Consider the following 111,637-nt stretch of genomic DNA (forward strand, 5'->3'; position numbering starts at 1 on the left):
TATCGTCGATCACCAGATAGCTGACGCCGTTGGGGAGCGTTTCGCGATAGGTCGGCGGTTCATAATATTCCTTGCCGTCGGCATCGCGCACGCGGAAATTATCGAAATCCTCAAGGCAGGGGCGCATCATCCCGTCGCCGCTTTCGCATTTCTGCTGGTCCACAGGAATGCGTACCGGCGGCTCTGCAGTGCGGGGCACCAGCTTGCCGTTGAGAACGATTCGCCCGTTCACCAGCGCAATGCGGTCACCCGGCAGCGCGATCACGCGCTTGATGTAATCTTCCGGCCGGTCCGGCGGCACTGCGATCACCACATCGCCATATTCCGGCACGCGGCTGGCGATTTTCCAGTCGCTGCGCGGCAGAAAATGGAAGGTGGCGGAAACCCAGCTCCAGCCATAGGGATATTTGCTCACCACCAGCCGGTCGCCCACCAGCAGGCTGGGTACCATCGAAGTGGACGGAATGTAGAAGGGCTTGGCCACCAGGCTGTGGAAGGCCAATACGGCCAGCAGCATCAGCGCCAGTCCGCGAATCTCGGCGATCCAGTTGACCTTTTCGTTTTTCGGGGTCTCCTTCCCGCCCTTGCTCGGCGTGGAGGAGGCAGAGGGCGAGGGCGTGCCTTCTGGGGCAGCAGTCATGTTGTTGTCCTCTGAATTCACAGCTTGCGCGCCTCTATCACGACGAATGCCTGGGCCCATGGATGGTCATCCGTGAGCGTCAAATGAACGATTGCGGAATGCCCTTCGGGCGTCATTTCCTGCAGTCGGGCGAGGGCGCCTCCCTGCAGGGCCAGCGTCGGCGCGCCCGATGGGGCGTTCACCACACCGATGTCCTTCATGAACACGCCCTGCTTGAAGCCGGTTCCCACTGCCTTGGAGAATGCCTCCTTGGCGGCAAAACGCTTGGCATAGGTGCCGGCGCGGGTGTGGGGCCGGCGGGCGGCCTTGGCGCGCTCCACATCGGTAAAGATCCGGGCCTCGAATCGCTCACCCCAGCGTTCGAGCGAATTGGCGATCCGCTCGACATTGCACAGGTCCGAACCGAGGCCGATGATCATCCGCGCGCCTCGTCCATCATCTCGCGCATGCGGCGCACGGCGGGACCAAGTCCGGTGAAGATCGCTTCGCCCACCAGATAATGGCCGATATTCAGCTCGGCGAGCTGGGGAATCGCCGCGATCGGCTGGACGTTCTCATAGGTCAGACCGTGGCCCGCATGGGGCTCGATCCCGTTCTTTGCCGCCAGCGCCGCCATATCGGCAATTCGCTTCAGCTCCACTGCGCGCTGCTCGCCCATGGCATGGGCATATTCACCCGTATGGAGTTCCACGATGGTGGCATTCAGGCGCAGCGCGGCCTCGATCTGCTCGGCCTTTGCCTCGATGAAGAGGCTGACGCGAATCCCTGCATCCAGCAGTTTGCCGACGATAGGCGCGAGCTGGTTGTGCAGCCCGGCGGCATCCAGCCCCCCCTCGGTCGTGCGTTCTTCCCGCTTTTCGGGGACGATGCAGGCGGCATGGGGCTTGTGGCGCAGCGCGATGGCCAGCATTTCTTCGGTTGCCGCCATTTCGAGGTTGAGCGGCAGCTCGGTCGCGGCCTGAATGCGGGCGAGATCGGCATCACGAATATGGCGCCGGTCTTCGCGGAGGTGGGCGGTAATGCCGTCTCCCCCCACCGCCGCCACGATTTCGGCCGCGCGCACGGGATCGGGATGATCCCCGCCGCGCGCATTACGGATGGTCGCGACATGATCGATATTGACGCCGAGGCGCAGGCGGGTGGGGGAGAGAGTTGCGCTCACGAATCCGTTTTCCGTTATTCCTTGCGGCTGCCGGGCTTCGTCACCGGCCGGGCTGCCAGTTCGGGGGGGACCTCGTCTTCCGCGTAAGTCGGGAAAGAAAGCTCCACCAACGGGTAGAAAGGCACGCCCAGATCGACCGAGCCGCCCGAACGATCGACCAGCGCTGCAGCGGCGATTACCATTCCGCCTTCGTCGCGGATCGTGTCCATCGCTTCGCGGCTGGACAGGCCGGTAGTGACGACATCTTCCACCATCAGTACCTTCTCGCCCGACTTCAGGCCAAAGCCCCGACGAAACTCGAACGTGCCGGTGGGCCGTTCGACGAACATCGCCTCCACGCCCAGTGCGCGGCCCATCTCATGCCCGATGATCACGCCGCCCATGGCGGGGGCGACCACCTTGTCGATCTGCTGGCGCAGGTCGCGGGGCAGTTTGGCAGCAAGGGCTGCGGCCAGGCGCGATGCCCGCATCGGGTCCATCAATACGCGCGCGCACTGCAGATAATGTGCGCTGTGGCGGCCGGAAGAAAGCTTGAAATGTCCCTCAAGCAGCGCCTCGCTGGCGCGGAACTCGGCGAGGACCTCGTCGTCAGTCATTATGCTTCTCTATATGCCCTGTTTGTACGATGTGGCTGCCCCGATATGCGCCAATGCACGGGGCTGTCGAAAATTATCCCTAGAAGCGCTTGAGGCGGGGGGCAAGCACGCGTATAGGCCCCGGCAAAACCGGCCCCATTCGGGGCGCCCATGGGCGTGCTTGCCCCCAAGATAACGAGCGGAAAGCGTCAGACAGATGAACTTCGGCGAGACCCTTCGTACCACGGTTACTTCCCTGAAGGCCCTCTCGCTGGGCCTTGTCGGCGCGGTGCCCCTGGCCCTGCTGCCCAAGGCGGCATTTGCTCAGGAAGCTGCCGCACCTGCCGCTGAGGCGACTCCGGCTGCTGAAGCTGCCGCTGCTGCTCCGGCCTATGTTCCCCTCGGCCCGGACATGATCAAGGGCCAGCCCGAACCCGGCGCAATCTGGCTGCAGAAGCAGTATTCGCCGATCGGCCACGATGCCAGCTGGATGCATGACGTTGTGCTGACCCCGGTGATCATCGGGATCGTGGTGCTGGTCCTCGCGCTGCTGTTGTTCGTGATGATCCGCTTCAACCGCCGCGCGAATCCCGTGCCGTCGAAGACGAGCCACAACACGCTGCTCGAAGTTCTCTGGACGGGCGTTCCCATCCTGATCCTCGTGCTGATCGCGGTTCCCTCGCTCAACCTGCTGGCGGAACAGTATAAGAGCGCGCCCAAGGATGCGCTGACGGTGAAGGTCACCGGCTACCAGTGGTACTGGGGCTATACCTATCCCGACAATGGCGGCTTCGAGGTGATCTCGAACATGATGCCGGAAGAAGAAGCCAAGGCGAAGGGCTTCCCCTCGCATCTCGAGGTCGATCATCGCATGGTCGTTCCCGTGGGCGTTCCGATCCGCATCCAGACCACTGCGGCTGACGTGATTCACTCCTTCGCGGTCCCCTCTCTCTGGTTCAAGCTTGACGCCGTGCCGGGCCGCCTGAACGAAAAGGTTCTGCAGATCGACGAGCCGGGCATCTATTATGGCCAGTGCTCCGAACTGTGCGGCGTGCGTCACGGCTACATGCCGATCGCCGTCGAAGCGGTCTCGCAGGAAAAGTTCGAGCAGTGGATTCAGTCGCAGGGCGGTGAAATGCCGGGCAAGGCGGCTGCGGCTCCGGCTGCGCCTGCTGCCGCGGCAACTCCCGCAGCTGCGCCGGCTCCTGCCGAAATCGCTACGCCGGGCGCTGCCTGAGCCGTTTGAAGATTAGATCAGAAGGTCGAAAGTAAAGCCATGGCAACCATAGCCGATACCTTCCAGGCTCACTCGGAAGAGCATCACCACGACGCCGACCACAAGCCGGGCTTCTTCGCCCGGTGGTTCATGTCCACCAACCACAAGGACATCGGCACGCTCTACCTGATCTTCGCGATCTTCGCGGGGATCGTCGGCGGCGCAATCTCGGGCGTCATGCGCGAGGAACTGCGCGAGCCCGGCATTCAGGTGCTCGGCAAGGTCGCCATGCTGCTCAATGGCGGCGCGGTCGATTTCGACCAGCAGCTCCACCTGTGGAACGTGCTGATTACCGCGCACGGTCTGATCATGGTGTTCTTCCTGGTCATGCCCGCGGTTATCGGCGGCTTCGGCAACTGGTTCGTCCCGATCATGATCGGCGCGCCGGACATGGCCTTCCCGCGCATGAACAATATCTCGTTCTGGCTGACGGTGATGGGCTTCTGCTCGCTGATGATTTCGCCCTTCATGTCGGGCGGCACGGGTAATGGCGCGGGCGTGGGCTGGACGGTCTATGCGCCGCTTTCCACCACCGGCTCGCAAGGGCCCGCGATGGACTTCGCGATCTTCGCGCTGCACCTTGCCGGTGCGTCCTCGATCATGGGCGCGATCAACTTCATCACCACCATCTTCAACATGCGCGCGCCGGGCATGACCCTGCACAAGATGCCGCTTTTCGTGTGGTCGGTGCTGGTCACTGCCTTCCTGCTGCTGCTGGCGCTGCCGGTGCTCGCCGCCGCGATCACCATGCTGCTGACCGACCGCAACTTCGGCACGACCTTCTTTGACGCTGCCGGCGGCGGTGATCCGATCCTGTATCAGCACCTGTTCTGGTTCTTCGGTCACCCCGAAGTGTACATCATGATCCTTCCGGCCTTCGGCATCATCAGCCAGATCATCTCCACTTTCAGCCGCAAGCCCGTATTCGGTTATCTCGGCATGGCCTATGCCATGGTCGCGATCGGCGTCGTCGGCTTCATCGTGTGGGCGCACCACATGTATACGGTCGGCCTCGACGTGAACACGAAGATGTACTTCACGGCTGCCACCATGGTCATCGCGGTGCCCACGGGCATCAAGATCTTCAGCTGGATCGCCACGATGTGGGGCGGCTCGCTGGAGTTCAAGAGCCCGATGGTCTGGGCGATCGGCTTCATCTTCCTGTTCACCGTGGGCGGCGTGACCGGCGTGGTCCTGGCCAATGGCGGCATCGACGACGTGGTGCATGACACCTATTACGTGGTCGGCCACTTCCACTACGTGCTGTCGCTGGGTGCGGTTACCGCGCTGTTCGCCGGTTTCTATTACTGGTTCCCGAAGATGAGCGGGAAGATGCACAGCGAATTGCTGGCGCATATCCAGTTCTGGATCTTCTTCGTCGGCGTGAACATGATCTTCTTCCCGATGCACTTCCTCGGGCTGCAGGGCATGCCGCGTCGCTATCCGGACTACACCGCAGCCTATCAGTATTGGAACGAGATCGCGACCTACGGCTATTACATCATGGCCCTGTCGCTGGTGGTGTTCTTCATCAACATCATCTACGCTTTCGTTGCCGGCAAGAAGGCCGCTGACAATTACTGGGGCGAAGGTGCGACCACGCTCGAATGGACGCTGTCGAGCCCTCCGCCGTTCCACCAGTTTGAAACCCTGCCGGTGATCAAGGATGAAGGTCACCACTGATAGGGAGCCCGCCCGCCGGGCCGATTGACGGTAAATCGGGTGGGGCGCGCCGTAATGGTGCGCCCCTCCTTGTTGGAGGGGCCCGGTGCGGATATGGCGCCCCGATATGGCCGCGAACAGAAATGCAATTGCCGCGTTGAAAGAGTGATGACGACCACAACCGCCACCCAGCTGCCGGCCGACTGGCGCGACTTCTTCGCGCTGACCAAGCCGCGTGTCATGAGCCTGGTGGTGTTTACCGGGCTGTGCGGCATGATCGCGGCGCCGGGCCATATCCATCCGGTATTGGGCTTCACTGCGATCCTGTGCATTGCAATGGGGGCGGGCGGCGCTGCCGCGCTCAACCAGTGGTGGGAAGCCGATCTCGACGCCGGAATGAAGCGCACCGCCGGGCGGCCTTTGCCACAGGGGCGGATGGACCGCACGTCCGCGCGCGATTTCGGCGTGGGCCTGTCCGCCGCGTCGGTATTGCTGATGGGGCTGGCTATCGGCTGGCTGGCCGGGGTGATCCTGGCGGTTTCGATTTTCTATTATTCGGTGGTCTACACCATCTGGCTCAAGCCGCGAACGCCGCAGAACATCGTCATCGGCGGCGGGGCCGGGGCCTTCCCGCCGCTGATCGGCTGGGTTGCGGTGACGGGCGATATCACTTTGATGCCGGTGCTGCTGTTCGCGATCATCTTCTTCTGGACTCCGCCACATTTCTGGGCGCTCGCACTGTTCGTGAAGTCGGATTACGCGAAGGTTGGCATTCCGATGATGCCGGTCGTTGCGGGGGAAGCCTCCACTCGAAAGCAGATCCTGGCATATAGTGTGCTGTTGTTGCCGCTTTCCGCCAGCCCCTGGTTCATTGGGGGAACCGGTGCGGTTTACGGAATTGCCGCGCTGGCGCTTTCGGCGCTGTTCCTCGCATTGTCCGTGCCGGTGGCGTTCCGCCGCAAGGCGGGGGACGAGGATTCCATGAAGCCGGAAAAGCGGCTTTTCGCTTATTCCGTTTTCTATCTTTTCGCGCTGTTCGCCGCTCTGGTTGCGGACCGGCTGCTTTCGGTGCAGGGAATTATCTGATGAACATGACCCCCGAGGAACAGGCCGAATTCACTCGTCGCCGCAAGGGCCGCAACTTCGTTGTTGCCGGCTTGCTGCTGGCCTTCGTAGTGCTGTTCTTCTTCATCACCATCGTCCGCATCGGAGGTGCGCAGTGACAATGCCACTGCCCGAAAAAGCACGACGCAATAACCGCAAGGTAGGGCTGATGGCCCTGTCGCTGGCGGTAGCGATGCTGGGGCTCGGTTATGCATCCGTGCCGCTCTATCGCATTTTCTGCCAGGTGACCGGATTTGGCGGCACGCCGCAGATCGCGAGCGAGGCGAAAGCGGCGGCAGTCAATGTGACGGGCGAGACGATCTCGGTTCGCTTCGACAGCAATATCGCGCCTGACATGCCGTGGCAATTCAAGCCCGAGCAGGTTACCGAAACTGCGCAGCTGGGCGAACGCAAGATCGCCTTCTACATTGCGCGCAACAATTCGGACAAGCCGGTGACGGGGCAGGCCAGCTACAATGTGGAGCCTGAACAGGCTGCGCCCTATTTCAACAAGATCCAGTGTTTCTGCTTCACCAAGCAGACCCTGCAGCCGGGCGAGGAAGTCCGGATGCCGGTGACCTATTACGTCGATCCCGCGATCCTCAAGGACGAGAACGCGAAGGGCGTAGAACAGATCACTCTGAGCTATACATTCCACAACCTTCACGAGTCTGGTTCCTAAGCTCTGGACCACAGACGATCAGCAGATTATGGGGCGCTCACAAGGCTCTGACAGGGGCGCCACGCAAGACCAACCAGGAAGCAATCCATGGCCGGCACGAAGAACCACGATTACCACATCCTTCCCCCCGATATCTGGCCGCTGGCCGGCTCGGTTTCGGCATTCGTCTTCACCACGGGCATGGTGATGTACATGCATGAGATGGCTGCTGGCCATCTGGTGCTGGGGCTGGGACTCGCCGGGCTGATCGCCACCTTCTTCAGCTGGTTCTCGAACATCATCAAGGAAGGCCGCGAAGGCTTCCACACGCCGGTGGTGCAGCTGCACATGCGCTACGGCATGATCCTGTTCATCGCTTCGGAAGTGATGTTCTTCGTCGGCTGGTTCTGGAGCTGGTTCGATTTCGCGCTGTTCCCCAACGCGCTGACCGATGTGGTAGGCGGCCAGTTCCCGCCCAAGGCGATCGAGGCCGTGATGGACCCGTTCGCCCTGCCGCTGCTCAATACGCTGATCCTGCTGTGCTCGGGCACCACGCTCACCTGGGCGCACCATGCGCTGATCCATGGTGACCGCGCTTCGGTGAAGAAGGGCCTGTGGCTTACGGTCATTCTGGGCGTGCTGTTCAGCTGCATCCAGGCCTATGAATATGCTCATGCGCCCTTCGCCTTCGGCGGCAACACCTACAGCTCGGCCTTCTACATGGCGACCGGCTTTCACGGCTTCCACGTGCTTGTCGGCACGATCTTCCTGATCGTCTGCCTGGTGCGCACCTATAAGGGCGATTTCACTCCCAAGGAGCATTTCGGCTTCGAAGCGGCCGCCTGGTACTGGCACTTCGTTGACGTGGTGTGGCTGTTCCTCTTCGCGGTCGTCTATATCTGGGGCGGCTGGGGCGCGCCGATCCACTGATCGGCCCTGCGGTGAACCAACCCAAAGCAAACAAGGAAGGGCAGCCCGCCGCCGTGCAGGCTGCCCTTCTTGGTCTCTGCCCCCGGTGCGGAGCGAAATGCCTGTTCGAAGGGCTGGCGCGCTTCGCGCCGTGCTGCAAACAATGCGGCCTCGATTTCGCGCAGTTCAATGTCGGGGATGGGCCCGCGGCCTTCCTCACCCTGATCATCGGCGCATTGGTGGTGATCCTGGCGCTGTGGCTGGAATTTTCGGTCCATCCGCCTCTCTGGGTCCATGCACTGATCTGGATGCCCATTATTGCCGGATCGACAATCTGGGGCCTGAGGGTCAGCAAGGCATGGCTGTTGCAGGCCGAATACTGGCGCAAGGCGAAGGAAGTAACCGGCGGCGATGTAGGTGGCGAGACTGAGGCTGACGAGGCCGGCAGGCCGTGACCCGGCGCATCCCGATTTTTGCGACCATCATCGTCCTTCTCGCAGTCGCCACAATGGTGGGGCTGGGTGTCTGGCAGTTGCAACGCGCAAGCTGGAAGCAAGCCTTGCTGGAGCAATATCGCCAGTCGCTCACCCTGTCCTCGCTCGCCCAATGGCCGAACGAAAAGGCAGCGGTGGAGGGCGTACTCTATCGCCACACGGCGATCCGCTGCGACAAGGTTCTCTCGCTCGATGCCGTGGCGGGGCATAATCAGGCTGGTGAAACAGGCTGGGCCCAGGTCGCCCGCTGCGCCATTCCAGGGGCGGGGGAAGCCGATGTGGTGCTGGGCTGGGCTGCAGGTCCGCAGGAAAGGCCCCAATGGGCCGGGGGCGAAGTGCAGGGCATTATCGGGCCCGGTCGCAATGGCGAAGCGCGCCTTATCGCGTCCCCACCGCTGGCAGGGCTACAGGCCAATGCCGAGCCCGATCCGGCCGATATTCCCAATAACCACATGGCCTATGCCTGGCAGTGGTTCTTCTTCGCGGCGACCGCGCTGGTGATCTACGCGATTGCGTTGCGCAGGCGCCTGAAGGGCAAATAGGCCCTCTCCTTTCTCAAACGGGCGTGCCAGTGTGGTCGCCCGGCGAGGCCGGAGAGGGGTAGGGCCCGATCACTTATACATCCCCTCCCGCAAATTGATCCCGTGCTCGATCCACGCCTTGAGGGAGCAGAGCATCTGGGTCCAGCCGTGGCAATTGCCGTAAGAACCGCGCAGGCCGCCCGGCGTTTCGCGCCAGCCTTCCTCGGCCACTTCCACCAGTGTGCGCCCATCTTCCAGCGGGCGGAATTCCATGGTGACGGTGGTTTCATATTCGGCCCGGCCATCGACGGCGGCCTCGCCATCCTCGGGCGTGGCCTCATTCGCGGCCCAGCGCAGCACGATGCGCTTGTCGGGCACAACTTCCACCACATGAACGGGAAAGGCGCCGGGGAAATCGTGGAAATCCCATGTCACGGTGGCGCCCGTTTCCAGTCGGCCTTTGGCGCCTCCCGTGGTGAAATATCTCGATAATCTCGCCGGGTCCGCCACGGCTTCGAACACATCGTGCACTGGCCGGGCAATCCGCGCCGACACTCTGAATTTCAGTTCCATATCGACATCCTCTCTTGAGTCGCGGCCAATTATGTTATAAAAATATAACATGTCAATCGATGCCAATATGGACGCGGTCTTCAAGGCGCTGGGCAACGCCACCCGGCGCGCGATCTGCGATGAACTGAAATTGCGCCCGCTCACCACCAGCCAGCTATGCGCCAGCTTCCCGGCGCTGGATCGCTGCACGGTGATGCTGCACCTCAAGGTGCTGGAAAAGGCGGGGCTGGTCGTGCCGGTGCGCAAGGGGCGCGAACGGTTCAACCATCTGGATGCCATGCCCATCCAGCGGATTCATGAACGCTGGATCGGGCCTCACGCCGCAGGTGCGGCTGCGGGGTTGCTGGCGCTGAAGGATGCGCTGGAAGGGGAGGGCGTGCGGGAAGAGGTGTGAAGGTCGGCTCGCTGAAAGGTTGGGGCCCGCGTTTTCCTACATGCCCGCCACTGTGCCATGGCAGGCCACGGCAATTTGCAGCGGCTGAGGTGGAGTGGCGGCGGTGCGATCACGCTAGGTGGTACGGGAAGAACGAAAGGTCACAGCCCTTTTTTCAAAAGCCCGCACAGCTGTCTGGCCTGTAACGAAAATTCCGGGAAAGGTCACAGAGTTTCGCAGGCTGTTTCGCGTAACCTTCGCCTGCCGGGATGCGCCTCAACTCGCTGGATGAACGCGCCATTCAGCCCATCCGGGGTTTCCTTTGCCGGGCGGTGGGATTAAGGCGCGCGCCATGCTTTACGTCTCCACTCGCGGCAGCGCGCCGGCGCTCGATTTCGAAGGTGTCACTCTGGCCGGGCTGGCCTCGGATGGCGGGCTTTATGTCCCCGCCGAATGGCCGCGCTTCACCGAGGCGGAAATCGCGGCGATGGCCGGGCTTCCTTATGCCGAACTGGCAGTGAAGGTGATGCAGCCTTTCGTGGCGGGCAGCCTGACGGATGAGGAACTGCTGGGCCTGTGCCGCAGCGCCTATGGCACCTTCGCCCATGACGCGGTGACGCCGCTCAAGCAGTTTGACGAACAGCACTGGCTGCTGGAACTGTTCCACGGCCCCACGCTGGCCTTCAAGGACGTGGCGCTGCAATTGCTGGGCCGCCTGTTCGAGACCTTCCTGTCCCGCCGGGAAGACCGGCTGACCATCGTCGGCGCGACTTCAGGCGATACCGGCTCTGCCGCGATCGACGCGGTGGCGAACCGCAAGAACATCGACATCTTCATGCTCCATCCGCGCGGCCGGGTGAGCGACGTGCAGCGGCGCCAGATGACTACGGTGCTGGCGCCCAATGTCTATAACATCGCCATCGAAGGCAGCTTCGACGATGCGCAGGCCATGGTGAAGCGCATGTTCGGAGATACTTCCATGACCAGCCGCTTCAACATCGCGGCGGTGAACTCGATCAACTGGGCGCGCCTGATGGCGCAGGTGGTCTATTACTTCGCCTGCGGGGTGCAGCTTGGCGCGCCTTACCGCAAGGTGGCCTTCTCCGTGCCGACCGGCAATTTCGGGGACGTGTTCGCGGGTTATGTCGCGGCCAAGATGGGCCTGCCGATCGAGCGGCTGATCGTGGCGACCAATGTGAACGACATTCTCCACCGCGCGCTGTCGGAAGGCGATTATTCGGCCGGGACGGTAACACCCACCGCCGCGCCTTCGATGGACATACAGGTCAGCTCCAATTTCGAACGCCTGCTGTTCGATTGCGGCGGGCGCGACGGCTTGGCGCTTGCCGAGCAGATGCGCGGCTTCGAGGCGAGCAAGGCCATGCGTCTCACCAATGCGCAGCGCGAAGGGGCGTCCGCCCTGTTCACCAGCGCCCGCGCCGATGGGGACGAGACCCTGGCCGCCATGCGCTGGGCCGCGGACCATTGCGCCGAGATCATCGATCCGCACACCGCCATCGGCCTGCACGCCGCGCGTAATGCCGGGGTGGACAAGTCCGTGCCGGTGGTGACGCTGGCAACCGCGCACCCGGCCAAGTTCCCCGATGCGGTGGAGCAGGCAACGGGCGTGCGTCCGGGCCTGCCCGCCCGTGTGGGCGACCTGTTCGAGCGCGAAGAACGCTACGTCCAGCTGCCGGGCGAATATGATGCCATCGCCGCCTATGTGGCGGAGCATGCGACTCCGAACGCCTGATGGCTGAACTGGCACTCGATCCCCTGATCCTGGCGGGCGAGGGCTGGGCCGATTACGGGCTGGTCGATAGCGGCCATGGCCGCAAGCTCGAACGCTACGGCCCGTTCCGTTTCATCCGGCCGGAGCCGCAGGCCATGTGGACTCCACGCCTTGCGGATTGGGATGCGGATGGCGAATTCGTGCCCGGCTCCGATGAGGATGGCGGCGGGCGCTGGCAGTTTTTCCGCGAAGTGCCGCGAGATGGCTGGCCTCTGGAATGGGAAGACGTGCGCTTCACCGCGCAATGCACGCCCTTCCGCCATCTCGGCTTCTTCCCGGACATGGCGCCGGTGTGGCACTGGATGCGCGGGCAGCTGGACGGCAAGGCAGAGGCGCAGACCCTCAACCTGTTCGGCTATACCGGTGTGGGCACGCTGGCGCTGAGCAAGTGTGGCCCTGTCACGCATGTGGACGCCAGCAAGAAATCGGTCGCGGCGGCGCGGGAAAATTCGCTTCTCGCCGGAATGCAGGATCGCCCGGTGCGCTGGCTGGTGGATGATGCCGCCAAGTTCGCTGCCCGTGAAGTGCGGCGCGGAAGGCGCTATGACGGGATCATTCTCGACCCGCCCAAATTCGGGCGCGGGCCGGGCGGGGAAACGTGGCGGATCGAGGATAATCTCGCCCCGCTGATCGCGGATTGTCGCAGCCTGCTGGACGAAGACAGCCGCTTCCTGTTCCTCACCGCCTATGCCGTGCGCATGTCGAGCCTGTCGCTCGCCGGGCTGCTGATGGAGCATTTCACAGGCCTGCCGGGCCGGATCGAACATGGCGACCTGGCCGTGCGGGAAGACGGGCCGGATGGGCGCCTGCTGCCCACGGCAATCTTCGCGCGCTGGACTCGCGCCGGGTGAAGTGCAAAGGGCGCGCAAAATCGTAAGCAGGACGCCGGATGTCTGACAGCCTTTATCTCGAAGTCTCCGATTTCGAACATGATGTACTCACCGGGATCTATTCGGAAGAGACCGGCAAGGCGCAGCCCTTGCGCTTCAGCCTGCGGGTGAAGCTGCGGGCCGCCGATCGCTACGAGCCGGAAACTCCGCTCGATGCGAGCCTCAACTATATGGATCTGAAGTTCGCCGCTTCCGAAGCGCTGGGCGATTCGCACCATTACCAGCTGATCGAAGCAGTGGCGGAACACATCTGCGACACACTGTTTCTGCGGGATGAGCGGGTGGAGGAAGTCTCGGTCAAGATCGTGAAGCTGGCGCTGAGCGAGGCGAACGAGAAGATCGGCATCACGCTGACGCGGCAGCGCCGGGCGGCCTGATGCAGGCGGTGTTGCGCATCGAAGGACTGCCCGATTCGGCACTGGATGCCGCCGCGGCCTTTCATGCGCAATATCTGCCTGCCATCCGGCGGGAACTGGCGAGCGGTGCCGAAGCGCTGGCGCTCGTCTTTCCGCTCGCGACCTATGACCATGCCGGGTGGCGCAAGGCGGCGCTTGCCGATCTGGCGCGGGAAGCCGCCCCCAAGCGGGTCAACGGCGTGGAGGGTGCAGAAGGTGAGGGCGTGGAGGCCGTGCTGCAATGGCTGGCCCATGCGCCCGGCATTACGGGTCAGCTCTTGCCGGTTGAATCCGGCGGAGCAGATAGTGGGGCGGGTAATTTCCGGAATTAGTGCTATATGACAATTGTGAGCACTTCTTCGGCCCCTCTGGTGGACGCCTTCAACCGGCGGATTACCTATCTGCGTCTCTCGGTGACGGACCGGTGCGATTTGCGTTGCACCTATTGCATGCCCGAGAAGATGACCTTCCTGCCGCGCAAGGATGTGCTGAGCCTGGAAGAACTGCACAAGCTGGCACTGGGCTTCATCGATCGCGGCATTACCAAGATTCGCCTCACCGGCGGCGAGCCGCTGGTGCGGCGGGATGTGATCGAACTGGTCCGCGCGCTAGGCCGCAAGATTGGAGATGGGCTGGAAGAACTGACCATCACCACCAACGGCACCCAGCTTGAACAATTTGCTGACGATCTGGCTGCTGCGGGCGTGCGGCGGATCAATGTCTCACTCGATACGATGGATGGGGAGCTGTTCCAGCGCCTCTCCCGGCGGGACAAGCTGAACGACGTGCTGCGCGGCATCGCCGCCGCGCGCGAGGCTGGGCTGAAGGTCAAGCTCAACACCGTGGCACTGAAGGGCATGAATGAGGAGGAGATTCCCTTCCTCATCGAATGGGCCCATTCGCAAGGCCATGACATCACCCTGATCGAAACCATGCCCCTGGGCGAGGTTGAGGAAGATCGGGTGGATCATTACCTGCCGCTGCCGGTGATCCGCGATGCGCTGGAGAAGCGCTGGACGCTGATCCCCAGCGATGCCACCACGGGCGGCCCTTCGCGCTATGTCGACATTGCCGAAACCGGCGGACGGCTTGGCTTCATCACGCCGCTCACCAATAATTTCTGTGCTGGCTGCAACCGCATCCGGGTGACGGCCACCGGCCAGCTCTATGCCTGCCTTGGCGGCTCGGAGAAGGTCGATCTGCGCGCCGCCTTGCGGTCGGACGAGCCGGAGCGGAACCTGGCCGAGGCGCTGGATCTGCTGATGCGGATCAAGCCGGAGCGGCACCATTTCCGCATCGAGCGCGGCGCCGGGCCTGCCCAGCCGCGCCACATGTCGCTTACGGGCGGCTGACCTATGGCTGTGAAGTTCGTTTTTCTCGGCAGGCTTGCCGATCTTGCCGGCACGCATGAGTTCGAGTTGACTGAGGCCGATGGCGAGTTCGACTGGACGGATTTGCTCGCCTGGCTCGAAGTCTGGAGTTCGCCTGATCTGGCCGCTGCCGTGGCGGGTGAGAAGGTGCGGATCGCCGTCAATGGCGCCTTGCTGGGCGACAAGAAGGCCCTTTCGGCAATGGATGGGGACGAAGTGGCATTCCTCCCTCCGGTCAGCGGGGGCTGAGATGCGCGACGTCCGCCTGCTTGCTGCCGCTTTCGATCCGGGCGCGGAAGTGGACGGTTTTACGGCTGCCCATCCCGAAGCGGGCGGCGTTGCCGCATTCGTCGGCAAGGTGCGCCCCACCGATGGGTGCGAGGCGCTGGAGCTTTCCCATTACGAGCCGTTGACCCTGTCAGGCATGGAAGCCTTGGCCGACGAGGCGCTGGCCCGATTCGATCTGATGGGCATTCTGCTGGCGCACCGGTTTGGCGTTCTCTCACCCGGCGAGCCGATCGTGCTGGCGGCTGCCGCTGCCCGTCACCGGCGTTCTGCGATCGAGGCTGTGGATTTCGCCATGGATCACCTCAAAAGCGATGCCTGGTTCTGGAAGCGCGAAAAACGGGCGGATGGCTGGCATTGGATCGAACCGCGCCCGCAGGACCACGCGGATCTCGCTCGCTGGAAATAAACCCGCTGGGGATGGAATCGCCGGGCTTAGCCAGCGATCTGCGAATTGAGCGAATCCATCAGTCGGTCCTCTTCATCGACCAGCTTTTCCACATCGCCGCGTGCCGATTCGATTTCGCCCAGCTCAAGCCCTTCGGTGCGGGCATTTACATAAAGCAGATCCAGTTCGGTGAGCGAGGTCATGGTTTCGCTGCGAATGCCGGCAAGATTGCCCAGCGCGACTTGCGCGACAGACCATTGTTCCGCCCCGATCCCTGCTCCGCGGGCAGCCGCGACTGGCCCGCGCGCCTTGTTGGCTGCTGCCAGAAAACGATCGTGTGAAGCCAGCGCGGAAGCGCGCAGTCTCTCCACGCGGCCCAGCGTTTCCGCGCTTTGCGGGGCAGGAACGAAGGGTTCGGGCGTCACCGGTTCGAATACGCCGCTCACCCGTTCCGCATCGCGGATGGACAGGGAAGGGTATGCGCCATCATCTTTTGCACAGCCTGCAAGGGCTGCGGCTGCGGCAAGGGCGGCGGCAAAAGGCGGCAATATGGAAGCGCGCAAGGTCATGCTGCAGGCCATAGCATGGCGGGCATACCTTTCCAGCTTCTTGCGAAAGCGGGCGGTCTGCCGTTGACAGGATGGGGAGCTTCTACTAACGGCAGCCATCTTTCCGGCGCCCTTCCGGGGGCGCGCGGCGCGTCGCTCATTGCTCGAAATCCGGTTTTTCCGGTTTCGGTTCAAAGGCGGGGCGGCACAGCAGTAGAATGGATGCAGGTACCATGTTCGCAGTAGTGCGCACGGGCGGCAAGCAGTATCGGGTTGCCGCCGGAGACAAGATCGCGGTTGAAAAGCTCGCTGGCGAAGCCGGCGACACGATCGTGCTGGGTGACGTCCTTCTCGCCGGGGACGGCGGGGATCTGGCGGAAGCTGGCAAGGTGACGGTGTCGGCCGAGATTATCGCTCAGGCCAAGAGCGAAAAGGTGATGGTGTTCAAGAAGCGCCGCCGCCACAATTATCGCCGCCGCAATGGTCACCGTCAGCAGATGACCCTGCTGCGCATTCTCGCCGTGGGCGAAGGCAAGGCTCCGGCTGCCAAGAAGGCTGCTGCGAAGAAGGCCGCCGCCCCCGAGGCGGATCAGGCATAAGCTCGAGTTACGGAGTAAGACGAGATGGCACATAAAAAAGCAGGCGGTTCGTCCCGTAACGGTCGCGACTCGGCGGGCCGTCGCCTGGGCGTGAAGAAGTTCGGCGGTCAGGAAGTGATCGGCGGCAACATCATTATTCGCCAGCGCGGGACCAAGGTCTATCCGGGCGTGAACGTCGGCATGGGCAAGGACCATACCCTGTTCGCGCTCGCCGAAGGTCGCGTGCGATTCCACGATGGCAAGCTCGGCCGTAAATACGTCTCTGTGGACGTAATGGCTGAAGCCGCCGAATAAGCGGACGGTTCATTGATAGGGCCGTCCCACGGGATGGCCCCGCCGGAGTCTTAATCCGGCCGTTAGAGGGAGAGGGGCCTGACCCGTCTCCCTCTTTTCGCGTCTCCCTCGCAACGTTTGGCCGCAAAGCCGGTGCTTTCGGCAATAGTCCTGTCACGTTCCGCAATCAGTGGGGCGTGGCGGCGCGAGAGGAGGTAGCCATGTTCCATCGTAGTGAAAGATTGCTGCTCCGGCCGGGCTGGCTGGAGGATGCCGGTGAACTGCTGGCCCGGATTTCGGACGAGGCGATTGTCCGCAATCTGGCAAGCGTGCCCTGGCCGTATCGGCGGGAAGACGCCGAAAGCTGGCTCGCACAGCCCAAATCCCGGAAATTCCCGACATTCCTGCTCACCTTGCCCGGTGCAAGCGGCAGTCCCATCATCGGGGCTTGCGGCTTGGGCGAGGCGAAGCATGGCCCCGAGATCGGCTATTGGGTTGCCCGTGAACATTGGGGCCAGGGTTACGCCACGGAAGCGGCGAGGGCGGTGCTCTCCATCGCCCGGACACTGGGCCACCGGCGCATCCATAGCTGCCATGCGGCGGACAATCCGGCTTCCGGCCGGGTGTTGCGCAAGGCTGGCTTCGTCCCGACTGGTCGGTTGCGGACGATTCACAGCCTCGGTCGCGGCGCAGACATCTCTGCCGTTGAATATGCAACCGAACTGGACGGCTGCGTAGGCGGTGATGATCCGGCCATGATGCCGCAAGCCGCCTGATCCCCTCTCGCTACGCGAGAGGGGCCCCGGCAGGCCCCACGGCTGAGGGTTCATTTATGAGGGTGATCGAGCCTGGCGCACGGCCTTGCGGGCTTCCTTGAGGATCGCATCCGTAAATTCGCTGTCGTAAAGCTGGATCAACTGCCGGTCGTCGGTTTTCCACGGGTGGAAGCCGGGGAGGAAATAGGCAATCCAGGCGGGAAAGATGGCCCGCAGCACGCCTGGCCGCACCAGCAGATACAGGGTCAGCCGCAGCTTCGCTTTCCAGCCGGTAATGCCATCCTGCGCCAGCAGGTCCAGCGTGTCGCGAATCCGGCTTTTCACAAAGTTGCGCCCGGCAAGCAGCATCAGCAGCGATTTGACCCACCAGCGTCGGAAGCGCGGCCAATTGCGGGTGGCGTGAAGCCAGGTGTCATAAGCCACGCCCTTGTGCTCGATCTCCTCGACGGCGTGCCAGCGCCACAGGTGGCTCGCCTCTGAATCAGCATTCTCATAATGCTCGAGATGCGTCAGCGTGTGATGCGCGATGATGGCTGTGAAATGTTCCAGCGCCATGGATGCCGCCAGATTGGCGAGGCTCGACCGGGATTTGGTGGTCGCTACCGCCTCGGCCAGCCGCGTTTCGATCCGGGAAATGTCGTAGCCTGCGTCGTTCACCATCCGGTTGAACGCCACATGCTCACGCGTGTGATTGATTTCCTGCCGGATGAAGGCACGAATCTCTGCCTGAAGCTTAGGCGGTGCGCCTGCGCGGTTCGCCTTGATGTGTTCGATGAAAAAGCTCTCACCGACCGGAAATGCGATTGAGAGGGAATTGTGCCAGGCAGTTGCCACGGGGTCGCCATTCAGCCACCATCGCTGCGGAGGCACGGCGCGGCGGAAGCGACGGTTGCGAGGGCGGATTGGATGCGCGTCCGCATCCTTGCCGAGCGGCGTAGCGGCCTCTAGGTCGAACTTGAAGGGTGCGGACATAGTTGGATTATCGCCAAAACAGCTTGCTATTATGTCAACAAGGAAACGCCTGACTCCTGAGGAAAGCCGGCTCGCCGCGCTTGAAGCTGCTCGCGCCCAGTTGATCGAGGCGGGGCCGCAAAGCGTGACGTTGAAGGCCGTGGCTGCCCGGATCGGGCGAACCCATGCCAATCTCCTCCATCACTTCGGTTCCGCCGCAGGATTGCAGCGGGCCTTGGGTGGATATCTGGCGGAGACTGTTTGCCAAACCATTGCCGATGCAGTGCGGGCAACCCGTAGTGGGGAGGGTAGTCCGCGCGATGTGGTGGACCTTACCTTCGACGCTTTTGACAGTGGCGGGGCTGGTGCCTTGGCCAGCTGGATGCTGGCATCGGGCAATGAGGACGCACTCGATCCGGTCATCGAAACCATTCACGCCTTGGTGGACGAACTGACGCCGGTGGAAGGTACTCGCAAGGACGAGGCCGAGGCTGTGCGCCAGACTACGCTTACGCTCGTCCTGCTGGCCCTGGGGGATGCGCTGATGGGCGAACGCATGTCAGCATCGCTGGGTCTGCCGCGCGGAACTGCCAGAGCTCATGCGGAAGTGATGCTGATGGCTCAGTTGGCTGGTCAACCGAGTTAGTTTTCCTCAGCCTCGCGGCCTGCCTCAATTGCATGTCTTTGCCAGGCTGGAAGCAAAGCCGGATCGATATTGTCCACGCGCAGATGATCGACCGCCAGCCCGAGTTCGGGATAGGCGATGCGGCGCCGGCTCTCGTCTGAGCGATCAAGCGGAACGACCACCAGCCGGCGGTTCACCTTCTGCCGCCAGTTCATGCGTGCGGTATTTTCCTGCCCGACATAGCAGCCTTTGGAGAAGCTGACGCCGTTCAGGTCAGCCGCGTTCGTTTCCAGCCATAATATGTCGCCCAGTTCGGCACGACCTTCGGGCACGCCGAGCGACAGGCGATGTTTCAGCCAGGCTTCGTCCGCGCTTTCATCATCCGGGGAAACGGGGGCGATCCAGCGCTGGCCCAGTGCCAGCATACGCGGATCGCGCGCACCGCCGTCACCCGGCTCGGGCTCCCAATGGATACCATGCTTATCGTCTCGTTCGATGGCGATCCTGCGCCTCAGTCGATAGAGCGAGAGGCGCTTCACCAGTTCGTCAGCCGCCTCGCTCTCGCAATCGAGCAACAGGCCCTTGCCGTCCGGCCAGACGTGAAACTCAAACAAGGTCTTGCCCTGCGCGCTCAGCAATCCGGCCCACACCGGCAACAGGCCGGTAACGTCATTGGTGACAAGGCCCTGAAGGAATCCCCGGACATCCTCCCCCTCTTCAAGAGGAGTAAGTCTGACCAGAGCGCGCGAAAAGAGCCGTGTTTTTGCCATGTCAGGAAAGTGGCACCGGCCGGGGGAAAATCAATCCCCTTGCGCGTTGCCTGACGTCGCGCGCGAGCATCCTTTTGCGGGCGGGTGTCCCTTCCTCTGGCAGAGGTCAAGGGGCGACTCGATTTTCGTGAGCTTTCAACTGGTTGCTAACTATTGGTCGTGATAGTCTGTGAAACCTTATTGTGGGATCTGAAGCTCCTTAATCCTCGCAAGCGGAGAGAGTATTTCGAGCTTATGGAACTTGGATGGTGATCGACGTTTTTGAACGAGGGCCTGGTTATAAATTTTAGGGATGTTTGGTCATCACTTTGGGACGTGTTTCCTCCAGGCTAGGGGAGTAATATGGGCGCTCGAACTTTCGGCCTTCCGATTGAAAAGCAGGGAATGGAACCACAGTCACCTCAGACCGATGAAGATGGACAGGAAGACCGGCGCAAGGATGGCCGGACGACTGCCGTTTATCGCCCCGTCCTGCTGGAGGCAGACGGCTTTGCAGGCTTCTGCCTGCTGCGGAATCTCTCTCCTAGCGGGATGATGGGCATCGCCTATGCCGATTTTGCGCTGGGCGAGGCAGTGAGCGTGCAGTTCATGCCGGATCTCGTAGTGGCAGGCAGGGTCGTCTGGTCGAAGGAAGGCAAGATCGGCGTTGAATTCGATCAGGAGATCGATCTCGCGGGTGTTCTGCGCAACATGGGCGGTGCCCATTCTGACAGTCACCTCAATCGCGCCCCGCGCCTGCCAATCCGCTGCGAGGGGGAGGCTCTGCTGGGCGATCTTCGGCTCCGCCTGACCGTGCGCGACATTTCCCAGCGTGGGCTCAAGGCGGTCCTTCTGTCGGTTCGCCCCGGCGACGAGGTTACGGTGCGTTTGCCCGGTCTCGAACCGCGCAAGGCAGTGGTCCGCTGGTCGCAGCAGGATATTGCCGGGCTGAACTTCATCCGGCCGCTCGCATTCGAGGAACTCGCACGCTGGGCGATCTACTGCCAATCGAGGGAAAATGGTTCGGACGAGCGCAACATCGCCTGAACCGGATAGCGGGCTTATTGATTGATCGGCGTCCAGCGGTCGAAGCTGGCCGCTTGGCCGCCTGGGGTGCCATTCGGGTCGGAAAGGTTCCAGACCACGGCCTGTTCTATCCGGAAGCACGTCCCGGACCGCGCGGTACGCACTCCCGCATAATCGTCGATGAAGCCATGCTCGCTGACGCGGGCAAGCATTCGCGCCCGTTCATCCCGGGCGAGTGGCCTGGCCGAGAGGCGTGAGGGCAGGCGGATGAATTCTTCAGCCGAAAACTCGAACAAGCTGAGTGCCGCCCGATTGGCATAGAAGAAGATGGGATCGGCCTCTGTCCCATGTGCGACCACGACAGCATCGAGGTTCCACAGCGCAGCTTCAATAGCGACACCTTCCGGGACCAGATCTTTTCGGGTGAGCTGGCGATAGCTGGCAGCTATCCATGCCAGCCGCGCCTGTCCGGCATGGCTTTCAATCAGGCGTCGTTCCGCCTCCCAATCGCGTTTTCCGATCATGCGAAGCTGCTAGCGATGCCGGCCACGAAACGATAGGGGGCAAGCATGGCCGACTCCACGACACTCACAATCCGCCGCCCGGATGACTGGCACGTTCACCTGCGCGATGGCGCGGTTCTGGCAGGCGTTCTGCCCTATACCGCACGGCAATTCGCCCGCGCCATCGTGATGCCGAACCTGACGCCGCCCGTGGTGGATGTGGCGGAGGCGATTGCCTATCGCGCGCGCATTCTGGCCGCGCTGCCCCAAGGTGCGGATTTCACGCCCCTGATGACCGCCTATCTGACCGACGATACCGATCCTGAAGAACTGGCGCGCGGCCATCGGGAAGGGGTGTTCACGGCGGCCAAGCTCTATCCGGCAAACGCCACCACCAATTCCGCACGCGGGGTGAGCAATGTCGCCAATCTCCTGCCTGTATTCGAGAAGATGCAGGACATTGGCATGCCGCTGCTGATCCATGGCGAAGTGACTGACAGGGACATCGACATCTTCGATCGCGAAGCGGTGTTCATCGAACAGATTCTGGCCGATCTGGTGCGGACCCTGCCTGAACTGAAGGTGGTGTTCGAGCATGTGACGACCGAGGAAGCGGTGGAATTCGTGCAGGCTACCGGGCCGAATGTGGCCGCCACAATCACGCCCCAGCACCTTCATATCAACCGCAACGCCATGCTGGTGGGCGGTATCCGTCCTCACGCTTATTGCCTGCCGGTGGCGAAGCGCGAGAAGCATCGCCTGGCACTGCGCCGTGCGGCTACCAGCGGATCGCCGAAGTTCTTCCTGGGCACTGATACTGCCCCTCATGCCAAACATTTGAAGGAAGCCCCCTGCGGCTGTGCCGGCATCTTCAACGCGCCTTTTGCCCTGGAGAGCTATCTGACAGTGTTCGAGGAAGAGGGCGCGCTCGACAAGTTCGAGGCTTTCGCTTCCGCGAACGGTCCGCTCTTCTATGGCCTGCCGCTCAACGAAGGTACGGTCACGCTGGAAAAGGCTCCGGTCGATGTTCCCGAAACCGTGGATGCGAATGGTACGCCGATCGTGCCATTCCATGCCGGAGAGACGCTGGGCTGGCGCTTCCTCGGCTAAGTGGGCCAAGGGAACCGATCAGGCGGGGCGAGGCAATCTGCGCCGCCTGAGGAACAGATCCCACACGAACAGCGCCATAGCGGCCCAGATCATCACGAAGCAGCCCAGTTGTGCGGGCCTCAGTTCCTCGTGGAACCAGAACAGGCCCAACAGGAAAACGATAGTGGGCGAGAGGAACTGCAGGAAGCCGATCAGCGTGTAGTCCATCCGCCGTGCGGCAGTGGCAAACAGCATCAATGGAACCGCCGTCATTGGCCCGCCCAGTACGATGGCCGCTGCAAGCCCCCAGCCTTGCGCCATGGAGGAGCCTGCGGGTTGCGCTGCATACCACGTGACCACGCCGATGGCCGGCACGATCAGCAGCAGCGTTTCCACCATCAGCCCGGCAATGGGCCCGACATTCACCGTTTTGCGGATCAGACCGTAGAGGCCGAAAGTGACGGCCATCGTCAGGCTGAACAGCAGCGTGCTGAGCGCCCCGGCCGCGAGCAGGCCGACACCGACCGTGGCGAGGGCGACAGCGCCCCATTGCGCGCGGCTCAGCCGCTCTTTGAGGACGACTAGCCCCAAGAGCATCATCACGAGCGGGAGGATGTAATATCCCAAGCTTGCGGCATAGACATGGTCGGTCTGGATCGCGACGACGTAGAGCACCCAGTTGATGCCGATCATCGCGGAACTGCCGAGTAGCGCGAGTACCGATTTGCGCTGGCCAAAGGCCGCGCGAACCTCCCCCCACTGGCCTCGCCATGCGATCACGGCAGCGCAGAGGGGGAGGGTGAAGACAATCCGCCAGGCCACGAATTCAAACGAGGGGACATCGTGAACCAGCGCCAGATAAAGCGGCATCACTCCCCAGATTGCGTGAGAGCCCAGCGCGAAGGCCAGCCCGTCCAGGCGGTGATGATGCGATTCGTCCGGCATTGGCTTGGGTTCCCGGGCGCGCACCGCCCTGTTTGTCTGCTTTCGTCGAGGTTTAGGTGGGGGCGAGCGGGCCTGCAACCCTGACGGTATTGGCGGTTCTGCGCGGTTGTCGGGCGTTCAGGATCGTCGATGTAAATAATCCCTGCCGGCCACACCCCATCCCACGCCGGCAAAATGGACCGTCGTGAGGCGGGCCGTATTAGGGCCGGTAGTCTCCCCCCGCTCCTGGCCGGCCCATTGTCCTCGCGCTTGTCCCTCAGCGAGGCGAAATAATGGGCGCCCTCCCGGTACGCATGAGCCGGGACGGGCGCCTTGAATTTTTGGGATAGCCACTCGCTGCTCGCAGTTTGGCCCCTTGGTTCGGCCCCACATTTCGGCAAGGAATACCTCCAGGGCTTTCCCGTTGCGGGACAGGGAGGCAACAGACATCCGCATATCACGCAAAACCCGCTACGAGCCGGGGAACGCCTCTTGTCCTCTCCGGGAGAAAGCTCGCCATGGTCCGTATTCCTCACTTCCTCACCTTCGTCGCTGTAGCACCCGCGCTGGCGCTCGCGGCCTGTGGCGGGGCGGACAAGGCGGAAGCACCCAAGGGCAGGGCCGATGCAAAGCTCGCCGCCGCGCTCGGGGACGAGATCATGGTCGATCCCGACCTTGCCGATCAGAACAGGGCGAATTCCGCAGTCTCGGCCGGACCGCGCGACACGGCGCTGCCGCCGGAAATGAGTGGGCCGGAAGCCATCGAACGGGCGCGCACGGAAGCGCTCCGGCTGGTTGGCGGGGCAGGCCGGATGAAGAAAGCACCGGCTGCGGTTGCGGTGTCCGGTAAACTCCCGGAAGGGGCAGCGCTGGCCGTGGCAAGCCGCGCGGCGGCCGCACCCGGCGGCAATGTCAATTGCGCGCAAAAGGCCCAATATACGGCAGGCTGGGCCGCCAGATTGCCTGCGGCCTTCCCGGTATATCCGCAGGGTGCCGTGCAGGAAGCGGCGGGGACGGATGAAGGCAATTGTGCGCTGCGCGTGGTGAATTACCTGACTGCCGTGCCGCTTGACGAGGTGATCGATTTCTATTTCACGCGCGCTTCCGCAGCCGGATTCACGGCGCAGCGTGTGAAAGAGGATGGGGACGATGTGCTGGGCGGCACGAAGGGCGGGGCGTCCTTCGTGGTCTATGCCCGCGCGCTGCCCCAGGGAGGGACGGAAGTCGATCTGGTCACGAATGGGGGCTGACAGCCCCGCATTCGCCGGAAAGGCCGCCCGTCAGTTCGGCCTGAAGCCCACGCCCACGCTTGCCCGCGGTTGTTCCAGTTCCACGCTGGCGACCGGATAGGCGCAGTAATCCGCCGCATAGAAGGCCGCAGGGCGATGATTGCCCGAGAGGCCTACCCCGCCAAAGGGAGCCTCGGATGAGGCTCCATTGGTCGGGCGGTTCCAGTTGACGATGCCCGCGCGGATATTCGCCCAGAAGCGATTGTAATCCTGCGGAGTGCCGCCCAGCAGCGAGGCTGAAAGCCCGAAGCGCGTATTGTTCGCCTCCGCGATCGCCTCGTCGAAATCATCGACTTTCACGATCTGCAGCAGCGGGCCGAACAGTTCCACATCCGGCTGCTCCTTCATGTTCGTCACGTCGATGATGGCGGGCGAAAGGAAGGGCAGGTCGTCCTGCTTGCGGCGCATGTGGCGGATGGGTTTGCCGCCTTGCGACATGAGGTAGAGGAAGCTTTCGGTAAGCTGGTCCGCCGTCTGATTGTCGATCACCGGGCCCATGAAAGGGGCGGGATCATCGAAGGGCGCGCCCACCACGATCCGGTCTGCCAGCCTGGCGATCTTCTCCACCGCTTCATCGTAGAGCGAGGATTTCACGATCAGCCGCCGCCCGGCGGTGCAACGTTGCCCGGCAGTGGTGAAGGCGGATTGGATGACCAGCACTGCGGCATCGTCCAGCAGGGGCGTGTTCCACAGCACCATCGGATTGTTGCCGCCCATTTCCAGCGCCACGATCTTGCCCGGGTCCGAGGCCAGCTTGCGATTGATCGCGATGCCGGCATTGGCAGAGCCGGTGAACAGCACGCCATCAATCCCCGGATGCGCGACGAGGGCCTTGCCTTCGTCCGGCCCGCCGATCAGCAATTGCACCACTTCCGGCGGAATGCCCGCACGATGGAAGCAGCCGACCAGGAATTCGCCGACGGCTGGTGTCTTCTCGCTCGGCTTGAAGATGATGGCGTTGCCCGCGATCAGGGCGGGCACGATGTGGCCGTTCGGCAAGTGAGCCGGGAAATTATAGGGCCCCAGCACGGCCAGAACACCGTGGGGCTTGTGGCGTAGGGCCTGGGTGCCTTGCAGCGCGCTGTTATATTTGCGCTGGCCGGTTCGTTCCGCATAGGCGCGGATCGAGATCTCGACCTTGTTGATCACGGCCTCCACCTCTGTGCGGGTTTCCCACAGAGGCTTGCCGGTCTCGCGCGCGATGAGTTCGGCGAATGCCTCATTCGCCTTGCGCACTTCATTGGCGAAGCGCCGGACCAGTTCGATACGATTGGCCACGGGCAGGGCGGCCCATGTGTGCCATGTGCGCCGGGCCAGTGCCACGGCTTCGTCAACGTCGCCCGGCATGCCCCGCCACAGCTCTACGCCGGTGGCGGGTTCGAGCGAGATAATCGCGTCGCTACTCACGGGATAGGTTTCCGATCAGACTTCCTTGCACCGCCATCGCGATCAAGCGGAAGCGGCAAAACTGTTCAATCCTTTGCGCCAGAGAGAAGAAAGTTACAAGCGGAACCGGTGTGGGCTGCCTGCCTGTCTGCCTCACTGTCCCATAATCTGTCGGCGCGCGCAGGCTGTGTGCAACTCCATCCCCCGAGCGGGACGTATATATGATTAACGTTCGGATCCCCGAGTCGCGCAAGTCCTGAAGCCAAGGACGGACTTATTCGACCCGCCGGAAAATTCCTGCCTCCGGGAAAACCGATCCTGTTATCTCCAATAGTCAAGATTTCAATATGCTGCACTGCCTCCGTTGCGGAGCTGACTTTGAGGCGCTGGGGGAGATTGAGTGTTGCGGTATGGGTAGCAAACCTTGTAAACCAAACGTTAGTATTTTTGCAGATCCGTCCCCTTGGAGGCGCAGGGAAGCCTGGGGGATCGACAAGGGGGCATCCAATGCAGAAGAATACCGTATGCGGCGCTAAGGCGTCGGATCGTGGGCATTCGCGTAGCCGTAATGTTAAGCTGGCGACGACAACGGCCTTCGCCGCGCTCGCGGTGGCGACCTATGTTTCCCCCTTGTCGGTGGCGCCCGCATGGGCCGCATGTGCGGCCAATACCGGCGTTGCCCCCGATACGATCATCTGCTCTGACGGCGATGCGGATGGGATTACCCTGAGCACTACCGAGAATAAAGGCGTGAACGTTACGATTCAGTCAGGTGCGGCAGTTGGCAGCACGGGCGGAATTGACGTTGATATTACCGGGGGGAGCATCCTCAATATCAACAAGCCGTTCAATTTCGATATGTCGGATCCGAATTCCGGCATCCTGACTACGGGTACCGCAGTGGACGTCAATCGCAGTTGGTCGCCTTTGGGCGTTCCAACCGGTACGACCAGCGGCACCTGGACGATCAATGGCGACATCAAGAGCACGCAGGGCAACGCCATTGTCATTTCGTCGAGCGCAGGGACGGGAACGATCCTCAGCCCCAACGGTGCGATCACCATGAACATTGGCGCCGCCGGTTCGGTTGAAGGGGCCAGCAACGGAATCACATACAGCGCCACTACGGGCATCTCCAACGTTAATATCAACAATGACGGCGGAATTTTTGGCGGAAATTCGGCAATTTCTCTCAATGCGGGAACGAGTGTCGGAGGCACTTTCACTGTCACGAATAACGGCCAGATCGGCAATTCCGGCCACGCTGGAACCGGCCCCGCGATCAACATGGTCGGGGCTCTCACCAATGGCGTGGTGACGAACAATGAGAACGGCCTGATTTACTCTCAGGGTGATGGCATAACCATGGCACTGGGTGGCACGGGGACGGTCACCAACAGCGGCGATATCACCTCGACAACCGCCGATGCGATTGACCTCACCGTTCGGACCGCCACCGTTACCAACGAGGATGGCGGAACGATCAGCGGTGCGACCTCGGGCGTGAAGATCGTTTCCGTTCTGGGCGCCACTGTCACTAATGAAGAGGGTGGGACGATCACGTCATCGGGGGGCAAGGGGGTCAGCCTCGTCACCGGCACGTCGGGCACCGTCACCAACAGCGGTACGATTTCTTCCCAGAACGATGCCGTCACGATTGTCACTACTCTCGGCAACGCCACCGGAACGAACCATGGCGAGATCATCTCCACCGCGGGTTCCGGCATGAATCTCACTGCCGGGGTCGGCAACGTGACCGTTGTGAACGATGGCTCCATCGATTCCGGGGTCAACGGGATCATCGCCTCGGCACCGTTTGGGGACGTCAGCGTAACCAGCTCCGGCACGATCGACACGAATACCGGCGCGGGCATCTATGCTTTCTCGGGCACTGGCGATGTGACCGTCGATAGCCGGAGCGAGGATGGCTATGTCACCTCCACCGGAGGGGCGGGCATCGTTGGTATCGCGGCTGGCAATGGCGACGTCACCATCGATTCCGGCACGGTGAATGCAGGTGCTGGCAGTGTCGGGCTGCCTGCGCCGCTTGATACCATCCCGGTGCCGGTTGGTGGCGGTGTAATCGCGGCAACGAACAATGGCGCAGCCACGGTCAACGCCCATGGCGACATTTCGGTGGCGGGTGGCACTTTCGGCGCCGCTGCGATTTCGCTGAACGGCACGGCAACGGTAAACCTGAATGGCGTAACCATCGATCCTCCGCAGATCGGGGCTGCCGCAATTGTGATGGGCGGCACCGGCGATGCGACCATCACCACGGGCGCGGCCAATGTGGACGCAACCCTCGCCGGCCTGGTCGGCTATAATGGCGGCACGGGCGATGTCAGCATCGATGCGGAAGGGGCCACGATCGGTTCCGGAACCGCTCCGCAGATCGGCATTGCAGGTGTCGCCACTGGCGGCGGCGATGTCGATATTGAAGGCCGGGATTCCATCGTAACGGCTGACGCAGGCATCGCGGGCTATGCCAGCAATGGCGGCAATGTGTGGATCGATTCCGGCACGGTAACCGCTAGCGGCAGTGGCATTGCGGGCATCGGCGTGATCGGTGTCGCGCAGGGTGGCGGCGATGTCGATATCGACACGCATGGCGATACCTCGGCGGCTGGGTATATTGCAGTAGGGGGCTATGCCGATACGGGCGGCGACGTCTCCATCGACCTGAAGGGCGCCAGCGACGATATCACCAACGTAACCGCCGCAAACGGCATCGGCGTGATCGGCGTCGCGCAAGGCGGCGGTGACGTCGATATTGAAGGCGAATATTCTAATGTGTCCGCGGCGGTCGGCATTGTCGGCTTTGCCGATACGGGCGGCGATGTCTGGATCGACAGCGGCGACGTGACTGCCACGGGCGGCGTTCTGGGCGTCGGCGTGGTCGGCGTGGCCCTCGGCGGGGGCGATGTGGACATCGACACTCATGGCGACATCACGGCTTCCGGGCTGGTCGCTGTCGGCGGCTTTGCCGATACGGGCGGTGACGTCTCGATCGATCTGCTCGGTTCGGATGACGATTACACCCAGATCAGCGCCGCCAATGGCGTGGGCGTTCTGGGCGTGGCGCTGGGCGGCGGTGACGTCGATATTGAAGGCGAATATTCGAATGTGTCCGCGGCGGTCGGCATTGTCGGCTTTGCCGATACGGGCGGCGATGTCTGGATCGACAGCGGCGACGTGACCGCCACGGGCGGCGTTCTGGGCGTCGGCGTGGTCGGCGTGGCGCTGGGCGGGGGCGATGTGGATATCGATACTCATGGCGACATCACGGCTTCCGGGCTGGTCGCTGTCGGCGGCTTTGCCGATACGGGCGGTGACGTCTCGATCGATCTGCTCGGTTCGGATGACGATTACACCCAGATCAGCGCTGCCAATGGCGTGGGCGTTCTGGGCGTGGCGCTGGGCGGCGGCGATGTCGATATTGAAGGCGAATATTCCGATGTCAGCGCCAGTGCCGGCATCGTTGGGCTGGCGCAGGGCGGCGGCAACATCTGGATCGACAGCGGTGAAGTCGAGGCGACCGGAACCGGCCTGACCGGCATTGGTGTCTCCGGCACGGCGCTGGGCGGCAATGTCGATATCGATACCCATGGCGATACCACCGCTAACGGGCTGTTTGGTGTCATGGGGTTGGCCACCGGCGGCGACGTGACGGTGACGATCGGCGAAGATACGACGGTTTCCGCAGCCAACGGCGCAGGTGTTGCCGGCACGGCGATCGATGGCGACGTGATTATCGATGCGCAGGGAGCGACGGTAAACTCGCAATATACCGGCATCGCCGCTCTCGCCATGAATGGCGACGCGACGGTTGATAGCGGTGATGTGACTACCACGGCCACCGGGCTGGGCGGCAGCGGGGTTGTCGCCATGGCGGTCGACCTCGGCAGCGGCGGCGGCAATGCCACCGTTGTCACGCATGGCAAGATCTCGGCCGATAACGGCCTCTATGGCGCGGCGGCCATGGCCGTGGGCGGCAACGCTTCGCTGACGATCGGCGGCGACATCGATCCGCCGGATATTGGCGGTGCGGCGATGGCCGTGGGCGGCGATGCCGACATCGATGTGCTGGCGGACGTCAGCATCGAAGCGGATGATGTGGGCCTGCTGGCCGCGGCGATTGGCGGCAATGCCACTATCGATGCGGATGCCAGTTCCATTGTCACCAGCGGTGATGCGGGCGTGATCGCCTCGGCCATTGGTGGGGATGTGACCATCGATACCGGCACGGTATATGCCAACGGCGTTGGCCTGACCGGCATCGGCATCACTGGCGTCGCGCTGGGCGGCGATGTCAATATCACCACTCACAACCTCACTGAAACGGCTGGCCTGGTCGGCATTTTCGCCCTTGCGGATGAGGATGTGAATATCGACATCACCGACCAGACGGTGAACGCGTACTTCGGGTTCGGCATGGTCGCCACTGCTGGCGGCGATGTGGATGTTGACGGCGTTGGCAGCACGATCAATTCGGGCCTCACCGGCATTCTCGCTACCTCCATTGGCGGCAGCGTCACCATCGATAGTGGCACGATCGAATCCTCGCTGGAATCGGGCATTCTCGCCAATGCCTTTGGCGGTGATGCGGACATCACGCTGCATGGCAACATCACCGCGAATGGCCTTGCTGGCGTCAACGCGCTGGCAACCGGCGATGTGAATATCGACCTGGGCGCCAATAGCGTGACGAACACCCTTGGCATCGGCGTTGGCGCCGAAGCGGGCGAGGATGTGGTGATCCTGGGGGCGGACAGCACCGTCAACTCGGAGACGACCGGCATATTCGCCCTGGCGGGCGGCAATGTGGACGTCGATTCCGGCACGGTCACCTCGGTCAATGACTCGGGCATTCTGGGCATTGCGGTGACCGGCTATGTCGATATCGTTGCCCATGGCGATGTCACTGCCAACGGGCAGGCGGGTATCAATGCACTTGCCGGGACAAGCGCTTCGGTGGATCTGGGCGAGAACGCGGTGGTCAACACCGGCGGCTTCGGCGTCGGCGCGACCGCACTGAACGGCAATGCAACCGTCCTTGGCGCGGACAGCACCGTCACCTCGCTCGATACCGGCATTTTCGCCAATGCTCTCTTCGGGGACGCGACGGTGGATAGCGGCGTGGTTACCTCCGCGAACGGTTCGGGCGTACTCGCTATGGCGGTGGGCGGCGATGCAACCATCACCACTCACGGCAAGATCACGGCTGATAACGGCATGTATGGTGCTGCCGCCATGTCGATCGGCGGCGCGGCGACCGTTACTGTGAATGCTGTCATCGATCCGCCGGCAATCGGCGCCTCGGCGGTCAGCATCGGCTCCGGCAATGCTACCGTTACCAATAATTCCGATATCGAAGCGGATTTCATCGGCATTCAAGCCGCGAACTTCGGCGATGGCGACGTGATCGTCACCAATAACGGCACGGTCGGCGCGGGCACCTATCCGGCTCCGGCGTTCGGCATCTCCACGATGAAGATCGGGCCGGGAGCGACCACGATCACCAACGCGAGCGACGCGGAAGTCTATGCGCTCGGTGCGGCGGTGATGGCCTATGCCTTCGACCCCGATCCGGCTGCGGGCAACGATATCACCATCGTGAATGACGGCCTGCTTCAGGGCGATGGCGATGCATTCGCAACCGTAATGACGTGGAGCGACGGATCCCTGTCGCTGACGAACGGAGCCGGCGGGGTCATCACCACCGACGAAGCCGCACCGGAAAGCGGAGCCGCGATCTGGGCCTATTCCGAGGCTGGAACGATCGGCATCGACAATGGCGGTTCGATCACCGGAAACGTCGCTCTGGCGGCGCTTGGTGTCGATCCGGTCAGTGGTGTGAGCGTGGTGTTTGACAACGCCGTTGGTGGCCAGTGGACCTTCTCGGGCGAGAATGCGGTTTATGGTCTCGGGGACATCACCCTGAACAATGGCGGCGTCATCAAGGCCGTTGGTTCTTCAGTATCGACCTTCCAGTCGGATGAAGGTGACATCGCGATCACCAATTCGGGCAATCTTATTGCTTCGGGTTACGAACACGATTTCAACTTCGTTCACCCGCTGGGCGCTGCAACCTTCAGCAACACCGGCAAGGTGATTGTCGATGGCGGTCTGAACTTCAACGGTCTCGACGAGTTCAACAACGCCAACCTCATCGACATGACCGATGCCGATGCCAATGATTACCTGACCATCTCTGGCGATTATAACGCTGTAGGCGCGCCTGTATTCGCCTTCAATGCGCAGCTTCAGGCCAATGGGGCAGCGGATTATATGGTGGTTGGCGGGGATGTTTCCGGCACCACCCATATCAAGGTTGGCGATCTCGCATCCTCCGCTCCGGGCGGATATGTCGATGCCGGCGACGGGATCGTTTTCGCCTATGTCGGCGGGGCTGTAAATTCGTCGACGCCGGACTTCACTACGGACGGCGGGATCGACAAGGGCCTGTTCCGTTTCGACACCTATTTGCGGGATACGCCCGCAAACACCAATGGCTATGAGGAATGGGTGCTGGCCAGTACGCTCGATCGTGAAGCATTCGATCTGGCGATGGTCGGCTATGGCGCACAGAACCTGTGGAACGTCACCAGCGGAACATGGCTCGATCGCACGGCCGATCTGAGGAACGCCTTTGGCGATCATGCAGAAGGTCAGGCGGGGAATGTCACGCCGGGCGTGTGGGGACGTTTGTTCGGTGCCAATGTCGAGCGCGATGTGTCGAACACCGCCACCACGCCCACCGGCCTTTCGGGCGGCGGTACCTACGCCTACAACGACCAGATCTCGCAAGACGTCTTCGGCCTGCAAATGGGCGTTGACTTCGGCAAGGAGAGCGTGTCGGCCGGTGGGAAGGACCGTGCGTGGCTGTTCGGCGTGCTGGCCGGCTGGGCGCAGTCGGACCTCAAGTTCGATGTTTCGAACACGGCCATCAGCTATGACCAGTGGTCAGTGGGCGCCTATGCCACGCGGCTTGACGGTCCGTTCTCCGCGGATCTGTTGCTGAAGGCCGATTTCGGCACTGTCGATTACACGATGGATGACAGCCTGTACGCCGGGACCTTCACCACCCACTACACCACGCTGGGTGCCACTCTCGATCTTGGTTACAAGCTCGCGCTTGGTTCTGGCGGGGCATTCTTCGAGCCGAAGGGCACGCTGAGCTACGGCAATACCAAATTCGACAACGATCTGCCGTCGCTTCTGGGAACCGGCGTGGATGTGCAGGATTCCGATACGCTGCGCAGCCGCCTCGGCGCCCGGCTGGGCTACACCGCCGCGCTCAGCAATGGCACCAAGGTTGAACCCTATATCGAGGGCAACTGGTGGCATGAATTTGAGGGTGATTACGCCACCAACCTGTTGAGCAACGGTTCGGTTCTGCCCGTCGGCTATAATGTCGAAGGTGATTACGGCGAGGTGCTTGGCGGGATCAGCGTTGCAAATGGCAATGCCGGCTGGAGCGTGTTCCTGCGTGGTGGGGCTCAGTTCGGCGAACAGGGCTTTGCCGGCTATGTCGGCAATCTCGGCGTCCGCAAGGCGTTCGGCAAGGCTGCGACACCGCCTCCTCCGCCGCCCCCTCCGCCGCCCCCTCCGCCGCCTCCGCCCCCTCCGCCACCGCCTCCGCCGGTGTGCAACAAGGGGCCGTACATCGTGTTCTTCGACTGGGATAAGTCGGACATCACGGTGGAGGCCGCAGCAACGCTGGACAGCGCAGTCACGGCCTATGGCAACTGCGGCACTGTTCCGATCATGCTGGCTGGCTATGCCGACCGTTCGGGTAGCACCCAGTATAACCTCGGCCTCTCGGCTCGCCGGAACAGCTCGGTGCAGACCTACCTTGTCGGCAAGGGCATCCCGGCCTCGGCTATCGGCAGCGAAGCCTTCGGCGAAGCGAACCCGCGGGTTCCCACCGCTGACGGTGTGCGCGAACTGCAGAACCGTCGCGTCGAAATCACCTATGGACCGGGTTCGGGCAACTAAGCCCGGCGCGATCCGCAGGGATTGAAAAGAAAAGGCCCGGAGGGAAACCTCCGGGCCTTTTTCTATATGTGGGCAAAAGGCCGGAGCGTGGACTTACTTGAAAGAGCGGTGACCTGTTGGGATCGGCGGTTCGCCAAGCGCGTTGCCCATGCGCCGCAAAGCCTCCACTTTAGCGTTAAGGGGGGCCCAGTCGTCATGCTCCGCGATGGCCGCCCAGATCGCTTCCACCTCTTCGATCAGCATCGCCTGGGGTGCACTTTCGGCCCAATATTCGCTTCCGGATTCCAGGCGCGCGCGCCCGGCGAAAACGGCAGCCAGATCGCCATTGGCGCCGCGCCCGCCGCGATGGGTGAAGAAGAATGCATCCGGCGCGACGGATTGTTCGCGCATGGTCTGCTCCGCCACAGTGATCAGTTTCATATCCTCCTCGACGCCGTGGCTTTCGACGCCCAGGCGCCAGCAGAAGCGGCGCGCCATGGCGCCATGGTAAAGGGCGGGAAATCGCTCCAGCGCGGCGACCAGCGGCGGTGCCTCGCAGACCTGCCTCAGGGCGATAGCCAGTTGCGCGCAGTTCCAGTGGATCGCTTCGGCCTGCCGCCCGAAAGCATATAGGCCCTGCTCGTCGAAATAGGCGGCGGTAAAGCCTGGTTCCCAGCGGGGCAGCCAACGCCACGGGCCGTAATCGAAACTCTCGCCGGTAATGTTCATATTGTCGGTATTGAGCACGCCATGGACGAAACCGGCCACCACGTAGGACGCGGCCAGATCGGCCAGCCGCTCCACAACCTGATGGAAAAGGATGACCGCAGGCTCGCTCCGGCCCGGCGCATCTTCGGGCGGCAGCGGGCCGGGGAATTGCTCGAGGCAATAGGCGATCAGCTGTTCCATTTCCGCCTTCGCCTCGAAAGCGGCGAGGCGCTGGAACGTGCCGATGCGGATATGGCTGTGGCTCAGGCGCACAAGCACGGCTGAGCGGGTGGGGGAGGGTTCGTCTCCTCGCCACAATTCCTCGCCTGTCTCGATCACCGAGAAGGTCTTGCTGGTATAGGTGCCCAGCGCCTCCAGCATTTCCGTCGCCAGAATTTCCCGCACCGCGCCCTTAAGCGTCAGCCTGCCATCGGCTGTGCGGCTGTAGGGCGTAAGGCCGGAACCTTTCGTGCCCAGATCGAGCAGCCGCGGCGCCTGTCCGTAATTTGGCCCATCGCGCAATTGGGCAAAAGTGAAACCGCGCCCGTCGCCGATCTCCGGGTTGTAAACGCGGAACTGATGCCCGTGATAGCGGAGCGCCAGGGGGCGGGGCAGGTTGCCGGGCAGCGGCTCGAAATGCCCGAAATGGCGCACCCATTGTTCGTCGGACAGGGCTTCCAGTCCGACTGCGCGATCCCAGCGGCGATTGCGGAAGCGCAGCTCCGCTTTCGGAAAATCGGCGGGAGAAACCTCATCACCCAGCCATTCGGCGAGCTTGAGGATTTGCGGGTCTGGCCTATAGGGGGCTTGTGGCGGTTCTGCTCGCATCCCGCTTTAGTGGGGGCTTGGCGAGCCGCGCGCAAGAAGCCGTCTTATCAGGGGTGCAGCGAACATGGGCGATGGCGCGGCCTTCACGGACCGATTCTGGACATCGCCCGACGGGCTCAAGCTGCATTATCGCGATTATCCGGGGCGGGAAGATCGGCCGCTTTTGCTGTGTCTGCCCGGCCTGACGCGCAATGCGCGCGATTTCGATCCGGTGGCGAATGCCTTTGCCGGAGAATGGCGGGTCATTTCCGTCGATTTGCGCGGGCGCGGCGAGAGCGATTATGCGAAAGACGCGGCGACCTACAATCCGCTGCAATATGTCGCCGATATCGAAGCTTTGCTGGAGCAGGCTGGCATCTCCCGTTTCGTCGCCATTGGCACGTCACTGGGTGGCATCCTCACCATGCTGCTGGCGGCAGGCGGGGCGGAACGCATTGCCGGGGCAGTGCTGAACGATATCGGACCGGTGCTGGAACCAGCAGGTGTTGCACGGATTCGCGACTATGTCGGGCAGGGGCGCAGCTTCCCCACATGGATGCATGCGGCGCGGGCCCTGAAGGAATCGGGTGGGGCGATTTTCCCTGACTATGCAATCACGGATTGGCTCGCGATGGCCAAGCGGGTGATGGCTGTTGGCGGCAATGGCCGCATTGCTTTCGATTACGACATGAAGATCGCGGAACCCTTCAATGCTCCTTCCGCCCAAGAGGATTTCGATCTCTGGCCGGCCTATCGCGCTCTGGCAGGGCGGCCGGTGCTGGTGATCCGGGGCGCTCTGTCCGATCTGCTTTCCGCTGCGACGGTCAGGCGAATGATGAAGGAAGTTCCCGGCGCGGAATCGCTTGCGATTCGGCGTGTCGGTCATCCGCCTTCGTTAGAAGAACCGGGAGTGAAAGAAGCAATCGCCAACCTTCTGGCGAAGGTCGAATGATTCCGCACCGGATTTTGCATCTGCATTCAAGCTTTGATGCAGGCGGGAAGGAACTGCGCTGCGTCCGGCTGATCAACGCTTTCGGGGCGGAATTTTCGCATTCGATCGTTTCGGCACAGCCCGGCGCCCTTGCCGCTGCGAAGCATATCTCGCCCGATATTTCAGTGGATTATCCTACAGACTTCCCACCGCTTGCAGGATCGCCTTCGCTGGGAAGGCTGAGGACGCTTGCTCGCGCCATGCGGGAATTCGATCTGGTGCTCACTTATAATTGGGGCGCGATGGATGCGGCGATGGCGCATGGATTGTTCGCGCACTCCATGAAATTGCCGTCGCTGATCCATCATGAGGACGGCTTCAATTCGGATGAGGCCATCCGCCTGAAGACGCGTCGCAATCTGTATCGGCGGCTCGCCTTGCGGCGGGCGTCGGCTCTGGTTGTCCCCTCGCACAGGCTGGAGCGGATCGCGCTGGATGTGTGGCGTCAGCCTGCCGCACGGGTCCACCGGATCGCCAATGGCATTCCAACGGGTGCCTATGCGGCGCTTCCAGCGCGCGACGCCATTCCAGGGCTCGTAAAGGGCGCGGGCGACAAATGGTTGGGCACGCTGGCCGGGCTGCGTGCCGTGAAGGATCTGCCCGCCATGGTTCGTGCCTTTGCCCGGTTGCCCGCAGATTGGCGGTTGGTGATCCTGGGGGAAGGGCCGGAGAGGCAGGCAATTCTGGCCGAGGCGCAGGCAATGGGCGTTGCCGAGCGGCTGCATCTGCCCGGTTTCGCCGCCGATCCGGCGAAAGTCGTGGGGCTGTTCGACATTTTCGCCCTGTCTTCCCGCAGCGAGCAGTTCCCGATCTCCGTAGTTGAGGCGATGGCGGCGGGCCTGCCTGTTGCCGCACCCGCAGTGGGCGATGTGGCGCAGATGGTGGCGCAGGAAAATGCGCCTTTCATCGTTCCGGCTGGAGATACTGATGCTTTGGGGCAAGCGTTTGTTACGCTGGCTGCCGATCCGCAATTACGGCGCGCGGTAGGTGGGGCCAATCAGGCAAAGGCGCGGGATTCCTGTGATGAGCGCGTAATGCTGTCAGCCTATCACGCGCTTTATGCAGGAGCGATGCGACCCGTGCGCAGGGCCTGAGGCTGGCGCTTCTTGCGGCACTTCCTTCATGGGCGGTTCACCCGCCGGGCCTAAGGGTTTTGCCCCAGTTGAGGATGGCAGGGTTTCCGCCATTGCGGTATCGCTGCGAGGCCCCTAAACAGCGCCCGAAACAGGACTTCACCGAGCAAAAGGCTGCCGCGTGGCTCTTACACCGAACATTCCCAATAATGATGCAGACAAGCGCGCCGATCGCGACGCAAAACAGCAGGAAGTCCTGCTGCGCGAGGTAGATGACGCCCTACGCCAGGATCAGCTGGCCACATTCGGCCGCAAATACGGCAAGCAGCTTGCCGGTGTCGTGATCGGTGGCCTCGCCCTTTTCGGAGGCTGGTTGTTGTGGACCGAGTTTAGCGACGGTAACCACGAGGAAGTTTCCGAAGAACTCGTGAAGTCGCTCGATCAGCTTGATGCCGGCAATTTCGATACCGCCGCCAAGCAGCTTGAAAAGCTGGAAAAGGATGGCGGTGACGGGGCCGCGGCGATCGCCCGCCTGCTGCGCGCCAGCGTGGCCCAACGCGACAACAAGAATGTGGAGGCCGCTCGCCTTTATGGCGAGATCGCCAATGACAGCGATGTTCCCGAACCCTATCGCAACCTTGCCCTGATCCGGCAGGTTTCGATCAATTATGCGAAGATGAAGCCGGCCGACGTGGTCGAGAAGCTCAAGCCGTTGGCCAAGCCTGGCACGCCCTATTTCGGCAGTGCAGGTGAGCTGGTGGGCGCTGCCTATCTCGATATGGGCAAGACCGATCTGGCGGGGCCACTCTTCGGACAGATAGCCAAGGATGAGGATGTTCCCGATTCGCTGCGTTCGCGTGCCCGCCAGTTGGCAGGCATGATGGGCGTCGACGCTATCGAGGATGTTGACGAGACGCTGAAAGACCTGCGCAATGAGGGTGAGGAGCCCGCAGCGGCGCAGTAATAGTTGCGAGAATGACAAAGCCTATGAACCGCATCTCTACCCGGCGCCTCGCGGCGCTCCCTATGCTCGTCATTATGGCCGCAGCGCTTTCTGCCTGCGGTGTGTTTGGCGGCAAGGACAAGCCCAAGACGCCGACCATAGGCAATCGCGTGCCGATCCTGTCACGGATCGAAAGCGGCACTACTGTGGATTCCTCGCTGGCTTCCGTTTCGGTGGTAATCCCCGCAGCGCAGGTGAATGCCGATTGGAGCCAGGCCGGCGGCACCGCGTCCAAGAGCTATGGCCATCTGGCCATTGGGGCGTCCCCTGATGAATTGTGGACCGCGCGCATTGCCGGTTCCGGCCCGAAGCGCCGCCTCGCTGCCTCTCCGGTCGTCGGTGGCGGAACACTCTTCGTTGTCGATACGGATGCTGTGGTCCACGCGTTTGACGCCAATAACGGCAGCCAGAAATGGACCTACCGGATGCCGGTGCCGGGCAAATCTGAAAGCTCTGCCTTCGGCGGCGGCGTCAGCTATTCGAACGGCCGCCTCTATGCCACCAATGGTGTGGGCGATGTGGTTGCGCTGGACGCGACCGACGGCAAGCAGATCTGGTCGGTGAAGCCTTCGGGCCCGCTGCGCGGTGCGCCTACGATCGCCTTCAACATGATCTTCGTGATGACGCAGGATAACCAGATCTTCGCGCTCAATCCCACCGATGGCGGCGTGGCCTGGAATGAATCCGGCTCGGTCGGGCAGGCGGGCGTCTTCGGCGTTGCTGCTCCGGCGGCAGGGCAGGGTACGGTGATCGCGGGTTACAGCTCGGGCGAAGTGGCTGCCTATCGTTACGAAAACGGCCGTGAAGTTTGGACCGACGCCCTTTCGCGCACGAATATCTCCACGGAAGTCGGCGCGCTGACGGACGTCGATGCCGATCCGATCATCGATTCCGGCCGCGTCTATGCGCTGGGACAGGGTGGGCGCATGGCCGCCTATGAACTGATCACCGGCCAGCGCATCTGGGAACTCAATCTGGCGGGCATTTCCACTCCGGCTCTGGCTGGGGAGTGGATTTTCACCCTGACCGATGATGCTCGAATGCTGGCGATTGCGCGTGGCAGCGGCAAGGTGCGCTGGCTGACCCAGCTGCAGGGCTGGAAGAACCCGAAGAAGCGGACCAACCGCATTTTCTGGACCGGGCCGGTGCTGGCGGGCAACAAGCTATGGGTCGCCAGTTCGCGTGGTGAAGTGCTGGCGCTCGACGTGCTGACCGGCGCCCCCGCGCCGTTCCGCAACCTCAAGACGCCGGTTTCGCTGGCGCCGATCGTCGCGAACCAGACGCTCTATATTCTGGACGATGACGGCACCATCCACGCCTATCGGTGATCCGGGGCTGCCGCAAAAGTAATGGGAAAAGGGGCATTACCTGCCCCTTAACCCTTTTTCGGTAGGCGCCCACGGCATGAGCGCATCGCCCGAACCTGACCGGCAAACCGCCGCTAGGCTGCCTGAAAGCGACGTTTCGCCCTGGGTCGGGCTGATCGGCGTGGCCGGGCTGTTTGTCTGGATCGCGCTCTGCCGCAACTGGCCGTCGATAGCGGAAGTCCTGAACCTGCCTGGCCCGCGAGAGCGCATGTCCGGGGCCTATGCTGCCTTGGCCTCCATGCTGTTCATCGGCGTGCTGATGGCAGTATGGTCGGTGCTGGTGGAGAAGGTCCATCTGCGCCCCTCCACTGGCATATCGTGGAAAAACCCGCGCCCGCTCTCCAGCGTGATCGATGTTTCCGGCACGAAGCTGGCGGGCCTGTGGGCCACCTGGGAGATCATCGGTTTCCTCTATTGCGTGTGCCGCTGGTATTGGGACGGGCAATATCTCTTCGCAATGGAAGTGATCGGGGCGGCGGCGGTCCCGCTGTTCCTCCTGTCCGTTCCCTATGTGCTGTGGCTGGACCGGGTGTTGGTAAACCCGCGAGACGGTGCCTGGCATTTCGGCGCCATGCTGATCGGCCGGCAGCGCTGGGAAGCAGAGCAGGTGAAGAAGCACTGGCGCGCATGGGCCATCAAGGCATTTTTCGGTGCCTTCATGATCTCCATTCTGCCGCCGGGCTTTGCGAACATCGTGAATGCCGACATTCCTGCCCTGCTGGACAATCCCGGCCGGTTTGGCGGGGCTCTGTTCGAATTGCTGTTCCTGATCGACGTGCAGATCGGCACGGTCGGTTATCTGTTCACGCTGCGCCCGCTGGACGCCCATATCCGCAGCGGCAACCCCTTCCTGGGCGGCTGGCTGGCGGCATTGATCTGCTACCCGCCTTTCGTCTGGGGCGTGATGTCCAATAATGGCGTGATCGGTTACGAATATCACACGGCGGACTGGTCATACTGGTTTCAGGGCCACACGGCGCTGATGTGGATCTGGGCGGGCTGGCTCGCTGTTCTCACGGCGGTCTATGCCTGGGCGACTGTGGCCTTCGGCATTCGCTTTTCCAACCTGACCTATCGCGGTGTGCTGACGAACGGGCCTTACCGCTTCACGCGCCATCCGGCCTATCTGGCCAAGAATGCCTTCTGGTGGTGTTCGACCCTGCCATTCTTCGTCACCAACGGCTCGCTGGTGGATATGGTGCGCAACACCTTCTTCCTGGGCTGCATCAGCGCGATCTATTACTGGCGCGCCCGCACGGAAGAGGCACATCTGCTGGCGGAAGATCCAAAATATCGCGAATATTACGACTGGATGGCCCAGCACGGCTTGATCACCAGCCGTTTGCGCAAACTGCTGCTTTGCCTGCGCCGCCGCCCCCCTGCGGGGTTGCAGGCGGCGGAATAGCGCCCGCGCCGTTCGTCATCCCGGCGAAAGCCGGGGTCGCTGGGCACTGCACGTCAGGATCGCAGCGGTCCCGGGTCAAGCCCGGGACGACGAAGGTGTCAGAAGCTCTCTTCGTAAACCCGCGTAATGTCGCCGGCCCAGGGGCCGTTATAGAGGTCCAGCAGGCGCTGGGCAGGGACAGTGCCGCTCTCTGCGATCTCGAACAACTCGCCCAGATAGCCGGTTTCATTGTCGCCCGCCTGGTTCAGTTTTGCACGGGCCGAAAGGCCAGAGCGGGCGATGTCCAGAACTTCGCGGGCAATGTCCTTCAACTTGCGGCCGCCGGGAATGGGTGCGTCGAGCGCGAGCTTGGGCACTGCGTTGCGCAGGGCCTCCCGCTCTTCCATCGTCCAGTCCTTCACTACGTCCCATGCCGCGTCGAGCGCTGTCTGGTCATAGAGCAGGCCCACCCACAGGGCCGGAAGCGCGCAGATGCGGCCCCACGGCCCGCCATCGGCGCCGCGCATCTCCAGGAAGCTCTTCAGGCGCACTTCGGGGAAAGCGGTGGAAAGGTGATCCTGCCAGTCGTCCTCGGTCGGCAATTCGCCGGGCAGGGCAGGCAGTTCGCCCTTCAGGAAGTCCCGGAAGCTCTGGCCAGCCGCGTCGATATATTTCCCCTCGCGGAAGACGAAATACATCGGCACGTCGAGCATATAGTCGACATAGCGTTCATAGCCGAAGCCATCCTCGAACACGAAGGGCAGCATGCCGGTGCGCTGCGGATCGGTGTCGGACCAGATGTGGCTGCGATAGGAAAGGAAGCCATTGGGCTTGCCTTCGGTGAAAGGCGAATTGGCGAATAGCGCGGTGGCCAGCGGTTGCAGGGCCAGGCTGGTGCGAAACTTCTTCACCATGTCTGCTTCGCTGCCATAGTCCAGATTGACCTGAATGGTGCAGGTGCGCAGCATCATGTCGAGGCCCATCGTGCCCACGCGCGGCATGTGGCGCATCATGATGGCGTAGCGGCCCTTGGGCATGACAGGCAGTTCTTCGCGCGTCTTGTCGGGCCACATGCCGAGGCCCAGGAAGCCGATGCCGAAGCGTTCGCCGATTTCCTTCACCTGCGCGAGGTGCCGTCCGGTTTCGGCGCAGGTCTGGTGCAAATTTTCCAACGGCGCGCCGGAAAGTTCGAGCTGGCCGGCAGGCTCGAGGCTGACCGCCCCATCGGTGCCGGACATGGCGATCACATTGCCGCCTTCCTCCACCGGCTCCCAGCCGTAGTTTCTGAGGGCCAGCAGCATGTCGCGGATGCCGTGGGGTTCGTCATAGGAGGGGGCGTGGTGATCGCTATGGGCGAAGACCAGCTTCTCATGCTCCGTGCCGATCCGCCACGCGCTAGCCGGCTTCTCGCCAGCCTGCATGGGGGCCACGAGTTGGTCGCGGCTTTCGATCAGCCGCTCCTCTCCATCTGACGCTGTGCGCGTGCTCATAGCCGCGCCGTTAGGGCACTAAGGGGCGCTGCGCCAGCGCAAATTGTCAGTGTCATTCTTGCCAGTCTCCGGCAGCCGCCATCCACAAAGCGGAGGCTGCGATTGCGGCGGTTTCGCCGCGCAGGATGCGGGGCCCAAGCGTGATGGCGCTTGCGGCCGGATGAGCGCGGATTGCCGCGCGTTCACTATCGTCAAACCCGCCTTCGGGGCCCACCAGCAGCGCGGCGGGGGCCTGCCGTGCCCTGAAGGCGGGAAAGACAGGTTCTCCGCCCAACTCGTCGGCAAAGAACAGGGCGCGCGATGGGTCCCACCCTTTCAGCAGGGCGTCGAGCTTCACCGGCTCGGCTATGCGGGGCAGGGCAGTGCGGGCGCATTGCTCAGCGGCTTCGGCCACCAGCGCGCGGGCGCGTTCCAGATTGAGCTTGTCGGCCACGCAACGCCGCGTCAGCACCGGCTGGATAACGCGCACGCCCAGTTCGGTCGCCTTTTCCAGTACGAGGTCGAAGCGGTCCTTCTTGAGAAGGGCGGCGCAGAGCGTGAAGTCGGGTACTTCTTCCCGCTCGCGCAGGTGTTCGGCCACTTCCAGCACCACGTCACGCTTGCCGCTGGAGGTAACGCGCGCGGCCCATTCGCCCGTCTCGTCATCGCACAGTATCACGATGTCGCCTTCTCCCACGCGCATCACGCGGGCGAGGTAATTGGCGGGATTGCCGTGCAGCGTCACCGGCGCCCCGGCCATCAGTGGACCGGGAACGAACAGGCGCGGCGCGCTGCGCGGCGGCCAGGCTGGCGTTGCGGGCATTCCTTCGGCCTTGCGCTTACTTCAGCAGGGTGCGCAACAGCGTTTCCCACTGCTTCACGCCGGGATCGATCGTGTCGAGCGGCAGGCGTTCGTTCAGCCCGTGGGAGAATTCGTCATCCGCACGCATGAAAATGGCCGAAACGCCATAGCTGGGGATGCCCAGCGCACGGAAATACATGGAATCGCTGGCGCCCGCGCTCATCTGCGGAACGATGGTAAGGCCGGGCACGCGCTCGTGAACGGCTTTGGAAACGGCGTCCATCACATCCTTGCGCAGCGGGCTTTCGGGCGACTCGATCGATCCATCATCCATCATTTCCAGAGTCACGCGTGGATCACCGATCACCTGCTTCAGGATTTCGCCTGCCTGCGCGCGAGAAGTGCCAGGGAAGATGCGGCAATTGATATTGGCGGTGACGGATTGCGGCAGGGCATTGGCCGCATGGCCGCCATTCACCATGGTCGGTACGCAGGTGGTGCGCACCAGCCCGACATATTCGGAACGGGAGGAAAGCAGGTCCGACGCGGCCTTGTCGGTGGGGTCGGCGGCAAAGGCCCGCATTGCAGCGGCCACATCGGCAGGCGCGGCTTTTGCAGTGCCTTCCCAATAGGCCTTGGTCAGCGGGCTGAGCTGGGCCGGGAAGCGATAGGCGTCTACCTTTGCCAGCGCGCGGGACATGGCCCCGATGGCGTTGAAGCTGCCCGGCCGGCTGGAATGGCCGCCTTCATCGGTGACGGTCAGCTTGAAATCGGCATAGGATTTTTCTGCGGCCTGCACGCTGTAGACGATGGGCTTGAAGTCGCTGGACAATTCACCGCCGCCGCCATCGCCATTCAGCACCAGTTCCGCATTCTTCAGCGTTTCGGCCAGCTTCGCGGTGGAGCGCATCAGCGTCTCTTCATCGCCTGAAATGCCCAGCACCAGATCGCGCGAGGGCACCCAGCCTGCGCGCTTCAGCTTGAGCACGGTGGCCATGATCATGGAAAGGTCGCCCTTGTTGTCGACCGATCCACGCCCGAAGACATAGCCATTTTCCACCAGGGCGGTGAAGGGATCGCGCTCCCAATCCTCGGGCCGGGCTTCGACCACATCGAGATGGACGTTGATCACCACCGGCTTCGCTGCGCGGTCCTTGCCGGGATAGCGCGCCATGAAATAGCCGGTGTCGGTGCCTTCCACCGGGGTGAAGGAAATGTCCTTGGGATCGAAGCCGCCGGCCACCAGCCGCGCGGTGAGCTTTTCTGCCAGCTTGGGCACATTGCCGCGACCGGCCACGGTGGGCACGTCCACCGCTTCCTTCAATATCTCCAGCGCTTCCTTCCCGGCGGGAGTCGCAGGAACGGATTGCGCCTGCGCCGCGGCCGGCAGGGTGAGAGCCAGGGCGGAAATGGCGAAAGGAAGCAGACGCATGGGGTGATCCTCGAACGGGACGAACGGAAGCCCTATGTTGCGCGATGCGTTGCCTTGCGCAACCCATGTTGCGCGGGGGAAGTGGTGCCGAACAGTCTTGCCGCGCACTTCTTTCGTACCACCGGCGAATGAGCTAGGGCGAGGGCCATGACCCAACCCGCACCGGCCAGCGACATCGTTCCTGACAGCGAGCACAGGGGCATAGTCGCCCGGCTGCCCTTGCCGCTACGCGACTATGCGCTGCTGGCCAGATTTGACCGGCCCATCGGCTGGTGGCTACTGTTCTGGCCCGGCGCATGGAGCGTGTGGCTGACGGGGGCAGGCGTGCAATGGCAGCTGCTATTGTGGATGCTGCTCGGCTCCATCGCCATGCGCGGGGCGGGCTGTGTCTATAATGACATCGTGGATGCCGATATCGACCGGCAAGTCGCGCGCACTGCCAAGCGCCCCGTTGCCAGTGGGCGGGTGAGCAAGACAGGTGCGTGGATCTGGCTTCTGACGCTGTGCGCCGTGGGGTTGGTGGTGCTGCTGCAATTGCGGCCGCTGGCGCAACTCGTCGCGCTGGGCAGCCTGGCACTGGTGGCGGCCTATCCCTTCATGAAACGGATCACAGGCTGGCCGCAGGCATGGCTGGGGCTGGTATTCACCTGGAGCGCGCCCGTTGGCTGGATCGCCTTGCGGGGCGACCGGCTGGACGTGCTGGCCGCGCTCTATGCCGGGGCGATCCTGTGGTGCATCGGCTATGACACGATCTACGCCCTGCAGGACCGGGAAGACGATGCGTTGGTGGGCATCGGCTCCAGCGCCTTGTCGCTGGGCAGCAATGTCCGCCTGGGCGTGGGGGCATTCTTCGGCGGTGCCGTGTTCTTCTTCGGGCTGGCGATCTGGCTGTTGCGGCAGGATTGGGTGGCGCTGCTGGCGCTGGCCCCGGCAGCGATCCATTTCGCATGGCAGGTGCTCACGCTCGATCCTGATGACGGGGCCAACGCGCTGCGCCGTTTCCGTTCCAACCGCTATGCCGGTTTGTTGGTCGCGGCGGCCTGTTTCGTGGCGGGGAATGCGTGAGCGGGCTGGGTGGGTTTCACAGATAGCTCACCACTTCGAACTCGATCCCGTCCCAATCGAAGAAATAAAACCGTCGGCCCGGTGGGTAATCGGCATGGTTGAACGGGATCAGGCCGGCCTCCACTACTACCTTCTCCGCCGCGTCGAGATCGTTAACGAGAAACCCGATATGGTTAAGCGGCGCACCTTTGGCATGGCGGCCACGCGGCACTTCATCGGTGTAGAGCGCGAGATAGGTCATCTCGTCTCCCACATGGATCGTCCATCCGCCAAGCGCGGATTCCCCGCGCCAGCGTTCGTGCCAGCCGAGCAGATCCTGCAACAGGGCGGATGTCCGTTCGGGATCGGAGACCGTCAGATTGGCATGTTCGAGCTGCCCTGCGGGTCGATTTGTCAGTAACATATAAAGGTTATTCCTTCATTCAATTGTCTTGCGCGGGCGTTAGCCATTGAAGGCAACGAATCGCTCGGCTTGCCCGTTGTGCAACCTCAAGCTAAGTTGAGGTCAAGCTATCGGTTCGCCATACGGATCTTGGGGGATTCCTCGATGGGCAATGACCAATTGATTCCGATCGGAACTCTCGCACGCCGCACTGGCGTCGCGGTTTCGGCTATTCGCTTCTACGAATCGAAGGGATTGCTCACTTCGCTGCGAACCGGGGGCAACCAGCGGCGCTTCCTGCGCTCGGACATCCGGCGGGTCAGTTTCATCCTCGTCGCGCAGAAACTGGGGCTGGGCCTGGCGGAAATCGAAGCGGAACTGGCGCAATTGCCGCAGGGCCGCACTCCCACCATCAATGACTGGCAGCGCATCAGCCGTTCCATGCGCGTGGCGATCGACGAGAAGATCAAGCTGCTCACCCGCACCCGCAACCAGCTCGATCAATGTATCGGCTGCGGCTGCCTCAGCCTCCAGAAATGCCAGCTCTACAACAAGGAGGATCGCATGGCCGCGCGTGGCGCCGGGCCGCAGCTGGTATTGGGGTAGGGGCTGGCTCTCCAAAGTGTGCTCACAGGGGAGTGCTGGGTAGGCCGGGCACCTGACCTTTCGACCATCCAGAACCGGCTGTGGTTCACCCTGCGCCTTGGTTCATCCCCACATCGAGCGTTGCAACAGGCGTGGCGAGAGAGCGGGGCGGAGAGCTTCAGCTTCGAGCGGGTCGAGGAACCGGACGCGGGCAAGCTTGGCGTTGCGCTTGAACGCGTGATGGGCGAACGCCACGATTTTTGGTGCGAGCAGCTATCGCCGCAGCGAATTTGAGCGGATGCGGTGCTACTCCGCCGCCAGCAATTGCTCGGCCCCGCCGAGGTCCACACTGACGAGGCGGCTGACGCCTTTCTCCACCATGGTCACGCCGAACAGGCGATGCATGCGGCTCATGGTCACGGCATTGTGAGTGACAATCAGGTACCGGGTGTCCGTCTCCTGCGCCATGGCCTCCAGCAGGTCGCAGAAACGGTCGATATTCGCATCGTCCAGTGGCGCGTCCACTTCGTCCAGCACGCAGATCGGCGCGGGATTGGTGAGGAACAGGGCGAAGATCAGGGCCACGGCGGTCAGCGCCTGTTCCCCGCCTGACAGCAGAGTGAGAGACTGGAGCCGCTTGCCCGGCGGCTGTGCATAGATTTCCAGCCCCGCCTCCAGCGGATCGTCTGAATCCACCAGCGCCAGATGGGCCGCGCCCCCTTCGAACAGGCGAGTGAACAGGCGGCGGAAATGTTGGTCCACTTCCTCGAAAGCGGCGCGCAGGCGTTCGCGGCCTTCGCGGTTGAGATTGCCGATGGAGCCGCGCAGCCGGTTGACCGCTTCGGCCAGCTCTGCCTGCTCGGCGGCGCTGGTGCCATGCTCGGCCTCCATCCTGGTCAGTTCCTCGGCTGCGACGAGATTGACCGGTCCGATCCGTTCCCGCTCCCCGGTGAGGCGATCCATCGTCGCGCTTTCCTCGGCAGAATCGGCAACTTCATTGGCCTCGAACTGGAACCGGCCGCAGAGCAATGGTGGCGAGCATTGGAAGCGTTCGCCCGAAAGGCGGGACATTTCCTCGCGCCGTGCTTCCTCGTTCTCGGCGCGGGCGGCGGCCCCTGCGCGTTCCTCGCGGGCGGTGGACAGGGCCTCGTTCAACTGGGCGAGGCGGGCGTCGGCGGCTTGCGCCTGCTGGGTCACCTCGGCCAGCGCGGCTTCAGCCTTGGCGAGTTCCTCTGCCAGCCGGGCGCGTACTTCGCCGCCGCGTTCGATCTCGGCGATCAGCGATGCGGGCTTGGCCTCGATCACTGCGCGTTCCTCGGCGATTTCCTCGAAACGCCGCTCCATATCGGCCAGCCGCCGCGTGGCATCGCCCGCGCGCGCTTCCCAACCCTTGATGTCAGCCGCCCGGCCAGCGCGGCGTTCCCGCGCGACGGCCAGCGCCTGATCATGCGCGGCCAGCGCGGCGGCTGCGGCCTGCATCCCGGTGCGTGATGCCTCGTGCTTCGCCTGAGCCGCCGCGAGCGTGGCCCGGCCGGTTTCAGGATCGGGCAGGGCGGCCCGCCTGGCCTGCGCGGCGGTAAGCTCCGCCTCGGCAATCTGGCGTTGTTCCGTAAGATCCGCCCTGGCGGAATCGAGTTCCACCAGACGGGCGGCATGGCGTTCGCGCGCGGCCTCTGCCTGATCGAGTGAGCGCAGAGCGGCACGTTCTGCCTCCGATGCCTGGGCGATCTCCCGCTCGACCGCCACCAAAGCCTGTTGCAGGGCGCTCAGTTCCGTTTGAGCGCTCTCCTGATTTTGTTGAGCGCTCTCCACAGCGGCTCGTTTGGCCGGAATCTGGCCCTCCAGCTCGGCAAAACGGTTTTCAGCTTCCAGTCGCGCGGCTTCGGCCGCTCCTTCGCCGCGTGCAAGGAAACCGTCCCAGCGGCGGAGAAAACCGTCCTTTGTCACCAGCCATTCGCCGGGTTTCAGCGCCCGGCCATCCTCGCTTTCCACGACATGCACCAGCGCCAGCCGCGCGGCCAGTTCTGGCGGACATTCCGGCACAAACGCTGCCAGAGTCCCGGAAACCGGCGGCGGAGCTTCGGCACCTGCCCAGAAGCGGCCTTCGCTCCCGGCCTCGGGCGTGCCCAGCGGAGCCTTGGCATCGCGCCCCAGTACGGCGGCGAGCGCTCGTTCATATCCCGGCGCTGCACGAACCCTGTCCAGCGCGGCAGGCATCCCATGCTTGTTGGATGCCTGTTTGGCCCGCGCCTCACGATCGCGCTGCAAGGCATTGAATTCCCGTTCGATCCCGGCAAATTCGGCCTTGGTCGCAGCCAGTGCGCTGGCCGTCTCGTCACGCAGGGCGGAAAGCTCGCTTTTGCGCTCCTGCCGGGCGGTCAGCCCTTCGCGCAGTTCAGCAAGGCGCCTGCCTGCATCTTCGGCAGACTGCTTTGCAAGAATAACAGCCTCTTCCGGATCGCCCGCACTGGCCAGCGCCGCGCGCATATCTTCCTGGCGGCGCATCTCGGCCTCAAGGCGGGAGAGGCGCGCGCTGGCCTGCGAAACTTCCGCCTCGGCCACGCGCCATTCTGCTTCGACGCCAGCATGTTCCGCCGTCGCGCGGGCCAGGTCGAGCTCGGCGGAGCGCGCTGCGGCCTCCGCCCGTTCCGCAGCCAGCACGAAGGAAGGGCGGCGGGCCTCATCCTCCTGCAATTCCTTTTCCGAAGTGGCGAGTTCGGCCTGCAACCGGGCGAGGGCATCCGCCGCGTCGCGCGTCAGCCGGTCTGCTTCGCCCCGATCTTCCTCCAGCCGCTTCTGCTGGCGCTGGAGATCGGACAGCCGTTGTTCCGCGGCTTCCAGCTGCGTGGTGAGGGCGGCCATGCGATGGCCATGAGCGGTGGAATCGTCCCGTCGGTCAGCCAGTTCCTCGCGCGCGTCGGCCAGTTTCTGGGCGAATTCGGCCTGAGCTTTCTGGGCGGCGGTGGTTTCCTTCTGCGCAGTGGCAACGCGCTCCTCAGCGGCTTTCGCGGTCTTGCGGGCCTCATCCGCGGCAGCGGCGGCATCGCGCCAGCGGGCGAAGAGCAGGCGTGCCTCAGCCAGCTGGATCTTTTCCGACAATGCCTTGTAGCGTTCGGCCTGTTTGGCCTGGCGGCGCAACGAGGCGATCTGCGTGTCGAGCCCCGCCATCAGATCTTCCAGCCGGGCGAGGTTCGCTTCTGTCTGCCGCAGCTTGCTCTCTGCATCGCGGCGGCGGACATGGAGACCGGCGATACCAGCCGCCTCTTCCAGCATCATGCGCCGTTCGGCAGGCTTGGCGGCGATTACTGCCGCGATCTTGCCCTGACTGACCAGCGCCGGGCTATGCGCACCGGTGGCCGCATCGGCAAAGACCAGCGCGACGTCCTTTGCCCGGACATCGCGCCCGTTGACGCGATAGGCGCTGCCCGCGCCGCGTTCGATCCGGCGCGTGACTTCCATTTCCTCGCCCGCATCGTCTTCCGCATGGAGAACGACCTCGGCGAAGGCACGCGGAGGGCGCTGGGCGGTGCCGGCGAAGATAACATCTTCCATCCCGCCCGAGCGCATGGATTTGGGCGAGTTTTCGCCCATCACCCAGCGGATCGCTTCGAGCAGGTTGGATTTGCCGCAGCCATTGGGGCCGACGACACCCGTCAGCCCCGGCTCAATACGCAGTTCTGCTGGTTCTACGAAGCTCTTGAAACCGCTGAGTTTGAGCTTCCTGATCCGCATCGCCGTCCTTTACGCGGTCCCGTCAGCGGGCGCCGGCATTCTGCAGAACCGGCTCCACCGCATCCCATGTGGTGAAATTGATCCGCTTGCCATTGAGGAAGAAGGTGGGCGTTCCGGTGATTTCCAGATCCTTGGAATCCTTGTCCGAACGGTTCACGATCTCGGTGATCCTGTTGACGTCCGACAGGCACTGCATCGCCTGATCGCGGCTGATCCCGCGCTGGGCGAAGAAGTCATACAGGCCGGCAGCCTCGGCAATACCCTGGAAGCGGGCACCGCCGGTCTTTTCCATGGCCGCCGCGTAGACTTCCTTGTTCTTGTTCGCCGTGTCGAAGATCGGGCCGAGATTTGCCCATGCCTGTTCCGCCAGCGGGTGGAATGCCTGCGGGCCGCTGCACCGGGCCAGCGTGGCAATGGTCAGGTCCAGCGGCTCCCGGACCAGGTTGCGGATTTCATAGCTCAGCACGCCACTGGCGACATATTTGTCGCGCAGCTTTTCAGCGCCCTCAACCGAGAAATCGGCGCAGTGCGAGCAGGTGTGGCTGGCATATTCGACCAGCTTGAGCGGTGCATCGGGATTGCCGAGGCGGAAGCCGCCTTCCGGGGTTTCCGCGCTGACATCGGCCCATTGCTGCCCGGCGGGCGGAGCAATGTGGGCGATCGGTTCGGAAACGGGCAATTCGCCTTCCTTCTCATCCTTGCTGCCGCAAGCGGCGAGAGCCAGCGTGAGCGGAATGGCAAGGGAGAGGGTGGCAAACTGGCGAAGGGTCTTCATGGCATCCATCTTGATCAATCCCTTAAAGCTAGCCCAAGCAGGGCTTGCATAGAAGCGAGGTGGGTAGGGACATAGCGGTTTTGCACAGCTTAGCCCCCCGATTTTGCGTTAAAGCCGGGCGTCGATCTGCGGCTTGAGCAATGACCATTGGTGAGTAGCGATCAGGGTTACACCGTTGATTGCGAAACTGGGCGTTCCGGTGATGTTGAACTTCTCATCCGCAGCCTTGGTCTGATCCGCCAGCCTCTTGGCCAGTGCCGCATTGCCCAGGCACTGGTCGGCCTGCGCACGGGTCAGGCCCTGCGCGGAGATGATGTCGTAAAATCCGAAATCGGATGCGACGGCACGCCGCGCCGCTGCCTGATCCTTTTCATACCAGCGATCCTGCTGGGCCTTGGTGGAACGGGTTATCATCTGGGCGATCTGGTCAAACTTCGCGAAGAATGCCTGATGCGCGTTGAAGAATTTGGCGGGGGCCACGCATTCGGTCAGCATGGCGGCGGTAAGGTCCACCGGATCGCGCACGAAATGGCGCACTTCCAGCGAAACCTTGCCCGGCTGCACATAGGCGATCCGCAGGGCGCCCGCGGCTTCCTTCTCGAAATCGGCGCAATGCGAGCAGGTATAGCTTTCGAAGGTGATCAGCTTCACCTTGGCATTGGGATTGCCCAGTACATGGCCGCCGTCGGTCTTCGCCACAGTGGCAAGCCAATTGGGGGCGGCACCCACGCTCATCAGGGCAATGCCCAGCGTGGCGGCCGCACGAAACAGAGCCTTCATCTTTCCCCTTCCTCCTGCGCGCCCAGGCTACGCGCCAAACTCTCCAGCACCGTCCGCAGTTCCGGATCGCCGATGTCCCGCAGGCTTTCGCCCAGTTCCATCGGAATCGGCTTGAGCGAGGGTGGCGGTGCCCCGGTTTTTGCCGTGCCGCGTTGAGCATAGGGCGCCTTAACCGGGCCTTGCCGCAGTTTCACGCGGGCAACTGCCTTGTAACCGAAAAAGCGGTTCACCCTCTCGATGATCTCGGGAATGACGTGCTGGATCAGCGGCGCATGGGCGGGCGTGACGGCAAGCTGCAGAATGCCCTCGTTCTTTTCGCCCGGCGGGAAGCGGATCGATTCGGGCACGCAGACTTCGGCGTGCTTGGGCCCGACGATTTCCGGCCAGCGCGTGACCACGCTGGACTGGATGAAGCCGAAACGGCGGAATGCGGTCCGCCCGATATCGGGCATCAGGTCCGCAATGGCGCGGGCCGGACCGCCGCGCGGGCGCTCATAGCGCTTTGCGGCTTTTCCGGCGGCCTTCGCCTTGGAGGGCTTGCGCCCGGCTGTTCCTTCGTCCCGTTCCATGATTGCCTGTGCCATGCCATAGCGCCCCGATGGACGCCAGCGCGACGATTCCGGACCTGTTGCTCGAATGGTATCGCGGCCATGCCCGCCGGTTGCCCTGGCGCGCCTTGCCGGGCGAAGCGCCGCCCGATCCCTATCGCGTCTGGCTGTCCGAAGTGATGTTGCAGCAGACCACGGTTGCCGCGGTCATTCCCTATTTCGCGAAGTTCGCCGCCCGCTGGCCCACGGTGGAGGCGCTGGCCGTCGCGCCTGAGGAAGACGTGATGGCCGCCTGGGCGGGGCTCGGATACTATTCCCGTGCGCGCAATCTGGTGAAATGCGCCCGCGCCGTGGCGGAACTGGGCGGCTTTCCCGAGACGGAAATGGGCCTGCGCGCCCTGCCGGGGCTGGGTGCCTATACGGCAGCTGCCGTTGCGGCGATTGCCTTCGGGCAGCGGGCCGTGGTGGTGGACGCCAATGTCGAGCGAGTGGTGGCCCGGCTGTTCGCCATCGAAGAGCCTTTGCCCGGCGCACGGGCACAAATCCGCGAGAAGGCGGGGCTCATCACGCCAGAGAAGAACTCCGGCGATTTCGCACAGGCGATGATGGATCTGGGCGCCACGATCTGCACCCTCCGCGATCCGCGCTGCCTGCTCTGCCCGCTGGCCAGCGCCTGCAAGGCAAGGGCACAGGGCGATCCCGCACGCCTGCCGGTGAAAGCGGCGAAGAAGGCCAAGCCCGAGCGGATCGGCACGGCCTACTGGATCGAGCTTGCAGGCAAGGTCTGGCTCGTCACGCGGCCCGGCGAGGGAATGCTGGGCGGGATGCGGGCCCTGCCCGACGATGGCTGGCACGCGCGGGCGGACGGTTCGGGCGAAGCTCCGGTGGAAGGCCATTGGCGCGATGCCGGGGCAGTGCGCCATACTTTCACGCACTTTCACCTGACTCTCAGGCTCAAGGTGCTGAAAGGGATGGACATGGTGGGGGAGGGAGAATGGTGGCCGCTCGCCCGGCTGGAGGATGCAGGTCTGCCTACCCTGTTCGCCAAGGCGGCGCGGCTGGCGGCGAGCTAGATCTTCGATAGACCGTCATCCTGAACTTGGTGGAGGCATATTCCACTGAGACAAGTATTCGTTCGCCGGGACGACGGATGAATACTTGCCTTCAATCGCGTTCAACCTGTGCGATGAACTGCTCTGCCGTCGCCCTCCCGATACATCGAAAACCGGCACAACACCTGTTGGAAATGCCGAAACGAAAAGTCACACAGGAGGCGCCACGTTATCCTCCGAAAATGCCTCGAAACCGTGCCTTTCAGGGGCTGTCGCGCGGCAGGTTTCGGGGGCCGTTTCGTGTAAGGTTCGCGGCGTTCGAGCTGAAAGCCCGGCGTAAGATGCAGCCTTGCCTTGCGCCAACTGGGAGGGCTGCCTAGGCATGGGCAAAAGCACATAGTCAAAAACACATGGGTTTGGAGAGGTCGCATGGAGTCTGCCGGCAACCATCCTGAATTTTCGCGCCGCGCGCTGTTGCGGGGCGGGGCTGTGCTTGGCCTCGGTATGGGGCTGGGCGGCTGGCCGCTTTCCGCATTCGGCGCCTCAAAGGCGGAGCTCTGGCCCAATCTCAGCGCGATGGCGACCCGTTATGTGGAGAGCCACAAGGTGGCCAATATGCTGGCCTATCTGGGGCAGGGCGAGGCTGCGGCGCAAATGGTGGGCAAAGGGCGCGATATGACCGGCGGGCCACGCAAATCCGATGCGGACAGCCTCTATCGCCTCTATTCCATGACCAAGCCGATCACTGGCATGGCCGTGATGATCCTGATCGATGAGGGACGGCTAGCGCTCGATCAGCCTTTGGCCGAGATTCTGCCCAAATTCGCCGATGTGAAGGTGCAGAAGGTCTATGACGGGCCGATCAGCGCAGACAATCTGGAGCCGCTCGCTCGGCCGATCACCATTCGCCACCTGCTTACCCATACCGGAGGGCTGGGCTATTCGGTCGTCCAGCAAGGACCGATCAAGAGACTGATGGAAGAGCGCGGGGTGATCTCCGGCCAGATCAGCCGCATTCCGATGGAAGGTTTCGTTCGGGGCAAGCCGGTGGAAAGCCTGGCCCTGTTCGCGGATCGGCTGGCGGAAATCCCGCTGGTCTGTCAGCCCGGAACACGCTGGTCCTATTCCTGCGGTCTGGACCTGCTGGGGCGAGTGGTGGAACTGGCCAGCGGGGAGCATTTCGACCAGTTCCTGAAGCACCGCATCTTCGATCCTTGCGGCATGACAAGCACCTGGTTCCAGGTGCCGGAGAGCGAGGCGGGGAGGCTGACGACGAGCTATGCCGTAGTCGATGGCCATGTGTTGCCGCTCGATCCGGGGCCATCCTCCATCTATCTCGATGCGCCGGCCTTTCCCTTTGGCGGTTCGGGGCTGGTGGGCAGCCCGCGCGATTATGACCGGTTCCTCAGGATGCTGGCCGGATATGGCGTGATCGAAGGAAAGCGCGTGATGAGCGAGGCCGCTGTGCGGATGGGCACGTCGAACCTGCTGCCTGGCCCGGAGGTTACCACGGGCACTTCGGTTGCAGGCTACGGCTTCGGCGCGGGCGGCCGGGTTGGCTGGGCCGGGGGTGCCAGCGCCTTTGGCTGGGCGGGCGCGGCCGGGACCGTGGGTTTTGTCGATATGGCGAGCGGCCTGCGCGGCGGGCTCTATACGCAATACATGCCCTCCACCGCATATCCGGTATATGCCGAGTTCGAAAAGGCAGTCGAAGCCGACCTTGCCGCAAGGAAGGAGCCCGCATGAGCTGTTGTTCCGCCGCCATTGCCTTTGCCGGGTCCGGGCTGGACCGGGCTGACCATATCCGGTCCGACCCGGAACGCCTTGCCGCCCTGATGAGCCCGCAGGCCAGTCTGCTGCTGATGGACGGGCTGGCGCCTGAACTGGGCGAGGATAATCGTCTTGCCTGGGGCCGCCTGTCCGATGCTCCGGAAGATGCGGAACTGGTGTTCCTTGGCCTGCGCCACGGCTTTGGCTGCTTTGCCGCCGTGCCGCTCAAGGGAGACACCAGCCCGGCCTATGCCCATCGCAAATCGTGGCTGGCCATTGCCGCGATGAATGGCGAGGATATGGCAATCTATGGCTGCGCCCGGAGTCTGGTGGACTGGCATGCCCGCCACCGCTTCTGCGCCAAATGTGGCGCGCCTTCGGTGCTGGCCAAGGGCGGCTGGCAGCGCAATTGCGTGAACGAGAATTGCGCTGCCGAGCATTTTCCGCGTGTGGACCCCGTCACCATCATGCTGGTGGAGCATGAGGGCAAGCTGCTGTTGGGCCGCCAGTCCCGCTTCCCTCCCGGGAGTTTTTCGGCGCTGGCCGGATTTGTCGAGCCGGGGGAGGCGATTGAGGAGGCAGTGGCGCGTGAAGTGCATGAAGAGGCTGGCCTCAAGGTGCGCGACGTTACCTATATCTCCAGCCAGCCCTGGCCTTTCCCATCGCAGCTGATGATCGGCTGCCATGCCTATGCGGATTCCGCCGCGCTGATCATCGACCGCACAGAACTGGACGATGCGCGCTGGTTCACGCGCGATGAAGTGGCAGAAGCGATTGAAAAAGGGCGGGAAAGCACCAGCTTCTTCCCGCCCCCGCCACAGGCGATTGCCTATCACATGCTCCAATGGTGGCTTGAGAAATGAGTTCTGAAACCTTGCCCAAAGTCACTGTCGACATCTGGTCCGACGTCATGTGCCCCTGGTGCGCGATTGGCTACACCCAATTCGCCAAGGCCCTGAAGGAGCTGGAGGGGGAGATCGATGTCGAAGTGCGGTTCATGCCCTTCGAGCTGAACCCCGACATGCCGCCGGAAGGGCGCAGTCAGACCGAACACCTCGCCGCCGTCTATGGCCGGAGCCCGGCAGAAGTCGAGGATATGCGCCAGCAGATGCTGGAAGTGGCTGCGCGGGCGGGCTTCCCGATGGAGTATGACGGGGAGGGGGAGGCGCCCGAGCCCTGGATGTGGAACACCTTCGATGCGCACAAGCTGCTCCGCTGGGCCCTCACGGTGGAAGGGATGGAGGCGCAGACCGCGCTGAAGCTGGCCCTGTTCCGCGCCCATTTCCAGCAGCGCCGCCGCATCGGCAAACGCTCCGTCCTGCTGGATGTGGCGGAAAATCTGGGTTTTGACCGCACGGCCATGGAGGAGGCGTTGGAGGATGAGGCCCTCGGCATTGCCGTGCGGCTGGAAGAGCGCCGGGCACGCGAAGCCAATATCACCTCCGTGCCCAGCTTCATCATCAACGATCGCTATCTTGTGCCCGGCGCGCAGGAGCCCGAGGTCTATCGGGAAACCCTGCGCAAGGTGGTGGAACTTTCCCAGGCCGAGTAGCTCGGCTCGGGACTTCAGCTAAGCGCAAATTCCGGGCAGCAGAGGGCCTCCAGTTCCTCCACGACGCGGCTTTCGCGCATCTCGCGTTCCACTTCCGCGCCGAGCCGTTGGGCGCGCTTGTGGATCGATCGGTCATAAAGCACCCGCTCCAGGGCGTCGTGGATTTCATGCGTCGCGGCCGAAGGCGGCAACATCAGCCCGGCCCCATGGGCGACGATGCGGGCGGCATTGCCATCCTGATCGCGGCCATGCGGGATCACCAGCACCGGCAGTCCATGCGTCATGCTGCGGGCAAGGGTGCCATGCCCGCCATGCGTGATGACGAGATTGGCTTCCTTGAGCACGGCGTTATGCGGCGCGCTGCGCATCAGAACCGTGTTGGGATAGGGGGCAAGCTCTTCCGGCTCGATTGCCGGGCCGAGAGTCACGAGCGCCCGCACCGGCAAGGTCGAAAGAGCATCGATCACGCGTTGCATGACGCCGGCATGGTTCTGGAACGTGGTGGAAAACCCCACCAGTGCCAGGGGGCGTGCATCGTCGGCAGGCCATGGGGAATACCATTGGCCTGCCCATGCCAGATCGTCGAGCTGGGGGCCGACATAGGCGAAGCGCCCATGATCGCCTTCGGGCGCAAAATCGAAGTGGCGGCTGATGCCGATCAAAATCCGGCGTGCCGGTTTCAACTGGTCCATCAGGCAATCGAGCGGCGCGAGCGCCAGCTGGGCCCGTGCCGCATTCAGCAGAGGAAGCCCGCTATCGAACATGGCACTGGCCGCGGCGAACATCGCCGCGGCTTCGGCTTGCTGATCCGGCGTCATGTCGTCGAACTTCACCGGGCCTGCCGGAGGAGCATCGGGGAGGGGGAACATCAGCGAATTGCAGGGCATCAGCGCCAGTGGCTGGTCCAATGTTTCGCAGGCGGCCATGACGCCGAACAGCAATTCGCTCGAGATTACGAGGTCCGCGGGTTCACGCCGCAACTCGTCAATTACGTCCAGCGCATAATCGAGCGCCCTCCCGGCAAAAATGTCATGCAATGCCTGGGCGAAACCTTCGAGCGGATTGGCCTGCGCCCAATCGAGGATCGGGTCGCTTTCCCGGCGGCGATCCGGTCGGCTGGGGGCGTTGGTCCAGGGCACGAAGCGAGCGCCGGTGGCCTCGCTTTCAAGGCGATTGCATTCGTCGCTCATCACGCGGACCTTGTGCCCTGCATCGATCAGCTTGCGCGCCACGGTAAGTTTCGGGCCCACCGACCCGCCACCTTCCCATGTGGCGATGAGGAAGTTCCGCGGGGTTTTTCCGCAGGTGATGTGATCACAGGTCATCTCAGGCCTCCGTAAGCTGGGCGGGACGTTCCAGTTCGCCCGGATCGATTTCGAGAGCGCTGGCGGCCATTTCCAGCATCGCTTTGCGCAGGTCTTCCAGGCTGCGGCCCATATCGACGCGCAGCAGTTTCCAGACGTAGAGATCGAGCGCGATCACCAGGCGGTCATGGATACGTTCGCGATTCTCTGCGGGAACTCCCGGCAGCCAGCGGGCGAAGACGTTCCCCACCCACTCACGATGAGTTGTCCGGCCCCGATCCGCTATCGTCCGGATGGCGGGATAGCGTTGCTCCTGCGAGAGCAGGCGCATCATCAGCGGGCCGGCAGTTTCATATTCGCCGATCAGCGTATCGACCGCGCGGCCGACTTCCTGTGCTGCCGGAGCGCGCTTGCCCACGATCTCTTCCTGCATCCGGTCGCTGGCGGCGCGCAGCAGGCCTTCCTTGCTGCCGAAGCGCCGGATCACGGTCTGAACCGTGACGCCCGCTTCCTTCGCGACATCTTCGAGCCGGATTTCGTCAAACCACTGCGACTGCAGGTGGCCAAGGAAAGCATCGACAATGCGGTTGCCGGTTTCCTCGGCCGCCTTGGCACGAGCGGACTGGCGATAGGTTCGCGTATGGGTCGAATCGATATTCATGTAAGTATGGATAACATGAAAAATCCGCCCTGCAAGTTTTATGTTAGTTGGACTAACATGAAGAATGGGCGCAGTGTCAGCCGCGCTGGCTGCGCAGGCCGCGCAGGGATGGGCTCACAGGGAGCGGATTGCGATTGCGAGGATGATCTGGAAAACGGCCACGCCCGCGAAGATTGCGGCTGCAAGCGGATGGCCGAGCATCGCGATTGAAAGTGCGCCGCCCGCGAAAGCGCCAAGTTTGAAGAGAGCCAGCGGCCAGCCACTCAAGCGTTTGCCGGACTTGGGCGCGGCCCAGCCGCTCCATGCCGTCATCATTGCCGCGACACAGGCAATCCCGGCGAGCAACCGCAAGGACGAGGGCGAGGGAAGGGCAAGCGACCAGCCCATGGCGAAATAGGCGCCCAGGGCTACCAATTCGAGGGCCGCCGCGAGCAAACCGTTGAGGATCAGAGCCGGTTTGCTCAGACGAGCCCCAGCTTGGCCAGATCCTTCACCAGATGGCCCGGCAGAACATCGCCTTCCCGGGAGCCTTCATCCAGGTCGGGCGGGGCGTTTTCCTCGTCCAGATAGCGCCACCCCTGATGGGCCCTTTTTGCGCGTGGCTCCACCGGGATGAGCTTGCGTTCAAGCACGATCCACCAGCGGCCGTTATCCTCCCGCTGCTCGAAGCGCAGGATAGGGCTGCGTCCGACGAGCGCATGGTCGTAGATCCAGTAGAGCGAACCGTCCTCCAGCTCGGCCAGCCGCTTGGGGACATAGCGCGTGGTGAGCCGCATTTCGGGCCCGCCTTCCTCGAACCAGCTGCGCAGATCCTCCATCGATTGCGCGCCATAGGCGATCTTGGTGAGGTGCAGTGGCACTTCAGCCCACCAGCCCGGTAACGGTCGCCAAGCCCAGGAAGGCGAGGAAGCCCATCGAATCCGTCGTCATGGTGACGAAGATCGAGCTGGAAATGGCGGGGTCCACCTTCAGCCGTTCCAGCGTCAGCGGAACGAAAACGCCCGCCAGGCCGGCAATCACGATATTGGTCAACATTGCCGCCGCGATCACCCCGCCCAGCGAGGGGTTGTGGAACAGCAGGCCCACGACAATGCCGATCACCACGGCCACCGTACTGCCGTTGAGCAGGGCGATGCCCAGTTCGCGGCGCACCGCGCGCCAGGCGTTGGAGGCCGTGAGCTGATTGGTGGCGAGCGCGCGCACGGTCACCGCCAGCGTCTGCGTGCCCGCATTGCCGCCGATCCCGGCAACGATCGGCATCAGCGTGGCAAGTGCCACCATCTTTTCGATTGTGCCTTCAAAGGCTGCGATGATGGTGCTGGCAAGCGTTGCGGTGAGCAGATTGGCGATCAGCCAGCGCACGCGCGCGGCATAGGCTTCGCGGATTGGCTCGTTAATGTCGCCTTCGCCAGCGCCGGACAGCAGCAGCGCGTCTTCGCCCGCTTCTTCCTGAATGATGTGAACGATGTCGTCCACCGTCAGCTGGCCCACCAGCCGTCCGCTTTCATCCACCACGGCAGCGGAAATGAGCGCATATTTCTGGAACAGCAGCGCCACTTCTTCCTGATCCATGGAGACGGGGATCAGCGTCTGGTCCCGCTTCATGACATCCGTCAGCGCGACATGGCGCGGAGTACGAAGAATCCAGGAAAGCTGGCAGGTGCCAACCGGCTTGTGGGTGTGATCGACAATGAACACTTCCCAGAATTCGGTGGTCAGATCGTCCCGCTCGCGCAGATAGTCGATCAGGTCGCCGACACTCATATGCTCGGGCACCGCAATCAGCTCGCGCTGCATCAGGCGGCCGGCGGTTTCCTCCGGATAAGACAGCGCGCTCTCGATCGCGGCGCGGTCTTCCGGGTCCATTTCCGCAAGGACGGCGGCCTGATCTTCCGCGTCGAGATCTTCGATCAGCTGGACGGCATCGTCAGTGTCGAGCTGTTCGGCAATCTCGGCCACCGCGCCGGGTGCCAGCTCCTCCACCATGCTTTCGCGCACATAGTCGTTCAGCTCGGCGATGACTTCGCCGCTCATCAGATCGGTGATGGCGGCGGCCAGCCTGGCGCGCTCAGGGCGTTCGAGCAGCTCGAAAAGGTCGGCGATGTCCGCCGGATGGAGCGGTTCGACCAGTTCGTAGACCTGCGCCTCGTCCCCTTCCTCCAGCGCCTCCGAGACGGAGCGGACGAATTCAGGCTTCAGGCGGTTCTCTTCGTCGAATTGTTCGCGCTTTTCCTCCGCGGCGCCCGTTTCCTTGGGTGCGGCTACGCGATCCAATTCTTCGAGTTCCTCGGCGCTCATCGGCCCCTCCTATTCCGGTATGAGGCAAAAGCAAGGTGGGGTGACTTATTGATTGCAACGCCTATATCGGCGACCGAACTTAAGGAGACTGCCCGATGGCCGACGAAACTCTTACCTTCTCGCTTGAAAGCGGCGATGTCGTGATCAAGCTGCGCCCCGATCTCGCCCCCGGCCACGTGGCCCGCATCACCGAACTGGCCAAGGAAGGCTTCTATGACGGCGTGGTTTTCCACCGCGTCATCCCGGGCTTCATGGCCCAGGGCGGCGACCCGACGGGCACCGGCATGGGCGGTTCGGACAAGCCTGACCTTCAGGCGGAATTCAACGATGAGCCGCATGTGCGCGGCGTATGCTCGATGGCACGCACTCAGGCGCCGCATAGCGCCAACAGCCAGTTCTTCATCTGCTTCGACGACGCGCGCTTCCTCGACAAGCAGTACACTGTCTGGGGTCAGGTGATCAGCGGCATGGAGCATATCGACGCGCTGCCCAAGGGTGAGCCGCCGGCAAACCCGGGCAAGATCTTGAAGGCCACCGTGGCCTGATAGCCCGCAAGGGGCATTGATCTGAATGCGGGGCGATTCAGAGCGGTCACGACCGCGCTGAATCGCCTTTTGTTTTGGCGATACCATCGCCTAGCTTTTGGGAACTGGTTTCCGGCCTAAAGCCCGGATTCGATCATCCAGTCATGGAACAGCTTTACCGGCCTGGTGTCGAGCGCCTTGGGGCGGCAGACGAACCAGTAGGAATAGGGGCTTTCCACTTCGATATCATAGAGCTTCGCCAGCTTCTTGCCGGTCGCGCGGCGGAAGTGATCGTCATGCATGATGGCGATGCCCAGACCCTGGGCGGCGGCCTCCAGCATGAGCTGGCCGGAATCGAAATGGTCGATCGCGGCAGGCTGTAGCGCCTGGAAGCCCAGCGCGCTCTTCCATGCCTCGAAGCTTTCCGGCAGGTCATTATGGATCAGGAAGGTCTGCTTGGAGAGCGTTTCCATATCCGGCGAGAGGCCGATTTCATGGGACAGCGCTTCACTGCAGATGGCGTGGACGCGGTTATGGTCCAGCCTCACCGAATAATAGCTGTCATCCGGATCGGAAGTCACGATTACCGCTGCATCCAGCGTATCGCCTACGCGACCGAGAAGGTTCGGCCCGGTATCGATATCGATATGCAGGCGCGGGTGCAGCTTGCGCAGTTCCAGCAAGCGCGGGAACAGTCGCTGGCTTCCGAATAGCGGAGAGACGCCCAGATGCAGGCGCAGAAGCTGGAGGTTTTCCGACTGGGCTTCCACGGCCTGTGCCAGCGCTTCCAGATGCGGATTGATTGCTTCGTAGAACGCGCGTCCGTCATCAGTGAGCTTCATTGCCTGATGCGCGCGGGTAAACAGTTTCTTGCCGACGAATTCCTCAAGGCTCGTCACGCGGCGCGACAAGGCCGACGGAGACAGGCCAAGCTCATTCGCCGCCGCACGGGCGGAACCCATGCGGACGATGCGCACAAACGCTTCGAGCGCGCGGAGGGGAGGTAGGCGACGTGTAGCCATGTGGAATATTAGTGGCCAGAAAATGAACGGTCTGTCGAGCAGCAGCCGGAAAATAGTTGCGAAAAATACAATTTAAAGGGGCTGGCTAGTCAACTTCCTCGATATTTTCGCTCGGCGCATGCAGGCGCAACCGGGTGACATGGGTCTCATCGCCCGCCGTCACCTCGATCCTCCATCCGCTTGAATGTTCCAGCACAGCGCCGACTTCCGGCACCTGGCCGGCAAGTACGAAGGCGAGGCCGCCCAGAGTGTCCACGGCTTCCTCGACTTCGGCAATGCGCGGATCGCCCACGATTTCGGCCACATCGTCCAGTTCGGTGCGGGCATCGGCATCCCACATGCCTTCGCCGATCGGCACGATCAGCGCCTTGGGCGCATCGTCATGCTCATCCTCGATATCGCCGACGATTTCCTCGACCAGATCCTCGATCGTGATGATCCCGTCCACGCCGGAATATTCGTCCACTACCACGGCAAGGTGCGTGCGGCGAGAACGCATGTCCGCCAGCACATCGAGTGCATTGCGCGTTTGCGGCACATAAAGCGGCTGGCGCATCAACGTCGTCCAGTCAGCCGGCGGCTCCTGATCCGTTGCGATGATCGTGAAGACATCCTTGATGTGGATCATGCCGATCACTTCATCCAGCGTCTCGCGATAGACGGGCATGCGGGAATGGCCATGCTCGGCGAAGGTCGCCACCAGTTCCGGCCAGCTCGCATCCGCCGAGATTGCAATGATCTCGCCGCGCGGAATCGCCACGTCATCGGCGTCATGTTCGCTGAAGTGAAGCAGGTTGCGCAGCATGGTGAGTTCGACGGATGACAGATCGCCATTCGCCTTGCCCCCTTCACCGCTGGGATGTTCGTCTTCATGTTCGGCAATGGCTTCCTCCAGCTGCGCGCGCAGCGAGGTTTCGCCATTGTCCACATCGAAGAAACGGCGGATGGAACCCCACAAGCCGCCTTTACTGTCTGCGTCTCCACTGCTGGATTCGCTCGTCCTGCCCGTGTCGGACATGGCCTTGCTATTATCTCCTGTCATTATTCCCGGTCGCCATATGGGTCTGCAATTCCCATTAGCGCAAGCGCCTTTGTTTCCAGCGCCTCCATTGCGTCCGCATCGGCGGGCGATATTTCATGATCATGACCGGCAAGATGAAGCAGGCCATGGACGATCAGATGGGCCGCGTGATGGCCAAGTGGAACGCCCTTTTCCGCTGCTTCGCGCGCGCAGGTTTCATGGGCGAGGGCAATATCGCCCAGCAATTCGGGCGGGCCTTCCGGTGCAAGTTCCAGCAGGTCTTCCCGATCGAGCATCGGGAAGGACAGCACGTTGGTAGGCTTGTCGCGCTGGCGCCACTCGCGGTTGAGCGTGTGGATTTCCTCGTCAGAGGTGAAGATCAGGCTGACGCACAGGCGCGGATTGTTCAGCTCCGGCGCAACCTGAGCCAGTGCCCGCGCCGCAGTTTCGGCCAGATCTTCCCACTCGCCGGATGGCCAGGGATCTTCAATGTCGATTTCGAGGTTCACCCGGCTCCCATGCCGTTCCGTCAGCCCTCTGGCAAGGAAACCTACGCCTCCTTGCCTTCATAGGCTTCGACAATGCGGCCCACGATCGGATGGCGGACCACGTCGCTGGAGGCGAAGCGGGAAATGGCTATGCCGTCCACCTCTTGCAGCCGGGCCACAGCGTCGTTCAATCCGCTCATGGTGGGGCCGCCGGGAATGTCCACCTGCTTGGGGTCGCCGCAGATCACCATGCGGCTGTTCTGGCCGAAGCGGGTGAGGAACATCTTCATCTGTTCGCGTGTGGTGTTCTGCGCCTCGTCCAGAATTACGAAGGCATCCGCCAGCGTGCGGCCGCGCATGAAGGCAATGGGTGCGATCTCGATCTCGCCGCTGGCCAGCCGCCGTTCCACTTGCTCGGGCGGCATGCAATCATACAGCGCATCGTAAAGCGGGCGGAGATAGGGATCGACCTTCTCCTTCATGTCGCCGGGCAGGAAGCCCAGCCGCTCGCCTGCCTCCACTGCCGGGCGGGAAAGGATCAGGCGCTGAACGCTGCCGGTGATAAGTTGGCTGACGGCCTGCGCCACGGCCAGATAGGTCTTGCCGGTGCCCGCCGGGCCGAGGGCAAAGATGATGTCATCCCGGGCCAGGGCGCGCATATATTCGATCTGCGCCGCAGAGCGGGGGACGATGGTTTTCTTGCGGGTGCGGATCATGATCGGCGGGCGTTCAGCGGCGCCGGAAATAATCCCTTCAAGAGTTGGTTCGCTGGACATGGAGATGAGCGATTCGATTGTCCCTGAATCCAGCTGCTGCCCGGTGAGCAGGCGCTGGTGCATACCCCTCAGCACATCGCGGGCGCGTGCTACGGCATCATCAGGCCCTTCGATCTGCACCTTGTTGCCGCGGGCTGCGATATAGACGCCCAGCCGGTTTTCCAGCTGGACCAGATTGGCGTCGAATTCCCCGAACAGGGCGCCAAGCACCGTCTGCTCGTCAAACTCGACTTCCACCCTCGCGCGGCGCGATGGATCGCGGCGGTCTTCGGGATGGGCGAGTGCCGCATAAGTACCGGCACGATCTGCTTTGCGGGCCATGGACTCCTTTCGGTCTGTAGCTGCGAAGATAATGCAGGCGCGGACAAGGGCAAGCACGCGGGGGTGATGTCACCGTGGAAAAGCGGGAGTGTGTTGCATTCCCGCGCCTGCGTGAGAACGACGAAGGTAGGGGGCATGACCGCAATGGTGTCATTTCCCGACTGACCGCTTTCGTCAGAATTCTAAGCAGCTCCGCTACAAAGCACTTTCCTACACGCCGGCGAATGGTGTTTATCCTGGGCGATGAACTATCTCCCAAACACTCAGCCTTGCGTATTTGCTGCCCGTGCCTTCGTGGCGATCCGGTCAGCGCACGAAAGGCCAAAATGGAAGGTTACACTCCTGCCTGCGCGCAGGCCCAAAAAACGGCTCGAAACCATGCCGTGCGGGGGTGACACGCCGCGAACAAAACATGGCATTTTCCTACCCGGGAAGGTGACACATCCACAGCCGGTCTCGGATTGTCGCAATCGGGCAATCGCTTTGAGCCAGGACAAGGCGGGAACTCTTTCGGTCCTTATCCGCATATCCCTTGAGCCAGGCATTGGAGAATAGACATGACACAGGATTTCTCGGGCAAATCGGCCATCGTCACCGGCGGCGCATCGGGCATTGGTGCGGCCATCACGCGGGATCTGGCCGCGCGCGGGGCGAAGGTGATCGTGGCGGATTACGATCTCGACGGTGCGGAAAAACTCGCTGCGGAAGCAGGCAATGGGGCGAAGGCCTTCAAGGTCGATATATCCGATGCAGCGCAGGTGAAGGCGATGGTCGATTTCGCAGTGAAGCAGTTCGGCCGGCTCGATCTGGCGGTCAACAATGCCGGGATCGCTGGCTCCGACAAGCCGGTGGGCGAGATAGACCTGGATGACTGGCATCGGGTGATCAACGTGAACCTGCACGGCGTGTTCTACGGCATGCGCTATCAGATCCCGGCCATGTTGGAGACGGGCGGTGGCGCCATCGTCAATATGGCCTCCATCCTCGGTTCGGTTGGCTGGCGCGGGGCCGCGGCCTATGTCACGGCCAAGCACGGCGTTTGCGGCATGACCAAATCGGCCGCGCTGGAATATTCGGCGAAGGGCATTCGCGTGAATGCGGTGGGCCCCGGCTTCATCGAAACCCCGCTGATCGAGAATGCCATGACTGACGAGGCGCGGGCCGCCCTGATCGGCCTGCATCCCATCGGCAGGCTGGGTCAGCCACAGGAAGTGGCGGCGCTGGCCAATTTTCTTCTCAGCGATGCGGCCGGATTCGTAACCGGGGCCTATTATCCGGTGGACGGCGCCTATCTGGCCCAGTGAGGGGTGGGATCAGGCAATCGTCGGGGCCAGGAGCCGTCCCGAAAGGGAATTGGGGCCGGCCTCGGCGAGTTCCACGGTGACGATGTCACCAATGGCGGCCTCGCCCTCGAAATGCACCGATTGGAGCCAGGGCGATTTGCCGAGCCACTGGCCGGGATATTTGCCCCTGCGTTCCACCAGCACCTTGCAGACCTTGCCGACAGAAGCCTTGTTGAAGGCAAGTTGGTCACGATTGAGTGCGGCCTGCAGGCGTTGCAGGCGCTCATCCATCACGGCCAGCGCGATCTGATCGTCCATTGTTGCGGCGGGCGTGCCGGGACGGGGCGAATATTTGAAGCTGAAGGCGGCAGCATAGCCAACGGCATCGACCAGGCTGAGCGTCTCTTCGAATTCGGCATCGGTTTCTCCGGGGAAACCGACAATGAAATCCCCCGAGAGCGCAATGTCAGGCCGCGCAGCGCGGACACGTTCCAGCAGCCTGAGATAGCTGTCTGCCGTGTGGCTGCGATTCATGGCCTTCAGCACCCGGTCCGAACCGCTTTGCACCGGCAGGTGCAGGTAGGGCATCAGCTTGTCCACCTCGCCATGCGCGGCGATAAGGCCGTCGGTCATGTCATTTGGGTGGCTCGTCGTGTAACGAATCCGCTGGAGATCCGGGAGCTTCGCGAGTTTTTTTATCAACCCGTCGAGCCCGATGGCGCGGCCCTTGTCGTCATCCCCGGTCCAGGCATTGACGTTCTGCCCCAGCAGGGTGATTTCGCGCGCACCGGCTTCCACCAGTCGCTGAGCTTCTGTCACCAGATCGCTGCAGGGGCGGGAAATTTCCGCGCCGCGCGTGTAGGGCACCACGCAATAGGTGCAGAACTTGTCGCACCCTTCCTGCACGGTCAGAAATGCCGTCGGCCCGGCCTTGCGGCGAGCGGGCAGGGCAGAGAACTTGGCATCCGCCGGCATGTCCGTATCGGTCGCACGCTCGCCTTTGGTGGCCTTCTCCAGCATTCCGGGCAGGCGGTGATAGGCTTGCGGCCCGACTACCATGGAAACGGCAGGGGCGCGGCTCATGATCTCATCGCCTTCCGCCTGGGCGACGCAGCCCGCCACAGCGATCAGCGGGCTTGAGCCATCCTCGCGGCGCAGGCGGCCGATGTCGGAATAGACCTTCTCGGCAGCCTTTTCGCGGATATGGCAGGTGTTCAACACCACCAGATCGGCGTCTTCACCCTCCGGCGCGGCGGACAACCCGCGCTCGGCCAGCAGTTCCGCCATGCGTTCGCCATCATAGACGTTCATCTGGCAGCCGAAGCTTTTGACCCTGTAGGTCCTGGGGGGCGGGCTCTGTCGCATGGCGGCGGCGTTTAGGGGAAATGCGCGCGCGAGTGAAGGGGGCTGGCGCTCGGCACCGGCCTCGCCTCCGATTTTACGGTCTCTGCGCGCGCCTGACCGCTTCCTGGGCTGCTGCGGCCATCGTCTTGCGATTGGCCAGTTGCGGCCCCGCCAGAGGCGGCAGGAAGTGGATGGTCAGATGCAGCGGGCGCAAGCGGGCAAGGATGCGCTTGAAATTATCCAGTCCAGGCTCTTCCCCCACCCAGGCCATGTCGGCAGCGTTTTCATAAGCCAGCAGAACGGGCTGCACTGCCACCCCTTCCGGCAGGGGGCTGACGGCGGAGAACAGCGCGCTCTTGAAGGGCAGAAGGCCGGTTCCATCGCTGGTAGTGCCTTCCGCAAACAGGGTCAGCGTGCCGCCATTGTCGATGGCAAGGCGTACATCCTCCACCTGCTGTGAGATACTCGCCCGGTCATGGCGCGCCACGAAAACGGTCTCGTTCAGGCGGCAGAGGAATTTCAGGAGTGGAAAGGCGGAAAGTCCATCATGCGCAACGAAAGCGCTGCCCGCCGTTTGCGCCAGCGCCGGAATGTCGAGCCAACTGACATGATTCGCCACGAGCAGGGCGCCGGGCACGGGGCGCCCCCGACGTTCGATCTGCAGGCCGCAGATCGCGCCGATCCCGGTCAGGAACACGCGCGGCCAGAATCGGTCCAGCTGCATGGCTTTCCACAAGCCATGCATTGGCAGGCAGACGATCAGCAAAGCCACCATCAGCAGCAGGCGGCCTGCGATCAGCAGCCAGCCTACCGGGGTAATGCGCGGTGGATCAAGGGCGATTGCTTCACCCATCCTGCGACGTTTCCGTCAATCCTCGCGGTCGAGCCGCACGCCGTAAAGCTCCATCCGGTGATCGACCAGGCGATAACCCAGCCGTTCGGCGATGACGCGCTGCAGCGCTTCCAGTTCGGGATCGACGAATTCCACCACCTTGCCGCTTTCCACGTCAATCAAATGGTCGTGATGGGCCTCAGGCGCGGCTTCATAACGCGCGCGGCCGTCGCCGAAGTCATGGCGGTCGAGAATTCCCGCCTCTTCGAACAGGCGCACCGTGCGGTAAACCGTGGCGATCGAAATCTTCGGATCGATCGCGGACGCTCGTTCGTGCAACAGCTCCACATCAGGATGATCGGTACTTTCCGACAGCACACGGGCAATGATCCGCCGCTGTTCGGTAATCCGCAGTCCCCGCTCATTGCAGAGCTGTTCAATGTCTATAGGTTGATTCAACGCTAGCCCCGTCAATCAAAACGCCCCACGGGTTGTAGACCCATGGGGCGCTTTTTCAACCTGCAGTAAAAATCTAGGAAACTCAGGCTTCCTTTTTGCGACGGCCCCGCTTCTGGCCAGGCTTGCGGCCGAGGCCGATCTTCTTGGCCAGCTCGCGGCGCTTTTCGGCATAATTCGGCGCGACCATCGGGTAATCGGCGGGCAGATTCCAGCGCGCGCGATATTCTTCGGGGGTCATGTTGTAGGCCGTCATCAGGTGGCGCTTGAGCATCTTCATCTTCTTCCCGTCTTCCAGGCAGATGATGTAGTCGGGCTTTACCGATGCACGGATGGAGACAGCGGGTTCCAGCGGCGCGGCTTCGGGCTCGGACGTTTTGCCAAGACCGGCGAGCGCGCCATAGATATTCTGGATCAGGCCGGGAAGTTCTTCGACCGCGACGCTATTATTGCTGACATGAGCTGCGACTATATCCGAGGTGAGCGTGATCAGCGTCTCGGTCATGTCATTATCGATAGTATCCATATCGTCCTCAATTCCAGCGAGAAGGGGGGACTCGCTTTACGTGTTTTTACCCGGTCTTGACCGGATTGCGCGCCCTTGCATGAAATGGTTCGGGGATTCAAGGGCGGTAGAGGACTTAACGCAAACTATAGTGCTGCGTTCCAGATAAATCGCTATGATCTAGAGATCTAATGCAAACGTAATTGCATCGATCCCGGAAATCGAACCGCGATTGTAATAATTCCGGTGTCGGCCGACAGGCAAAAATCCATGTTGGCGATAGAAAGCCTCTGCCGGATTGCCGTCCCGCATTTCAAGAAACATGCGGGTGACACCCCGCGATCTGGCTTCTGCGATCTGGCGTCTCAACAATGCGGTAGCCACGCCCCGGCGGCGATATTGGGGGAGTACTGCGATCAGCAATAACTCCTCCTCGTCTGCAGCTTGCCTTGAAAGAGTAAAGCCGGCGGCTTCTCCTGCACCGCCAGGCTCGTGCAGGTTCTTGTCGAGAAGCAGATAATGGCATTTGCCCATTACCAGCGCATCGCCCACCTGCCGCCGGTTCCAGGCCTCGCCAAAGGCGGGATCGAAGGCGTTTTCCATGACCGCCATGATCTGGTCCACGGGATCGCGCACATCAGTCATGCCGAAACTCCGGGCAGTTTCGCGTCAGGCGCCCGTCCGTAAAGTGGCGTAAGCGCGGCTGTCAAAAGGCTGGGCGGCAGCAAGGGAAAGCGGCGGGCATCCGGCCATAGCTGCAATGCAGTGCCATGTCCCCGGGCCGCGACGAGAGGTTCAGCCTGCGTGCCCGCTACCAGCGCATGGCCACCCCGCGCTGCGGCGGCTTCGGGCCGAAGAGACTCCAGAGGGCCCTCCGGCAAGCCATCCGCTGAGAAGTCCTGCAGGAACCACTCTCCGTGCCCTCCCGTCATGCATATGGTGACGGGTTGCGGTTGCGGTGCGGCATCAGCTCGGGCGATTGCAGCGACCAAAGCGAGAGTGGGGTAGCCCAATACAGGCACTTTCCAGGCCAGCCCCAGCGCGCGGGCCGCCGCAAGGCCGATACGGACGCCGGTGAAGCTGCCGGGGCCCAACGACACGCAGATCCGGTCGGCGCGGCCCCGACCGGGCAAGGCGGCGATCATCGGCACGAGCTGTTCGGCATGGCCGCGCCCGAGCATGCGGAATTCGCCCGCAAGCAGGCTGTCCCCGTCAAACAGGGCAGTCGAACACCCTTCGGTGGCGCAATCGATGGTAAGTGTCTTCATTGCGCCTGCGCTAGCGCGTCAGAGCACGCGGTTGAAGACCTCGAAATCGGGCCGGGGGCTGCGGGGGAAGATGGTGGAAGGATCGCCATAGCCCAGCGTGGAGATGAAATTGGATTTCCAGCGAGGCTGGTCAGCAAAGAATTCCGCATCCACTGCCGCATTGTCAAAGCCTGACATCGGCCCGGTATCGAGCCCGAGCGCCCGTGCGGCGAGGATGAAATAGGCGCCCTGAAGCGTCGAATTGCGCATCGCGGAAAGCTTGCGCGCTTCCTCGTTCCCTTCGAACCAGCTTCTCGCATCGGTATGAGGGAAGAGCCAGGGCAATTGCTCGTGGAAATCGATATCCATCGCCACGATCACGCTGACCGGAGCCTTGCGAATCTTGTCGGGATTCGTGCCGCCAGCGTGCTTTGCCAGCCTTTCCTTCGCTTCGGGAGTAGTAAGCCAGACGAGCCGGGCGGGAAGCTGATTGGCAGAAGTCGGCCCCATCTTCATCAGATCCCAGACCGCGTGGAGCTGTTCCAGGCTGACCGGCTTGTCGAGATAGCCATTATAGGTCCGCGCGGTACGGAAAAGCTGGTCCAGCGCGGCGTCGGAAAGGGGCTCGGCCATATCAGGCCGCCCGCACTTCGGTGACTTCGGGGACGTAATGCTTCAGCAGACCCTCGATCCCGTGCTTGAGGGTGGCGGTGGAAGACGGGCAGCCCGAGCAGGCACCTTGCATCGATAGGTAAACGACGCCTTGGCGAAAGCCGCGATACTGGATGTCGCCGCCATCACCGGCCACTGCGGGCCGCACGCGGGTTTCGATCAGGTCGCGAATCTGGGCCACGATTTCGGCATCGGCCGGATCGTCTCCCAGATCTTCGTCCTCGGGCGGAACGGCGATTCCGGCAGCGCTGCCGGGGTGGAACAGCGGGGCCTGGCTGATGAAATGATCCAGCAGGATCGCCACGACCTGCGGCTTGAGGGCGGACCAATCCGCGCCGGGGGCTGCAGTGACCGAGACGAAATCCCGCCCGAACAGCACATTGGTGACTTCACCCGTGCCGAACAGCGCATCTGCGAGCGGCGAGGTTTCGGCCACCTCGGGGGAGGCAAATTCGCGGGTGCCGGTTTCCATCACGGCCTGGCCGGGAAGGAATTTGAGCGTCGCGGGGTTGGGCGTGGTTTCGGTCTCGATATACATGATCGGGATTTAGGCGCGGGCAGGGCCGACGGCAAGGTAGAGCTTGTTTCTCCCCATTCACTAGCCCTTCATCCCAAGCCCGCCTAATGATGCGATTATGACGATCCACTTCCGCGCCGCGCGTCTGCTTTCGCCTGTCCTTGCCCTGCTGGTTGTGGTGGCTCCTGCCGCCCAGGCGAGGGACCAGGCGCCAGTCCTCTCCATTCCTGCGGCTAAAACGCTGGCGGCGCCGGCCTCGCTCAAGCCGAAGGATCCCTGGCTGTATCGCGGCAGCGACATTCCGCACGATGAGGGCTGGTTGTTTGGGGAACTGCCCAACGGGCTGCGTTATGCCGTGCGTAACAACCGCGTGCCGGGCGAGCAGGTTTCCATCCGCATCCGGATCGATGCAGGCTCCCTCAACGAGGAGGAGAGCGAGCGCGGCTATGCCCATCTGATCGAGCATCTGACTTTCCGGGAATCGAAGTATCTCGCCAATGGACAGGCGATACCCACCTGGCAGCGCCTTGGCGCACGGCTGGGGGCAGATACGAATGCCGTGACTTCGCCTACCCAGACCGTCTATCAACTGGACCTGCCCAATGCGGTGGACGCCAAGCTGGATGAGAGCATCAAGCTGCTTTCCGGCATGATCCGCGAGCCCGCGCTGAGCACGGACAATATCACTGCCGAACTGCCGATCGTCCTGGCCGAAAAGCGCGAGAACGGTGGGCCGGGCAAGCGCCTTGCCGATGCTTCGAGCGAGCTGTTCTACAAGGGGCAACTCCTGGCAACGCGTTCGCCGGTGGGGCTGGATGCCACGCTGCAGGCCGCGACGAGCGCGAAGCTGAAGCGTTTTCATCAGCGCTGGTATCGCCCGGAAAATACGGTGATCGTCATCGCTGGCGATGGCGATCCGCACCGTTTTGGCGCCTTGATCGAGCAATATTTCTCCGACTGGAAGGGCGTGGGCAAGCATCTTCCCGCACCCGATTTCGGAAAGCCCCAGGCACCCAAGGGCGCGCCCGATGTGGCTGGTCTTGCCAGCAAGCTCGGCGAAACCAAGGTTATGGTGGAACCCGATCTGCCCCGCGGCATCAGCGTTGCCGTGCTGCGCCCCTGGGGCAAGCCGATCGACAATATCGAATATAACCGCGGCTTGATGATCGATCGGGTCGCCCAGCAGATCATCAACCGCCGTCTTGTGGAGCGCGCGCGCGCTGGCGGCAGCTATGTTCTGGCTGACGTCAATCAGCGGGAAGTGAGCCGCTCGGCCAATGCCACGTTCATCGACATCACACCGCTTGGCGACGATTGGAAAGCCGCGCTGAAGGATGTTCGCGCCGTTATCGCCGATGCGCTGGAAAGTCCGCCGAGCGAGGAGGAAATCGCGCGTGAACTGTCTGAAATAGATGTGAATTTCGCGGATTATTACGAACAGCGCATCAATCAGCCCGGTCCTCGCCTTGCCGACGATCTGGTCGGTGCGGTGGATATTCGCGAAACGGTGGCGTCGCCCGAAACATTCCTGTCAGTGCTGCGCGGAATGCGCGACCGGTTCACGCCGCAAGCGGTTCTCGAACATACGCGCAAGCTGTTCCAGGGGCCCGTGACCCGCGCCTTCCTGCTGACGCCCAAGGCTGGCGAAGCAACCGAGGACGATTTGCGCAAGGCCCTGCTGGAGCCAGTGGATGCGGACAATGGCTCACGCGTGACAGGCAAGGCGCCGTCCTTTGCTGACATGCCGGCCATCGGCACACCGGCCCAGCCAGTCGCCCGCCATCAGATCGGCGTGCGCGAGATCGAACAGCTGGATTACGCCAATAATGTCCACGCCTTGGTGTGGCGGACGGATAATGAACCGGGCCGCGTGACGGTGCGGGTGCGTTTCGGCAGCGGTTACCGCGCCTTTGCGCCTGAGGAGGCCCCCTATATCAAGCTGGGTCAGGCGGCTCTGGTGGCATCGGGTGTCGGACCGCTGGGCGCGACGGAACTCGATGCGATTGCGGCGGGCCGCAAGCTTGGGTTCGATTTCGGCATCGAGGACGGAACCTTCAGCTTCGAGGCGCAGACCCGGCGGGAGGATCTGGCCGACCAGCTCTGGCTGTTCGCCGCAAAGCTCTCTCAGCCGCGTTGGGACGAGCGCGCTGTTGAACGTGCGAAAGCGCTGAGCCAGCTCGGTTATGACAGCCTGAATACCGATCCCGCCAGCGTGATCAGCCGCGATCTCGACTGGGTGCTGAACAATCACGATCCCCGCTTTGCTACTCCGACCCCAGCAGAGATCAACGCCACCACGGCAGCTGGTTTCCGCAAGGTGTGGGAGCCCTTGCTGAAGCAGGGTCCGGTGGAAATCCTCGTGTTCGGGGATATTGATCCTGCCGAGACAGAGGCAGCCCTTGCCCGCACTTTCGGCGCCTTGCCGCAGCGCGAGCCCATTCCGGCTGCTGCCCTTGCCCGGAAGGTGGTCTTCAGCCCCGTGCAGGCCGAGCCTGTGGTTCTGTATCACCATGGCGAGGCCGATCAGGCCGCAGCGGGTGTCGCCTGGCCGCTGGGCGGAGGCGTCAATGGGCTGCGTGTTTCGCGCGAGCTGGAAGTGCTGAGCCAGATCTTCAACAACCGCCTGCTCGACGCCCTGCGCGAGAAGGCGGGGGCGAGCTACACGCCTTATGTTTCCTCCAGCTGGCCGACGGATATCGACAGTGGCGGGCAGTTCGTGGCGCTGGCGCAGCTCAAGCCTGAGATGGTGCCCGAATTCTTCGCCGTTGCCGACAATATTGCGGCTGATCTGGCCAAGAACGGCCCGGACCAGGACGAGATCGTGCGGGTTACCGAGCCGATCCTGCAATTGCTCAACCGTTCGCTTACCGCTCATGTGACTTGGATGAATCTGGTCGAAGGTTCCACGGGGCAGCCCGAGCGGCTGGCGGCCCTGCGCACCTTGTTCGATGACTACACGGTCACCACGCCTGAGCGGATCAAGGCACTGGCTGCCCAATATATTCCGCAGGGCAAGGGGCTGCGGGTGGCGGTAATTCCCAAGGGTACGGAGCTTGCGCGCCATGCGCCCGGAAAGGGTGGCGGAGCAGGCCAACATGCAGCGGCCGGATCGTCCAGCCGCTGAGATCGGTTGTCTCGATCAGAGTAGTTGAGAGTGTAACCTTTGCATTCTGGCGCATGAGCGCCTATTTGCGCCGCCTTCCTCTAACAGACAGAGAAAAAAAGTGGCTAAGAGCTGGACCCCCGATGGCTGGAAGAACTTCGAAGCGAAGCATCTTCCCGTCTATGAAGACGAAAATGCGCTGGAAACTGCGGTCGACACACTGTCGTCCTTTCCGCCGCTCGTCTTTGCGGGCGAGGCGCGCGCTCTCAAGGCCGAACTGGCTGAAGTGACTCACGGTCGCGGTTTCCTGCTCCAGGGCGGGGATTGCGCGGAAAGCTTTGCCGAGTTCCACCCGAACAATATCCGCGACACGTTCCGCGTGCTGCTGCAGATGGCTGCGGTGCTGACTTTCGCCAGCAAGCAGCCGGTGGTGAAGGTGGGCCGCATGGCCGGCCAGTTCGCCAAGCCGCGCAGCTCGCCTACCGAGAACGTCGGGGGCAAGGAACTGCCGAGCTATCTCGGCGACATCATCAACGGGATCGATTTCGAGGACGCACAGCGTCGCAACGATCCTGAACGGATGATCCGTGCTTACAGCCAGTCGGCTGCGACGCTGAACCTGCTGCGCGCTTTCGCGGGTGGCGGCTATGCCAATTTGCGCCAGGTTCACAAGTGGACGCTGGATTTCATGGGCCGCAGCCCCTGGGCCGACAAGTTCCGCGACATCGCCGATCGTATCGGCGAAGCGCTGGACTTTATGGAAGCCTGCGGGATCGATCCCGAGAACGCGCCGCAGCTGAAGAGCACCAGCTTCTACACCAGCCATGAGGCGCTGTTGCTGCCTTATGAGCAGGCGCTGACCCGGCAGGATTCGCTGACGGGTGACTGGTACGATACCAGCGCGCACATGCTGTGGATCGGCGACCGTACCCGTTTTGATAATTCGGCCCATGTCGAGTTCCTGCGCGGGGTGCAGAACCCGATCGGCATGAAGTGCGGCCCCAGCCTGGAGCCGGACGCGCTACTGCGCATGCTCGATACGCTCAACCCCAGCCGCGAGGCCGGTCGCATGACCCTGATCAGCCGCTACGGCCATGACAAGGTGGAGGCGGGCCTGCCCAAGCTGGTGCGCGCCGTGAAGCGCGAAGGCCATCCGGTGGTGTGGAGCTGCGACCCGATGCACGGCAACGTGATCAAGTCGGACAGCGGCTACAAGACCCGTCCGTTCGATCGTATACTTTCGGAAGTGAAGGGCTTCTTCGCCGTTCACCGTGCGGAAGGCACTCATGCCGGCGGCATCCATGTGGAAATGACCGGCCAGGACGTGACCGAATGCACCGGCGGTGCCGTGGCGATTACCGACGAGCGTCTGGCCGATCGGTATCACACTCATTGCGATCCGCGCCTCAATGCGGCGCAGTCGCTCGAACTGTCCTTCCTGCTGGCAGAGATGCTCAATCTCGAAGCGCAGCGCCAGGCAGACGCCGCCTGATTTGCCTGCCCCGCGTTTCGGCGCGGGGCAGCATATCCACAGCGGTAATGGCATGAAGTTTACCATAGCTTCACCGATCGCTGCTATACCCTCCCGATGAGGAGGAGGGCATTGGGCGCAACGCTGGGCAAAGGCAGCCGATTCCCTTGGGAAGTGGCGCTCATCTGGATCGTGAGCGCGATTGGCTCGGTCCTGTTGCGCGATCAGGGCCATGCCGTGATGCTGCTCTGGTTGCCCAGCGCGGTTGCGGTTTGCGCGCTTTACAGGGCTAAAAGGGGCGAACGCCTGCCCGTGATTGCGGCGCTGCTCGTTGCCAATCTGATCTTCAATTTCTGGTACGGTCTCACCCCGCTGGCACTGTTGGGCTACACTGTGGCCAATATTGTCGAGCCACTATTGGCCGTCGCAATCGCGCATCGCGTGATCGGCAAGCGCAAACTTGAATCGCTTCGTTTGCGGGACACGGTGTTCCTGTTCGCGGGAATAGTGTTCGCGTCCTTTAGCGCCGCAATTATCGCCCTGCCGTTCGGCCCGCATCGTGATTGGGTGCAGTTCGTCTGGTGGGGCTTTTCCACCAGCCTGGGCACGGCAGTGGGGGCGCCGATCCTCTTCTATCTAATGGACTGGATCACCCGTCGCCGCGCAGGGAAGAAACGAGACGTTGGACCTCTGCTGATTTGGTTCGGCATTTCGATGCTGACGATGTTCGCATTGTCATGGTTCGTCCTTGGCTTCGATCTTGTCCCGTTGGCTCCGGTAGTCATGTCGGCTCTGGTTCTGATCGTGGCGCGTTATGGCCAGATCGGGGCGTCAGTCAGCATATTCATGTTCGGCGTGGCAGGAACGCTGCGTTCGGTGGGCGGCGAAACACCGGTTGCCTATCTGCAATTTCCGCCATTTGAGGCCGGCATTGCCCTGCAATTGCTGATGATGCTGATGATGGCCACGTCGCTGCCGCTGGCGGCTCTGCTGCTGGACAACGATCGGCTGGCGATGAGGCTCAAGGCCCGTAATGCGCGGATGCGGGAAAACCTGCTGATGCTCAACATGGCGGAGGAAGTGGGCCGGATCGGCCGGTGGCACTACAATCCGCGCACTGGCGAGCAGGACTGGTCGCGCCAGATGTATCTGATCAACGGCCTGGATCCCACGTTGGGCCGCGATCCCGGGGATTTGACTTCCATGCTTCCGGATGGCGGAGCGGAATTGTTCGGCCTGCTGGCCCACCATTCCAAGGATCGCGCGCGCTACAGTTTCGAATATCGTGTGTGCCCGCCACAGGCGGATGAGCGTATCCTGCGCATGTATGCCACCAACGAGTTCAATGAGGCGGGCGATCTTACCGGCATGTTCGGGGTGGTGATGGATGTTACCGAACATCACCAGCGGCAGGAGGCGCTCGACCGGGAACGGACGCGTGCCATGCGGCTGGCGGCGGAGGCGCAATATCTCGCCCATACCGACCCGTTGACCGGACTGGCCAATCGCCGTCGTACGATCACGCAATTGCAGAAATGCATTCACCGTTCGCAGGAAGATGGCCGGCCTACCGCGCTTATTTCGTTCGATATCGATCACTTCAAGCGTGTGAACGACACCAGCGGCCACCAGATGGGGGACGATGTGCTGGTGCGCATTGCCGATATTGCCCGGGCACAGGCCCGTGCCAGCGATCTGATCGGCCGGATCGGCGGCGAGGAATTCGTCTGGATTCTGCCCGGCGCCGGACAGGAAGAAACCCGCGCTGCAGCCGAACGCCTGCGGCAGGCAATCGAGCAGGAAAGCTCTCAGGGGGGGCTGCCTCAGGTTACCGCCAGCGTCGGCTATACGATGTGGCGAGAGGGGGATGATGCCAACAGCCTGCTCGCCCGGGTTGATGCGGCCCTTTACGATGCGAAGGAAGCGGGGCGTAACAACGTCCAGCAAGCCGCCTGAGGGCGCGCGACTTTCTGTTGCGCGTTTCCCGCTAAACGGCGATTGACGCGGAAGCGCGGCGCGGCCACTCTCGCCGCGATAAGACCGCGTGGAAATTCGCGAATCCTGGGGAGATCAGCCTGATGGCGAGCAGCACGGCCGAGACTATCGGCGCGCATGAGGACAGTTTTGACGTCGAAGCATTCATCGATCGCCGGAAGATCGGCGCTCGGGAAATAGCGATGCTCGCCGTCTGCTCGGTGGTGCTCTTCATCGACGGCTTCGACATGTATTTCTTCGGCAAGATCCTGCCTGCCATCGCGCATGGTCTGGATGCCAAGCCGGCCGACATGGATGTCGTGATTTTCTGGACCTATGTCGGCATGGCAGTGGGCGCGTTCCTGATGCCTCCCCTGGCGGACAAGATAGGGCGTCGGCCCGTGCTCGGCCTGTGCGCGCTGGGTTTCGGCCTTCTGTCAATCCTCGGCGCCCATGCCCAAACGGTGGGGCAGATGGCCGTTTTGCGCGGGATTTCCGGGATTTTCTTCTCGGCCATGCTGCCCATTGGGCTGGCCTTGCTTTCTGAAATGACTCCGCGGAAATGGCGCGCCGGCTTCATGGCCATCGCGCTGGTGTTCTTCTCCGCCGGGAACATGGGCAGCGGCGTGATCGCTGCCTGGCTGCTGGATATCTATGGCTGGCAGATCGGCTTCTGGGTGGGCGGCGTGCTGGGCTTCGTTGCCGTGCCGCTGCTGTTCCTCATCCCGGAATCGCTCGCCTTCCGCACCCGGCGCAATCCCAATGACGCCAAGATTTTCTCGACCGTTCGCGCAATGGATGCGGCGGCTCCGCTGCATGCGGGACAGACGTTCCGCTATGGCAGGGCAAAGCCTGCCGAACGCGGGCTTGGGCCGCTGGCTCTGTTGCAGAAGCCCTATTTCCTCCAGACCATCCTGCTGTGGGTCGCCTGCTTCATTGCATTGGGCAATATCGCGCTGCTGGCCAACTGGATGGCCACCTTCTTCCAGGAGCTTGGTGGAATTCCGATCCAGAAATTCGCCGTTTCCGCGATGATCTCCTTCATCGGCGGCGCCACCGGCACGCTGGTGATGGGTTTCCTGATGGACCGGATCAATCCCTACTGGCTGATTGCGGGCTTCTTCCTTGTGGAAGCGGTGGCGCTGTTCCTGTTGGGGCAGGTGCCGTTCAGCAGCGGCATCTTCCTGGTGGCGCTGATCGTCTGGAACTTCACTCAGGTCGGCGGGCAGACCGGGATCAACAATCTCGCGACGCTCAGCTATCCGCCGGAAATGCGGTCGAGCGGGATCGGCTGGGCCGGGGGCTGGGGCCGTATCTCCGGCATCGTCCTTGCGCCTTTCGCAGGTGCTGCAGCCTTGCGGATGATGTTGCCGCTGGAGACGATCATGATGATTATCGCCGCGGCGGCCGTTCTGGTTGCCGTGCTGATTGTCGCGCTGGGGATATTCGCCCCGGCGCTTGGGCCGAAGATGGCGCGCAAGGACTGAGTCGCGCGCATTCTTATGAACTCAAGAAGCGATCCGGGGCGCAGGGCCGGTCCGGATCGCCTCGTGGGATAGCCTAGCTATCGATGCCGAAATGATCGGCCAGTTGCTGGCCGGTGAAGCCGTAGCTGGGGGCGTTCGGATCGAACAACATGCCCTTGTTCCATTCGGCAAAGGCGTTCTGGAGTTCGACGAATTTCTGCGAGAAGCGGTCTTTCAGATTGGCTCGCTCCAGCGGATCGGCGAACACGTCGAACAGGAAGCTGTTTCCGGCAATCTTGAGATATTTCCACCGGCCTCGCAGCGCCGCCTCCTGACCCTTGTTGGTGAAGCGCCAGAACAGGGTGCGTTCCGGCATGGTCTTGCCCTTGATGGCTGGGAGGATGTCGCGCCCGTCACTCGGAAAGGCCGGGTCCTGCCGTCCGCCACCTGCGGCGAGGAAAGTCGGCAGCCAGTCCATCGAAATGATCTCGCTTTCGCTCGTGCTGCCGGGGCGGCTCGCGCCGGGCCAGCGGACGATGGCCGGAATTCGCAGGCCCCCTTCGAGCAATTCGGTCTTTCGCCCGGTGAAGGGCCAGTTATCGGAAAACCGCTCCCCGCCATTGTCGCTGGTGAAGACCACCACCGTATTTTCATCCATCCCGAGCTGGCGCAGCCGTTTCAGCACTCGCCCGACATTATCGTCGAGCGAGAGCATCATCTTGGCGTAGATTTCCATCGTGCCGCCATCGTGATGCATGAAGCCGCCGGGAATCTTCGCGATCCGTTCCGCTTCGGCCTTGCCTTCTTCGTCATTGGCTTCCCACGGCCAATGGGGGGCGGTGAAGTGAAGCGACATGAAGAAGGGCTGCTTGTCCTCGGCGCGCCGTTCCAGCGTGGCGATGGCTGCGTCCCCCAACAGGTCCGTCATGTAGCCGGTCTTTTCGATCGGCGTATCGCCGTCCCATAGATCCTTGTTGTTGCCGAAGCCGTGACGGAAGTAATCGACCCCGCCGCCGCGCAGCCCCCAGAATTCGTCATAGCCGCTCTGTAGCGGGCCATATTTGGGCAGGTTGCCCATGTGCCATTTGCCGATGAGCGATGTCTTGTAGCCGGCCTTGTGCAACAGCGAGGCGATAGTCGGATGTTCGGGGGGCAGACCGATATCACCCGCGCCGAGCGGTTCCTGCAGGCCTACCGGAATCCGATATTGATACCGGCCGGTGATGAGGCCCACGCGAGTGGCGGTGCAGACCGCGCTGTTTGCATAGGCATGGGTGAAGCGTATGCCTTCGCTTGCCAGACGGTCGATATTCGCGGTCTTATATTCGCGGCGGCCATAGCAGGAGAGGTCGGCATAGCCCAGGTCATCAGCCATGATGAACAGGAAGTTCGGCTTGCCGCTGCTGCTTGCCTTCGCGGCCGTGCAGCCGGGAAGAACCGCCATTGCAGCGGCGCCAGCGAGCCCCGTGACCGCCGTGCGCCGTGTTATGGTGGGCGCCGTGACTGGATCGTTCCCGGTATGCGGTGCTCTATCCTGAGCCATGCGGATTATTCCTTTTCGATAATTGGCGTGCTTGCCTTTCGTGCCGGAACACGTTGTAAGCATTGGCACTTCCGCCAGTCAGGGCACGAGATCAAACAGATAATATGAATATAGATTCTCATTATGGCGTCAAGCCTGCGGTTGCTCCGGATGGCTGGGAAGTGCCCGTGCCCATGCAGGAACGCAGCCGGAAGACGGCGGAGCGTTTCGTCCAGGTGGCGCTGCAATTGCTGCGGGAAAAGACCTTCGCGGAACTTTCGGTGGCGGAACTGGCGCGCAAGGCTGGCCGGTCGGTGGGGGTGTTTTACCAGCGGTTCAACAGCAAGGATGATTTCCTGCATGTGCTGCTTTCCGCCTATTTCCGGGAAGCGCTGGAATGGCGGGAGGCGGTTCGGCCAGAGGGGGAGCCTGCGACGATCTATGCCGAGATACTGGCTCGCGGGTTTCACGGCATCATGGAGAACCGCAACCTTTGGCACGCAGCGCTGGAGCGATCAGCCGCCGATCCGGAGTTCTGGAAGGTTTATCGCTCCTTCCGCGAGCGGGCGGTTGAAATCACGCTGCGCGCGATGGAGGCATCCTCCGATCGTCAGTTTTCCGACGAGGAGCGGCGGCAGCTGGCCATTGCGGGGCAGGTGTTCAATTCTGTCATCAACAACCAGATCATCAATTCCCCAGGGCCTCTTCGGCTGGAAGATGAGGATTTTCTGCCTGAATTGACCAGAATTGCGGTGAAACTGGCGGGGCTTTGATCCCTCCGCCTACCCTGCGGGGAATTGCAGCAGTTCCAGCTCGTGGCCCCACGGGTCCAGCACGATGCCGACCTTCACCGGGCCCATGTCGAATATTGGCACGATCGTGTCCGCTCCCGCTTCGACTGCCTTGGCGCATAGTGCCTCGATATCGTCTGTAACGAGGCCAACCGGGCCGTGTCCGGGGCCCACCGATACGTCGCGCCCGTCCTTATAGGCGACCAGCAGCAGGTTCGGGCCCGCTTCCTGCCCGGGCAGCGCCAGGATGTGTTCCAGGAACGCGCCCTCGTCAAAGGTCTGGACAATCGAAAAGCAGAAAACCTTGCCGTAAAACTCCAGCGCGGCGTCCATGTCAGGCACGTTGAGCTTGAAGAAGCTGAGCTTCACGTTGGGCGCCGTCTGGGGGGTGGGGGGCGCTTTCTGGGGGGTGGGCATTCGGTCCTCTCGGTTATGTCTTGAAGGCAGGCTATCGGAGAGGGGCGCGGGCCGAAAGGGGCTTGTTGAGGAAATGCATGCGGAAAGAACGAGTCTTGACGAATTAGAACATTAGAACTAGCTAATGTTAAACAGGAGAGACTCCATGAAGTCCGTCAATGACAACAGCGATCAGGCTGCCCATGGCCCAATCATAGCCGCCGCATCGGCCCAGATCGCCCGCGCACTCGACGATCCCGCCTTGCGCCCGGTTGTGAAGGCCTTTTTCGACGAGCCTACCTTTACCGTTTCCTATGTCATCCACGATCCCGCGACGCTTGAAGCAGCGGTGATCGATCCCGTGCTGGATTACGATCCCGATGCGGGCCGCACGTCCCACGCTTCGGCCGACCGGATCGTCGATTACGTGACGGCGCAAGGCCTCAAGGTCGCCTGGTTGATCGAGACCCACGCCCATGCGGACCACCTGTCCGCCGCGCCCTATCTGAAGGAGAAACTGGGCGGGCAGCTGGCCATTGGGGAGCATATCACCAGAGTGCAGGACGTGTTCGGCAAGCTGTTCAATGCCGGGCCTGACATGGCGCGCGACGGTTCGCAATTCGATCATTTGTTCAAGGATGGCGAAACCTTCCGCATCGGCAATCTGGAAGGAATCGTGCTGCACGTCCCCGGCCACACCCCGGCGGACATGGCCTATATCGTGGGCAACGCAGGTTTTGCGGGCGACACATTGTTCATGCCCGATTACGGCACCGCGCGCGCCGATTTCCCCGGCGGGGATGCGGCGCGACTGTTCCGCTCGATCCGCCGCCTGCTGAGCCTCCCGCGCGAGACGCGGCTGTTCATGTGCCACGATTACAAGGCGCCGGGCCGCGACACTTTCGCCTGGGAAACCACTGTGGGTGAGGAGCGAGACGGCAATGTCCATGTGCATGACGGCGTAAGCGAGGCGGAATTCGTGGCTATGCGCACGAAGCGGGATGCCACGTTGGCCGTGCCGCGGCTGATCCTGCCTTCGGTGCAGGTCAATATCCGCGCCGGGCATCTGCCCGAGCCGGAGGGGAACGGCATCAGCTATATCAAGATTCCGGTCAACGCGATCTGAGGCGGGACACAGGCCATGATCGACCAGCTCCATTATATCCTCGCGGCTTTCAGCGGCGTGGCGGTGGGCTTTACCCTGGGCCTTGTCGGCGGGGGCGGATCGATCCTGGCGGTGCCGCTGATGGTCTATGTCGTGGGGGTGAAGAGCCCGCATGTGGCGATCGGCACCAGTGCGCTGGCCGTGGCTGCAAATGCACTGGCGGGGCTGGCCACCCATGCCCGCAACCATAACGTCAACTGGCGCTGCGGCGGCACTTTCGCCTTTGCGGGTGTGCTGGGCGCGCTGGCGGGCTCCACCCTGGGCAAGGCAGTTGACGGGCAGAAGCTGCTGTTCCTGTTCGCCCTGCTGATGATCGTGGTGGCCGTGGCGATGTATCGCGGCCGCGCCGGGGAAGGGCCGGAGAACGTGGCCTGCAATCGTGACAATATGGGCAAGGTGCTGGGCTTCGGTTTTGGCACGGGCGCGCTGTCGGGTTTTTTCGGCATTGGGGGCGGCTTTCTGATCGTGCCCGCGCTGGTCGCCTCAACTTCCATGGCGATTTATCGCGCGGTGGGCACATCGCTGGTGGCGGTTACCGCCTTCGGGCTGGCGACTGCGGCATCTTATGCCTTTTCAGGACTGGTGGACTGGCCACTGGCGGGGATGTTCATCGGTGGCGGCATCGTGGGCAGCGTTGCCGGTACTGCGGCTTCCCGCCGCCTGTCGGCGCAGAAGGGGCGCCTCAACACCGTGTTTTCCGCGCTGATCATGGCCGTGGCGCTCTACATGCTGGTGCGCAGCGCAATGGCCATTCTCGGATGACGGGCGTAAAAATAGGAAGTGAAAGGGCTTATCTGCTATGGCCGCGATTGCCGACAAGGACAAAAAGTGCCGTTCGATAGAGCGGATGATCGCCGAAGGCAGGGGAGTGACCGAAAGCTGCCGCGTATTCGGCCTTTCGGAAAAGACCTTCTACCGATGGCGTAGCGAACGCTCCACGGCACAAGTCACGGCGGGAAGGAAGTGACGATGTTCGATCAGGCCGATGCGCTGTTGCTCGCGCGTATCCAGTTTGCCTTCACGGTAAGCTTCCATTTCATCTTCCCTGCATTTTCCATCGGGCTGGCCAGCTATCTGGCGGTGCTGGAAGGGCTCTGGCTCAAGACGGGTAAGGGCGTTTACCTCGACCTGTTCAAATATTGGCTGAAGATCTTCGCCGTGACCTTCGCCATGGGTGTCGTCTCCGGCATCGTCATGTCCTATCAGTTCGGCACCAATTGGGCGGAGTTTTCCGACAAGGCCGGGCCGGTAATCGGGCCTTTGCTCGCCTATGAAGTGCTGACCGCCTTCTTCCTCGAGGCTGGTTTCCTGGGCGTGATGCTGTTCGGGCTGGAACGTGTGGGCAAGAAGCTGCACTTCCTTGCCACGCTGATGGTGGCGGGCGGCACGGCGGTTTCGGCCTTCTGGATTCTCAGCGTGAACAGCTGGATGCAGACCCCGGCAGGCTACGAGATGGGCGCGAATGGCCAGTTCCTGCCCGGTGACAGCTGGTGGGCCATCGTCTTCACCGCCAGCTTCCCCTATCGCCTGGTTCACACGGTGATCGCGGCCTATCTCACCACGGCCTTCGTGGTGGGCGGGGTGGGCGCCTGGCACCTGCTGAAGGACCGCGCCAACCAGCATGCGCGGACGATGTTCTCCATGGCGATGTGGATGGCCGCTCTGGTAGCCCCGGTGCAGATTTTTGCAGGCGATCTTCACGGCCTCAATACTTTGAAGCACCAGCCGGCCAAGGTGATGGCGATGGAAGGCCATTATGAGAGCCACCCCGACGGTGCGCCCTTCATCGTGGCGGGCATTCCCAACAGCAAGGAACAGCGCGTCGATTATGCGATCGAGATTCCAAAGGCTTCCTCGCTGATCCTCAAGCATGATCTCAATGCGCCGCTGGCCGGGCTGGACACGATCCCGCCGGAAAATCACCCGCCGGTCGGCCCGGTGTTCTGGGCCTTCCGTGTGATGGTGGGGCTGGGCTTCGCCATGCTGGGGCTGGGCCTGTGGAGCCTCGTCGCCCGCTTGAGGAAGAGGCTCTATGACTGGCCACTGCTGCACAAGGCGGCGATCGTAATGGCGCCTTCCGGCTTTCTGGCGGTGATCGCGGGGTGGATGGTCACCGAAGTGGGCCGACAGCCTTTCACGGTCTATGGTCTGTTGCGCACGGCGCAATCTGCCTCGCCGCTGGACGCGCCCGCCGTGGGGGCATCGCTGCTGGCCTTCGTATTGGTCTATTTCGCGGTGTTTGGCACGGGTACCTGGTACATCCTGCGGCTGATGCGCGGGGCGCCCAAGGTGCATGAACCGGGCGTAAGGCGGACGGAAAAAGGCCCGATCCGCACGGCGGGCATCACTCCCGGGCCGGCACGGGCCGTGGGCGGCCCCATCATCGAACAACCCGCGAAGGAGGACGGAGAATGAGCGTGGACCTCACAGCCATCTGGGCCTTCATCATCGCCTTCGCCGTGTTCGCCTATGTGGTGATGGACGGGTTCGATCTGGGCATCGGCATCCTCTTCCCCAGCTTCAAGGTGGGCGAGGAACGCGATCAGGCGATGAATTCCATCGCGCCCGTGTGGGACGGTAACGAAACCTGGCTGGTGCTGGGTGGGGGCGGTCTGCTGGCCGCCTTCCCGTTGGCCTATGCCATTATCCTTCCGGCCACTTATCCGCTGATCATCGCCATGTTGCTGGGCCTCGTCTTCCGGGGCGTGGCCTTTGAATTCCGCTGGCGCGATCCCGGCCATCGGCCCTTCTGGGACATGGCCTTCAGCGGCGGTTCACTGGTGGCTGCCCTGTCACAGGGGATGATCCTTGGCGCGATCCTGCAAGGGATCGAAGTGGACGGCCGCGCCTATGCCGGCAGCTGGTGGGACTGGCTGACGCCTTACACCCTGCTTACCGGCCTTGGCACGGTGGCGGGCTATGCCCTGCTGGGCACTACCTGGCTGGTGTGGAAGACCGAAGGCAGCACGCAGGCCCATGCCTACAGGTTGGCCCTGCGCGCCACCCTTGCCACGCTGCTGCTGCTGGGTGCGGTCAGCCTCTACACCCCACTGCTCGATGCCCGATATTGGGAACGCTGGTTTGCCATGCCCAATGTGCTGTTCGCGGCGCAGGTACCGCTGCTGACGGCCATTATCGCGGGCTTCCTTCTCTGGGGCCTGAAGAAGAAATGGCAGGCCGCGCCCTTCCTGCTTTCGCTGGGGCTGTTCCTGCTGGGCATGGCCGGGCTGGGCGTTTCGATGTGGCCTTTCGTGGTGCCCGATGTGGTGACGATCTGGGATGCGGCCGCACCGCCGCGCAGCCAGGTATTCATGCTGATCGGCGTGGGCCTGACCCTGCCGCTCATCCTTGCCTATACCGGCTGGGCCTATTGGGTGTTCCGCGGCAAGGTGGGCAGCGAGGGGTATCACTGATGTCAGCTCCTCACATTGAGGCTGACGATACCCCGCTATGGCGCCGCCTCCTGTGGATGGCGGCACTGTGGGTTGGTAGCGTTACTGTGCTGGGTGCGGTGGCCTATGGCATCAGGTTGTGGCTGAAGGGGTGAGTCCCTCGTCAACCACCCCGTCATGCTGAACTTGTTTCAGGATGACGGAATTAGGTTCCGCTCCGCGCGGCTTGGCCGCTCGCAATGACAATCGCGGGGATTCTCAAACCCAAGCGAACCGCCGCCAGCAGGGTGACCCTGCAGAAAGGGGGGAGTGCAGATCACTCCATACCGGCGACGGCTCGCAACTGATAAGCGGAGGCGATCAGGCGGCCTTGCGCGCCGGAAAGGGCGGCTTCGGCCTCTATAGCCTCGCGCTGGGCGTCGAGCAGGGCAAGCTGCGGCTTGGCCCCGGCCTCGACTTCAAGCTTCGTTCCGCGCAGCGCCTCTTTTGCGGCGGTCTGGCGGGCATCGGCGGCGGCCAGCATCAGCCGCGCGGTTTCATATCCATCATAGGCAGTTATCGCGGCCTGTTCCGTGCGCAGGCGGGCCATGTCGTAATCGGCCTGTGCGGCATCGGTCTGGGAACCGGCAGCGCGCGCCTTGGCCCCGTTGCGACCGGAGGAGAAGAAGTTCCACTTCACCCGCAGCCCGGCGGAATAGGAATCCGCCTTGTAGCCGGGGAAGAACTGATCGCGCACGGCGGCGGCTTCGGCATAGGCGCCTAGCATCGGCAGGGCTTCGCCCTTTGCCATGCGCTCGTTCCCCTCGGCAGCCTCAACCGCCTTTCCGGCGGCGAGCAACTGGGGATTGCCAGCCAGTGCCATCGCCATTGCCTCGTCCCGCGTGGCGGGGATCGGGGGTGGGGCGGGCAGATCGTCGTCCAGCGCCACCGTGTCGAGCCCGGTCAGCGAGCGCAGCGCGGCCATTGCGGCCTTCAGCCGGCCGTCAGCTGCGGCATGGCCCGCATCGGCCTCGGCCAGCCGGGCTCTTGCCTGCGCCAGATCGGTGGAAGTCGCGGCGCCGACCTTGAACTTGAGTTCGGACTGGCGGAGGACTTCCGCCAGGGAGAGGCGCAGCAGATCGTAACTGCCCAGCAGGCGCCGGGCGGAAACTGCCTCGGCATAGGCCGCTGCTACTTCCACTCGCAGATTGAGCCGGGTCTGACGGGCTATCAGCTCCGCTGCCTGCGCCCCGCCGCGGGCCGCATCGATCCCGCCGCCTGTACGCCCGAAAGTGAGCAGCGGCATTTCCGCCGTGACCTGCGCAGTCAGCGGATTGGTGTCATCTGCGGTCAGGCCGAAGAAGCCTTTGGGGTCGATCCTGCCGAAGCCGATCTGGCCCTGGGCGTTAAGGTCCGGAAGGGTCTGTGCCTTCGCGAAATCGAGCTGGGCGGCAGCGGCCTGCGCCCGTGCATCCGCCCCCGCAATGGCAGGCGAATGTTCCAGCGCGATCGCTGTAACTTCCTCAAGGGACTGGGCACCGGCCGGGTGGGGAAGGGGGGAGAGACCCAGTCCGGTGCCCAGAAGCACGAGATGGCGAAGTTTCATGGCGCGCCCCGCTCGCAATCTCAGTCGAAGGCCGTGCCGCTGCGCACGCCCAGTTTCCTGAACACCATCGCGGCGGGGCAGAAGCCTGTGAAGCTGGCCTGCAGCATGTTCAGCCCGGCAAAGATGGTCAGCGCGATCCAGTATGGATGCACGGTGAGCGACAGGATGGAGCTGATCAGCACAACCAGCCCGGCGAACGCCATTACGGAACGGTCGAGGTTCATCGCATCACTCCTCAGTCGAAACGCAGTTTCTTCACGCCCAGCACATGCAGGGCCAGTTTCTCGTAGAAGGGTTCGCTTTCGCCGCTGCGGACCTTGTGCAGGAAGTATTTCTCGAAGCCGATCTTGGCGAGGTGGACCCATTTGCCCTCGCTCGCCCAGTTCACATTGCGCGGCGGAATTTGCGGCTTGGCCACGAAGGCCACGCCGCTATCACCGAAATCGGCCAGGCAGATGGCGTTCCAGGTCGCCTCATGCGTCGGTTCCTTGCCGGCCAGGATTTCCTTCAAATTCTGCGCGATAGCGGTAACCATACTCTCGATCATGAAGCCGGTCTTGGGCACACCCACGGGCAGCGGAGTGGGGCCGACCGGCGGGATCGCGATGCACACGCCCAAGCCGAAGATATTGGGATAGGTGGTGTTGCGCTGATGCTTGTCGGTGATGACGAAGCCGCGCGGGTTGGACACGCCTTCGATCCCCTGCAGCGCTTCCACGCCGCGGAAGGCGGGCAGCATCATGGCCCAGCCGAAATCGAGGTCATGCGTCTTCTTGAGCGTGCCGTCTTCGTTCACTTCCTCGACATGGACCTTGCCGTCCTCCACTGAAGTGACCTTGGCGTTGGTGATCCACTTGATGTGCCGATCGCGCATCTCGCTTTCGAGCAGGCCCTTGGTATCGCCCACCCCATCGAGGCCGAGATGGCCGATATAGGGTTCCGGGGTGATGAAGGTCATCGGCACGCGGTCGCGGATCTTGCGGCGCTTCAGTTCGGTGTCGAGGATCATCGCCATTTCATAGGCGGGGCCGTAGCAGCTGGCCCCCTGCACGGCGCCCACCACGATGGGACGAGGATTGGCGCAGAGCTCCTCGAAGCGCGCATGGGCCGCCTTGGCATGGTCGGTAACGCAAATGCTCTGCGTATGGCCTTCAGGCCCGAAGCCGGGAATTTCGTCAAAGGCCAGTTCCGGCCCGGTAGCGATTACGAGATAGTCATAGGTAACCGAGGAGCCGTCCAGCAGCTCCACCCGGTTTTCCTTGGGGTGAACCTTGGCTGCGCCCACCGAATTGAAGCCTATGCCATGCTTTTCCATCACGGGGGGGAGGTGGACCCTGATCGACTCGGGTTCCCGCCAGCCAACCGCGACCCACGGGTTCGACGGGACGAACCAGTAATTCTCGCCCTTGTTCAACACGGTTATCTGGGCGGATTTTCCAAGAGTCTGGCGGATTTCATAGGCGGCTATGGTGCCCCCGAGCCCAGCCCCCAGGACGACGATATGCGGTTGGTCAGACATCTCAGCGTTCTCCCGTGATGCGCTTGCTAATATAACGAAATGCGCATATAAGCAATCCATAAATCATCGAAAGGATTCGAATCATGGGCCTGTTCGGCAAATCCAAGCACAAGGAACTCACTCCGGCGGAGCTGAAGGCGATGCTGGATCGCGGCGAAGTGCAGGTCGTCGACGTGCGCGAGCCTGACGAATTCCAGCAGGGGCACATCCCGGGGGCGCTCAACATGCCGCTCTCCAGCTTCTCTCCAGCCAGTCTTCCCGACTCGCCGGGCAAGATCCTTGTGCTCAACTGCCTTGGTGGGAAGCGATCCGGCATTGCGCTCGATCAATGCGGTACGGCGCAATCGGCGGTGGATACGCATCTTGCAGGCGGATTTGGCGCCTGGGCGCAGGCCGGCCTGCCGGTTGAACGCTGAAAATCGCGGCGAGGGGGCCGGAAATGACAGGTAAGACATATCTGCGTCTGGGCATCACAGCGGCTCTTTTGCCACTGGCACTGCCCCTGGCAGGCTGCGGCAGCACGGAGAACGCGCCTGCCGAAGTGACCAAGGCCGCGGGTGAACGCTATACCGTCCAGCTTGCCGAAACGGGCGACTGGAAGGATGTGAGCGCCGAGGTTTCGACCGTCGATCAGGCTCAGGTTCTTGCCCGCATTCCCGGCATTCTCACGGTGCTTTCCGTCAAGGAAGGCGATCTTGTCCGCAAGGGGCAGGTAATCGGGCGCATCGTCGATAGCCAACTGGGCTATCAGGCGGGCGCCTATGGCGCGCAGGCCGCAGCCGCGCAGGCCCAGGCCGCCGCCGCAAAGGCAGAGCTTGAGCGTGTCCAGTTCCTCTATGACAATGGTGTCTATGCCAAGGCGCGGCTGGAACAGGCAAGGGCCGTAGCAGACGCCGCGCAGGCACAGGTGAATGCCGCGCGGCAGCAGCAAGGGGCGGTGAATGCCGTCGCCGGGCAGGGCGCGGTGATCGCGCCGGCTTCTGGCCGGGTGCTGATGGCCGATATTCCTGCAGGAGCCCCCGTGGCCCCCGGAATGCCCATCGCCACGATCACGGCGGGGGCGACAGTGCTGAAGCTGGAACTGCCGGAAACTCTGGCGGCGCAGGTCCGCCCCGGATCGCGCGTGCTGGCTCAACTGCCGGGCGCGGAAGGACTTACGGAAGTCACGGGCACCATTACCCGGCTCTATCCCGCCGTAATGGGGGGACAGGTGCGTGCCGATGTGGAGATTGCCGGGCTGGACGGATCGCTGATCGGCAGGCGCATTTCCGCCAAGGTCGAGGGCGGCAGCCGCAAGGCGCTGCTGGTGCCGGCCGAGTATGTCACCACGGCCTATGGGCTCGATACGGTGTGGGTCGTAGGCAAGGATGGCAGCGCGGCCAGCGTGCCGGTGCAGACTGCTCCTTCGACCGAGCGGGGCAAGGTCGAGATACTTTCGGGCCTTTCCGCCGGTGACATTCTCGTGAAGCAGACGGCTACGAAGCAGGTCGCGAAATGAATTTGGGCATATCCGGGCGGCTGACCCGGGCGACGATCCAGTCGCCGCTCACCCCGCTGCTGCTGCTCGCCGCGATATTGGTGGGCGTGATCGCTACGCTGACCATCCCGCGCGAGGAAGAGCCGCAGATTTCAGTCCCCATGGTGGACATCCGCGTTGCCGCGCCCGGTCTTTCGGCCAGCGACGCGGTGGAGGTGGTGGCCAAGCCGCTGGAGGCCATCGTCAAGAGTGTGGACGGGGTGGAGCATGTCTACACCCAGGCCGAAGACAATGGCGTGCTGGTGACGGCGCGCTTCATCGTCGGCTCCGATCCCGAAGACGCCGCGACCCGGATCGACGAGAAGCTCAACGCCAATATGGACCGCATCCCGGTGGGCATTCCAGCCCCGCAGGTGACGGTGCGCGGCATCAATGACGTGCCTATCGTGGTTCTCACTCTGTCGCCCAAGCCCGGAGCGCCGGGTGCATGGAACGAGCAGGCACTGGGCGAACTGGCCGGGCGCCTGCGGACCGAGATCGCCAAGGTGGACGATGTCGGGCTGACTTTCATCACCGGCGGCCAACGGCAGGCTGTGCGTATCGCGCCCGATCCGGCGAAATTGCAGCTCCATCAGGTGCCGCTCGGCAATCTGATCGAGGCTGCCGGCCAGGCCAATCGTGCCTTTCCGGCTGGCAGCGTTCGCGAAGCGGGGCAGGCCGCAGACGTCGTGGCCGGGCGCACGCTTTCGGGCGCGGAGGAAGTCGGCAATCTGCAGGTCCGCTCGGTTACGGGCGCGCCGGTCTATATGCGCGATGTCGCCAGTGTCACCGAAGCGCCCACGCAGGATCAGCAGATGGTCTGGCGCTGGTCGAAAGAGGATGGGGACGCGGGTAAATGGGGCCGCACGCCTGCCGTCAGCATTGCCATCGCCAAGCGCGCGGGGGCCAATGCCGTGACCGTTTCGGAAGCGGTGGTGAAGCGCGTGGAGACGCTGGAAGGCACACTGATCCCCACGTCGCTGGATGTCGCCGTTACTCGCAATTATGGCGAGACGGCGAATGAGAAGGCGAATGAACTGCTGTTCCACCTCGCCTTGGCCACGGTTTCCATCGTGGTGCTGATCGGCTTCGCTATCGGCTGGCGCGAGGCCGGTGTGACGGCAATCGTCATTCCCACTACCATTCTGCTCACCATGTTCGCATCGAACATCATGGGCTTCACCATCAACCGGGTCAGTCTGTTCGCGCTGATTTTCTCGATCGGCATTCTGGTGGATGATGCCATCGTGATGATCGAGAACATCGCCCGGCACTGGGCCATGCCGGACGACCGGCCGCGTATCCAGGCGGCGGTGGAGGCTGTGGCCGAAGTGGGCAATCCCACCATCGTCGCCACCATGACCGTGGTTGCCGCATTGCTGCCGATGCTGTTCGTTTCGGGCCTGATGGGGCCTTACATGGCGCCGATCCCGATCAATGCCTCAGCTGCGATGATCTTCAGCTTCTTCGTGGCAGTGATTATCGCGCCCTGGCTGATGATCCGCTTTGCCCGGCAGGCGCTGGATCATGGCGGGCATGACGAACATGGCGGGAAACTGGGCCAATATTATGCCCGCGTTGCCCGGCGGGTGATCCGCGACCGCAAGAGCGCGCGCAATTTTCTGATCGGCGTTGGCGTGGCCACTCTGGTCGCCTGTTCCATGTTCTACTTCAAGGCAGTGACGGTGAAGCTGCTGCCCTTTGACAACAAGTCGGAGATCCAGCTGGTGGTCGATCTGCCGGAAGGGACCAGCCTGGAAACGACTGCCCGCGTGCTCGATCAGGCCGCCGCAGTGGCGCGAGGCGTGCCCGAAGTCATCTCTATGGAGGCATATGCCGGTGCCTCCGCGCCGTTCAATTTCAACGGACTGGTGCGCCACTATTTCCTGCGTGCGCGGCCGGAAATGGGGGATCTGATGGTCACCCTGCTGCCCAAGGGCGACCGTTCGCGCGCCAGCCACGATATCGCAGTTGAGATGCGCCAGAAGCTCGCCAAGATCGCTCTGCCGCAAGGAGGATCGATCAAGGTGGTGGAAACCCCGCCGGGCCCCCCGGTGATGGCCACGCTGCTGGCAGAGATTTACGGCCCGGACGAGGCGACCCGCCGCGCAGTGGCGCTGCAGGTGGAAAAGATTTTCAAAGAAGTGCCCTATATCGTCGATGTCGATAACAGTTTCGGGGAAGGGCGCCCGCAATTGCGGCTGGTGCCGGACCGCGCGCGGCTCGACCATTATGGCCTTTCGGAACGGCAGTTGTTCGATTCCATCGGCGCGCTGATGGGCAGCCAGATCGTGGGTTATGCCCCGCAGGGCATGGGGCGCGATCCCTTGCCGATCCAGGTTTCGCTCGATCAGTCGGCCCGTGCATGGTCGGCCAGCCTTGCGGCCACGCCGGTCGCGGTGGCCACGGCCGCCGGTGCGCCGCAGTTGATCCAGCTGGGCGAACTGGTCGATGCGCGGATGGAGCGAGGCGAGCCGGCGGTGTTCCGCCGCGACGGACGAGGGGCGACCATGGTTCAGGCCGAGCTTGCCGGGCGTTACGAGGCGCCGATCTATGGCATGCTGGCGGTGGACAAGGCGATCGACGAGTTTGACTGGGCCAAGGCAGGCCTGCCCAAGCCGGAAATCTCGCTCAATGGTCAGCCTGAGGATGAGCGCCACCCCACTTTGCTGTGGGACGGTGAATGGGAAATCACCTGGGTCACCTTCCGCGATATGGGCGCCGCCTTCATGGTCGCCCTGTTGGCGATCTACGTGCTGGTCGTCGCGCAGTTCGGCAACTTCAAGATCCCGCTTGTGATCCTCACGCCCATTCCGCTCACCCTGATCGGCATCGTGATCGGCCATATGCTGTTCGGCGCGCCTTTCACGGCCACCAGCATGATCGGTTTCATCGCGCTGGCGGGGATCATCGTGCGCAATTCCATCCTGCTGGTGGACTTCATCCGCCATGCGCGGGCGCCGGGCAAATCGTTGCGCGATACCCTGCTGGAGGCTGGGACGATCCGCTTCAAGCCGATCGCTCTTACGGCGGCGGCGGCGATGATCGGGGCGGCAGTGATCCTGACCGATCCGATCTTCCAGGGGCTGGCGATTTCGCTGCTGTTCGGCCTTGCATCCTCCACCGCTCTCACGGTGCTTGTCATTCCCGCCATCTATATCGTCTTGCGCGATGACGGGTTGCCTGCCACCGGAGAGGAATGAAAACGCCGATCCCCTTGGACCTGCTGCGCGCCAATGCCGAGAACATGGCCGGAAGGCTGCGGATACTGTCCCATCCGGACAGGCTGCTGATGCTGTGCCGCATGTCGGACGAGGAAGTGACCGTGGGCGAACTGGTGGAGCTGACCGGCATGTCGCAATCCGCCGTTTCGCAACATCTCGCCAAGTTCCGCGACATGGGGCTGGTGAGCGTTCGGCCCGATGCGCAGACGCGCTATTACCGGTTGGTGGACGACGACGTGCGCCAGATCATCTTCGCCTTGTGGGAAATCTGCCAGGCGGGGATGGAGGGCGCGCCGGAATCCTGCGCCACGAGCTGAATGGCCGATCCCCGGGCCTTCCAGAACGGACGGCAGATGGGCAGTCTGGCGCGCCGGAACACCGGCCCGGCTTCCACCAGCGCGGAAGCGGCGATGGTGCGGGGCGGTCGTTAACTATTTTCCGAACATTGTCCCGATACCGCACAGGCAGTGATTTCCGGGGCCTTAATGTGAATTAACCATAAATGTTGGAGGGGGAGTAACCCTATTCCCTTATCTCCGGGCAGGCTTGGCCTAGTCTATGGAGATCAAGGAATGCGCAGTCATTCCCGGGGGGATCGTTTCCTTCGTGCATTGCGGGATGATCGTTCGGGCAACGTGCTCGCGATCACGGCTGCCGCGCTGGTACCGATGATGGCTCTCATCGGTGGCGGCGTGGACCTCAGCCGCGCCTATATGGCGCGAACCCAGCTCCAGTCTGCCTGCGACGCGGGTGTGCTCGCCGGCCGCCGCGCGATGAGCAAGACAGGCAGTTACGGCACTTCTGAAAAGGCGAAGGCGAACAACATGTTCACCTTCAACTTCAATCCTTCCGTGTTCGACGCGACCAATGTCTCCTATGTCACGCAGGATAATGATGATGGCCAGGTGCTGGGCACCGCCACCGCCACCGTCCCGACGCTGGTGATGAAGCTGTTCGACAAGCGGACGATCACGATGTCGGTCGATTGCATGGCCGAACTGCAGATCGGCAATGCCGATATCATGTTCGTGCTCGATACTACCGGCTCGATGGGCAACTCGATCAGCTGGGGCGAGCCCACCAAGATCGAAGGTCTGCGCTCTGCCGTGCGGGACTTCCACAAGACCATCAATCAGGCGGTGAACGATAACCGCACGCGCATCCGCTATGGCTTCGTGCCCTATTCCATGACGGTGAACGTCAAGGGCCTGCTCGAAAACGGCGACATGCCGTATGATTTCATGGCGGACAGCACGAATTACCAGTCGCGCCTGGCTGTGTTCAATACACCCGTATATGAAGATCACGTGGAAGATCTGGGCACTGCTAATGATACTTATCCCAATGCCATCAGTTTGAACAGCTGTAAGAACTATGGCGATAACTATGGGGACAATCCATATAAAACCGGTACTGCGCCTAATCCGGTAACAACCAAAGAATATGACTACGTCAGCTGGTACAAGACGGGCAGGAGTGGTCGCACAGATATAGGCACCTGCGTTCGTCGCGTCTGGACCACTCGCACGACCTATACGCTGGACGGGTATAAGTTCACGACCTGGCGCTATACCGAGGCGCCGATCGATACATCGCGGCTGAAGCGGTTTGATAGTGTGGCGGTTGCCACCAACGTGTCCAATGCAATGACGGATTCCGCAGGTGCCTATGATCCGGTGCGCCTGGCCAAAATGAATGGCAGCACGGCCAGCGGCGTCGGCACCACGAATTACAGCTGGAGCGGCTGTATCGAGGAGCGCAAGACGATGACGCCGACCGCGACGTTGCCTACTTTCGACCCCTGGCCGGAAGACGCTTACGATCTCGATCTGAATCTGACGCCGTTCGACGATGACTCGCGCTGGAAGCCGCATTGGAATTCGGTGGAATACAGTCGCAACAATTACGATTACGAGGACACGACCAACTCTCGCAACACGGCTTCGGGCAGCTGCCCTTCGCCCATGATGTTGCTGCGCCCCGTGGAACTGTCCGACAATGTCAATGACGTCCCGGTGTGGCTGGATAGCTATCTCAACAATCTGGTGGCTACCGGTAATACCTATCACGATGTGGGCATGATCTGGGGCGGCCGCCTGACCAGCCCGGGCGGACTGTTTGCCAGCAATGTCAATCTGGATGCCGACAAGATCAATGTCAGCAAGCACATCATTTTCATGACCGACGGCATCATGGAGCCGACCGCCTCAGGCTATTCGGCTTATGGTATCGAGAACCTCGATAGCCGCATTGCGCCGCGCTATTACTCCAATACCATCACCGCGCGGCACAATCTGCGGTTCGCCGCAATGTGCAATGCCATCAAGGCGCAGGGCACCACGATCTGGGTGATCGCCTTCGGCACCAGCATGACTTCCGAATTGCAGAATTGCGCCAGCAATGGCCGCGCCTATTATTCCAGCAATACGGAGCAGCTACGCAATACCTTCAAGTTCATTGCCGCGCAGGTCGCAGATCTGAGGCTCGGCAGATGATCCGCCGCTTTCGCGCTTTCCCGGCCCGTAGGCTGGCGGGCGACGCGAAAGGGGCGACGCTGCCCGAATTCGCGATCGTACTGCCCACCTTCCTGCTGCTGCTGTTCGGCATCTTCGATGTCGGGCAGGGGATTTATATCCAGTCGGTATTGCAGGGCGCGATCCAGGACGGTGGGCGCGATGCCGGCCTTGAGAGCGGGTCGAGCCAGATGAGCGCCATTGACCGATATGTGCGTGAACAGATGGATCCCGTCGCGATAAGCAACCCGATCTACACGTTCAAACGGGAAAATTATTCGAGCTTCAGCGATGTCGGTCGGCCCGAGGATTTCACCGATACGAATAAAAATGACCAATATGATGGCGGTGAATGTTTCGTGGATGAAAACGGCAATGGCACGTGGGATGCCGATGTCGGCAAAAGCGGCCTCGGCGGGGCGAATGACGTGGTGCTTTATACGGTTACGCTCACCTACGATCGCCTGTTTCCGCTCTGGAAACTGATCAACGGCGATCAGCGGGCAACGACTTCGGCCTCCACCGTGCTGCGCAACCAGCCTTTCGGCCCGCAGGCCACCCGCGTGCAGAAGCAGATTTGCGGATGAAGCCGATGATGAAATCCCGGATGGCCAGTTTGGGCCGTTTCGCCCGCCGCCTGTGGCGCGATCAGAAGGCGCTGGCGCTGATCGAATTTGCTTACTCGCTGCCGATCCTGACTATGCTGGGGATGGGCGGCGTGGAAATCGCCAACCTTTCGATCACGCATATGCGCGTGAGCCAGCTTGCCTTGTCGCTGGCCGACAACTCCTCACGTGCGAAGCAGGAAATCGTGGCGGGCGTGCCGCATATGCGCGAATATGACGTGAACGAGGCGTTCAAGGCTTCCGCCCTGCAATCGGGGGGGCTGGACGTGGTTCATAATGGGCGCCTGATCCTCTCCAGCCTGGAAGTGAATGAGCAGGGAGGGCAGTGGATTCACTGGCAGCGTTGCTTCGGCGATGCCAAATACAGCTCCAGCTATGGCAAACAGGGTGACGGTGTGACCGGCACGAGCTTTCCCGGAATGGGGCCGGCCGGTAAACAGGTGAAGGCCGAGAGCGGTTTCGCCATCATGTTTGCCGAGGTGGTGTATGACTATAAGCCGCTTCTGTTCGCCAGCCTCGTCCCGCCACAGGCGATCCGCAAGACGGCCGCGATGTATGTGCGCGACGATCGTGACCTGACGCAGATCTACAATCCAGCCCCTGCCGCACCAGTCAGCTCCTGCTAGATTTGAGGATAGCGTCACTCGTTGAGGCGTACGGGTTCACGAACCCGCCAGTTTCTTCCTGAATAGTGACCGGACCAGCCTGTCTTCCAGAATCCGGCCTATAACATAGAGCGCGGCGAAGATGCCCGTGAAGACATAGGCGGGCGTTGGGGAAGGTCCGCTATTCTTCTTTTCCGCCTTGCCCTTGTCTTCCTTCTTGGGCTTCTCGGGGGCTGGTGCGCCCAGGGCCTTGTCGATGGGGTTCATCAGTATTTCGGCCTCTTCTTTCTCTTCCTTGTCCGCCTTGTCGGATGTCTCGACGGGAGGTTGTTCAAGTTTCCCCAAGGCGATTGTAAAGCCGGCAATGCCCATAAACAGCGCGGGCGCCAGGAAGCAGAACAGCAGAGCGCGGCTGATCAGGTGGTAATGTAGCACTGGCCCTGCATCGCCGTTTTCGATTGCAAGCACCCCGCTGTCGAAGACGGACATCTTGTCTTGCGCCGCCTGGTCCTTCTTCTGGAAAGTCAGCGCGCCGTTCGTTCGCTCGTAAGTGGTGTTGGGCTGGTCGAATACGGGGGCAAGCCGATCGAAGGCCTCTTCGTCCGTTTGCCCGGGGGAGAGCGGCAGGCTGCCTCTGATGTGCCAGATCCAGTCGATGAAACGCAGGTTCACGCGATGTCCTTCTTCAAGAAACCACCGATGCTCGGCAGACGGGGCGCTTGCTCCGGGCGAGCGCCTTCACGCCGGGCCGGACATGGGGCCGGCGGGTGCATCGAGAGCAGGTGAGGCAAAACAGGTGGAAAGCGGTCGCCGGGCAGCAGCGCCCGTTGTTTACTCGGCAGGCACTGGCATCGGCCGGCCGAATTTTTCCTTGAGCGTCTTCCAGGCTTCGGTGAAAGGATAGGTCATCTGCTCGCGGATCGACATGCGACGTCCGCCTTCCATGCCCAGCAGTTCCGCTTCGCCATCCACGCAGGTGCCGAACATCCGGTCGATAAAGATCCAGGTGGCGGAATAATTGCTGCGGCTGGCCTCGAAATCCTGCGAGTGGTGCAGACTGTGGTGTTCGGTGGTGTTGAACAGGTAACACCACCAGCGCGGCGAATTGAAGCGGACATTGATGTGCTGATAGGAACCGACCGCAAGCCCGATAGCGCCTGCAAGCAGCACGGCGCGCGGCAGGAAGTCGAAAAATCCGCCGATACCAAGGCCAATCAGGAACAATTCTACCGGATTGCCGACAGCCCCTTTGTTGACGTTCAACTGGGTGATGTAGTGATGGACGGAGTGGGTCAGCCAGAGCGGATACCAATTATGCATTCCGCGATGCATCCAGTACTGGCCGAAATCGAAGATGAAAGAGATCAGGAACGCCTGTAGCAGCAGCGGCATCGTGGTGAACCAGGCGAACTTATCGAAATCGAAATTGTTCTGGATCGCTTCGATGATGGCATCGTCGCCGAAATAGCGGCTGGCCAACCGGACCAGGGTATAGCTGATGCCCACATAGAACAGGTCGGTCGCCAGTTCCTTCCAGGTCAGTTGCCAGCTGTCATAGCGGGGGTTCACCCATTCCAGCGCCAGCAGAAACACCCTGAAGCCTATGCCGATGGCGACGGCTGTTGACGCCTTGGCGATGGAGTCTGGCGCGTAATACCAGAAGGCTATCAGTGCGAATAATACGGTCGGCTGAAACCACGTGAACACGAACTGTTTTACAGGACCGCCTTCTACCCGGGGAATATTTTCCCAGCCCACGGTCACCGGTGCATCCGCCCCAATCACCCTATTGCCTACGCGAATGCCATCCATATCGCCCGCCTTTGTGATGTCAGTTGCTGGTTCCAGTACTACTAAACTCAAGAATCGTAATATCACAATTCTGTTACCTGTCTACAGGATTAATGAATCCGTCCGCCGTTTTCGGCAGGGAATTCCGGAACCTGCGAAGCAAAGCTGAGAAGGGGGGATATGCACAGGCGTGCAGCCGCATGCTGTCATGGCGTACGGCATGGGCGGTAAAACCGCACGATGGCACAATCCGTGCTGCACCAAAGGATATGTGGAGGAGTGAAATTGGCTGGGGCGGCAGGATTCGAACCTGCGAATGCCGGTACCAAAAACCGGTGCCTTACCACTTGGCGACGCCCCAGCAGCGTCCCACGCAGCGCCTTGTGACGCATGGGTGAGGCGCCCCTATAGCGGGGCCTCACCCATGCGCAAGGGTATCCTCTAACGCAAGGTTACAGAAGGTCGGGGCGTTTGCGCACCGGATCGAACAGCGACTGGTCCAGCGCCTCGAAATCGGCCGCGGAATGGCGCTCGGCCATGGCCTGTGTGTTCACCAGACGGCCACGGATCGCACCGGGGCGGGCGTCGATCGTGCGGATCCAGCGGCCGACATTCTCGTATTCGTCGAGGCTCAGGAAGATATCGCAGCGATTATAGGCGCCGTGATAGAGGTTCCCCAGCCAGGTGTAGGCGGCGATATCCGCAATGGTGTAGTCCGCGCCGGTGAGATATTCGGTCTTGCCCAGCTGCATGTCCGCCACGGCGAACAGGCGCTTGGTTTCCATGGCATAGCGATCGATCGGATATTTGTAGCGTTCCGGGGCATAGACATAGAAGTGGCCAAAGCCGCCGCCCATGAAAGGCGCGCTGCCCATCTGCCACATCAGCCAGCTGAAGGTTTCGGCGCGAGCGGGCTGGGTCTTGGGGAGGAGATAATCGAACTTCTCGGCCAGATGGACAAGGATGGAGCCGGATTCGAACACGCGGAACGGCTCCGGCCCGGACTTGTCGAGCAGAGCGGGAATCTTGGAATTGGGGTTCAACTCCACGAAGCCCGACCAGAACTGGTTGCCTTCGAAGATCTTGATCAGCCAAGCGTCATATTCCGCGTCGGAAAAGCCGGCTTCCAGCAATTCTTCGAACATGATGGTGGCTTTTACGCCATTGGGCGTGCCGAGCGAATAGAGCTGGAAGGGGTGATCGCCCTCGGGCAGTTCATGTTCCTCGCGCGCGCCGGCGGTGGGGCGGTTGATCCCGGCGAACTGGCCGCCATTCTCGGGATCGAAGGTCCAGACCTTGGGCGGAACGTAAGTGTCGTCGGACATGGCGAGGCTCTCCTGCGAGGGGTTCGTTGACTCTGTCGAGTAGATGGAACTGCGGAGAGCGGAGGGCAAGCGATGGTTTGCTTGGCCTGCGCCAAGTTGGGGTATTCAGTCCTTGAGCGCGTTTGTCAGGGCCTCCAGCGCGGCGCTTTGTGCGCCGGATTCTGCCATTTCCAGCACTTTGCGATAGGCCTCCCGCATCTCGCGGCCAAGCTCGGTCACTTTCGCCCCCGCCTGCTGTCCGCCGCCGGGATGCGTTTCCACCAGTGGCTGCGCAAAGCAGCGGTTCATTGCATCCACCAGCATCCAGGCACGGCGATAGCTCATCCCCATGGCTCGCCCCGCCGCCGAGATGGACCCGGTCGCCTCGATCGCATCGAGCAGGTCCGCCTTGCCGGGGCCCATGGCGATTTCCTCGCCCACATAGAGCTGCAATTTGAGCTTGAGCTTTGCGATTGGCCGTCTCCCGTCTGACGGGCGGAGAATAGCCGATCGTGCGGCGGATTGCAGCCGTCAGGGCGCCTTTATCATCAGCCTGCTGGTATCGACCTGAGCGGCGGACAATTCCAGGCGATAGGCGCCGGGCTTCAGCGCGAAATGGACAATTTTGCCGATGCCCGAGCAGTCCGGGCCATGGCCATGGGCGGAGGATTCCACCACGCCGTCCGGCCCGATCACGTCGATCCACATCGGGTCGCCCACGGTGATCAGATAGGTGCCCTCAACCGGGGCAGTGAAGGTCAGCACTGCGCCCATGCTGCCTTCGGGCAGTTCCTTGCCGTCGAAACCCGTCAGCGGCACTTGCGCCACCGGGGCGAGGGTGAAGCTCCATGCCGTGCCTGCCGCAATCGCGCTATCCTGCGGTGCGGGGGAAGGACTTTCCCACCCGTTCCATTCGGCAGGAACGGGCACTGGCGCTTCGCCTTTCGGGGGCTGCCACTCCTTTTCGGCGGCGAAGGCCGGGGCGGGGAAAAGCAGCGCTGCCAGCGCTGCGGAAATCAGGTAACGGGGGACCAAGGATGTGCTCCTGCCTTGCTATATCGCGATGTATATAGCATTGCCGCATGGCAACGCGTCAACCGGAAGGACAATCATGCGCCGCTTCATTGCCCGTTTCCTGCCGATCCTGGCTGCAGGGCTGCTTGCGGCCTGCTCCGGGGGGAAGGAGGAAGCGAAGGGCCCCATCGTTCTGGCGGCGTCCAGCCTGCAGGAATCGCTGGAGGAAGTGGCCGACGGCTGGGTGAAGGAAGGCCATCCTCGCCCGGTGCTGAGTTTTGCCGCCACTTCGGCGCTTGCCAGGCAGATAGAACAGGGCGCCCCGGCCGACCTTTTCCTCTCGGCGGATGAGGAATGGATGGACAAGCTGGAGCAGAAGCAGCTGATCGCGCCCGGCTCGCGCAAGACCCTGCTGGGCAATACGCTGGTCCTGATCGCCCCTGCGGGCGGGAAGGATGTGGTGGACCTCTCCAATCCCGCCAGCCTCACGGCAGCTCTGGGCAAAGGTCCGCTGGCCGTGGCCGATCCCGATGCGGTTCCCGCCGGCAAATATGCGAGGGCCGCCTTTACTGCGCTGGGTCTGTGGCCCGCCGTAGAGGCTAAGCTGGCGCGGGCGGAAAACGTTCGCGCCGCGATGGCGCTGGTGGAACGGGGCGAGGCGCCGCTGGGCGTGGTCTATGGCAGCGATGCCATGGCGAGCGCCAAGGTGCGCGTTGTCGCGACTTTCCCCGAAAACAGCCATCCGCCGATCCACTATCCGGTAGGGCAGATCAAGGGTTCGGCCAATGCCGAAGCTGCCGCTTTCCGCGACTATCTGCAGGGCGATGCGGCCATGGGTGTGTTCCGCCGCCATGGCTTTACCGCCGCACCGGTGGATTGAGGCGGAAGGCAGGCGGTAATGCTGTTGAGCGCAAGTGAATGGGCAATCGTGGCCCTGTCGCTCAAGGTCAGCCTTGTGGCCATGGCCGCGACGCTGCCGGTTGCCTATGCGCTCGCCTGGCTTCTGGCGCGCAAGCGGTTTCCCGGCATATTGCTGCTCGACGCGCTGGTGCATCTGCCTCTGGTGGTGCCCCCGGTGGTGACCGGCTGGCTGCTGCTGATCCTGTTCGGGCGTAACGGCCCAGTTGGTTCCTTTCTGGAAGATCATCTGGGCATCGTTCTGGTTTTCCGCTGGACCGGCGCTGCGCTGGCAGCGGCGGTGATGGCGCTGCCCCTGATGGTCCGCGCGATCCGCCTTTCCATCGAGAGCGTGGACCGGCGGCTGGAAGAGGCCGCGCGCACTCTGGGCGCAAGGCCGCTGCGTGCCTTTCTCACCGTGACCCTGCCGCTGTCCGTGCCGGGCATATTGGCAGGCAGCGTGCTGGGCTTTGCGCGGTCCATCGGAGAATTCGGCGCGACGATTACCTTTGCCTCCAATATTCCGGGCGAGACGCGGACCCTGCCGCTGGCGATCTATACCGGGCTGCAAATGCCGGGTGGGGAGGAAATGGTGACGCGGCTGGCGCTGATCTCCGTCGGCCTGTCCATCGCGGCGCTGGTTGCAAGCGAATGGCTGGTGCGGCGCAGCGGGGCCAAGCTGGGGCAGGGGGGCGGCCATGTCCTCTGAGCCGATCTTCGAGATAAAGCTGACGCGGCGCGTTGGCGACCGGCAGATCGACCTTAATGCGGTCACCGATGCCTCTCTTACCGCGCTGGTCGGCCCATCGGGCGCGGGCAAGACCACCACACTCAATTGCATCGCCGGGCTGCTCAAGCCGGAGCGGGGCCGGATCGTAGTGGCGGGGCGGGTGCTGTTCGATTCCGCCCTGAAGATCAACCTGCCGCCGGAAAAGCGCCGTGCGGGCTATATCTTCCAGCAGGGGCGGCTGTTCCCGCATATGAACGTGGCGGCGAACCTTGCCTATGGCGAGAAGCTCCATGCCGCCGAGGAACGCTGGATTACGCAGGGCGAAGTGGTCGAGTTCCTGGGTATCGGCCATTTGCTGGATCGCCTGCCGGTAACTCTTTCCGGCGGGGAGGCTCGCCGGGTCGCCATCGGGCGTGCGCTGCTTTCCGCGCCGAAGTTCCTGCTGATGGACGAGCCGCTTACATCGCTCGACGCCGCGCGGGGCGAGGAAATCCTGCGCGTGGTGGAACGTATCCGCGATGAGCTGGCGCTGCCGGTGCTTTATGTAAGCCACGCGATGGGCGAGGTGGAGCGGTTGACGGATAGCGTAATCCGGTTGGAAGCGTAGGGCCCCTAGGCGGCGAGGGGCCAGCCCGCTAGGGGCTCTGCCATGGCCGGTGAATTCGATGCGATCATTTTGGGGGCAGGCGCTGCGGGCCTGATGGCGGCGGCCACGGCGGGGCAGCGCGGCAGGCGTGTGCTGCTGCTCGACCATGCGGATGCGCCCGGCAAGAAAATCCTCATTTCCGGCGGCGGGCGGTGCAATTTCACCAATATCCACACCGCGCCGGATCGCTATCTTTCGCAGAACCCCCATTTCGCGAAATCCGCGCTGGGCCGCTATTCGCCGCAGGACTTCCTCGCTCTGGTGGAGAGTTATGGCATCGCCTGGCACGAGAAGACGCTGGGGCAATTGTTCTGCGACGGTTCCGCGCGGCAGATCGTGGATATGCTGCTTGCGGAATGCGCCAGGGGCGGGGTGGAATTGCGCTGCAATGCCTCGGTGAGTGAGGTTTCCCACGCCGATGGGGCCTTTCGCGTCACCGTGGGGGGCGAGACGGAAAGCGCGCCTGCGCTGGTAATTGCCACCGGTGGCCCTTCCATCCCCAAGATGGGCGCGAGTGGTTTTGCATACGATCTGGCCCGGCAATTCGGCCTCAAGGTCGTGGAGCCGCGCCCCGCGCTGGTGCCGCTCACCCTGCCGGGAGACGAAGCCCTTTTTCGCGAACTTTCCGGCGTCTCGGCCGAAGTGATCGCCCGCTGCGGCAAGGCGGCCTTCCGCGAGGCGGCGCTGTTCACTCATCGCGGGCTGTCCGGTCCGGCGATCCTGCAAGTGTCCTCCTACTGGCGGCGCGGTGAGGAAGTGGGCATCGATTTCCTGCCCGATCTTGGCGAAGGCTGGCTGGCAGACGCCAAGCGCGCCCGCCCGCGCGCCGGAATGCGCAGCGTGCTGGGCGAGCATCTGCCGGATCGTTTGGCCACGGTGCTGGCCGAAAAGCTGGGGCTGGAGCGCGAACTCGGCAATCTGTCCGACAAGGCACTGGCCGAGGCCGCGCGGCGCTTGGCGGATTGGCGTTTCCTGCCCAATGGCAGCGAGGGCTTTGCCAAGGCGGAAGTGACTATCGGCGGCATCGGCACGGCCGAACTTTCCTCCAAGACCATGGAGGCCCGCAAGCTGCCCGGCCTTTACGCCATTGGCGAGGCTGTGGACGTGACCGGCTGGCTGGGCGGCTATAATTTCCAATGGGCCTGGGCAAGCGCGAAGGCGGCAGGGCAGGCGATTTAGCCGGGCCGGTCGGGGCGCATGTGTCACCCTGATGTGACGCAAAACGGCCTTTGAAGTTTGCGGTGTAACACCCCTGTAGCCCCGCGGAATCGAGCCGATTTTCCGGGCGGGACGCGCAGCGGAGTGTGACCTTTCATTTCGGGTTTTCGTGCAAGCCCGGTGCGTTTGCCTATGCAGGGCCCGGAGGGGGTGGAGCATGCGCAAGGTTGGGTTGAGGCTAAGCTGTTCATTGAACAGGATAAACGTCATTTGCGAGGATGTAGGAAAGTGTTTTCTGGCGGGGAAAATGGGGCAGGACTTGCCGAAAGCCGACAGTCTGGAACCGACAACATTGCGGACCTTTGCACTATCGTCATCCTGAACTTGTTTCAGGATCCATTTGACCAGATTGAGCGGAAGTCCGTGGGGAGAAATGGATGCTGGAAGCGAAGCTGTGCCTGCACAAACAAGTTCAGCATGACGGGGCGGGACAGCCCGCTTCCCACCCCATTGCTGTCTTCCCAAACCTCCGTTCGTCCTGAGCCTGTCGAAGGACACGAGAAACCGTCAGTCCCATATCCCCTTGGTTGGCAAGCGATGGCGCGCGTCCTTCGACAGGCTCAGGACGAACGGATGTGGTGATTTGGCGAAGGGGTTTCGTCCGCTCCCCACCCCGTCTTTGTCATCAGCGTCCCTGCGCCGCGCTCCCCAGCAAGCAGGTAACCCGCCTAACCTTCACCCCCGAAGCTCGCCCCGACATGCGCTTCGCCCCTTGCGCGGGCGAGCATTTCCTGGCGGTGCCGCTCGGCATAGGCTGAGCGTTGTTCCTCGTCGCGCTCGGCGTGGCAGGCGGGGCAGCTTACGCCTTCGACATAGAGCGGCGATGCCTTGTCCTCCGCGCTCACCGGGCGGCGGCAGGCGTGGCACAGATCGTAGCTGCCCGGGGCGAGGCCGTGGGCGACTGTTACCCGCTGGTCGAAGACGAAACATTCGCCTTCCCACAGGCTTTCTTCGGCGGGCACGGTTTCCAGATATTTGAGGATGCCGCCTTTCAGGTGGAACACTTCCTCCACACCCTCCGCCTTGAGGAAGGCTGTGGATTTCTCGCAGCGGATGCCGCCGGTGCAATACATCGCCACCTTGGGGGCCTTGCCTTCGCCCAGCAGGCGCTCGCGCTCGGCGCGGAACCAGGCGGGGAAATCGCGGAAAGTGGCGGTTTGCGGGTCGATCGCGCCATGGAACTTGCCCACGGCCACCTCGTAATCGTTGCGTGTGTCGATCACGATTGTTTCGGGGTCGCTGATCAGCGCGTTCCAGTCTTCCGCCGGGACATAGGTGCCCACGCTGGCCAGCGGATCGATATCCGGCTCGCCCATGGTGACGATTTCCTTCTTCAGCCGCACTTTCATGCGGTGGAAGGGCATGGCAGGGGCGCGGGAATATTTGACGTCCAGCCCCGCACAGCCGGGCAGGGAGCGGACATGGCCCACCACGCGGGCAATGGCATTGTCGCTGCCCGCGATAGTGCCGTTGATCCCCTCATGCGCCAGCAGCAGGGTGCCCTTCACCCCCAGTTCCTCGCACAAAGCGAGCAGCGGTTCGCGCAGGGCCTTGTGGTCCGCGAAGGGCGTGAACTGATAGAGCGCCGCGACGCAGACCGGCAGGGCGGTATCCTCGGGCATGTCAGCCACCGGACTGTCCCGTTCAGTCCAGCCGGGTTACCCAGCCATGCGTGTCGGGCACGGTGCCGCGCTGGATGCCCACCAGCTTCTCGCGCAGCTTGCTGGTCATCTGGCCGGGGCCGCCCGAACCGATGGTGAATTCGCCATCATGGCCTGCGACCTTGCCCACCGGGGTGACAACGGCGGCAGTGCCGCAGGCGAAGGTTTCGACGAGCTTGCCGCTTTCCGCATCCTTGCGCCACTGATCGAGCGAATAGCGTTCCTCGCTGACGGTAAGCCCTTCCTCGCGGGCGAGGGCCAGAAGGCTGTCGCGCGTGATGCCGGGCAGGATCGTGCCGGTCAGCGGCGGAGTGACCATGCGCCCGTCATCGAACACGAAGAACAGGTTCATGCCGCCTAGTTCCTCGATATATTTATGCTCGGCAGCATCGAGGAACACGACTTGATCGTGCCCGCGCGCAATGGCTTCGGCCTGGGGGACGAGGCTGGCGGCGTAATTGCCGCCACACTTGGCCGCGCCTGTGCCGCCGGGGGCCGCGCGCGTATAATCGCTCGACACCCAGATCGAGACGGCCGGCGCGCCCGACTTGAAGTAATTGCCCGCCGGGCTGGCGATCACCAGGAACTTGTACTGCTTGGCCGGGCGCACGCCCAGGAAGGGTTCCGAAGCGAACATGAACGGCCGCAGATAGAGCGAGCCGCCTTCCACGCTGGGGAACCAGTCCGCATCGGCGGCGACGAGTTCGCGCACGGCGCCGATGAAGGTTTCTTCCGGGATTTCCGGCATGGCGAGACGCTTGGCGGATTCGTTGAAGCGGCGCGCATTGGCATCGGGGCGGAACAGGGCCGTGCCGCCATCGGACAGGCGATAGGCCTTCAACCCTTCGAAGATTTCCTGCGCGTAATGGAGGACGGCGGCGGCCGGATCGAGCGTGATCGGCTCTCGCGGGCCGACCTTCGCATTGTGCCAGCCCAGTCCGTCGGTCCAGTCAATCGATACCATATGGTCGGAAAACACGGTGCCGAAGCCGGGATTGGCGAGGGCGCTGTTACGTTCCGCCAGCCCGACGGGGGCCGGATGAGGCAGGCGATTGAATTCGACGGCAGGAAAATCGGCCATGGGAAGGTTTAACTCCGGTTGATCGGGGCGGTTAAACCTAAATCCGCAGGCGGTGCAAGTGCGAGTAAAGTTGCCATTGTAACGGGTGTGCGCGCGAAGTTTCGCAAGCATTTGCCCAGATATGTGAAAACCCGCCCCGGCGAACCGGGAGCGGGTTTTCGCATGGTCAGCGGCCGGAAGTGCCGCTCACGGAGCCTTTATCGTTGCTGCTGGATTTAACGATAATGCTCCGCGCGGAAAATAACCGACCTCCCTGCTGAACCATGAGACATCGGATCACCTCCTTTCGCGCTGTTGAGCCAAAGTCGCCGTTTTTCTGCGGCTGGGCCCGCGGTCTCGCGTGCCTTGCCACCAATGTGAGTCATGATGCGGCGCAACACAAGTCTTGCAAATATGTTTTTCCCCGTCAGAATTGAGCGCTTGGGGCATCGGTCGTCGGCATCGTTTCAGGCTGCCCCGAATCCCCCGGATTTCCTGCTTTCTTCTGCTACCGCCAACCACGCAAAACCGCCACGTCTGCCGGTTTGCGGGCGTGGCGGTTTCTGCCACATCGAGGCGGTGGCAGGCGGCGCGCTTCACGACAACGAAACGAGGCGCGCCGCCGGGAAAAGTGAATCAGTTGCCGGGATCTTCGCTCGGTGCGGGGGTGGGATCTTCGCTCGGCGCCGGAGTCGGGGTTTCGGTCGGCTCGGGGGTCGGCGTGGCCGTCTCATCCGGTTCCGGAGCGGGCGCTTCCTGGGCATAGGCAGCGCTCATGGCGAAGGGGGCAACCAGGGCAAGCAGGGCCTTGCCGGCGACCATATTCTTGATTGTCTTGGACATTGGGTAACTCCTGAATGGGGGCAAGGAACGGCCTTGCGACAATAAAATTCAGGGTAATCCGACGGTTAAGCACTAAAAATGCGATATTTAGAGCGTTTGTAGGGGCGGGCCGCCTACGCCCTACGGCCTGCCGTGCAAGGAAAACGGTTCATGGGCCGGGCGCGATTCGAACGAGTGTGCGCTGAAGGTGAGAAGCGTGATTCTCGGCCAGCAGGAACGCCCATATGGCCGAAAACCGGCGCGGCGCCCTAGCGGCAATCCTCAATAATGCGCGTTACTTCAGGCCAGCTCGGGACGTAGAGAGTCGGCTCGCCCGCAGTCTCCACTGCAAAGCGGCCCTTGCTGATCGCCATGGCATCGAGCAGCGAGTCGCTGGCGGAAAGATCTGCCGCAAGCAGTGTCTCGATCGATCCCTGGCGCGGCTGGGCGGTGAGCAGCCTGTCCGTCGTCTCGGTGCGGATGCGCATGGGGCGGGGCTGGGTCTGGGTGCTGACGCGGCCGATCGAAATGGTGCGCGTGGCCGGATCGCAGCGCATGACGAAGCCAAAATTCGTGTCGCTCGCGCCATAGGCGGCAAGGCTGATGGCGCCGACCTTCTTGTAGAACCAGTTACCCGGGCTGCGCGGGGCGTCCATCCAGTTTTCGTGAGCGGGAGCAGGCGCCGGCAGCGGCACGGGGGGCGGCGTTGGCATCGGGCTGCGAGTCGGGCTTGGCACAGGGGCGGGCGCCGGGGCCGGGTGCTGGGCCGCGGGTACACAGGCCGTCAGGGCGATAGCCGGGAGGAGTGCCGGGAGAAGGGCTGCTGGAAGGCGAAGTTTCATCGCTGACATCCTTGGCTCAAAGGTGGCTCTGGCTCAAGCGCGCGCGCGGCGCTATCGGCTGCGCTCATGGCGGGAAAACAACGTATCGACCAATTGCTGGTGGCGCGAGGACTGGCGGAGAGCCGCGCAAGGGCGCAGGCGCTGGTGATGGCGGGCCTTGTCTATCTGGGCGATGCCAAGGTTCCGAAGCCCGGCCAGCAAGTGGCGGAAGACGCCGAAATCAGTGTGCGTGGGCGCGATCATCCGTGGGTCAGTCGGGGCGGGATCAAACTGGCCCATGCGATCGAGCATTTCGGGCTCGACCCTGCGGGCGCGGTAGCGATGGATATTGGCAGCTCGACTGGCGGTTTCACCGATGTCCTGCTGAGCAAGGGGGCACAGCGAGTCTTCGCGGTCGATTCGGGCACTAACCAGCTGGCGTGGAAATTGCGGCAGGACCCGCGTGTGA

Annotated in this window: 111 protein-coding genes and 1 tRNA gene (2 of these 112 cut by a window edge); 60 read left to right on the forward strand and 52 right to left on the reverse strand. The window is 62.7% G+C overall.

What is annotated here, in order from left to right:
• The 4 genes in view from lepB to pyrE are tightly spaced (at most 17 nt apart) and all read right to left on the reverse strand, a layout consistent with a single transcriptional unit that may run on beyond the window.
• On the reverse strand, positions 1-640 hold the 5' portion of the coding sequence (lepB, locus tag H0274_RS01875) for a signal peptidase I (RefSeq protein ID WP_226792644.1). Its footprint begins 332 nt before the window's first position; the window shows 640 of its 972 coding nt (coding positions 1-640); the start codon lies at positions 638-640; its stop codon lies off the left edge, out of view.
• Between the two features lie 17 nt (positions 641-657).
• Positions 658-1,059 (reverse strand): holo-ACP synthase, encoded by a 402-nt coding sequence (gene acpS, locus H0274_RS01880; RefSeq protein WP_226792645.1) that lies wholly within the window; start codon positions 1,057-1,059, stop codon positions 658-660.
• Entirely contained in the window at positions 1,056-1,802 is a 747-nt protein-coding gene (locus H0274_RS01885) for a pyridoxine 5'-phosphate synthase (protein ID WP_226792646.1), read from the reverse strand. The genes acpS and H0274_RS01885 overlap by 4 nt, the downstream gene beginning before the upstream one ends.
• Before the next feature lie 14 nt (positions 1,803-1,816).
• A complete protein-coding gene (gene pyrE / locus H0274_RS01890) occupies positions 1,817-2,398 on the reverse strand; it encodes an orotate phosphoribosyltransferase (protein WP_226792647.1) in 582 nt (193 codons plus the stop codon).
• Positions 2,399-2,594: 196 nt separating this feature from the next.
• Here pyrE and coxB point away from each other — a divergent pair, with 196 nt between their 5' ends.
• From coxB to H0274_RS01930, 8 genes are all read left to right on the forward strand, one after another.
• Complete coding sequence (coxB, locus tag H0274_RS01895) at positions 2,595-3,614, forward strand: cytochrome c oxidase subunit II (RefSeq protein ID WP_226792648.1); 1,020 nt, start codon at positions 2,595-2,597, stop codon at positions 3,612-3,614.
• A gap of 39 nt (positions 3,615-3,653) precedes the next feature.
• On the forward strand, positions 3,654-5,336 hold the full coding sequence (gene ctaD / locus H0274_RS01900) for a cytochrome c oxidase subunit I (protein WP_226792649.1): 1,683 nt from the start codon (positions 3,654-3,656) through the stop codon (positions 5,334-5,336).
• Between the two features lie 147 nt (positions 5,337-5,483).
• Complete coding sequence (locus tag H0274_RS01905) at positions 5,484-6,401, forward strand: heme o synthase (protein WP_226792650.1); 918 nt, start codon at positions 5,484-5,486, stop codon at positions 6,399-6,401.
• On the forward strand, positions 6,401-6,538 hold the full coding sequence (locus H0274_RS01910) for a hypothetical protein (protein WP_226794473.1): 138 nt from the start codon (positions 6,401-6,403) through the stop codon (positions 6,536-6,538). Before H0274_RS01905 ends, H0274_RS01910 begins: the two co-directional genes overlap by 1 nt.
• Positions 6,539-6,540: 2 nt before the next feature.
• Positions 6,541-7,101: a cytochrome c oxidase assembly protein gene (locus tag H0274_RS01915; protein ID WP_226794417.1), complete on the forward strand. Its 561-nt coding sequence runs from the start codon at positions 6,541-6,543 to the stop codon at positions 7,099-7,101.
• Between the two features lie 87 nt (positions 7,102-7,188).
• Positions 7,189-8,010, forward strand: coding sequence for a cytochrome c oxidase subunit 3 (locus H0274_RS01920; protein WP_226792651.1), 822 nt, complete (start codon positions 7,189-7,191; stop codon positions 8,008-8,010).
• Positions 8,011-8,021: 11 nt separating this feature from the next.
• Positions 8,022-8,444 carry a DUF983 domain-containing protein gene (locus H0274_RS01925; protein ID WP_226792652.1) on the forward strand — a complete coding sequence of 141 codons (423 nt, stop codon included), beginning with the start codon at positions 8,022-8,024 and terminating at the stop codon, positions 8,442-8,444.
• Complete coding sequence (locus tag H0274_RS01930) at positions 8,441-9,025, forward strand: SURF1 family cytochrome oxidase biogenesis protein (protein ID WP_226792653.1); 585 nt, start codon at positions 8,441-8,443, stop codon at positions 9,023-9,025. The genes H0274_RS01925 and H0274_RS01930 overlap by 4 nt, the downstream gene beginning before the upstream one ends.
• A gap of 69 nt (positions 9,026-9,094) precedes the next feature.
• On the opposite strand, the gene H0274_RS01935 is transcribed toward H0274_RS01930, so the two are convergent.
• Positions 9,095-9,577 carry an SRPBCC family protein gene (locus tag H0274_RS01935; RefSeq protein WP_226792654.1) on the reverse strand — a complete coding sequence of 161 codons (483 nt, stop codon included), beginning with the start codon at positions 9,575-9,577 and terminating at the stop codon, positions 9,095-9,097.
• A 49-nt stretch (positions 9,578-9,626) separates the two neighbouring features.
• Here H0274_RS01935 and H0274_RS01940 point away from each other — a divergent pair, with 49 nt between their 5' ends.
• From H0274_RS01940 to H0274_RS01975, 8 genes are all read left to right on the forward strand, one after another.
• Positions 9,627-9,971, forward strand: a complete 345-nt coding sequence (locus H0274_RS01940; protein WP_226792655.1) for an ArsR/SmtB family transcription factor — start codon at positions 9,627-9,629, stop codon at positions 9,969-9,971.
• A 331-nt stretch (positions 9,972-10,302) separates the two neighbouring features.
• Positions 10,303-11,703, forward strand: coding sequence for a threonine synthase (gene thrC / locus H0274_RS01945; protein WP_226792656.1), 1,401 nt, complete (start codon positions 10,303-10,305; stop codon positions 11,701-11,703).
• The gene (locus tag H0274_RS01950; RefSeq protein ID WP_226792657.1) at positions 11,703-12,593 is read left to right on the forward strand and encodes a class I SAM-dependent methyltransferase; all 891 of its coding nucleotides are present in this window, start codon (positions 11,703-11,705) and stop codon (positions 12,591-12,593) included. Before thrC ends, H0274_RS01950 begins: the two co-directional genes overlap by 1 nt.
• A gap of 38 nt (positions 12,594-12,631) precedes the next feature.
• Positions 12,632-13,009, forward strand: a complete 378-nt coding sequence (locus H0274_RS01955; RefSeq protein WP_226792658.1) for a dihydroneopterin aldolase — start codon at positions 12,632-12,634, stop codon at positions 13,007-13,009.
• The gene (locus H0274_RS01960; protein ID WP_226792659.1) at positions 13,009-13,359 is read left to right on the forward strand and encodes a Rossmann fold domain-containing protein; all 351 of its coding nucleotides are present in this window, start codon (positions 13,009-13,011) and stop codon (positions 13,357-13,359) included. The genes H0274_RS01955 and H0274_RS01960 overlap by 1 nt, the downstream gene beginning before the upstream one ends.
• Before the next feature lie 6 nt (positions 13,360-13,365).
• Positions 13,366-14,379 carry a GTP 3',8-cyclase MoaA gene (moaA, locus tag H0274_RS01965; protein ID WP_226792660.1) on the forward strand — a complete coding sequence of 338 codons (1,014 nt, stop codon included), beginning with the start codon at positions 13,366-13,368 and terminating at the stop codon, positions 14,377-14,379.
• Between the two features lie 3 nt (positions 14,380-14,382).
• Complete coding sequence (locus tag H0274_RS01970; protein WP_226792661.1) at positions 14,383-14,646, forward strand: MoaD/ThiS family protein; 264 nt, start codon at positions 14,383-14,385, stop codon at positions 14,644-14,646.
• Position 14,647: 1 nt separating this feature from the next.
• A complete protein-coding gene (locus H0274_RS01975; RefSeq protein WP_226792662.1) occupies positions 14,648-15,091 on the forward strand; it encodes a molybdenum cofactor biosynthesis protein MoaE in 444 nt (147 codons plus the stop codon).
• A gap of 26 nt (positions 15,092-15,117) precedes the next feature.
• Here H0274_RS01975 and H0274_RS01980 read toward each other — a convergent pair whose 3' ends face one another.
• Positions 15,118-15,639, reverse strand: a complete 522-nt coding sequence (locus H0274_RS01980; RefSeq protein WP_226792663.1) for a hypothetical protein — start codon at positions 15,637-15,639, stop codon at positions 15,118-15,120.
• Between the two features lie 212 nt (positions 15,640-15,851).
• On the opposite strand from H0274_RS01980, the gene rplU reads away from it, so the two are divergent.
• The 3 genes from rplU to H0274_RS01995 all read left to right on the forward strand — a co-directional run bounded on the left by rplU (position 15,852) and on the right by H0274_RS01995 (position 17,266).
• Complete coding sequence (gene rplU / locus H0274_RS01985) at positions 15,852-16,217, forward strand: 50S ribosomal protein L21 (protein WP_226794418.1); 366 nt, start codon at positions 15,852-15,854, stop codon at positions 16,215-16,217.
• Between the two features lie 24 nt (positions 16,218-16,241).
• Positions 16,242-16,511, forward strand: coding sequence for a 50S ribosomal protein L27 (rpmA, locus tag H0274_RS01990; RefSeq protein WP_226792664.1), 270 nt, complete (start codon positions 16,242-16,244; stop codon positions 16,509-16,511).
• Positions 16,512-16,711: 200 nt separating this feature from the next.
• On the forward strand, positions 16,712-17,266 hold the full coding sequence (locus H0274_RS01995; protein ID WP_226792665.1) for a GNAT family N-acetyltransferase: 555 nt from the start codon (positions 16,712-16,714) through the stop codon (positions 17,264-17,266).
• A 54-nt stretch (positions 17,267-17,320) separates the two neighbouring features.
• Here the strand turns inward: H0274_RS01995 and H0274_RS02000 are convergent, their stop codons facing one another.
• A complete protein-coding gene (locus tag H0274_RS02000; RefSeq protein WP_226792666.1) occupies positions 17,321-18,238 on the reverse strand; it encodes a metal-dependent hydrolase in 918 nt (305 codons plus the stop codon).
• 31 nt (positions 18,239-18,269) lie between these two features.
• On the opposite strand from H0274_RS02000, the gene H0274_RS02005 reads away from it, so the two are divergent.
• Positions 18,270-18,863, forward strand: coding sequence for a TetR family transcriptional regulator (locus H0274_RS02005; RefSeq protein WP_226792667.1), 594 nt, complete (start codon positions 18,270-18,272; stop codon positions 18,861-18,863).
• Here the strand turns inward: H0274_RS02005 and ygfZ are convergent.
• On the reverse strand, positions 18,860-19,612 hold the full coding sequence (ygfZ, locus tag H0274_RS02010) for a CAF17-like 4Fe-4S cluster assembly/insertion protein YgfZ (protein WP_226792668.1): 753 nt from the start codon (positions 19,610-19,612) through the stop codon (positions 18,860-18,862). The two genes, H0274_RS02005 and ygfZ, sit on opposite strands and share 4 nt — an antisense overlap.
• Before the next feature lie 384 nt (positions 19,613-19,996).
• On the opposite strand from ygfZ, the gene H0274_RS02015 reads away from it, so the two are divergent.
• Positions 19,997-20,638 carry a PilZ domain-containing protein gene (locus H0274_RS02015; RefSeq protein WP_226792669.1) on the forward strand — a complete coding sequence of 214 codons (642 nt, stop codon included), beginning with the start codon at positions 19,997-19,999 and terminating at the stop codon, positions 20,636-20,638.
• 14 nt (positions 20,639-20,652) lie between these two features.
• Here H0274_RS02015 and H0274_RS02020 read toward each other — a convergent pair whose 3' ends face one another.
• Positions 20,653-21,141: an MEKHLA domain-containing protein gene (locus H0274_RS02020; protein ID WP_226792670.1), complete on the reverse strand. Its 489-nt coding sequence runs from the start codon at positions 21,139-21,141 to the stop codon at positions 20,653-20,655.
• 45 nt (positions 21,142-21,186) lie between these two features.
• Between H0274_RS02020 and pyrC the strand changes: the two genes are divergently transcribed.
• A complete protein-coding gene (gene pyrC, locus H0274_RS02025) occupies positions 21,187-22,230 on the forward strand; it encodes a dihydroorotase (RefSeq protein ID WP_226792671.1) in 1,044 nt (347 codons plus the stop codon).
• Between the two features lie 18 nt (positions 22,231-22,248).
• Here the strand turns inward: pyrC and rarD are convergent, their stop codons facing one another.
• Positions 22,249-23,154, reverse strand: a complete 906-nt coding sequence (rarD, locus tag H0274_RS02030) for an EamA family transporter RarD (RefSeq protein ID WP_226792672.1) — start codon at positions 23,152-23,154, stop codon at positions 22,249-22,251.
• A gap of 497 nt (positions 23,155-23,651) precedes the next feature.
• Between rarD and H0274_RS02035 the strand changes: the two genes are divergently transcribed.
• Entirely contained in the window at positions 23,652-24,383 is a 732-nt protein-coding gene (locus H0274_RS02035) for a hypothetical protein (protein ID WP_226792673.1), read from the forward strand.
• A 30-nt stretch (positions 24,384-24,413) separates the two neighbouring features.
• Here H0274_RS02035 and astD read toward each other — a convergent pair whose 3' ends face one another.
• On the reverse strand, positions 24,414-25,829 hold the full coding sequence (gene astD, locus H0274_RS02040) for a succinylglutamate-semialdehyde dehydrogenase (protein WP_226792674.1): 1,416 nt from the start codon (positions 25,827-25,829) through the stop codon (positions 24,414-24,416).
• Between the two features lie 486 nt (positions 25,830-26,315).
• Here astD and H0274_RS02045 point away from each other — a divergent pair, with 486 nt between their 5' ends.
• Positions 26,316-33,809 (forward strand): OmpA family protein, encoded by a 7,494-nt coding sequence (locus H0274_RS02045; RefSeq protein ID WP_226794474.1) that lies wholly within the window; start codon positions 26,316-26,318, stop codon positions 33,807-33,809.
• 93 nt (positions 33,810-33,902) lie between these two features.
• Here the strand turns inward: H0274_RS02045 and H0274_RS02050 are convergent, their stop codons facing one another.
• Entirely contained in the window at positions 33,903-35,324 is a 1,422-nt protein-coding gene (locus H0274_RS02050; protein WP_226792675.1) for a protein adenylyltransferase SelO family protein, read from the reverse strand.
• 64 nt (positions 35,325-35,388) lie between these two features.
• Between H0274_RS02050 and H0274_RS02055 the strand changes: the two genes are divergently transcribed.
• The 5 genes from H0274_RS02055 (at position 35,389) to H0274_RS02075 (ending at position 41,142) form a co-directional block, all read left to right on the forward strand.
• Positions 35,389-36,255: an alpha/beta fold hydrolase gene (locus H0274_RS02055; protein ID WP_226792676.1), complete on the forward strand. Its 867-nt coding sequence runs from the start codon at positions 35,389-35,391 to the stop codon at positions 36,253-36,255.
• The gene (locus H0274_RS02060; protein WP_226792677.1) at positions 36,252-37,388 is read left to right on the forward strand and encodes a glycosyltransferase; all 1,137 of its coding nucleotides are present in this window, start codon (positions 36,252-36,254) and stop codon (positions 37,386-37,388) included. Before H0274_RS02055 ends, H0274_RS02060 begins: the two co-directional genes overlap by 4 nt.
• A 160-nt stretch (positions 37,389-37,548) precedes the next feature.
• The gene (locus tag H0274_RS02065; protein WP_226792678.1) at positions 37,549-38,331 is read left to right on the forward strand and encodes a tetratricopeptide repeat protein; all 783 of its coding nucleotides are present in this window, start codon (positions 37,549-37,551) and stop codon (positions 38,329-38,331) included.
• A 62-nt stretch (positions 38,332-38,393) separates the two neighbouring features.
• Complete coding sequence (locus tag H0274_RS02070) at positions 38,394-39,698, forward strand: PQQ-binding-like beta-propeller repeat protein (protein ID WP_264295425.1); 1,305 nt, start codon at positions 38,394-38,396, stop codon at positions 39,696-39,698.
• A gap of 76 nt (positions 39,699-39,774) precedes the next feature.
• Entirely contained in the window at positions 39,775-41,142 is a 1,368-nt protein-coding gene (locus H0274_RS02075) for a methyltransferase family protein (protein WP_226792680.1), read from the forward strand.
• Positions 41,143-41,240: 98 nt separating this feature from the next.
• Here H0274_RS02075 and H0274_RS02080 read toward each other — a convergent pair whose 3' ends face one another.
• Genes H0274_RS02080 through H0274_RS02090 form a run of 3 tightly spaced genes read right to left on the reverse strand, consistent with a single transcriptional unit; the run spans position 41,241 to position 44,824 of the window.
• Positions 41,241-42,611 carry a glutamate--cysteine ligase gene (locus tag H0274_RS02080; RefSeq protein WP_226792681.1) on the reverse strand — a complete coding sequence of 457 codons (1,371 nt, stop codon included), beginning with the start codon at positions 42,609-42,611 and terminating at the stop codon, positions 41,241-41,243.
• A 52-nt stretch (positions 42,612-42,663) separates the two neighbouring features.
• Complete coding sequence (locus tag H0274_RS02085; protein WP_226792682.1) at positions 42,664-43,413, reverse strand: 16S rRNA (uracil(1498)-N(3))-methyltransferase; 750 nt, start codon at positions 43,411-43,413, stop codon at positions 42,664-42,666.
• Positions 43,414-43,429: 16 nt separating this feature from the next.
• Positions 43,430-44,824 carry a M20/M25/M40 family metallo-hydrolase gene (locus H0274_RS02090; protein ID WP_226792683.1) on the reverse strand — a complete coding sequence of 465 codons (1,395 nt, stop codon included), beginning with the start codon at positions 44,822-44,824 and terminating at the stop codon, positions 43,430-43,432.
• 147 nt (positions 44,825-44,971) lie between these two features.
• Between H0274_RS02090 and ubiA the strand changes: the two genes are divergently transcribed.
• On the forward strand, positions 44,972-45,889 hold the full coding sequence (gene ubiA, locus H0274_RS02095; protein WP_226792684.1) for a 4-hydroxybenzoate octaprenyltransferase: 918 nt from the start codon (positions 44,972-44,974) through the stop codon (positions 45,887-45,889).
• A 16-nt stretch (positions 45,890-45,905) separates the two neighbouring features.
• Here ubiA and H0274_RS02100 read toward each other — a convergent pair whose 3' ends face one another.
• Positions 45,906-46,292 (reverse strand): VOC family protein, encoded by a 387-nt coding sequence (locus tag H0274_RS02100; RefSeq protein WP_226792685.1) that lies wholly within the window; start codon positions 46,290-46,292, stop codon positions 45,906-45,908.
• A gap of 144 nt (positions 46,293-46,436) precedes the next feature.
• Between H0274_RS02100 and soxR the strand changes: the two genes are divergently transcribed.
• Complete coding sequence (gene soxR / locus H0274_RS02105) at positions 46,437-46,877, forward strand: redox-sensitive transcriptional activator SoxR (RefSeq protein ID WP_226792686.1); 441 nt, start codon at positions 46,437-46,439, stop codon at positions 46,875-46,877.
• A 285-nt stretch (positions 46,878-47,162) separates the two neighbouring features.
• Here soxR and H0274_RS02110 read toward each other — a convergent pair whose 3' ends face one another.
• The 4 genes from H0274_RS02110 to H0274_RS02125 all read right to left on the reverse strand — a co-directional run bounded on the left by H0274_RS02110 (position 47,163) and on the right by H0274_RS02125 (position 52,727).
• On the reverse strand, positions 47,163-50,588 hold the full coding sequence (locus H0274_RS02110; protein WP_226792687.1) for a chromosome segregation SMC family protein: 3,426 nt from the start codon (positions 50,586-50,588) through the stop codon (positions 47,163-47,165).
• Positions 50,589-50,610: 22 nt separating this feature from the next.
• A complete protein-coding gene (locus tag H0274_RS02115; RefSeq protein WP_226792688.1) occupies positions 50,611-51,363 on the reverse strand; it encodes a thioredoxin domain-containing protein in 753 nt (250 codons plus the stop codon).
• A 108-nt stretch (positions 51,364-51,471) separates the two neighbouring features.
• A complete protein-coding gene (locus tag H0274_RS02120) occupies positions 51,472-52,143 on the reverse strand; it encodes a thioredoxin domain-containing protein (RefSeq protein WP_226792689.1) in 672 nt (223 codons plus the stop codon).
• The gene (locus H0274_RS02125) at positions 52,140-52,727 is read right to left on the reverse strand and encodes a DUF721 domain-containing protein (protein ID WP_226792690.1); all 588 of its coding nucleotides are present in this window, start codon (positions 52,725-52,727) and stop codon (positions 52,140-52,142) included. The genes H0274_RS02120 and H0274_RS02125 overlap by 4 nt, the downstream gene beginning before the upstream one ends.
• A 14-nt stretch (positions 52,728-52,741) precedes the next feature.
• Here H0274_RS02125 and H0274_RS02130 point away from each other — a divergent pair, with 14 nt between their 5' ends.
• The 4 genes from H0274_RS02130 (at position 52,742) to H0274_RS02145 (ending at position 57,065) form a co-directional block, all read left to right on the forward strand.
• Positions 52,742-53,764 carry an A/G-specific adenine glycosylase gene (locus H0274_RS02130; protein WP_226792691.1) on the forward strand — a complete coding sequence of 341 codons (1,023 nt, stop codon included), beginning with the start codon at positions 52,742-52,744 and terminating at the stop codon, positions 53,762-53,764.
• 408 nt (positions 53,765-54,172) lie between these two features.
• On the forward strand, positions 54,173-55,489 hold the full coding sequence (locus H0274_RS02135) for a serine hydrolase domain-containing protein (RefSeq protein WP_226792692.1): 1,317 nt from the start codon (positions 54,173-54,175) through the stop codon (positions 55,487-55,489).
• Positions 55,486-56,376, forward strand: coding sequence for an NAD(+) diphosphatase (gene nudC / locus H0274_RS02140; RefSeq protein WP_226792693.1), 891 nt, complete (start codon positions 55,486-55,488; stop codon positions 56,374-56,376). The genes H0274_RS02135 and nudC overlap by 4 nt, the downstream gene beginning before the upstream one ends.
• Entirely contained in the window at positions 56,373-57,065 is a 693-nt protein-coding gene (locus H0274_RS02145) for a DsbA family oxidoreductase (RefSeq protein ID WP_226792694.1), read from the forward strand. Before nudC ends, H0274_RS02145 begins: the two co-directional genes overlap by 4 nt.
• A gap of 14 nt (positions 57,066-57,079) precedes the next feature.
• On the opposite strand, the gene H0274_RS02150 is transcribed toward H0274_RS02145, so the two are convergent.
• The 5 genes from H0274_RS02150 to mgtE form a co-directional block, all read right to left on the reverse strand.
• On the reverse strand, positions 57,080-58,390 hold the full coding sequence (locus tag H0274_RS02150; protein ID WP_226792695.1) for a nucleotide disphospho-sugar-binding domain-containing protein: 1,311 nt from the start codon (positions 58,388-58,390) through the stop codon (positions 57,080-57,082).
• Between the two features lies 1 nt (position 58,391).
• Positions 58,392-59,030, reverse strand: a complete 639-nt coding sequence (locus tag H0274_RS02155; RefSeq protein ID WP_226792696.1) for a TetR/AcrR family transcriptional regulator — start codon at positions 59,028-59,030, stop codon at positions 58,392-58,394.
• Positions 59,031-59,144: 114 nt separating this feature from the next.
• Positions 59,145-59,465: a DUF2568 domain-containing protein gene (locus H0274_RS02160; RefSeq protein WP_226792697.1), complete on the reverse strand. Its 321-nt coding sequence runs from the start codon at positions 59,463-59,465 to the stop codon at positions 59,145-59,147.
• 26 nt (positions 59,466-59,491) lie between these two features.
• The gene (locus tag H0274_RS02165) at positions 59,492-59,890 is read right to left on the reverse strand and encodes a DUF1489 family protein (protein ID WP_226792698.1); all 399 of its coding nucleotides are present in this window, start codon (positions 59,888-59,890) and stop codon (positions 59,492-59,494) included.
• A gap of 1 nt (position 59,891) precedes the next feature.
• Complete coding sequence (mgtE, locus tag H0274_RS02170; protein WP_226792699.1) at positions 59,892-61,328, reverse strand: magnesium transporter; 1,437 nt, start codon at positions 61,326-61,328, stop codon at positions 59,892-59,894.
• A 95-nt stretch (positions 61,329-61,423) separates the two neighbouring features.
• Between mgtE and H0274_RS02175 the strand changes: the two genes are divergently transcribed.
• Positions 61,424-61,873, forward strand: coding sequence for a peptidylprolyl isomerase (locus H0274_RS02175; RefSeq protein ID WP_226792700.1), 450 nt, complete (start codon positions 61,424-61,426; stop codon positions 61,871-61,873).
• A gap of 116 nt (positions 61,874-61,989) precedes the next feature.
• Here the strand turns inward: H0274_RS02175 and H0274_RS02180 are convergent, their stop codons facing one another.
• The 4 genes from H0274_RS02180 to H0274_RS02195 form a co-directional block, all read right to left on the reverse strand.
• Positions 61,990-62,874, reverse strand: coding sequence for a LysR substrate-binding domain-containing protein (locus H0274_RS02180; RefSeq protein ID WP_226792701.1), 885 nt, complete (start codon positions 62,872-62,874; stop codon positions 61,990-61,992).
• A gap of 85 nt (positions 62,875-62,959) precedes the next feature.
• On the reverse strand, positions 62,960-63,892 hold the full coding sequence (locus tag H0274_RS02185; RefSeq protein WP_226794419.1) for a hemolysin family protein: 933 nt from the start codon (positions 63,890-63,892) through the stop codon (positions 62,960-62,962).
• Positions 63,893-63,915: 23 nt separating this feature from the next.
• Positions 63,916-64,404, reverse strand: coding sequence for an rRNA maturation RNase YbeY (gene ybeY, locus H0274_RS02190; RefSeq protein ID WP_226792702.1), 489 nt, complete (start codon positions 64,402-64,404; stop codon positions 63,916-63,918).
• Positions 64,405-64,445: 41 nt separating this feature from the next.
• Positions 64,446-65,480 carry a PhoH family protein gene (locus H0274_RS02195; protein ID WP_226792703.1) on the reverse strand — a complete coding sequence of 345 codons (1,035 nt, stop codon included), beginning with the start codon at positions 65,478-65,480 and terminating at the stop codon, positions 64,446-64,448.
• Positions 65,481-66,037: 557 nt separating this feature from the next.
• On the opposite strand from H0274_RS02195, the gene H0274_RS02200 reads away from it, so the two are divergent.
• Positions 66,038-66,784 (forward strand): SDR family NAD(P)-dependent oxidoreductase, encoded by a 747-nt coding sequence (locus H0274_RS02200; protein WP_226792704.1) that lies wholly within the window; start codon positions 66,038-66,040, stop codon positions 66,782-66,784.
• Positions 66,785-66,793: 9 nt separating this feature from the next.
• Here H0274_RS02200 and miaB read toward each other — a convergent pair whose 3' ends face one another.
• The 8 genes from miaB to H0274_RS02240 form a co-directional block, all read right to left on the reverse strand.
• Positions 66,794-68,128: a tRNA (N6-isopentenyl adenosine(37)-C2)-methylthiotransferase MiaB gene (gene miaB, locus H0274_RS02205; protein ID WP_226792705.1), complete on the reverse strand. Its 1,335-nt coding sequence runs from the start codon at positions 68,126-68,128 to the stop codon at positions 66,794-66,796.
• Positions 68,129-68,201: 73 nt separating this feature from the next.
• Complete coding sequence (locus tag H0274_RS02210; protein WP_226792706.1) at positions 68,202-68,960, reverse strand: lysophospholipid acyltransferase family protein; 759 nt, start codon at positions 68,958-68,960, stop codon at positions 68,202-68,204.
• A 15-nt stretch (positions 68,961-68,975) separates the two neighbouring features.
• The gene (locus H0274_RS02215) at positions 68,976-69,398 is read right to left on the reverse strand and encodes a Fur family transcriptional regulator (protein ID WP_054530366.1); all 423 of its coding nucleotides are present in this window, start codon (positions 69,396-69,398) and stop codon (positions 68,976-68,978) included.
• Between the two features lie 82 nt (positions 69,399-69,480).
• Complete coding sequence (locus H0274_RS02220) at positions 69,481-69,921, reverse strand: Ros/MucR family transcriptional regulator (protein WP_226792707.1); 441 nt, start codon at positions 69,919-69,921, stop codon at positions 69,481-69,483.
• Positions 69,922-70,080: 159 nt separating this feature from the next.
• Positions 70,081-70,545 carry a GNAT family N-acetyltransferase gene (locus tag H0274_RS02225; RefSeq protein ID WP_226792708.1) on the reverse strand — a complete coding sequence of 155 codons (465 nt, stop codon included), beginning with the start codon at positions 70,543-70,545 and terminating at the stop codon, positions 70,081-70,083.
• Positions 70,542-71,168 carry a tRNA (adenosine(37)-N6)-threonylcarbamoyltransferase complex dimerization subunit type 1 TsaB gene (gene tsaB / locus H0274_RS02230; protein ID WP_226792709.1) on the reverse strand — a complete coding sequence of 209 codons (627 nt, stop codon included), beginning with the start codon at positions 71,166-71,168 and terminating at the stop codon, positions 70,542-70,544. The genes H0274_RS02225 and tsaB overlap by 4 nt, the downstream gene beginning before the upstream one ends.
• Before the next feature lie 18 nt (positions 71,169-71,186).
• Entirely contained in the window at positions 71,187-71,780 is a 594-nt protein-coding gene (locus tag H0274_RS02235) for a malonic semialdehyde reductase (RefSeq protein ID WP_226792710.1), read from the reverse strand.
• A gap of 1 nt (position 71,781) precedes the next feature.
• Complete coding sequence (locus tag H0274_RS02240) at positions 71,782-72,357, reverse strand: NifU family protein (RefSeq protein WP_226792711.1); 576 nt, start codon at positions 72,355-72,357, stop codon at positions 71,782-71,784.
• 97 nt (positions 72,358-72,454) lie between these two features.
• Between H0274_RS02240 and H0274_RS02245 the strand changes: the two genes are divergently transcribed.
• The 4 genes from H0274_RS02245 (at position 72,455) to H0274_RS02260 (ending at position 80,371) form a co-directional block, all read left to right on the forward strand.
• Complete coding sequence (locus H0274_RS02245; protein WP_226792712.1) at positions 72,455-75,460, forward strand: M16 family metallopeptidase; 3,006 nt, start codon at positions 72,455-72,457, stop codon at positions 75,458-75,460.
• A 100-nt stretch (positions 75,461-75,560) separates the two neighbouring features.
• The gene (locus H0274_RS02250; protein WP_226792713.1) at positions 75,561-76,931 is read left to right on the forward strand and encodes a class II 3-deoxy-7-phosphoheptulonate synthase; all 1,371 of its coding nucleotides are present in this window, start codon (positions 75,561-75,563) and stop codon (positions 76,929-76,931) included.
• Between the two features lie 111 nt (positions 76,932-77,042).
• Complete coding sequence (locus H0274_RS02255) at positions 77,043-78,866, forward strand: sensor domain-containing diguanylate cyclase (protein WP_226792714.1); 1,824 nt, start codon at positions 77,043-77,045, stop codon at positions 78,864-78,866.
• A 122-nt stretch (positions 78,867-78,988) separates the two neighbouring features.
• Positions 78,989-80,371, forward strand: coding sequence for an MFS transporter (locus tag H0274_RS02260; RefSeq protein ID WP_226792715.1), 1,383 nt, complete (start codon positions 78,989-78,991; stop codon positions 80,369-80,371).
• A gap of 73 nt (positions 80,372-80,444) precedes the next feature.
• Here the strand turns inward: H0274_RS02260 and H0274_RS02265 are convergent, their stop codons facing one another.
• The gene (locus H0274_RS02265; RefSeq protein ID WP_226792716.1) at positions 80,445-81,893 is read right to left on the reverse strand and encodes a sulfatase family protein; all 1,449 of its coding nucleotides are present in this window, start codon (positions 81,891-81,893) and stop codon (positions 80,445-80,447) included.
• Positions 81,894-81,997: 104 nt separating this feature from the next.
• Between H0274_RS02265 and H0274_RS02270 the strand changes: the two genes are divergently transcribed.
• A complete protein-coding gene (locus tag H0274_RS02270) occupies positions 81,998-82,645 on the forward strand; it encodes a TetR/AcrR family transcriptional regulator (RefSeq protein WP_226792717.1) in 648 nt (215 codons plus the stop codon).
• A gap of 9 nt (positions 82,646-82,654) precedes the next feature.
• Here the strand turns inward: H0274_RS02270 and H0274_RS02275 are convergent, their stop codons facing one another.
• Positions 82,655-83,080 carry a VOC family protein gene (locus tag H0274_RS02275; protein ID WP_226792718.1) on the reverse strand — a complete coding sequence of 142 codons (426 nt, stop codon included), beginning with the start codon at positions 83,078-83,080 and terminating at the stop codon, positions 82,655-82,657.
• Positions 83,081-83,225: 145 nt separating this feature from the next.
• On the opposite strand from H0274_RS02275, the gene H0274_RS02280 reads away from it, so the two are divergent.
• From H0274_RS02280 to H0274_RS02305, 6 genes are read left to right on the forward strand one after another with little or no spacing between them, the layout of a single operon-like run.
• Positions 83,226-84,185, forward strand: coding sequence for an MBL fold metallo-hydrolase (locus H0274_RS02280; protein WP_226792719.1), 960 nt, complete (start codon positions 83,226-83,228; stop codon positions 84,183-84,185).
• Between the two features lie 15 nt (positions 84,186-84,200).
• Positions 84,201-84,986, forward strand: a complete 786-nt coding sequence (locus H0274_RS02285; RefSeq protein WP_226792720.1) for a sulfite exporter TauE/SafE family protein — start codon at positions 84,201-84,203, stop codon at positions 84,984-84,986.
• Between the two features lie 37 nt (positions 84,987-85,023).
• Positions 85,024-85,191, forward strand: coding sequence for a transposase (locus tag H0274_RS02290; RefSeq protein ID WP_226792721.1), 168 nt, complete (start codon positions 85,024-85,026; stop codon positions 85,189-85,191).
• Positions 85,192-85,193: 2 nt separating this feature from the next.
• Complete coding sequence (locus H0274_RS02295) at positions 85,194-86,639, forward strand: cytochrome ubiquinol oxidase subunit I (RefSeq protein ID WP_226792722.1); 1,446 nt, start codon at positions 85,194-85,196, stop codon at positions 86,637-86,639.
• Positions 86,636-87,637 carry a cytochrome d ubiquinol oxidase subunit II gene (gene cydB, locus H0274_RS02300; protein WP_226792723.1) on the forward strand — a complete coding sequence of 334 codons (1,002 nt, stop codon included), beginning with the start codon at positions 86,636-86,638 and terminating at the stop codon, positions 87,635-87,637. The genes H0274_RS02295 and cydB overlap by 4 nt, the downstream gene beginning before the upstream one ends.
• Positions 87,637-87,771, forward strand: a complete 135-nt coding sequence (locus H0274_RS02305; protein WP_226792724.1) for a DUF2474 domain-containing protein — start codon at positions 87,637-87,639, stop codon at positions 87,769-87,771. The genes cydB and H0274_RS02305 overlap by 1 nt, the downstream gene beginning before the upstream one ends.
• Positions 87,772-87,932: 161 nt before the next feature.
• Here the strand turns inward: H0274_RS02305 and H0274_RS02310 are convergent, their stop codons facing one another.
• The 3 genes from H0274_RS02310 to H0274_RS02320 are packed head-to-tail and all read right to left on the reverse strand — an operon-like array spanning position 87,933 to position 90,720.
• Entirely contained in the window at positions 87,933-89,201 is a 1,269-nt protein-coding gene (locus tag H0274_RS02310; protein ID WP_226792725.1) for a TolC family protein, read from the reverse strand.
• Positions 89,202-89,221: 20 nt separating this feature from the next.
• Complete coding sequence (locus tag H0274_RS02315; protein WP_226792727.1) at positions 89,222-89,425, reverse strand: YgaP family membrane protein; 204 nt, start codon at positions 89,423-89,425, stop codon at positions 89,222-89,224.
• A gap of 11 nt (positions 89,426-89,436) precedes the next feature.
• Positions 89,437-90,720, reverse strand: a complete 1,284-nt coding sequence (locus H0274_RS02320; RefSeq protein WP_226792729.1) for an NAD(P)/FAD-dependent oxidoreductase — start codon at positions 90,718-90,720, stop codon at positions 89,437-89,439.
• An 83-nt stretch (positions 90,721-90,803) separates the two neighbouring features.
• On the opposite strand from H0274_RS02320, the gene H0274_RS02325 reads away from it, so the two are divergent.
• From H0274_RS02325 to H0274_RS02355, 7 genes are all read left to right on the forward strand, one after another.
• Positions 90,804-91,136 carry a rhodanese-like domain-containing protein gene (locus H0274_RS02325; protein ID WP_226792731.1) on the forward strand — a complete coding sequence of 111 codons (333 nt, stop codon included), beginning with the start codon at positions 90,804-90,806 and terminating at the stop codon, positions 91,134-91,136.
• Between the two features lie 23 nt (positions 91,137-91,159).
• Positions 91,160-92,218: an efflux RND transporter periplasmic adaptor subunit gene (locus H0274_RS02330; protein ID WP_226792733.1), complete on the forward strand. Its 1,059-nt coding sequence runs from the start codon at positions 91,160-91,162 to the stop codon at positions 92,216-92,218.
• The gene (locus tag H0274_RS02335; RefSeq protein WP_226792735.1) at positions 92,215-95,439 is read left to right on the forward strand and encodes an efflux RND transporter permease subunit; all 3,225 of its coding nucleotides are present in this window, start codon (positions 92,215-92,217) and stop codon (positions 95,437-95,439) included. The genes H0274_RS02330 and H0274_RS02335 overlap by 4 nt, the downstream gene beginning before the upstream one ends.
• A complete protein-coding gene (locus H0274_RS02340; RefSeq protein WP_226792737.1) occupies positions 95,436-95,777 on the forward strand; it encodes an ArsR/SmtB family transcription factor in 342 nt (113 codons plus the stop codon). Before H0274_RS02335 ends, H0274_RS02340 begins: the two co-directional genes overlap by 4 nt.
• A 255-nt stretch (positions 95,778-96,032) precedes the next feature.
• The gene (locus H0274_RS02345; protein ID WP_226792739.1) at positions 96,033-97,955 is read left to right on the forward strand and encodes a TadE/TadG family type IV pilus assembly protein; all 1,923 of its coding nucleotides are present in this window, start codon (positions 96,033-96,035) and stop codon (positions 97,953-97,955) included.
• Positions 97,952-98,560 (forward strand): TadE/TadG family type IV pilus assembly protein, encoded by a 609-nt coding sequence (locus tag H0274_RS02350; protein ID WP_226792741.1) that lies wholly within the window; start codon positions 97,952-97,954, stop codon positions 98,558-98,560. The genes H0274_RS02345 and H0274_RS02350 overlap by 4 nt, the downstream gene beginning before the upstream one ends.
• A gap of 20 nt (positions 98,561-98,580) precedes the next feature.
• On the forward strand, positions 98,581-99,225 hold the full coding sequence (locus tag H0274_RS02355) for a TadE/TadG family type IV pilus assembly protein (RefSeq protein WP_226792743.1): 645 nt from the start codon (positions 98,581-98,583) through the stop codon (positions 99,223-99,225).
• Between the two features lie 36 nt (positions 99,226-99,261).
• Here H0274_RS02355 and H0274_RS02360 read toward each other — a convergent pair whose 3' ends face one another.
• The 6 genes from H0274_RS02360 to H0274_RS02385 all read right to left on the reverse strand — a co-directional run bounded on the left by H0274_RS02360 (position 99,262) and on the right by H0274_RS02385 (position 103,334).
• Entirely contained in the window at positions 99,262-99,876 is a 615-nt protein-coding gene (locus H0274_RS02360) for a hypothetical protein (RefSeq protein ID WP_226792745.1), read from the reverse strand.
• A gap of 159 nt (positions 99,877-100,035) precedes the next feature.
• Entirely contained in the window at positions 100,036-101,016 is a 981-nt protein-coding gene (locus H0274_RS02365; RefSeq protein ID WP_226792747.1) for a sterol desaturase family protein, read from the reverse strand.
• Positions 101,017-101,281: 265 nt separating this feature from the next.
• Positions 101,282-101,356, reverse strand: a tRNA-Gln gene (locus H0274_RS02370).
• Positions 101,357-101,447: 91 nt separating this feature from the next.
• Entirely contained in the window at positions 101,448-102,320 is an 873-nt protein-coding gene (gene yghU, locus H0274_RS02375; RefSeq protein ID WP_226792749.1) for a glutathione-dependent disulfide-bond oxidoreductase, read from the reverse strand.
• A gap of 105 nt (positions 102,321-102,425) precedes the next feature.
• A complete protein-coding gene (locus H0274_RS02380; RefSeq protein ID WP_226794420.1) occupies positions 102,426-102,722 on the reverse strand; it encodes a winged helix-turn-helix domain-containing protein in 297 nt (98 codons plus the stop codon).
• Positions 102,723-102,830: 108 nt separating this feature from the next.
• A complete protein-coding gene (locus H0274_RS02385) occupies positions 102,831-103,334 on the reverse strand; it encodes a hypothetical protein (protein ID WP_226792751.1) in 504 nt (167 codons plus the stop codon).
• Positions 103,335-103,410: 76 nt separating this feature from the next.
• On the opposite strand from H0274_RS02385, the gene modA reads away from it, so the two are divergent.
• Genes modA through H0274_RS02405 form a run of 4 tightly spaced genes read left to right on the forward strand, consistent with a single transcriptional unit; the run spans position 103,411 to position 106,765 of the window.
• On the forward strand, positions 103,411-104,193 hold the full coding sequence (gene modA / locus H0274_RS02390; RefSeq protein ID WP_226792752.1) for a molybdate ABC transporter substrate-binding protein: 783 nt from the start codon (positions 103,411-103,413) through the stop codon (positions 104,191-104,193).
• 18 nt (positions 104,194-104,211) lie between these two features.
• Positions 104,212-104,919, forward strand: a complete 708-nt coding sequence (modB, locus tag H0274_RS02395; RefSeq protein ID WP_226792753.1) for a molybdate ABC transporter permease subunit — start codon at positions 104,212-104,214, stop codon at positions 104,917-104,919.
• Complete coding sequence (locus H0274_RS02400; RefSeq protein WP_226792754.1) at positions 104,909-105,547, forward strand: ATP-binding cassette domain-containing protein; 639 nt, start codon at positions 104,909-104,911, stop codon at positions 105,545-105,547. The genes modB and H0274_RS02400 overlap by 11 nt, the downstream gene beginning before the upstream one ends.
• Positions 105,548-105,589: 42 nt before the next feature.
• Positions 105,590-106,765 (forward strand): BaiN/RdsA family NAD(P)/FAD-dependent oxidoreductase, encoded by a 1,176-nt coding sequence (locus H0274_RS02405; protein ID WP_226792755.1) that lies wholly within the window; start codon positions 105,590-105,592, stop codon positions 106,763-106,765.
• Between the two features lie 707 nt (positions 106,766-107,472).
• On the opposite strand, the gene trhO is transcribed toward H0274_RS02405, so the two are convergent.
• The 4 genes from trhO to H0274_RS02425 form a co-directional block, all read right to left on the reverse strand.
• Positions 107,473-108,426, reverse strand: a complete 954-nt coding sequence (gene trhO, locus H0274_RS02410) for an oxygen-dependent tRNA uridine(34) hydroxylase TrhO (protein WP_226794421.1) — start codon at positions 108,424-108,426, stop codon at positions 107,473-107,475.
• Positions 108,427-108,448: 22 nt separating this feature from the next.
• Positions 108,449-109,546, reverse strand: a complete 1,098-nt coding sequence (locus H0274_RS02415) for a branched-chain amino acid aminotransferase (RefSeq protein WP_226792756.1) — start codon at positions 109,544-109,546, stop codon at positions 108,449-108,451.
• A 615-nt stretch (positions 109,547-110,161) separates the two neighbouring features.
• Positions 110,162-110,368: a hypothetical protein gene (locus tag H0274_RS02420; protein WP_226792757.1), complete on the reverse strand. Its 207-nt coding sequence runs from the start codon at positions 110,366-110,368 to the stop codon at positions 110,162-110,164.
• Positions 110,369-110,616: 248 nt separating this feature from the next.
• Positions 110,617-111,003 carry a hypothetical protein gene (locus tag H0274_RS02425; protein WP_226792758.1) on the reverse strand — a complete coding sequence of 129 codons (387 nt, stop codon included), beginning with the start codon at positions 111,001-111,003 and terminating at the stop codon, positions 110,617-110,619.
• A gap of 252 nt (positions 111,004-111,255) precedes the next feature.
• Here H0274_RS02425 and H0274_RS02430 point away from each other — a divergent pair, with 252 nt between their 5' ends.
• Positions 111,256-111,637 carry the 5' portion of a TlyA family RNA methyltransferase gene (locus tag H0274_RS02430; protein ID WP_226792759.1) on the forward strand. It continues 356 nt past the right edge of the window, so only the first 382 of its 738 coding nucleotides appear in the window; the start codon lies at positions 111,256-111,258; the stop codon falls past the right edge of the window.

Source organism: Fulverythrobacter ferritrahens (genome assembly GCF_020539485.1).
Taxonomy (GTDB): domain Bacteria; phylum Pseudomonadota; class Alphaproteobacteria; order Sphingomonadales; family Sphingomonadaceae; genus Andeanibacterium; species Andeanibacterium ferritrahens.

Bases quoted from the DNA above. Each gene is read 5' to 3' on its own strand.
- acpS (WP_226792645.1), bottom strand. From the start codon at position 1,059: ATGATCATCGGCCTCGGTTCGGACCTGTGCAATGTCGAGCGGATCGCC.
- pyrE (WP_226792647.1), bottom strand. From the start codon at position 2,398: ATGACTGACGACGAGGTCCTCGCCGAGTTCCGCGCCAGCGAGGCGCTG.
- coxB (WP_226792648.1), top strand. From the start codon at position 2,595: ATGAACTTCGGCGAGACCCTTCGTACCACGGTTACTTCCCTGAAGGCC.
- ctaD (WP_226792649.1), top strand. From the start codon at position 3,654: ATGGCAACCATAGCCGATACCTTCCAGGCTCACTCGGAAGAGCATCAC.
- H0274_RS01905 (WP_226792650.1), top strand. From the start codon at position 5,484: ATGACGACCACAACCGCCACCCAGCTGCCGGCCGACTGGCGCGACTTC.
- H0274_RS01910 (WP_226794473.1), top strand. From the start codon at position 6,401: ATGAACATGACCCCCGAGGAACAGGCCGAATTCACTCGTCGCCGCAAG.
- H0274_RS01915 (WP_226794417.1), top strand. From the start codon at position 6,541: ATGCCACTGCCCGAAAAAGCACGACGCAATAACCGCAAGGTAGGGCTG.
- H0274_RS01920 (WP_226792651.1), top strand. From the start codon at position 7,189: ATGGCCGGCACGAAGAACCACGATTACCACATCCTTCCCCCCGATATC.
- H0274_RS01935 (WP_226792654.1), bottom strand. From the start codon at position 9,577: ATGGAACTGAAATTCAGAGTGTCGGCGCGGATTGCCCGGCCAGTGCAC.
- H0274_RS01940 (WP_226792655.1), top strand. From the start codon at position 9,627: ATGTCAATCGATGCCAATATGGACGCGGTCTTCAAGGCGCTGGGCAAC.
- thrC (WP_226792656.1), top strand. From the start codon at position 10,303: ATGCTTTACGTCTCCACTCGCGGCAGCGCGCCGGCGCTCGATTTCGAA.
- H0274_RS01950 (WP_226792657.1), top strand. From the start codon at position 11,703: ATGGCTGAACTGGCACTCGATCCCCTGATCCTGGCGGGCGAGGGCTGG.
- H0274_RS01955 (WP_226792658.1), top strand. From the start codon at position 12,632: ATGTCTGACAGCCTTTATCTCGAAGTCTCCGATTTCGAACATGATGTA.
- H0274_RS01960 (WP_226792659.1), top strand. From the start codon at position 13,009: ATGCAGGCGGTGTTGCGCATCGAAGGACTGCCCGATTCGGCACTGGAT.
- moaA (WP_226792660.1), top strand. From the start codon at position 13,366: ATGACAATTGTGAGCACTTCTTCGGCCCCTCTGGTGGACGCCTTCAAC.
- H0274_RS01970 (WP_226792661.1), top strand. From the start codon at position 14,383: ATGGCTGTGAAGTTCGTTTTTCTCGGCAGGCTTGCCGATCTTGCCGGC.
- H0274_RS01975 (WP_226792662.1), top strand. From the start codon at position 14,648: ATGCGCGACGTCCGCCTGCTTGCTGCCGCTTTCGATCCGGGCGCGGAA.
- H0274_RS01980 (WP_226792663.1), bottom strand. From the start codon at position 15,639: ATGACCTTGCGCGCTTCCATATTGCCGCCTTTTGCCGCCGCCCTTGCC.
- rplU (WP_226794418.1), top strand. From the start codon at position 15,852: ATGTTCGCAGTAGTGCGCACGGGCGGCAAGCAGTATCGGGTTGCCGCC.
- rpmA (WP_226792664.1), top strand. From the start codon at position 16,242: ATGGCACATAAAAAAGCAGGCGGTTCGTCCCGTAACGGTCGCGACTCG.
- H0274_RS01995 (WP_226792665.1), top strand. From the start codon at position 16,712: ATGTTCCATCGTAGTGAAAGATTGCTGCTCCGGCCGGGCTGGCTGGAG.
- H0274_RS02000 (WP_226792666.1), bottom strand. From the start codon at position 18,238: ATGTCCGCACCCTTCAAGTTCGACCTAGAGGCCGCTACGCCGCTCGGC.
- H0274_RS02005 (WP_226792667.1), top strand. From the start codon at position 18,270: ATGTCAACAAGGAAACGCCTGACTCCTGAGGAAAGCCGGCTCGCCGCG.
- ygfZ (WP_226792668.1), bottom strand. From the start codon at position 19,612: ATGGCAAAAACACGGCTCTTTTCGCGCGCTCTGGTCAGACTTACTCCT.
- H0274_RS02015 (WP_226792669.1), top strand. From the start codon at position 19,997: ATGGAACCACAGTCACCTCAGACCGATGAAGATGGACAGGAAGACCGG.
- H0274_RS02020 (WP_226792670.1), bottom strand. From the start codon at position 21,141: ATGATCGGAAAACGCGATTGGGAGGCGGAACGACGCCTGATTGAAAGC.
- pyrC (WP_226792671.1), top strand. From the start codon at position 21,187: ATGGCCGACTCCACGACACTCACAATCCGCCGCCCGGATGACTGGCAC.
- rarD (WP_226792672.1), bottom strand. From the start codon at position 23,154: ATGCCGGACGAATCGCATCATCACCGCCTGGACGGGCTGGCCTTCGCG.
- H0274_RS02035 (WP_226792673.1), top strand. From the start codon at position 23,652: ATGGTCCGTATTCCTCACTTCCTCACCTTCGTCGCTGTAGCACCCGCG.
- H0274_RS02045 (WP_226794474.1), top strand. From the start codon at position 26,316: ATGCAGAAGAATACCGTATGCGGCGCTAAGGCGTCGGATCGTGGGCAT.
- H0274_RS02050 (WP_226792675.1), bottom strand. From the start codon at position 35,324: ATGCGAGCAGAACCGCCACAAGCCCCCTATAGGCCAGACCCGCAAATC.
- H0274_RS02055 (WP_226792676.1), top strand. From the start codon at position 35,389: ATGGGCGATGGCGCGGCCTTCACGGACCGATTCTGGACATCGCCCGAC.
- H0274_RS02060 (WP_226792677.1), top strand. From the start codon at position 36,252: ATGATTCCGCACCGGATTTTGCATCTGCATTCAAGCTTTGATGCAGGC.
- H0274_RS02070 (WP_264295425.1), top strand. From the start codon at position 38,394: ATGCTCGTCATTATGGCCGCAGCGCTTTCTGCCTGCGGTGTGTTTGGC.
- H0274_RS02075 (WP_226792680.1), top strand. From the start codon at position 39,775: ATGAGCGCATCGCCCGAACCTGACCGGCAAACCGCCGCTAGGCTGCCT.
- H0274_RS02080 (WP_226792681.1), bottom strand. From the start codon at position 42,611: ATGAGCACGCGCACAGCGTCAGATGGAGAGGAGCGGCTGATCGAAAGC.
- H0274_RS02085 (WP_226792682.1), bottom strand. From the start codon at position 43,413: ATGCCCGCAACGCCAGCCTGGCCGCCGCGCAGCGCGCCGCGCCTGTTC.
- H0274_RS02090 (WP_226792683.1), bottom strand. From the start codon at position 44,824: ATGCGTCTGCTTCCTTTCGCCATTTCCGCCCTGGCTCTCACCCTGCCG.
- ubiA (WP_226792684.1), top strand. From the start codon at position 44,972: ATGACCCAACCCGCACCGGCCAGCGACATCGTTCCTGACAGCGAGCAC.
- H0274_RS02100 (WP_226792685.1), bottom strand. From the start codon at position 46,292: ATGTTACTGACAAATCGACCCGCAGGGCAGCTCGAACATGCCAATCTG.
- soxR (WP_226792686.1), top strand. From the start codon at position 46,437: ATGGGCAATGACCAATTGATTCCGATCGGAACTCTCGCACGCCGCACT.
- H0274_RS02110 (WP_226792687.1), bottom strand. From the start codon at position 50,588: ATGCGGATCAGGAAGCTCAAACTCAGCGGTTTCAAGAGCTTCGTAGAA.
- H0274_RS02115 (WP_226792688.1), bottom strand. From the start codon at position 51,363: ATGAAGACCCTTCGCCAGTTTGCCACCCTCTCCCTTGCCATTCCGCTC.
- H0274_RS02120 (WP_226792689.1), bottom strand. From the start codon at position 52,143: ATGAAGGCTCTGTTTCGTGCGGCCGCCACGCTGGGCATTGCCCTGATG.
- H0274_RS02125 (WP_226792690.1), bottom strand. From the start codon at position 52,727: ATGGCACAGGCAATCATGGAACGGGACGAAGGAACAGCCGGGCGCAAG.
- H0274_RS02130 (WP_226792691.1), top strand. From the start codon at position 52,742: ATGGACGCCAGCGCGACGATTCCGGACCTGTTGCTCGAATGGTATCGC.
- H0274_RS02135 (WP_226792692.1), top strand. From the start codon at position 54,173: ATGGAGTCTGCCGGCAACCATCCTGAATTTTCGCGCCGCGCGCTGTTG.
- nudC (WP_226792693.1), top strand. From the start codon at position 55,486: ATGAGCTGTTGTTCCGCCGCCATTGCCTTTGCCGGGTCCGGGCTGGAC.
- H0274_RS02145 (WP_226792694.1), top strand. From the start codon at position 56,373: ATGAGTTCTGAAACCTTGCCCAAAGTCACTGTCGACATCTGGTCCGAC.
- H0274_RS02150 (WP_226792695.1), bottom strand. From the start codon at position 58,390: ATGACCTGTGATCACATCACCTGCGGAAAAACCCCGCGGAACTTCCTC.
- H0274_RS02155 (WP_226792696.1), bottom strand. From the start codon at position 59,030: ATGAATATCGATTCGACCCATACGCGAACCTATCGCCAGTCCGCTCGT.
- mgtE (WP_226792699.1), bottom strand. From the start codon at position 61,328: ATGAGCGCCGAGGAACTCGAAGAATTGGATCGCGTAGCCGCACCCAAG.
- H0274_RS02175 (WP_226792700.1), top strand. From the start codon at position 61,424: ATGGCCGACGAAACTCTTACCTTCTCGCTTGAAAGCGGCGATGTCGTG.
- H0274_RS02180 (WP_226792701.1), bottom strand. From the start codon at position 62,874: ATGGCTACACGTCGCCTACCTCCCCTCCGCGCGCTCGAAGCGTTTGTG.
- H0274_RS02185 (WP_226794419.1), bottom strand. From the start codon at position 63,892: ATGTCCGACACGGGCAGGACGAGCGAATCCAGCAGTGGAGACGCAGAC.
- H0274_RS02195 (WP_226792703.1), bottom strand. From the start codon at position 65,480: ATGGCCCGCAAAGCAGATCGTGCCGGTACTTATGCGGCACTCGCCCAT.
- H0274_RS02200 (WP_226792704.1), top strand. From the start codon at position 66,038: ATGACACAGGATTTCTCGGGCAAATCGGCCATCGTCACCGGCGGCGCA.
- miaB (WP_226792705.1), bottom strand. From the start codon at position 68,128: ATGCGACAGAGCCCGCCCCCCAGGACCTACAGGGTCAAAAGCTTCGGC.
- H0274_RS02210 (WP_226792706.1), bottom strand. From the start codon at position 68,960: ATGGGTGAAGCAATCGCCCTTGATCCACCGCGCATTACCCCGGTAGGC.
- H0274_RS02220 (WP_226792707.1), bottom strand. From the start codon at position 69,921: ATGGATACTATCGATAATGACATGACCGAGACGCTGATCACGCTCACC.
- H0274_RS02225 (WP_226792708.1), bottom strand. From the start codon at position 70,545: ATGACTGATGTGCGCGATCCCGTGGACCAGATCATGGCGGTCATGGAA.
- tsaB (WP_226792709.1), bottom strand. From the start codon at position 71,168: ATGAAGACACTTACCATCGATTGCGCCACCGAAGGGTGTTCGACTGCC.
- H0274_RS02235 (WP_226792710.1), bottom strand. From the start codon at position 71,780: ATGGCCGAGCCCCTTTCCGACGCCGCGCTGGACCAGCTTTTCCGTACC.
- H0274_RS02240 (WP_226792711.1), bottom strand. From the start codon at position 72,357: ATGTATATCGAGACCGAAACCACGCCCAACCCCGCGACGCTCAAATTC.
- H0274_RS02245 (WP_226792712.1), top strand. From the start codon at position 72,455: ATGACGATCCACTTCCGCGCCGCGCGTCTGCTTTCGCCTGTCCTTGCC.
- H0274_RS02260 (WP_226792715.1), top strand. From the start codon at position 78,989: ATGGCGAGCAGCACGGCCGAGACTATCGGCGCGCATGAGGACAGTTTT.
- H0274_RS02265 (WP_226792716.1), bottom strand. From the start codon at position 81,893: ATGGCTCAGGATAGAGCACCGCATACCGGGAACGATCCAGTCACGGCG.
- H0274_RS02270 (WP_226792717.1), top strand. From the start codon at position 81,998: ATGAATATAGATTCTCATTATGGCGTCAAGCCTGCGGTTGCTCCGGAT.
- H0274_RS02275 (WP_226792718.1), bottom strand. From the start codon at position 83,080: ATGCCCACCCCCCAGAAAGCGCCCCCCACCCCCCAGACGGCGCCCAAC.
- H0274_RS02280 (WP_226792719.1), top strand. From the start codon at position 83,226: ATGAAGTCCGTCAATGACAACAGCGATCAGGCTGCCCATGGCCCAATC.
- H0274_RS02285 (WP_226792720.1), top strand. From the start codon at position 84,201: ATGATCGACCAGCTCCATTATATCCTCGCGGCTTTCAGCGGCGTGGCG.
- H0274_RS02290 (WP_226792721.1), top strand. From the start codon at position 85,024: ATGGCCGCGATTGCCGACAAGGACAAAAAGTGCCGTTCGATAGAGCGG.
- H0274_RS02295 (WP_226792722.1), top strand. From the start codon at position 85,194: ATGTTCGATCAGGCCGATGCGCTGTTGCTCGCGCGTATCCAGTTTGCC.
- cydB (WP_226792723.1), top strand. From the start codon at position 86,636: ATGAGCGTGGACCTCACAGCCATCTGGGCCTTCATCATCGCCTTCGCC.
- H0274_RS02305 (WP_226792724.1), top strand. From the start codon at position 87,637: ATGTCAGCTCCTCACATTGAGGCTGACGATACCCCGCTATGGCGCCGC.
- H0274_RS02310 (WP_226792725.1), bottom strand. From the start codon at position 89,201: ATGAAACTTCGCCATCTCGTGCTTCTGGGCACCGGACTGGGTCTCTCC.
- H0274_RS02315 (WP_226792727.1), bottom strand. From the start codon at position 89,425: ATGAACCTCGACCGTTCCGTAATGGCGTTCGCCGGGCTGGTTGTGCTG.
- H0274_RS02320 (WP_226792729.1), bottom strand. From the start codon at position 90,720: ATGTCTGACCAACCGCATATCGTCGTCCTGGGGGCTGGGCTCGGGGGC.
- H0274_RS02325 (WP_226792731.1), top strand. From the start codon at position 90,804: ATGGGCCTGTTCGGCAAATCCAAGCACAAGGAACTCACTCCGGCGGAG.
- H0274_RS02330 (WP_226792733.1), top strand. From the start codon at position 91,160: ATGACAGGTAAGACATATCTGCGTCTGGGCATCACAGCGGCTCTTTTG.
- H0274_RS02335 (WP_226792735.1), top strand. From the start codon at position 92,215: ATGAATTTGGGCATATCCGGGCGGCTGACCCGGGCGACGATCCAGTCG.
- H0274_RS02340 (WP_226792737.1), top strand. From the start codon at position 95,436: ATGAAAACGCCGATCCCCTTGGACCTGCTGCGCGCCAATGCCGAGAAC.
- H0274_RS02345 (WP_226792739.1), top strand. From the start codon at position 96,033: ATGCGCAGTCATTCCCGGGGGGATCGTTTCCTTCGTGCATTGCGGGAT.
- H0274_RS02350 (WP_226792741.1), top strand. From the start codon at position 97,952: ATGATCCGCCGCTTTCGCGCTTTCCCGGCCCGTAGGCTGGCGGGCGAC.
- H0274_RS02355 (WP_226792743.1), top strand. From the start codon at position 98,581: ATGGCCAGTTTGGGCCGTTTCGCCCGCCGCCTGTGGCGCGATCAGAAG.
- H0274_RS02365 (WP_226792747.1), bottom strand. From the start codon at position 101,016: ATGGATGGCATTCGCGTAGGCAATAGGGTGATTGGGGCGGATGCACCG.
- yghU (WP_226792749.1), bottom strand. From the start codon at position 102,320: ATGTCCGACGACACTTACGTTCCGCCCAAGGTCTGGACCTTCGATCCC.
- H0274_RS02380 (WP_226794420.1), bottom strand. From the start codon at position 102,722: ATGGGCCCCGGCAAGGCGGACCTGCTCGATGCGATCGAGGCGACCGGG.
- modA (WP_226792752.1), top strand. From the start codon at position 103,411: ATGCGCCGCTTCATTGCCCGTTTCCTGCCGATCCTGGCTGCAGGGCTG.
- modB (WP_226792753.1), top strand. From the start codon at position 104,212: ATGCTGTTGAGCGCAAGTGAATGGGCAATCGTGGCCCTGTCGCTCAAG.
- H0274_RS02400 (WP_226792754.1), top strand. From the start codon at position 104,909: ATGTCCTCTGAGCCGATCTTCGAGATAAAGCTGACGCGGCGCGTTGGC.
- H0274_RS02405 (WP_226792755.1), top strand. From the start codon at position 105,590: ATGGCCGGTGAATTCGATGCGATCATTTTGGGGGCAGGCGCTGCGGGC.
- trhO (WP_226794421.1), bottom strand. From the start codon at position 108,426: ATGCCCGAGGATACCGCCCTGCCGGTCTGCGTCGCGGCGCTCTATCAG.
- H0274_RS02415 (WP_226792756.1), bottom strand. From the start codon at position 109,546: ATGGCCGATTTTCCTGCCGTCGAATTCAATCGCCTGCCTCATCCGGCC.
- H0274_RS02420 (WP_226792757.1), bottom strand. From the start codon at position 110,368: ATGTCCAAGACAATCAAGAATATGGTCGCCGGCAAGGCCCTGCTTGCC.
- H0274_RS02425 (WP_226792758.1), bottom strand. From the start codon at position 111,003: ATGGACGCCCCGCGCAGCCCGGGTAACTGGTTCTACAAGAAGGTCGGC.